Here is a 91,735-nt window from a genome sequence, read left to right as displayed (position 1 = left end):
TCGCCACCCGCGCGCGCAGTGCATCGTTGATGACGCCAGCCTGGGTGACCGCGTAGCGCTCCTCGACGTCGACCTGCAACACATCTTGCATGAGCTCGAGAGACACAACGATCGCATTCTCGGAGCTATTCGCGCCGCCCGAGAGCCCCGTCCCAGCGCCGCGGGGCACCACGGCCACTCCGGCGCTCACGGCAGCCCGCACCACCTCGGCGACCTCTTCCGTGCTCCGTGGCAGCACGACGGCGAGCGGCAGCGCAAACGGAGCCCACTCTGCGTCATCGTGCGCGTACGCTCCCGTAACCGCAGGATCAGTGAGCACTCGTTCGCTGTCGAGCGCCGCAACCAACACCATCGGGTCGAACGCGTGAGCCGTAGTCGGGGGAGTCGTCATTTCAGCTTCCTTGCCTCGCGGGTGACACCCAGAGGCTAGCACCCGTTCGAGTGGCATGCACGCTACAAGTGTGCCGCGGGGCTACCCGCTCCCGACCGCGCGGCACGGGCACCCACCGCCGAGCGGCCTCGCCCAGCCTAGGACTGCTGCGCGTAGAGCTCCGCGTAGGATCCGCCGAGCGCAAGCAGCTCCTGATGCGTGCCCTGCTCGAGGATCTGCCCCGCGCCGAGCACGAAGATGCGGTCCGCACCCTCGACGGTGGAGAGTCGGTGCGCGATCGCGATCGTCGTGCGGCCGGCGCGCGCGTCGTCGAGCGCGCGCTGCACGATGCGCTCGTTCACGGTGTCGAGTGCGCTCGTCGCCTCATCGAGGACGAGCACGCGCGGGTTCTTCAGCAGCACGCGCGCGATCGCAATGCGCTGCTTCTCGCCTCCCGAGAGCCGGTAGCCGCGCTCGCCGACGATCGTGTCGTAGCCGCCAGCGAACGAGTCGATCGTGTCGTGGATGTTCGCGAGCTTCGCGGCCGTTACGAGTTCCTCGTCGGTCGCGTCGGGCTTCGCGTACCGGAGGTTGTCGCCGATCGACGCGTGGAACAGGTACGGCTCTTGCGTGACAACTCCGATGCGATCCATGAGCGCCTCCTGCTGGAGATCGCGCACGTCGACGCCGCCGTAGCTCACCGAGCCGCCGCGCACGTCGTACAGCCGCGGGATGAGCGAACCGATGGTGGTCTTGCCGGAGCCGGAGGCCCCGACGAAGGCGACGAATTCTCCCGGCTCGATCGTGAACGAGACATGGTCTATCGTTGGCCGGTCGTCGGGCCCCGCATCGGGGTACGCGAAGACGACGTCGTCGAAGACGATCCGGCCCGCTTCCCCGGCAACCTCGGAAGGCTCGAGCGCGTCCGGCTTGTCGACGATTTGCGGCTTGAGGTCGATGTACTCGAAGATACGCGCGAACAGCGCGCTCGAGGTCTGGAGGTCAAGCGCGACGCGCATGAGCGCCATGAGTGGGAACAGCAGCCGCGACTGGATCGTCGTGAACGCGACGATCGTCCCCGCAGTGATGCCCGCGTCGAGCCCCTGCCCGGTCGCACGCACAATGAGCCAGCCGCTCACGAGATACACGATTGCGGGCACGGCGGAGAGGAAGACGTTGACGAGCGCGAAGAACACCTGCCCGCTCATCGCCTGCTTCACCTGCAGCGACACCTGCGTGGTGTTCTCGTTCGCGTAGCGCTCGGTCTCGGCGGTCTGCCGCGAGTAGGTCTTCGCGAGCAGCACGCCCGACACCGACAGCGCCTCCTGCGTGATCGCGCTCATCTCAGAGAGCGACTCCTGCGTCTTGCCAGCGATGCGGGCGCGCACCTGGCCGACGCGACGCTGCGCGATGACGAGCACAGGCATAAGGATCACTGCGATGATCGTGAGCTTCCAGCTCAGCAGGATCATCGCGACCGCCGCCGCAATCACGGTGACCGTGTTGCCGATGACGTTCGAGACGGTGTTCGTGAGCACGTTCGCGACGCCGCCGACGTCGTTCTGCAGGCGGGACTGGATGATGCCGGTCTTCGTGCGAGTGAAGAAGCCAAGCTCCATCGACTGCAGGTGCGAGAACAGCTTCACGCGCAGGTCGCCCATGACGCGGTTGCCGACGCGGGCGGTGAAGTAGGTCTGCACGATCCCGAGCAGCGCCGAGATGATGAACACCGCAATCATCGCGCCGACGAGCCACGCGAGCACGGTCATGTTCGGCCCGCCGCCCTCGACCGGGAACAACCCCTCGTCAAACACCCGCTGCGTGATGAGCGGCGGCATGATGCCGAGCGCCGCAGAGAACAGCACGAGCACGACGATGACGGCGAGCGGGCCCTTGTAGGGCTTGAAGAGTTCGGCAATGCGCGAGCCCAGGCGATCCACCTTCGGGGCCGCCTCGTTCAGTTTGCGCTGCGCGGCGAAATCTCCGCCGGACACCCGACCCCCGCGGCCACCGCCGCCTCCACCCATGCTCATGTCATGAGCGTACCGGGCAGCGGGGACAACCGCGTGACCCCGGGCCGGGCGCACCGATCCCACGCGGAATGCGCGAATCCCGCCCGAGGCGCACCGATCCCTCGCGGTGTGGGCAGCCTCCGCTTACTCGGCGGACGTCTACTCGGCGGACGACACCGGCGGAGCCGTAACGCGCACGGGCCCCGTGCGCGGCGGCCGCGGCGCGAACAGCAGCGTCAGCGCGGCCCCCACAGCGATCACGGCGACCGGGAGCAGGAGCGACTGCCCCATCGCGAGCGCGAAGCCCTCACGCAGCGGCTCGGGCAACTGCCCGCCCGCCATACTCGCAGCGTCTCCCGCGCCGAGCTCGGCGCTGATCCGCGACGCCATGAGGGCCGTGATCGAGGCTGACCCGAGCACCGCTCCGACCTGCCGGCTGGTGTTGTAGACGCCGGAGCCCGCCCCGGCGAGATCCATCGGCAGGTTGAACGTGGTGATCGCCGAGAGCGGCCCCCACATGCAGGCGTTCGCGACACCGAGAATCGCGCTCGGGATCAGCAGCAGCAAGACGGGAGTGTTCGGCCCGAGCAGCGCAAAGTACAGCAGCATACCGCCGGCGACGAGCAAGAGCCCGACCGTCGCGATGCGGCGTGGATCGCCCCGGTCAATCAAGATGCCGATCGGGCGAGCGAGACCCGCAGAAATGACCGCCATCGGCACCATCATGAGCGCCGACTGCGTGGGCGTGAGCCCCCGCACGAGCTGGAAGAAGAACATCAGCGGCATGCTCATGCTCGTCACTGCGAAACCGACAGTGACGATCGTCGACGTGCCGACTGAGAAGTTGCGGTCACGGAAGATGCGCAGCGGCAGGAGCGGCTGGCCCTTCTGCACGTGCTGCCACCAGACGAACAGCCCGAGCACCACGAACCCCACACCGATGAGCAGCCACACGGAGATCGGCCCCCAGATCTGGCCCCAGTTGAAGTTCTCGCCCTCCTGAATACCGAAGACCACCAGGAACATGCCGACCGCACTGAGCACGACGCCGAGCCAATCGAGGCGGTTCGCGTGCGTCTCCAGGCGCGGCACATACTTGAGCGCGAGCACGAACCCGACAATCGCGACCGGCACGTTGATGAAGAAGATCCACTCCCAGCTCACCGCGTCGATGAGGAAGCCGCCGAGGATCGGGCCGACCAGCGTGGCGACGCCCGCGGTGATCCCCCAGACCGCCATCGCCTGGCCGCGCTCGCGCGGCGCGAAGATGCGGGTGATAATCGCCATGGTCTGCGGCGTCATGAGTGCCGCGCCGAAGCCCTGGAAGACTCGCGCGACAACGAGTGCCTCGATCGTCGGCGAGAGGCCGCACGCGAGCGAGGAGAGCGCGAATACGGTGAGTCCGATGAGGTACACGCGGCGCGGGCCGAAGCGGTCGCCGAGCCGGCCCGTGATGAGCAGCGGCACGGCGTACGCGAGCAGGTAGGCGCTCGTCGCCCACAGCGTCGCGGTCATGTCGGTGTTCAGGCTCTGCATGATCGTCGGGTTCGCGACCGACACGATCGTCGTGTCGATGAGGATCATGAAGAAGCCAAGGACGAGCGTCCAGAGGGCTGCCCAGGGGCGGATCTCTGCGGGATCAGTAATTTTCTTGGGCACCGCACTAGCTTACGCTGCGACCGGAAACACGAAACCCCCGGATGGCAACAGCCACACGGGGGTTTCGAGAAATGAAAGCTACTTCACGGCAGCCTTGAGCTTCGAGCCAACCGAAACCTTGACGCGCTTGCCAGCGGGGATGTCAATGGTCTCGCCGGTGCGCGGGTTGCGGCCGGTGCGAGCAGCGGTGGTCGCGGTCTCGAACGAGAGCCAGCCGGGGATCGAAACCTTCTCGCCTGCAGCGACGGTCTCAGCGACAGCTGCGAACAGGCCGTCAAGTACGTTCGAAACTGCAGCCTGGCTCTGGCCAGTCTCAGCGGCGATCTTTGCGACGAGCTCGGTCTTGTTGAGTGCCATGTTGTGTCCTTTCAGGGCGGTGACCGATGGTTGGCCGGCCCCTGATCTATTCGGGGTGTCACCTCCGCTAAGAGGTTCCGATCAGTTTGATCGGTATGAATCTACCCTACGTTTGCCGAAAAGCGGCGCGATTCCGCGGTTTTCCTCCGAACCGCGTGTCGAAACCGCTCTCAGCGAACAGCGCGGGTGCACGCAAAGAGGGGCGGGGAGGATCATTTCTGATCTTCCCCGCCCCTCTTGTGAAGCGGTGCTACTGGATTACCAGCGAGCGATTACCAGCTCGACTTGGTGATGCCGGGCAGCTCGCCACGGTGTGCCATGTCGCGGAAGCGAACACGCGAAACGCCGTACTTCGTCAGCACGCCACGGGGGCGGCCGTCGATGACGTCGCGGCTCCGAACGCGTACGGGCGACGCGTTGCGGGGCAGCTTCTGCAGGCCCACACGAGCAGCCTCGCGGCTCTCGTCGGTACCGTTGGGGTCGATGAGCGCCTTCTTGAGCTCGAGACGCTTTTCAGCGTAACGCGCAACAATCGCCTGGCGCTGCTTGTTCTTCGCAATCATGCTCTTCTTAGCCATGCTTAGCGCTCCTCTCGGAAGTCAACGTGCTTACGGACGACCGGATCGTACTTCTTGAGCACGAGGCGGTCGGGGGTGTTGCGACGGTTCTTGCGGGTCACGTAAGTGAACCCGGTTCCTGCCGTCGACTTCAGCTTGATGATCGGACGTACGTCCTTGTCCTTAGCCATTAGAACTTCACCCCGCGCTTCTTGAGGTCAGAGACCACTGCCTCGATGCCACGTGCATCGATGACCTTGATGCCCTTCACCGAAAGGGTGAGGGTCACCTTGCGGCCGAGTGACGGCACAAAGTAAGTCTTCTTCTGGATATTCGGATCGAACCGACGCTTGGTGCGACGGTGCGAGTGTGAAATGTTGTGTCCGAAGCCGGGAACGGCGCCGGTCACCTGGCACACTGCTGCCATGATGTTTCCTCTCATACCGTGAGGCCGGACGGCCTCACCCAAGATTTCTTGTCTGCGAGATCCTGCCGAGGCACTCCTCAACAAACGGTTCCCGCGGTACATGCACTGGGACGGCGCACGACCAAGGGTTAAGCTTACGGGTTTTGCGCCGCTCGCGCAACGCCCGGGCGTTGCGCAGCTGTCTGACTACCTGCCTGGCTCCTTGCCTGGCCGCCGGGCTGCCCTCCATATCCTCTCCGACCTCCGACCGGCAGCCCGCCCTCGGCGATCCTCTCCCCCTCGATTAATCTCTTCCGACCCTTACGCAGGCCAAAAAACACTCAGTTCCAATAAATCGGGGAAGAGAGGTTGCGAGGAGGGCGGCTGACGGCAGAGCCCCGCCCAGCTCGAGGCCGTACCATTGGGAGGGTGAGCCACCCCAAGATTCTCCTCTATTACGCGTTCGCCCCCGTGAGCGACCCCGAGGCCGTGCGCCTGTGGCAGCGCGAGCTCTGCGAGTCACTCGGACTGCGCGGCCGCATCATCATCTCCGAGCACGGCATCAACGGCACCGTCGGCGGCGAGATCGACGCGTGCAAGCAGTACCTCAAGCGCACGCGCGAGTACGGGCCGTTCTCGGGGCTCGACGTGAAGTGGAGCGAGGGCTCCGGTTTCGACACGGTCGCGCCCGACCTGCTCAAGGGCATCGATCGCAGCGTGCCCTGGCAGGCCATCTCTGACTTCCCGAAGCTCAGCGTAAAGGTACGCGACGAACTCGTCGCATTCGGGATTCCCGCCGAGACCGTCGTCGACGAGTCGGGCGTCGTTGGTGGCGGCACGCACCTCTCCCCCGCCGCGGTGAACGAGCTCGTCGCAGAGCGCGGCGACGACGTCGTCTTCTTCGACGGCCGCAACGCCTGGGAGGCGGAGATTGGTCGCTTCAAGGGCGCAGTTGTGCCCGACGTGAAGACGACACACGACTTCATCGCTCAGATCGAATCGGGCGCGTTCGATGACATCAAGGGCAAGCCCATCGTGACGTACTGCACCGGTGGGATCCGCTGCGAGATCCTCTCGGCCGCGATGGTCGCGCGCGGCTTCGAAGAGGTCTACCAAATCGACGGCGGCATCGTCCGCTACGGTGAGGCCTTCGGCAACGACGGCCTCTGGGAGGGATCGCTCGCCGTGTTCGACGGCCGCGAGGCGATGGACTTCGCGCCCGGCGCTGCGGTGATCGGCAGCTGCGCCGTGTGCCAGGCCCCCACCTCACACCTCGTCGACTGCGCCGAGGGATCCTGCCGCGAGCGCTTCGTCGCATGCTCCGAGCACGAGGCCGTGCGCTGCGAGGCGCACCAGCTCGCGCCTCACGCCAGCTAGGCGAAATACTGAACTGAGAGGAATCTAATTTCCCGCGCGCTCACTGAGAGCGCCTGCGATTCGAGCTCGTATGGTTTCCGGGCTCCCCACCATTGAAGGTGTAGACCTCAGCGATTCGGCACGCTCAACAACCATGACTTCAGCGAAGTCATGGTTCATTTACGGTAAATCACTCACGACTTCGCTGAGATCATGGTGTTTGAGCGCATCAGGCGACGTGTCTTCTCCCCTAGGGATTGTGGCGCCCGCGGTTCATTAGCACGGTGGAAACCACCCAGAGCAACCGGACGCCGTCAGCCGAGTAGCGAGCGCGGGAGCCCCTGCAGCACTCCCGCCGGAGCCACTTCCGCTTCAACACAACCTCGTGCCAACGTGCGCGCTGACTGCTGCCTCGAGCACTTGCGCCCTCGCCCCGGCAGGGCAGATGGGCGCGGGCCTTATGCCTGCCGCAACCCCTCCGGTGCTTTCGTCGCTGCAGGTGGTTCTGGCCTCTCGGCGGGTAAGGGAAGACCGCACTCGTTACGACTCCCCACCGTGGCCCGACACCTTCAATTATGAACAGCCGGTTTAGACTAACTACGTACGCCCCAGACGAGGTCTTTCAGATCGCCGCGCTGGGGCAATTGCTTTTCCAGGCAGCGTGTTCGCAGCTGCAGGATGGCCCAGACAAGACCCGGGCAGCGCGCGGATGCTTCACTACGCGCTACCCGCAGGCCGCAATCTACCCGGCCGGCGTCTGCCCGAAGAACTCCCGCTCCCAGATCGTTGCGGCCTCGAAGGCGCGCCACATCCGTTCCCGTGTCTCCGGAGTTGCCGCGGACGCCGCGGCGGCCACGTAGCCGATAGCGGTCTCGTTATCGGCGGCGAAGCCGGGGTCGTCGTAGGTCCTGATCCACTCCGCATACGGGTGCTCGGCCGACTTCGCGCGCTCGTGGATCTCGCCTGCGAGGAGCCGCTGCCCGAGATCCGCGTACACCCAGTAGCAGGGCAGCATCGCGGCCGCCGCCTCGGCGTAGTCCTTGGTGCTCGCGGCGAGCAGGTGGTTCGTGTAGCCGCTCGTCGCAGCTGAAGGGGCCTGGATCGCGACCTCAATCGGCTCGTCGTCGCCGAGCCTGGCGCGGTGCAGCTCGAACTCCCCCATGATCGCCCCGTTCGCTGCCCGCGCCCAGAACGCCTGCTCCTCGGGGGTCGGGGCCAGCGTGGATACCCGGGCGAGCGCCCGCGAGTAGGCGATGAGGTAGACGGAGTCCTGCGCGATGTACTCGAGGAAGTGCTCACGCTCGAGCGTGCCGTTGGCGAGCCCCTGAATGAATCCGAGGTCGTCGGTTTCCTGGCGCACCTGCGCGATGCCCTCCCACCATTCCGCGCGGATCGACTCCGGAGTGGGAGCCGTGGTGAGGCCACCGCGCTGCCAGAGCCCCGCGAGGTGGAGCAGCGGCCCCGATCCCTCGCCCACGCTCAGCCGCTCAGCCGCCTGAAGACTCTCGCGCAGCCACGCCTTGGTCTCGCGGGTCGCGGTCGCCCAGTCGCCGGGTTCGCGCGCAATCCGCGCCGCTAACCCTGCGGAGAGCGAGCAGCCGGTGCCGTGCGTGTGCGGGGTGTGGATCCTCGCCCCCGGAAACTCCGTCACCTCACCACCCGGCGCGACGAGCGCGTCGGGGGCGCTGTCGCCCGCCAGGTGGCCGCCCTTCACGAGCACGCGGACGCGGTAGGTTTCTGCAATCCGCGCGCCCTGGGCGAGCGCCTGGGCCCAGTCGGCAGCGAGCGGTTCCCCTGCCAGCTCAGCGAGCTCAAACAGGTTCGGCGTGACAAGGTCGGCGAGCGGCACGAGCGCCCGCAGCGCTTCGATGGTGTCGGGTTCGAGCAGTGGATCCCCACTCGCAGCAATCATTACCGGGTCGAGCACGACGGGGAACGCGGGCTGCGCTACGGCTCCCGATGTCGCCGCCCGATCACGCACCTCGCTCAGCCAGGCGGCCACCGTCGTGATGACGTCGGCGTTCGCGAGCATCCCAATCTTCAGCGCGTCAATACGCACGTCGTCGGAGACGGCGTCGAGCTGCGCCCGCAGGAACGCCGTGTCGGGCACGTGCACCTCGCGCACGCCCTGCGTGTTTTGCGCGACGAGCGCGGTGACGACAGCCATGCCGTAGCCGCCGCCGGCAGCAATTGATTTCAGGTCGGCCTGGATGCCCGCGCCGCCCGTCGGGTCTGTTCCCGCGATCGAGAGGATGTTCGGGATCTGGCGGGTCTGGGGTTCTGCAACTGCGTTCATCGGGCGGCCTCCTGCCACTCAGAAAGAAACATGTGGGCGGCTTCCGCCGGGTGGGGTGCGGCGCAGAGCGCCGAGACGAGCGCGATGCCGGCCGCGCCAGCTGCGCGAAGCGGGGCGACGTCGGCGAGCTGCACGCCGCCGATCGCGACACACGGCAGCTCGGTGAGCGCCGCAAGCTCGCGGAACCCCTCGATACCGAGCACCGGTGGGTGGTCGGGTTTCGTCGTGGTGGGGCGGATCGCCCCAACGCCGAGGTAGTCGACGGTGCCGGGATCCATCCGCGCGACGGCATCGAAGTGCTCGCGGGTGTTCGCGCTGAGACCGACCAACGCGTCTGGCCCGAGCTCGGCGCGGGCGCGGGTCACCGCGTCGTCGCCCTGCCCGAGGTGCACGCCGACTCGCAGCCCGCGAGCGCGTGCTGCGACCGCGACGTCGAGGCGGTCGTTGATGACGAGATCCGCGCGGCCGTCGATCACCACGGCGAGCTGTTCGAGCTCGCCGAGCTGCTCTGCGGCGGAGCCGTGTTTGTCGCGCAGCTGCACGATCGTGACGCCGCCGTTCACGGCCTGGCGCACCGTCTCCACGACGCCGCGCTCCCCCGAGAGGGCGGCGTCGGTGACGAGGTACAGGTCGAGCTTCATGCGCGGGCCTCCGTTGTGTCGGCCGCGGTGGCCGCGGCCGCGGTGGCCGCGGTGGCGGTGGTGGCGGTGGCGGTGTCTGCGGGACCCGCGGGATCCGCTGTGTCTGCGGGATCTGCGAGATCTGTGAGATCCCCCGGCGCGAACTCAGCGAACCTCGCCTCCGCACGCACCCGCTCGGGAGTGAGCAGCGACAGCTCGTCGAGCAGCCGCACAGCGAAGCTCCCTGGGCCATCCGAACCCGCCGCGGCGACCGAGGCCGCGAGGCCATACACGGCGTGGGCGGCAGCGACCGCCGCAGCAGCATCGGCATCGCCGGTCTCGTCGCAGACGGCAAGGAACGCCGCGACGACCGCCCCGAGAGCGCAGCCGCCGCCCGTGACGCGGGTGAGCAGCGAGTCGCCACCCAGCACGCGGACCGTGCGGCCATCGGTGTGGATGAGGTCTTCGGGGCCGGAGATGGCGATGACCGAGCCGTGATCCTTCGCGAGTTGCGCCGCCGCCGGCAGCGCCGCGGTGTTCGCGTCGGCCGCGTCGGTTCCCCTTCCGCCCGCGCCGAGCCCTGCGAGGGCGAGGATCTCGGAGGCGTTACCGCGCAACGCGGTCGGACGCAGCGCGACGAGTTCGTGAGCGAGCGCCGTGCGGATCGGGAGCGAGCCGATCGCGACGGGATCGAGCACCCACGGGGTGCCGGCCGCGTTCGCTCCCGCGACGGCCTCGCGCATCGCGTCGCGCTGCTCGGGTGCCGGCGTACCGAGGTTGATGAGCAGCCCGTCGGCTGCCTGGGCGAAGAGCCCGGCCTCGCCCGTGATGTCGACCATCGCGGGGGCCGCTCCGAGCGCAAGTAGGGTGTTCGCAGTGAAGCCCTGCACCACGCCGTTGGTGATGCTGTGCACGAGCGGCGCGCGCCGCCGGAGCCGGGCGAGCAGTGTTGCCGTCACCTCCCCCAGCGCTTCTGCGGGCATGGAAAATGGTGCGTGCATAGGGACATCCCTTCGCTCGTATTACCGAGAGCAGGTTCGACGGGTCTGATCTCAGCCGCTGGTTGCGGCACCCCGTGTCGTTGCTGGCCAGCCTAGCCCACGGCGCTCACGCCCCGTCAAACCGCGTCTGTTCTGACCCGAGTTTTCCTCCGTGAGCTGTTTCCGGGCTGCACAAGGCTCAGAATGGAAAAGACGGGGCAGTGGGGCGGGGCGGCAGGCGGGGCCACCCGGCCGCTCAGCGGGACAACCGGGGCGGCAGCGGGGCAGCCCGGCCCGATGGCAGCCCCGGCGTCGACCCCGCCCGGGCGCCGTCTCCCTACAGCGAACAGATACTTTACGCACAGGGTCGCTCCGTAGCATGTTGCTATGACTGAGTACCGCTACGCGCCCCGACCTGAGGAGCCCATCATCGTCATCGATGCTGCGCCGCAGGCCGCCTCGGCATCGGGCTCGCAGCAGCACCACCCAATGGTGGCCAAGGCGCTCGACGGCGTGCTCACCGTGCAGCGCCCGATCGTGCTCGCGCACCTCAAGCGCATCCGGTCGCGCCACCCCGGCGCGAACCCGCAGCAGCTCGTCGAGATGCTCGAACGCCACTATGTGAACACCGTCATGGCTGGCGGCGCGGGAGTCGGTGCAGCGGCAGCGATCCCCGCCGTGGGCACAGCGGCCGCGCTCGCGCTCGCCAGTGCCGAAACCCTCGGCTTCATCGAGGCCACCGCCCTGTTCGCGCACGCCGTCGCGGAGGTCCATGGCATCGTGCTCACCGACCGCGACCGCACCCACACGCTCATCCTCGCGCTCATGCTTGGTGAGGAGGGCGCAACCCTGCTCCGCCAGGTCACCGGGCAGGTCGCCGGGGGAATGGCGCGCGGGGCGTTCTGGAGCGAGATCGTCACGACGGCAATGCCGAAGAACCTCGTCACCCCTGCCCTCGATCAGCTGCGGTCGATGTTCCTGAAGAAGCTCGCGAAGACGGGTACCGCGTCGGTGATCGGGAAGGCGATTCCCTACGGTGTCGGCGCGGTCATCGGCGGCACGGGAAACCGCATGCTCGGCCGCCGCGTCGTTCGGTCGGCGCGCGTCGCCTTCGGCCCCGTCCCCTTCGTCTATCCGGAGAATCTCGCCGCGATCCCGCCCCGCGTGCCCCGACAGGTGCGCCGTGCGGAGCGGAAGCAGCTGAGCGCCGAGCGCAAGCAGCTCACGCAGCAGCGCAAACAGCTCACGCAGCAGCGCAAACACGAGGATTCGACCGACTCGGTCGAATAACTCGCATCTGCGTGACGTCGTAACGAGCGCACCACTGCCCTATTGGGAGGTGCCCTCACGCGCGATCGCCGCTCACACGATATGTTCTCGGCGAGGTCGGGGTTGCCCAGCAGCTGAAAGACCCTCACCTCGCCGAGACCATATGCTTTCGGCGGTCTTCACGTGTTGAGCGTTTCGGTAATGCTCACGGTGACTGCATGCGTCGTGGGTTCTTGCTGATCGCTGAACTGCACACCTGCTCTGGTGAAGGACCACATGGCGCGGGGCGGGGCGCTCGCCCAGCGCCCAGCCCCCAGCGCCCAGCGCCCCGGTAGCCGGTGTGCCCCGAATGTACGCTCCGGCAGCGCCAGAGCAGTTCATTCGGGGCAAATCTACGGACCTGGCCAGTGCGAGCCGAGCCCGGAAAGCCTGACCTACCAGATGCTCACGCGCTCCTCGGGAGCGAGGTAGAGGGCGTCGCCCGGCTTCGTTGCGTACGCCTCGTGGAACGCGTCGAGGTTCTTGAGGATCTGGTTGCAGCGGAACTCGTTCGGCGAGTGCGGGTCGATCGTCAGGAGACGCACGACCTCGGCGGGCCGCGACTTCTGCTGCCACGCCTGCGCCCACGCGAGGAAGAAACGCTCTGCACCGGTGAGGCCATCGATGACGGGCGACTCGGCACCGGCGAGCGAGCGCAGGTACGCCTTCCACGCGATCTCGAGACCCGACAGGTCGCCGATGTTCTCGCCGATCGTCAGCTCGCCGTTCACGGTCTGCCCGTCGGCACCCTCAGGTGAGAGCTCGTTGTACTGGCCAATGAGCGCGCCCGTGAGCTTCTCGAAGGCCTCGCGGTCCTGCTCGGTCCACCAGTCGGTGAGCTTGCCGTCGCCGTCGTAGCGCGAGCCCTGGTCGTCGAAGCCGTGCCCGATCTCGTGGCCGATGACCGCGCCGATCGCACCAAAGTTCGTTGCAGCATCCCACGTGACGTCGAAGAACGGCGGCTGCAAGATCGCCGCGGGGAAGACAATTTCGTTCATGCCCGGGTTGTAGTACGCGTTGACGGTCTGCGGGGTCATGAACCACTCGGTGTCGTCGATCGGCTTGCCGATCTTGCCGAACTCGCGCTGGAACTCGTACTCGGCGACGCGGTGCGAGTTGCCGACGAGGTCGCTCGCGTCTGCGGCGAGCGCCGAGTAGTCGCGCCACTTCACGGGGTAGCCGATCTTCGGCGTGAACTTGCCGAGCTTCTCGAGGGCGCGCTCGCGGGTGCCCTCGCCCATCCAGGAGAGCTCCTTGATCGAGTCGCTGTATGCACCGATGAGGTGGCCGACGAGCTCATCCATGGCGGCCTTCGAGTTCTCGTCGAAGTGGCGCTCGACGTAGATGCGGCCGACGGCCTCGCCCATCGCGCCCTCGACGAAGGAGACGCCGCGACGCCAGCGCTCGCGCTGCTCGGTCGCGCCGGTGAGCGCGGTGCCGTAGAAGTCAAAGTTTGCGCGCGACATTTCTTGGGTGAGGAGCGCGGCAGAGGATCGCACGATCGCCCACGCGAGCCACGCCTGCCAGGCCTCGAGCTCGTCCTCGACGAGCAGGGCCGAGAGCCCGGCGAGTGCGTCCGGCTGGGCTGCGACGACCTCGGCGAAGGCTGCCTCAGGGGCGCCCATCGCCGCGATGTACGCGGTCCAGTCGAGCTCGGGAGTGATCTCCTGAAGGCCGGCGAAATCGCGCAGGTTGTAGAGCTTCTGAATGTCGCGGCTCGCGACAGTGTCCCAGTGGGTCGCGGCGATGCGCGTCTCGAGGTCGAAGGCGAGCTTCGCGAGGCGGGCGGGATCGCCAGCGGTCGCGGCACCGACGCCTGCAAGAGTGAGCATGCGCTCGATGTGCGCGACGTACTGCTCACGAACCTCGGCGAACTGCTCCTCGCGGTAGTAAGACTCGTCGGGTAGCCCGATGCCGCCCTGCATCACGAACAGGATGTAGCGGGCAGGGTCGCCCGGATCGTTGTCGATGAACATGCCGTAGAAGCCGCCGAGGCCCTGCCGCTCGAGCTCCGCGGTGACGCGCACGAGTTCGGGGATCGAGGGAACCGTGAGCGCTCGCTCGAGGTCGGCGCGGATCGGCTCAGCGCCGAGCGCGTCGATGCGCTCGGTGTCCATGAAGCTCGTGTAGAGGGCGGCGACCTTGTCTGCCTCGGCAGCTGCTCCGCCCTCAATGAGGCCGGGGGCTGGGGCTTCCGTGCCGGTGATGATGTCGCGCACGGCCTCTTCGGCGTTCTCGGCGAGCACGGCGAAGGATCCATACCTGGCCTTGTCGGCCGGGATCTCGGTGCGGTCGATCCACTTTCCGTTCATGTGACGGAACAGATCGTCCTGGGGGCGCACCGACGCGTCGAGTTCGGTGATATCAATACCGGAGTTACTCATGTGCTCAGCCTAGCCGCGGCTCCTCGCGGCGCACAGGGCGTTCACTCTCAGCGATCCGGGCGTTCCGGCCGATCAGATCGATCGGGCGGTTCAGGCGGATCGGGGCAACCCGGCCGCCTCCGCCAATGTCTGTGGCTGCCGATAGCCTGTTGCTCATGTCTGCAGCTGTTGGGGAGCCCGGGGAATCTGGGCAGAGTCGCCGCACCATCGATCGCCGGATCGCGGCCCTCGCGTTCCCCGCGCTCGGCGCGCTCATTGTCGAGCCGATGCTCCTCACGCTCGACGCGATCTTTATCGGCCACCTGGGGGCCGCACCGCTCGCGGGGCTTGCGATCGCGAGTGCGATCCTGCAGACCGCGGTCGGCCTGATGATCTTCCTCGCCTATTCGACGACCCCGATGGTGGCCCGCAGGCGCGGCGCGGGAAATCTCAGGGGCGCGGTGCAGGCGGGGATCGATGGGCTGTGGCTCGCGCTTGGCATCGGCGTTGTCGTCGGCACCCTACTCTGGCTGGCGGCAGCACCCCTCGTGCGCGCGTTTGGAGCTGACGCGGAGACAACGGAACAGGCGCTCGCCTACCTCACGGTGTCGTGCCTCGGGATCCCCGCGATGCTCCTCGTATTCGCTGCGACCGGGCTGCTGCGCGGCCTCCAAGACACCCGCACGCCGCTGTACGTTGCAACGATCGGCTTCTCGGCGAACGCGCTGCTGAACTGGTGGTTCATCTATGGGCTCGGCTGGGGCATCGCCGGCAGTGCGTGGGGCACGGTAGCCGCACAGTGGGGCATGGTCATTGTGTACGTTGTGGTGGTGGCCCGGCACGCGCGCCGCGCCGGTGCGAGCTGGCGGCCGCAGCGCGACGGGCTCTCGCAGGCGGGCCGCTCGGGCGGCTGGCTGTTCATCCGCACGCTCGGGCTGCGGGCCGCGTTCCTCGCGACGGTGTTCGCGGCGACGAGTCACGGCACCGAGGCGACCGCCGCCTATCAGGTGGTGTTCACGATTTTCTCGACCGCGGCCTTCGCGCTCGACGCGCTCGCGATCGCGGCCCAGGCCCTCATCGGCGACGCACTCGGCTCCCGCAATGCAGCGCAGGCGCGCAGGGTCGTCTCCCGCACAATTTTCTGGGGCCTCGTCTCCGGCGCGGTGATCGGTGCTCTGCTCGCGCTCGGCAGCACGGTCATCGGCCGGGCTTTCACGAGCGACGCGGGCGTGCTCGAGTTGCTGCCGCCAGCGCTTATCGTGCTCGGAATCTCGCTGCCGCTCGGCGGCTTCGTGTTCGTGCTCGACGGCGTGCTCATGGGCGCGGGCGACGCACGCTACCTTGCTTGGACGAGCATGGTCAACCTCGCCGTTTACCTGCCGGTGCTCTGGCTCGCCTCCCGGCTCGTCCCGTCGGGCCCGGCGGCACTCGTCGCGATTGTGGTGTGCTTCATGATCGTGTTTATGCTCGCCCGCGCGACCACACTCGGGATCCGCGCGAAGAGCGGCAAGTGGATCGTCCTCGGCGCCTAACCAGCCCGTAGAATAGAGCAGTTGAGCCGCCACGCGGTTTCGTTCACTTGTCAGGAGCACTGTGGCTGCTAGAGACACCCCGTTCACACCTTCGCGGTGGACCTTTGGCGTGCTCATCGTCTTCACGATGTTTGGCTTCGGCTTCGGTAATTGGCTCGCGCGCATCCCCGCCGTGCGCGACCATCTCGGGGCGAGCACCTTCGAGATGAGCATTATCGGGCTGACGCTCGCCTCAGGGTCGGTGCTCGGGCTCGTGTTGGCGGGCCGCACCGTGACCTGGCTCGGCCCGCGCCAGGCGATCCTCTACGGCGCGCTCGGGCAGGCACTCTTCATGCCGCTCGGCGCAACTCTGCTGTGGTTCGGCCTGCAGGGTCTGGGGATGCTCGCGCTCGCCTGCTTCGGGTTCTTCTTCAGCACGAGCGACGTCGCGATGAACGTCAGCGGTGCCGCGGCCGAACGTGCCCTCGGGAAATCGCGGATGCCGATCCTGCACGGCGGCTACAGCCTCGGCGGCGTCGGCGCGATGGGAGCGGGCGCGCTCGCCGAGAAGTTTGGGGTGCCAGTACCGATCCACCTGGGGGTGGTGTTCGCGGTGATCGTCGCGGGGATCCTCTTCGCGATCCAGCGCATCCCCCGCGTTGAGCCGAGCACCGCGCCCGATGCGCCGCTCCCGGTGAACACGAACACGGGCCCGATACAGCTGCTCGCCAATCCCGCGGCTGACCCGAACCCGCAAAAGCCCGCGAACTACAACCCGTGGCGCGACCCCCGCATCATCGTCATCGGGCTCCTCGCGATGAGCCTGAGCCTCACCGAGGGCACCGCGACGGACTGGCTGCCGCTCGCGCTCGCCGACCACCGCGGGTTCACGAATCCCGCCGCGGCGCTCGCCCTTGGGGTCTTCTTCGTCGCCATGCTCGCCACGCGCGCCTCGGGTAGTCTGCTGCTCGGCCGCTTCGGGCGGGTGTGGATCCTCCGCGCGAGCGCCATCACCGCCGGCGCGAGCATCGTGCTCATGAACGTGCTCCCGTTCACCTGGGCAGCGTACGTCTGCGCTGCGCTCTGGGGCGTGGGCAGCGCGCTCGGGTTCCCCATCGGTGTCTCGGCGGCGGCCGACGACCCCGAGAAGGCGGTCCGCGGCGTCGCGACGGTCTCGGCGATCGCCTACGCGGCGTTCCTGCTGGGTCCCATGGCCATCGGCTTCCTCGGCGAGCATTTCGGCCTGCTGCGGGCGTTCCTGCCGATCGTGGTGCTGCTCGTGTTCGTGTTGTTCGCGGCGGGTGCGGCGCGCGAGCCGGGGCTGCAGGCGGGCAAGAACACAACCGGCTAAACTGTCACGGTGCGTATCGTGGTTGCTGACTGTTCCGTTGACTATGCGGGTCGTCTCTCGGCGCACCTGCCGCGCGCCAAGCGCGTGCTCATGCTGAAGGGCGACGGGAGCATTCTCGTGCACTCCGACGGCGGCTCCTACAAGCCGCTGAACTGGATGAGCCCGCCGTGCTCGCACGAGACACTCGAACTCGACGACGAGGTGCGCGAGGCCGGCATCGTTGAGCAGTGGCAGGTCACTCACAAGAAGACCGCTGACAAGCTCATCGTGTCGCTCTTCGAGATCATCCACGACTCCTCCTACGACCTCGGGGTCGACCCGGGTCTCATCAAGGACGGCGTCGAGGCCCACCTGCAGGAGCTCCTCGCCGAGCAGATCGAGCTCGTCGGCGAGGGCCACTCGCTCGTGCGCCGCGAGTACATGACCGCGATCGGCCCCGTAGACATCTTGGCCCGCGACGCGAGCGGCACCTCGATCGCGATCGAGATCAAGCGCCGCGGCGAGATCGACGGCGTCGAGCAGCTCACCCGCTACCTCGAACTCATGAACCGCGACCCGCTGCTCGCCCCCGTCTCTGGCGTCTTCGCGGCGCAGGAGATCAAGCCGCAGGCACGCACCCTCGCGGAGGATCGCGGCATCCGCTGCCTCGTACTCGACTACGACGCGATGCGCGGCATGGAAGACAAGAACACGCTCTTCTAGCTCGACATCCGCGTTGTCCGCGCGCGACGCGAACTCAGCCCCCATGACGCATCGCAAAACCTTCCTTTAAGAGAGATGTTCCCCAACACCTCTCTTCAAATGGGGTTAGAGTTGCATTGTGGATCTAGATCTCTTCGAAAAGAGCACCTCCGGAGCGCTTGTCCCCATTAGCGGGGTGGACCCTCGACGTGGCGCGTGGTCACACATGGCCTTTGTTCCGAATCCGCTCGAGGACAAGATGCCACAGCTCTCACCGGATACCTATCTGGCAGTGAGCGCTGCTCGCGCATCATTGGCGGCGCTGGATGCCACGTCCAAGCAGCTTCCAAACCCAACTCTGCTGAGGCTCCCCACCCTCCGGCGCGAAGCTCAGAGCACCTCCGCGCTCGAGGGCACGTATGCCCCGCTGGAGGATGTCCTCACTGCGGATGAAGACGCACCGTCATCGCCAGAACTTGTCGAAGTGATGAACTACGTCAACATGGCGAATCAAGGATTTGACAGTATCGCCAGGGGCTTCCCGATCACTGTTTCTTTCATCACGGGTCTGCAGGGACAGTTGATGCGCGGCACTCAACTGGAACGCGTTTCTGGCCAGATCCGCGACCAACAGGTGGTCATTGGGATCCGCGAAGAGGCCATTCCAGAGGCGCTACCCGTGCACAGATCCCGCTTTGTTCCGACGCCGCCCGGGCTCCAATTACACACGGGAATGCAAGACCTCGTTGACTGGATGCGCGCTGACCACAGCGCATCAATCGATCCAGTGGTTGCTGCCGCGATGTCTCACTATCAGTTTGAGTCGCTACACCCCTTCATGGATGGAAACGGGCGCGTCGGCAGGTACCTCATTGTTCTGACCCTGCTCGCAAACAACGTGCTCAGCGAGCCCACACTCACGGTCTCTCCCTGGTTTGAGGCGAGAAGGAGCACGTACTACGATCGGCTATTCGGAGTGAGCTCAGCCGGAGACTGGGACGCGTATGTGAGATTCTTCGCACAGGGGCTGCAGGCTGCAGCTGACGCCACCCAGCACCAAATGTTCGAACTCGTCGCGGTCCAAGCTGAACTGAAAGATCGGCTACGCGCCTCACACTTGCGGGCAGACACCGCACACGCTCTGGTTGATTTGGCCGTCGCGAACCCCAGCTTCACCGTCAAGAAGGTTGAGACGGACCTCAACGTCTCCTATCAGCGAGCGAACAGACTCGTGCAGCAGTTGAGAGAACTCGAGATTCTTGAAGTTCTGGACGAGAACGCATACAAGAAGCGCTACTTCTCCCCGAGCGTGCTCGCCGTATTAGTCCGCTAGAGCCGACCGCTCGGGCGAGGTGCGCTCCATTGAACAGCACGCCGTGATGGGCAAGCCGCGCACCGCGGATGATAGCGGCATGGGAGACAAGAACACGCCCTTTTAGGAGAGATGTTCCACAACACCTCTCTTCAAGTGAAAGAAGAGTTGCACTGTTGGGGAAGATCTCTCCTCAACTACAAGGCCCCGAGCCATCCACCCCGACCCTCATTTGGCCCCCGCAAGGGTCGGTCTGAATTAATCGGGGCAGTGAGGATGCCACGCGGGGCTCTTCTCGGGACGCGGGCTCTGCGCTGGGGCAGCCACGCGCAGCGGTGCCTCGCTCGCGCGCTGATCCACAACAGAAGACCCCTTTTCTGGCAACACACACCAATGCAAGGTACGGTTGTGGATTAACAGCGCAACGGTCGCTCCCCAGCGCGTGCTGCCTGGGGCCGCGCCGGGTGCACGTTGATTCGAGGAGGAATCATGACCACCAAGTTCGTCACCGGCAAACCATCAACGATGGGCGATAGTTACCAGCTGAATACGACCACGATCATTCGGCACTCGGCACGCACCTTTCCCGAGCAAGAGATCATCTTCAGAACCGCCACCGGCGGCTGGGACCGCTACACCTACGCCGACTCATACGCTCGCACCCAGCGCATTGCCAACGCGCTCGAGTCACTCGGCGTCTCGCCGGGCGATGTCGTGGGCATCCTCGACTGGAACAGCAAGCGCCACTTCGAGCTGTACTGGGCGATCCCGGGCACGGGTGCCGTCATGCTCCAGATGAACCTTCGGCTCCCGCCAGGGGATCTCGGCTACGTGACAGCGCACAGTGGCGCGTCAGTGATCCTGGTGGACGAGACACTATTGCCGGTCGCGGAGGGGCTTGCGGCGCACTCGCCCGGCGTGACTGATTGGGTCATCATGTCGGACCGACCGATGTCGGAGATCGAGACCACGCTCCCCAATGCGCGGCACTTTGAAGACCTGGTCGCGGCGGCGAACCCCGATTACGACTGGCCCGTCGTTGACGAGATGTCGGCGTACAGCGCCTGCTACACAACGGGCACGACCGGCCGCCCGAAGGGCATCTTCTACTCGCACCGCAGCATCTACCTGCACACGCTCACCGCGGCAGCGAGCCTCGACATCGGTGCCGACGACACGGTCATGCCGGTGACCCCGATGTTCCACTGCCAGAGCTGGGGCTTCCCACAGGCCGCGGTCTATAGCGCGGCCAAGATTGTGCTGCCGGGCCGCTACCAGGCGGAGGATCTCCCCGCCCTCGTCGACAAGCTCATTGAGGAGGAGGTAACGGTCGCCAACGGAGCGCCGGCGATCTTCCAGCCGATGCTCGACTACGTCAAGACGCTCGACCCGAAGCCCGACCTCAGCCGCGCGCGACTCGTCTCGGGTTCGACAGAGCCGTCGCTCTCGCTCATGCGCGAGTTCTATGAGCTCACGGGCGCGAATGTGATTCACGCCTACGGGGCCACCGAAACCACGCCGTTCGTGGCAGTCAACCTCGGGCTCAAGCCGTCGCTCCGCGGCACCATGACCGACGAAGAAATGTGGGACCGCAAGCGAAGCCAGGGACTCATCGTGAACGGGATCGACGTGCGGGTCATCGATGCCGAGGGCAACACGCTTCCGCACGATGGCGAGAGCGTCGGCGAGATCCTGCTGCGCGGCCCGTGGATCGCCGAGCGCTACTTCGACCTCGACGATGACGGCGATCACTTCCTTGACGGCCACTGGCGCAGTGGCGATGTCGGCAGCGTCGACGCAGATGGCTACCTGAAGCTCACCGACCGGCTCAAGGACGTAATCAAGAGCGGCGGCGAGTGGATCTCGTCGATCGACATGGAGAACGCGATCGTCGGCATTCCGCGGGTCGCTGACGCGGCCGTCATCAGCATCCCGCACCCGAGGTGGGAGGAGCGCCCCCTCGCCCTCGTGGTGACGACCGATGGCACACCGCTCACGCTCGAGGAGCTCCACGCGGGTCTCGCCGAGAGGTTTGCGGCGTGGCAGCTGCCAGAGCACATTGTTCACGTCGACACTCTGCCGCGCACGGGCGTTGGCAAGATCGACAAGAAGGCGCTGCGGCTCGAGCACGCGGGCACCTCTACGTCAACGGAGTAAGGGCATGCCCGCCGCCCAGCCCGGTCTTCCCGGCTCCACCTCACCGCCGGTCGGTACTATCAGGGCATGAGCTACCAGCCTCCTCAGCGGATCGTCTACCAGCAGCCGGTGCCGCCCCCAAACAACGCGATGGCAGTGACGTCGCTGATCCTCGGCATCGTTGGGGGCCTCATCGGCATCTGGTCGCCGTTCCCGATCTTTGGCATCATCGCCGGCGCGGTCGCGTTCTTGCCAGCGCTGCTCGCGATCGTCTTCGGCCACATGGGCCTGCGCACCTCCAACCGCACCGGGGTGGGGCGCGGTGTCGCACTCACGGGGCTCGTGTTTGGGTACCTGACGATCGCGATCATCGTGGGCTCGACGCTCTTCTGGGCCTGGCTGATCGCCATTGGCTAGGCCGAAAACGCCAGCCCGCCCCGCACACACGAACGCCCCGCGCCCGCCCCAACAGGGGCAGGGACGCGGGGCGTCTGTGCTGTAGCGGCGGCTACTCGTTGTCTCGGAGCTCATCCTTGACATCGTTGCGCGCCTTCACTGCGTCGCGTTCTGCCTCGGCACGCTTGACATCTGCCTCGGCCTTGAACTCGTCGATCTTGTCCTTGGCCTTATCGACGCCGTCCTCGACTGCGTCGCTCACCTTCTTCGCGGCCTCGGCTGCGTTGTGCTTTGCGTCATCAAGAAAGCCCATGATGTTCCCCCTTCGTTTCCAGCGGTAGGCCTCTAGCTTTTCGTAGGTTTCTGAAAGAATCACCGATAATTCTGCGGAAGTCTCAGGCTGTTTTCAGACCCGCGGGAGTATTCGCTCGCGCGGGGGCGCGGCGGCAAGCCCGGCGAGAATAATGTCGAGGCCGCGGGCAAAGGATGCGTCGAGATCGTCGGGCTGTTCACCCATGCCAGCGTTCGCGGTACCGGGTTCGCTCCCCTCACCCGGTTCCGAGTCGAGCAGCGCGCCGAACTCCGCGGCCTGGCGATGCGTCTGCGTCGACTGCGTGTGCCCAAAGGTGTAGAGCAGCAGGGTGCGGCCGCCGTCCGCGCCGACGAGCTCGGCAAGCCGGTGTTCAACGGCAGAAGATCCCAATCTAAATGCTTCGACGGTCGCGACAACGTCGGCCCCGTCGCGCACCGCGAGCATTGCGGCGCGAAGTTCCGTGCAGAGGGCGCGCGGATCGGTGCTCGCGAGCCGCACCCGCCGCACAATCTCATCGGCCATGAGCGCAAGCAGGCTCTGCTTGTTCGGCACATGGTGGTAGAGCGCGCTGGGCTGCACGTCGAGCTCCGCGGCGACCCTGCGCATCGAGCATGATTCGAGGCCCTGGCCCGCGAGCACGCGCAGCGCCGCGGCGACGACGTCGGCTCTGGTGTTGCGCATTGCACCAGTGTATCGCTAACCTGAACACTGTTCACCAGAACACCGTTCAGGTTCGATCTTGGGAGTACGAATGACCGCCTCACCAGCCCCCGCTCCGGCGACACAGCGCCGCAGCACCGCCACTGACCTTGCCCTCATCGCGAGCTTTGCCGCGCTCATCGGCGCGTGCTCCCTGCTCCCCGCGATCCCGGTCGGCGTCGTCCCGATCACCCTGCAGACCTTCGCGGTGATCCTCGCCGGGGCGGTGCTCGGCGCATCGCGCGGCGCGCTCGCCGTGCTGCTCTGGCTCGCCGTCGGCGCGATCGGCCTCCCCGTCTTCACCGCCGGCGGCGCAGGCCTCGCCCCGTTCGCGGGCCCCTCGGTGGGCTACCTCGCGTCATTCCCGTTCGCCGCGTTCCTCACCGGCTTCATCGTGGAGCGTCTCCCCCGGAAACGCATCGCGACGAGCATTCCGCTGATCCTCCTCGCGGGCGTCGCCGCCTCCGTCCTCGTGATCTACCCGCTCGGCTCACTCGGCATGGCCTGGCGCGCAGACATGTCGCTCGCCCAGGCATTCACCTTCGGACTCACCTTCCTGCCGGGCGACATCCTCAAGAATGTGCTCATGGCAATCGTCGCAACCTCGGTACATCGTGCCTTCCCCGCGTTGCTGCCACCTCGCGGCAGGGCGGCGGTAGCGGCGCACACTCCCGCGGTGAGCGCGTAGGATCACGGGGTGATCTCGTTCAACCAGGCAGCCGTCGTCGCGCATGACGGCGCAACGATCCTGCACCCGATCACCCTCAGCCTCAGCGAGCCGCGGGTGTCGATTATCGGCGCGAATGGTTCGGGGAAGTCAACGCTTGCGAGGCTCATCAACGGACTCGTTGCGCCCAGCTCCGGCAGCGTGACGATTCGGCCCGGCCGCGCGAGGGCCGCGACCGAGCACGGCGGGGCTACGGGGCGGGACGGAGCTACCGAACTCGACACTGTGGCCGACGGGACAGCCGTGCGGCGTTCGGTTGGGTTCGTGTTCACCGACCCCGCGGCGCAGATCATCATGCCGACCGTCGTTGAAGACGTCGAGCTATCGCTGCGGCGAGCGCACCGCGATGTGGGCGAGCGCCGTGCCGCAGCACTCAGCGCCCTCGCCCGCTTCGGTCTCGACGGCTTCGCAGAACGCAGCGTGCACGCGCTCTCGGGCGGCCAGCAGCAGCTGCTCGCCATCGCGACGGTGCTTGCGACGGATCCGCAGATCCTTGTCACCGACGAGCCCACCACGCTGCTCGACCTTCGCAACACCCGCCTCATCGGCGACCTGCTGCTTTCCCTACCGCAGCAGGTGGTGATCGTCACCCACAACCTTGAGCTCGCCGAGCGCGCCGATAGAACGCTGGTGGTCGAAGGCGGCCGCGTCGTGTTCGACGGTGAGCCGAGCGCCGCCGTCGCGCACTATCGCCAGAGCGTGGCGTCAGCGTGAGCGCCCCGGCTGCGCTCGGCGCCTACATCACCCGCGGCGGCCCGCTCCACGCACTTCGCCCGGGGGCCAAGCTGCTCGGGCTGTTCGCGTTCGCGATCGCCACACTCGCAATGCGCGGCTGGATCGCCGCCCTCGTCGCCCTCGCGATCGGCGTCACCCTCGCACTCCTCGCGGGCCTGCGGGGGCGCGATTTCTGGCGGGTTGCGCGCGCGTTCGCTCTCATCGGCGTTCCGCTCTTTATCTTTCAGACCTGGAATGCCGGGTGGGAGCGCGGCACCGAGGTCATCGCCGACCTGCTCGCCCTTATCTTTGCGGCGAGCGCAGTTACCGCAAGCACCCGGGCGAGCGACATGCTTGAGACGATCTCGTGGGCGCTCACCCCGCTCCAACGCTTCGGCGTCGACACCGAGCGGATCGCGCTGACGTTTTCTCTCGCTATCCGCATGATCCCCGCGGTGCAGGATTTATCGCGGGAGGCGCAGCTCGCGGCTCGCGCCCGAGGCCTCGAGCGCAGCCTGCGCGCCCGCACAGTTCCGCTAGTGCTACGCACAGTCTCACAGGCGCAGCTCACCGGGGAGGCCCTCGCCGCTCGCGGCATTGGAGACGCTGAAGCCCCGTAGGCTAGACGCATGGTCGAAACTCACGAGCTGCCCGAGGGCGTTGACGAGAACTACGAAAACACCGAGGCGCGTGCCGCTCTGCTCGCCTTCCAGGCGGCCCCTGACTACGAGCACCTCGCAGCGTTCCTCAACGCGCTGCGCGAGGGCTTCCTCGTGGTCGACGTGACAGGCACCTCGTCGAAGAAGAAGGGGCCGCGGGTTCGCACGATTCGCTCGACCAAGGGGCAGCTCGTACTCCCGATCTTCACCTCGATGGCCGAGCTGCGTGCACTGGCACCGCAGGCTCGTGGCGAGGAGGTGAAGGGGGCGATCATGCCGGCACGCGCAGCGCTGTCGCTCATCAAGGCCGACCGCTTCGTCGCCGCTGAGTTCGACAAGGCATCCGCCTCACTCGTGTGCCTGCGAAAGTTCATCTTGCTCGCCCTCGAATACGACGAGGTCACGGCAGAGTCCCTCCAGGCGTAGCCTGCGTCGCGCCAGCGGGCTGGCGTGGCCCGCTGAACCTAGCCTGGTGAGCCTCCCTGCAGCCGGACATGACTGTGCCCCCTCATCGCTGAGGGGGCACAGTCATTTCCGGCGCCGAGACGCCGAATCGGCTACTTGCCGACGCGGAACGCGCGCACGACCTGGACGACGCCGAGCACGACCATCGAGATGCCGAGCAGCCACCACAGGGTCACTGCCCCCATCATCGGCGAGAGCAGCAGCACGACACCGGCGATCAGCGAAATGATGCCGTAGATGATGCTCCACACCTTGCTCTGCGACTTCGATGCGGTCGCGAAGGCGAGGATGCCCTCGAAGATCCAGAGCATACCGACCATGATCGAGAACATCAGCGCGGTAACGACTCCCGCGAACATGAGGTTCGACATGATGATAACGCCACCAACGATGTAGAGGATGCCGAGGAGGATGTGTCCGACTCGTGACCAGCCGCCGACGCCGCGTGAGAAGATCGCGGTGCCGAAGTAGACGATTCCCGTGACGATCGCGTACGCGCCGATGAGGGCTGCGAGGAAGGTGAGGGTGACGCCTGCCGTGGTCTTCGGCGCGAAGATGACGAAGAGGCCGAGCACGATGGCGATGAGGCCGCCGACTCCGAAGAGTACGCGGGCACCATCAGTTGCGCGGGCCTCAAGCGTGGGCTCGGTGGTATCAGTTACAGACATGATTCGATGCTCCTATCAGGATTACGTGCGCCCCGGGAGTCTGAGCGTTTCTCTCAGCATCCCACTTTTCGGGCCAAATGTGCAGCATTTCCTCGGCCAAGCCATGGGAAATCTCTTGCTGCCGCACAGAAAGTGCGCGTTTGCCTGCTCCGTCGCCCTTCCGCAGCTCGGGTGAGGCAACGCTGGTGCCCAGAAGCGCTGTTCTGGCGTCGAGCACCCCTCTCGCACCGCTAGTGTGGTTTCCAGTATTCGATCAGCCATCGTGTTCACTGTGCGAACCGTGAGCGGCTGCCAAGAGAAACAGGAGCGGCACTGTGGGCGCACTCATTCTGCGAGCTATTAACCCGGGAGACCGCGCATCGTGGGAGGAGGCCTACCGTGGATACCGCGACTTCTACGAAGTGCCGCACGACCCAGAGGCGATCGATACGGTGTGGGGCTGGCTGAACGATCCCGACCACGAGACTCGCGGCATCGCCGCGGTCGAGGGTGGCCTCGTCATCGGCATCGCACATTTCCGTACCTTCGCGCGCCCGCTCGCGGCCTCGACCGGCCTCTACCTCGACGACCTCTTCACCACCCCAGCCGCGCGCGGCAAGGGCGTCGCCACCGCGCTCATCGAGCGACTCGGCGCAATCGCGAAGGCTGAGGGCGCATCAGTGGTGCGTTGGATCACGGCCGAGTCAAACGCCCCTGCTCGGAGCATCTATGATCGCGTGGCGACACAAACTGCTTGGGTCACCTACGACCGCGCCCCGGAGGCGTAGCGCGCGAATCGCGGGGCCCCTAAACCGCAACGCCCCCAAATCGCAACTTCCCCGTTTAATCCTTTCCGCCCCGTTTACGGCCTGTGCAAGAGTCGGACCGAATTAATCGGGGCGGAGAGGATGGTAGGGGTGGCACCCCGCGAGGCTTCCGGCGCGCGCACTGAGGTTCCCCGCGCGCACACTCAATCGTCAAGAGTCGGCGTAGTGCGGAGCAGTCGGCAGGTTCTGCCCGACTAACGCGCGCGAGCGGCAGCGTTCTCCCGCAGCCGCTCCGTGCCCGGGGTCGCCACCGACTCCCCGTGCGCGGTCGGGTGGCCGTCGCCGTCAACGGCAACAAACACGAGGCTGTCGAGCCGCAGTACGTCTTGACCGGTCGCGGCGTTCTCCACCCGGCAGCTCAGCGTGATCGACGTCCGCCCGAAAGCAACCACCCGGTACTCGAGCTCGAGCAGGTCCCCTCGCTCTGCACGCGACACGAAGTCAATCGCAGACATGTGCCGAGTCACGAGGTCGGTAGTGCCGAGCTGCGTGACGGCAACGATCGCGGCTTCCTCGTCTACCCACTGCAGTAGCCTGCCGCCAAAGAGTGCGTCGTGCTGGTTCAGGTCTTCGGGTTTAATCCATTTGCGCACGAGGTGCCGGTACTCACTCATAGACCAAGCCTAGAACAGTGACTGATTCCCGCTCAGCCATAGACTGGACGCATGGTTGTCTTCGCTGGAATCCTGCTGCTCGTCAACGCCGCCTATAACGTGATCGTGTGGCCCCGGTTCTGGGCTCGCGTCGCGAAGGATCCGCGCGCTCGCGACGAGCACGGCCGCGCCACCAAGTTCCTCACGGTACACGCGATCCTCATCGGGATCGCCCTGCTTATCGCGGTCGTCTCCGCGATTGCGGGCATCGTCCTGCTCGCGAGCTAAACAGCGCGGCTGCGGGCCGCTCTTTCGTGCAGCCGCGCCGCGCTGCTGTTACGCGGTACTGCTGTTACTCTGCGCTGTCGGTTTCCTCGTCAGCGTCAGCGTCATCGGCTGCCGACTCAGTGACTGTTCCGGGCTCTTCGCGGCCTGAGGCGGTGTGCGTGGCAGGCCCGAGGTGCGAAGCCCCACCCTCGCCGACCCAGCCGTCACCGGGCGTGCGGGCCGGATCCGACTCGTGATCCGGCAGTGCCTTCTTCGTGTTCTCAGCCATTTCCGCTCCCCTTTCGCCAGTGAAACATGTGCCCAAGAGTCTACGCACCTTTAGCGTCGACAACCAGAGCGCACTCGCAACACCGGCAGGTTTCAGCGCCCGACAAGTAGGATGGCCGCTATGAAGCGGATTCTGACCTACGGCACCTTTGACCTCCTCCATTGGGGGCACATCCGGCTCCTGAAGCGCGCCAAGAGCCTCGGGGACTACCTCGTCGTCGCGGCCTCAACCGAGGAGTTCAACGAGGGCAAGGGCAAGAAGACGTACCATGACTTCGGCACGCGCAAGAACATGCTCGAGGCCGTACGCTACGTCGATCTCGTAATCCCGGAGGATTCCTGGGACCAGAAGATCGACGACGTGCAGAAGTACCAGATCGACACCGTCGTGATGGGCGGCGACTGGGAAGGCGACCCGCGCTTCGAACTCCTTACGCCGTACTGCGACGTCGTGTACCTCGACCGCACCGAGGGCGTGTCCACGACGAAGATCAAGCGCGACCTCGGCGTCAACGGCTAGCTCGGCGTTCAGGCCCCTCCCGTAGCGAACGGCCCCGGATCCTCCCCTTATATAAGGGAGAGGATCCGGGGCCGTTCGCGTCGCAGCGCCTGAAGCGCGGGCTACAGCACCTTCGAGAGAAACGCCTTCGTGCGCTCGCGCTGCGGGTTAGTGAGCACCTCGACCGGGTCTCCTGATTCGACGACGACGCCGCCGTCCATGAACACGAGCTTGTCGGCGACCTGCTTCGCGAAGCCCATCTCGTGCGTCACGACAATCATCGTCATGCCGCTCTCTGCGAGGCCCTGCATGACATCGAGCACCTCTCCGACGAGCTCTGGATCAAGCGCGCTCGTTGGCTCGTCAAACAGCATGAGCTTCGGATCCATCGCGAGCGCACGCGCGATCGCCACGCGCTGCTGCTGGCCGCCAGAGAGGTGTGCGGGGTAATAGTCGTGGCGATCCGCGAGCCCAACGCGAGCGAGTAGCTCCATCGCGCGCGTCTGCAACGCGGCCTTCGACCCCTTCTTCAGCAGCGTGGGTGCCATCGCCACGTTCTGCAGCGCCGTCATGTGCGGGAACAGGTTGAAGCGCTGAAACACCATCCCGATGTCGCGCCGCTGCACCGCCGCCTCCTTCGGATGCATCTCGTAGAGCTTGTCGCCGTGCTGCCGGTAACCGACGAGCTTGCCGTCGACCGAGAGCCTCCCGGCGTTGATCGTCTCGAGGTGGTTGATGCAGCGCAGGAAGGTCGACTTCCCAGAGCCCGAGGGGCCGACAAGGCAAAGCACCTCGCCACGCTTCACCTCGAGCGAGATCGACTTCAAGACTTCGTTCGACCCAAACGACTTCGAGATCGCTTCGGCCCTCACCATCGGGGTCTCAAGGGTGGTGTTGGTGTTCATCTCGGTCATCGTCCGCCTCCCGCGCCGGGGCCGAGCGGCCCACCTGTCTCCGGCATTTCGCCGATGACAGAAATCGATTGTGTTTCCACTGTGGGCTTCTGCACGTCAACGCGTGCCTCCACGCCCTTGGCGAAGTGCCGCTCAAGGTAGTACTGGCCAACCATGAGAATTGACGTGATGACGAGGTACCAGACCGAGGCAACAATGAGCATCGGCACCGGCTGGTACGTCACCGCGGCGATGTCGCGCTGGCGGGTAAAGAGTTCACCGATAAACGGCACTGCCGCCACGAGCGAGGTGGTCTTCAGCATCGAGATCACCTCGTTGCCGGTTGGCGGAATAATCACGCGCATCGCCTGGGGCAGCACGACCCGAGTCATCGTGTGCCACCAGCCCAGGCCGAGTGCCGTAGCTGCCTCATCCTGGCCCTTGTCGACGGCAAGCAATCCGGCGCGCACGATCTCCGCCATGTAAGCGGCCTCGTTGAGCGCGAGACCGATGATCGCGAGCGTGTAGTAGGAGAGCAGGTCCTTGGTGGTGAAGGTCACGACCGCCTCGGTGAATGGGATCCCGAGCGAGAAGGTCTTATAGATGACCGGCACGAGCCCCCAGAAGGTGAGCTGCACGTAAACCGGGGTGCCGCGGAACACCCACAGGTACACCCATGAGACCGCCTTCACCACGGGGTTGGGTGACTGCCGCATGACCGCGAGCAGCACGCCGAGCAAGATCGCGATGATCATCGAGTAGACCGTCAGCTGCAGCGTGTACCCGATCGCTGAAATGATGCGGGTATCGAAGAGGTACTTGCCGACCTCGGGCCACGCGAAAACGGGCCGGTTGAATGCCGCGTCGTAAATGAAAATTCCGGCGATCACCACGAGCACTACGGCGAAGATAACCCGCCACGGGTGCCTGCGCTTGATAGCCCGGAGCGCTTCGGGTTCAGCGTGTCGTTCGACAGCTTCACTGGTCGGGTGGGACATGTGTGTACTTCCTCGTACTGGGGGTCGGGGCGGTCGCCGCGTGGCGGCCGCCCCGACCAGATCGAACTGTGTAGTTCTCTTAGTTCTCGCCAGCGTTTACGGTCGCCTTGTCGAGTGCACCCGACTCGATGCCCGCTGCCTTGAGGATCTCGAGGTAGGTGCCGTCATCCATGAGTGACTGCAGCGCTGCCTGCACGGCCTTCGTCATGTCGCTGTCCTTCTCCGTTGCGAAGCCGTAGGGGGCTGCGTCGAAGACCTCGCCGACCGACTTCAGCTGATCGCCGAGCTTCGCGACCGCGTCGCCCGAAACCGGAAGGTCTGCCGAGAACGCGTCTGCCATGCCGTTGACGACCGCGTTCGTCACCTCGGGCTGGCCGTCAAACGGCAGCACCTCGATGCCGGGCTTTCCTGCGTCCTTGCACTCCTGGTCACGGCGCGGCATCTCTTCAGTGTGCTGCACGGTGGTTGCCTGGACGGCGATCGTCAGGCCACAGGCATCGTCGGGGTTAATGTCGGAGTCTGCAGGGGCCACCCACAGGCTTCCGGCGTTCAGAAAGTTCACGAAATCCACGGACTTCTGGCGCTCAACCGTGTCGGTGAACGACGAGGAGCCGAGGTTGACCACACCCTCCTGAATGCGGGGGATGATGCTGTCAAAGCCGAGGATCTCCCATTCGGGGGTGAGCCCGAGCTTCGCCGAGACGGCCTCCGCGAGGTCTACGCCCCAGCCCACCGGCTCGCCCTTGTCGTTCTTGTACTCGTTGGGCGGGTATTCGGCGTCGGTGCCAATGAGAATGGTGCCCGCCTTCTTGACATCTTCGGGGAGCAGCGCGACCGCAGCCTCGTCCGGCTTGATCGATGCCGAGGTGTCAGTGTTGTCTCCTCCGGTGCCCTCTTCTGCTGCGTTATTAGTGCAGCCGGTGAGCACGAGCGCCGCGGCAGCAGCGAGAGCGGGGAGAGCGTAGCGAATCTTCATCGATTCCTCCTTGTTGAGGGCGGGGTTACTAATCTTGAAACCTCGAAGCCGAGTGTAGCGACCTACACAGCTTCGGGTGTAGTCAGAGTATCTATCCCGCTCCATACACGGCCTGGAACGCGCAGATTTGTTGCCGAACCGTGCTGAGAGGACACCCTCCGGGTGTGTCGGAGCTCGAGCTACGCCGAGCGTCCGCACTTCTCCAGACAAGGACATCGAACTCGCACACTCATTCCTCCCCAGGTAATCACCCCGAGTGCTCCCCGAGGCGGCGAGCTGCTGCTCGGGGGGCACCATCGGCCGCAACGATCCAGCGCACCAACCTGGTCCACCGCCCCGGGGTCTGCCACGGGGTCGCAGCAAGCGCCACAGCGGCCGGGGTCTTCGACCTCGTGACAACTGCGGCGCTCTGAACGGAGACCCCAGTTGCCATAGCCGGCCCAGCAGGCAGAGCGCCGATCGCGAAGGCGACACGGGCCGAAGCGATCACGATGGTGCGTGTGTTGCGGTGAGAAGCGTTCTTCACGAGCAATTCCTACTACCTATATACAGGTGACGGAGTTTCCCGGCGCTGAGCGGCCTCGCTCACCCAGCTTCGGGCCCGAGAACCACGCTAAAATCCGGACGGCGCCCAGGCATCAATCGATCGGTTGCGCCGAGAGACACCGCTCAGCGACGTGCGAGATGTACATCCAGTTCAGCTGCGATAGCCCAGTAGCCATTTGCCGCGGCAAGGTCGCGCGGCGAGGTGCCGCCGCCATCCGCAAGCGAGGGGTTCGCACCCGCTTCAAGGAGCATGCGCACCGCAGCGAGGTGGGCATCACCACCAGTTCCGAGCACGATTGCCTCGTGCAACGCCGTCCACCCAAGGTTGTTGATGTGATCGATCGGCACTCCGGCATCGATCAGTATTTCCATCGTGCTGAGGTGCGCGTGCTCAGCGGCCGGTATGAGGGCTGTTCCGCCAAAGCGGTTAACGGCGGTGACGTCGGCACCGTGTTCGAGCGTGAGCCGCAAAATCTCGTCTAAGCCCTCGGCCCCCGCGTACAGGAACGCCGAGTCTTGCATATCGTCTTGCGCGTTCGGGTCGGCACCGGCCTCGAGGAGGGCCCGCGCGATCTCAACCTGGTTCGCTTTCGTCGCCACCACCAGAGGGGTGCGCCCCGCTTCTCCTGTGGCCTCAAGATCCGCCCCCAGGAGGATCGCCGAGCGCACGCCGGCAAGATCCGCTGCCGCCGTCGCGTCCCGCAGCGCGACAGTCGCCGCGGCCTGTTCGGCCTCACTCGGAGGCTTGGGGGGATCTGCGGGGACGGGCGCCGCCGGCTCCCGCGTTTCTCTCGGCGGGGCGGGCCTGTCGTCGCCAGAAGCAGGCGCACAGCCAGCCAACACGCCTAGCGCCAGCACGAAGGCACAGGTCCGGATGATTGGCCGCAGCTGGCGCTTCGTCATGGGTACTCCTCCCGCGCGTCAGACCGGTGTGGCGTGGATCACCGACACCTCGTTCTATCCAACGAACGCTATCTCAGGGTCCCGTCTCGGCGCAGAATCCACATCAACCGATCGGTTGAGGCCCGACACGGCTCGATGCTGGATACTGAATGCGATGGATCCTCGCCCCTCCCCGCTGACTGCCGGCCCCGACAGGCCGCTCACAGCGATGCACATCGCCGTGGATCTGGGGTTTGGCATCTTGATGGCCGTGAGTGTCTTCAGGTATTTCAGTAACCACCCATTCGGCGGAGTCGGGGTGTGGGCGCTCGCGCTTGCGGTGGGGGCGACGCTTGCCTACGCGGCCGCGGTGCTCGGCACCGACCGGGGGAGACGGCAGACGATCGGGATCCTGACAGCAACAGCGTTCTGGCTGCCGCTCGCGGTCATCGCGCCCTCCTTCAGCTGGTGCGCCTTCGCCCTCATCTTCGCCGTCTATCGCGTGCTGCCGAGGCGGCAGGCGACAATCACGAGCGCGGGCATCGTCGTTGCGGTCAGTGCGGGACTATTCATCATGTCGGACGGGCAGGATCTCGGGCTGGTGCTCGGCCCCTTCTTCGGCGGGATCGTGGTGTCCACGGCATACGTCGCGCTTGACCGCACGCTCGAGAACCGGCGGCAGCTCACCGACGAGCTCTTAGCTACCCGGGAACAGCTCGCCCGCACGGAGCGAGACGCCGGAGCGCTCGCCGAGCGCGGCCGCTTCGCGAGCGAGCTCCACGACACTGTGGTGCAGCGCACCGCAAGCGCCCTCTTGCTGCTCGAGTCCAAGGATGAGTCACGAGACCGCGGCGACGCGGCTATCGCCGAAGCCCGGGAGGTGCTCCGCGAAGCGCTCGTGGAAACTCGGCAACTGCTGCACGGTCTCCAGGCCCCAGCCGAACAGGAGTCGCTCAGCGCTGCCCTGCGCGATCTCGCGCACTCGCACGGAGCAGAGTTCACGGCCGTTGGGGAGGACCATGCGGTCGACGCCGACGTCACGCACGCCCTGCTTCGCGTCACCCAGGAGGCGCTCGTCAACGCGGGGAAGCACGCAGCGGCCCGCGCGGTGCGCGTCACACTGACGTTCTTCGACGATGCGGTCGGGGTGGACATCGCAGATGATGGCCGCGGTTTCGACACCGAGCAGGAGCAGCCGGTCGACGCCGGCTACGGCCTGCGAGCGATGGCCTGGCGGATCGAAAACCTGGGTGGCCGCTTCACCCTGGAATCAGCAGTCGGCCAGGGCACGGTCATCGCGTGCGTCGTGCCGTCCGCAACGCTGGAAGACACCCGAGCATGATCCGCATCCTGCTGGTTGATGACCACCCCGTGCTCAGGCACGGGATCCGGGCGCTGCTCGACACCCAGCCCGATTTGGCGGTGGTCGCCGAGACCGGCGAAGCCGACGAGGCCGCTGCGCTCGCGCTCGCAGAACGCGTTGAGGTGGCGCTCGTCGACCTCGACCTCGGGCAGGATCGAGCTGACGGGGTGGCTGCGACGAGAGCAATCCTCTCGGCGCACCCGGCGGCACGAGTGATCGCGTTCACCGCGTTCGATTCAGACTCCGACATTGTTCGCATGACCGAGGCGGGTGCGATCGGCTATCTCCTCAAGGACAGCCGACCGCAGGCGCTCTATCGGGCCATCCGGGCGGCCGCCGCTGGCGCACCCGCGATCTCCGACCCGATCGCGGCGCGACTCCACGGTCGCCAGCAGCACCCCAACGAAACACTCACTGCACGCGAGCTCACCGTCCTCGAGCTGGCTGCGTCAGGGCTGTCGAACAGGGATCTGGCGCGGAAGCTCCACATTAGCGAGGCGACCGTGAAGACCCATCTTCACCACGCATTCACGAAGCTGGGTGCGGAGAACCGCCAGAGCGCCATCGCGATCGCCATCAAACAGGGGCTCGTCAGGCTCTGACAGGCGCCGAGCTCAGGGCGCCGTGTTTCCTGCACTGGCTAGCCGCCGAGCACGCGCAGCACAGACGCCGCCGCGCTGTGCCCTGCGTCTTCGGCGACCTGCCTCGCAGTGCGGCCGTCGTCGCCCACCGCAGCCGGATCGGCGCCAGCCCGGAGCGCGAGTGCCACTGCGTTCGCGTCGCCCGCCGATGCGCCTGCAAACAGGGCCTGGCCCGGCGCTGCGGGGGCGACTGCGTTGAGTGCCTCCAACACCGCGATCTGGCCCGGGAACCCTCGATGGTGCGCCATCTGCAGCGGCGTCATGCCTTCGCTACCCGACGGCGTATCCAGGCTCGCACCTCCCGCCACGAGCACCTGGAGCGTCAGGTGGTAGCTCGGGTCATCGCGGCCCAAGATCACCGCCTCGTGGATCGCCTGATACCCCAGCCTGTTGATGTGGTTCGCATCGACGCCGTTGCGCAGCAGGATTCCTGACACCTCCCAGTGTCCGCGCTCGGCAGCCCGGATCAGCCCCGTACCGTTCCAGCTGTCGAGGTCGGTGAGGTCGGCACCGTGTTCGAGGGTAAGTTCGAGAAGCTCGGACCGCCCCTCGCTCGTGGCGATGAGATACGCCGACTGCACAGTTCCGTCTTTTGCATTCGGGTTTGCTCCCCACTCGATGAGACGCTCAGCTGCTCCAACGTCGTTGGCCCAGGCAGCGTCGCGGAGCTGCTGGTCGAGAACATCCTGCGAGAGGCCGGGGTTCTCTGGCCCCGGTTCGGGCGTTGGTGAGCGTTCAGGTGCCGGATCGGGCGCTTGTGGGCGTTCGGGCGCCGCGGCATCGGCCGCGCCCGGCGAGGCGACTCGGTCCGGCGCACGCGATGGTTCGGGCGCGCAGCCGCTCAGCAGTACCGCTCCCCCGAGAAGCAGCGCGGCGAAGCGCATGTTCCTGTTTATCCGGCAGTCAGTCATCATCCAGCTCGGCTCCCTGCAGTTGCGCGGGCGCGGTGCCCGGTCTCATCTGCCAGCGTATGAAGCCGCTGCCGAAGCCGCATCAACCGATCGGTTGAGCCCGGCCCCTAGCCGGCGGGGCGGGCAAGGCGGGTGGGGCGAGGTGGGCGAGGCAGCGCGCGGCAACCAAAAAGCCCCTGACTGAAGTGAATGAACACTCAGTCAGGGGCTTTCGTTGTGGCGGAGGATGGGGGATTTGAACCCCCGAGGGCGTGAACCCAACACGCGTTCCAGGCGTGCGCCATAGGCCGCTAGGCGAATCCTCCTTGTTTTTCGAGCGAACTCGAGCAACGTCGACAAGTCTAGCGTGTTCACGGAGCACTCTGTGCCACAGCTCCCCCAAGTCCCGATCCAACATGGCGCACACCGCGGGATCCACCGCTGCATGCACCCAGCGATCCGCCCCCAGCGAACCTGTGAAATTCGGCCTCAGCTTGAATGTAACGGAAACGTAACGCATACTGGAAAGGTTGCAGGCCCACCGGTCGCGCAATCCTCAACGTTTTGGAGTCTCTGAGTGCCTTCCCCCGCCAAACCCTTTGTAGTCACGCTCGTCGCAGCGGTGACATTCGCACTGGGAGCAGCGCCAGCCGGCGCAATCGAGACCGAAGAGTTCACTGCCGCAGCGACGGCACCGACTGTCTCACTCACCACGCAAGCCCTCAGCACCGACACGAAGACCGCGCCGCTCGCACCGATCAGCTCTGTTCTTGCGGAGTCTGAGAACGCAAGCGCCAGCGCCAGCGTCGCCCACGGGTTCGACGTCGAGGCCGCGATCGCAGCTGCGACCTCGGAGCTTGGCACGAGCCGCGCAACCGGCTGGGGTGCCCCCGGAGAGTGCATCGTTTCTGCCCAGCGCTGGATCCGCGCTGGTGGCGGGGCATGGACCGGCGGCGGCGATCCCGTGGCCAACTACGTAGGCGCAGAGCGCCTCGCCCCGACCGAGGCAGTCGCAGGCGACATCATTCAGTACGAGCACATCCAGTTCCCGACCTCCTGGGTCTCTGGCATTCACACCGTGCTGGTCACTGGCGTGAACGATGACGGCACCTACCAGATCATCGAGTCGAACGTTCCGACGGGTTCGGGCTACGTGCAGGCGAAGGAATCCTGGGTTCCGGCACCGCCCGCGGGCTTCCAGGCCGTCGCCTGGCGCTTCTAGCAGCCCCACCACCCTTCACCCCCCGTTTAATCCATTCCGAGCCTCTCACGGCCCGTATAACGCTCACGCGCGAAAAAACGGGTCGGAATGGATGCGGCGCCTGGGCCGCTCCCGGCGCAGCCCGCGACACAGCCCGCGACGCGCAGCGCAACCCGCATTTCTCACCTGACCCGATTATTCCTTAGTGCGCCTTTTCGCCCCTACATTAGGCTCGGAATAGAAAACTCGGGGGTGTGAGGCTTGAGGAGGGGTCCTCGGGAGCCGCGGAACCGCGTTCAACTCCGACCGGCGAGCACTCGCTCGTAGAGCCGCACCATCCCCGCGCTCCGCGTGGACTGCAACAGCTCGCCTCCCGCCGAAGCGTCAACGCGCAGCTCACCTGGCTGCTCCGCGAGCGCCGACACCGCTTCGCGCAGCACGGCGGCTAGCGCAGCGACGCTCGCATCGTCCGCGAGCCACGACGGCTCAACGCCGAGGTCGTGCGCAATCTTCGGGTCGCAAAACACCGTCGGCGTTCCGAGCGCCGCCGCTTCAAACGGGGTGAGGCCCTGGGTCTCAAACCCAATCGACGTCTGCACGAGCGCGTCAGCGTCGCGCATCGCGGCGAGCGCCTCCTCGTAGGGCACGGGCCCCGCGACCCGCACGCGGTCTGCGAGTTTGAGCGCCTCGATCCTCCGCTCGACCTTCCCGAGCAGCAGCCCGGCGCCGTGCAGCGTGACGTCGGCGTCGACGCCCGACTCCCCGAGCGCCTCGATGAATTCGAGCACGCGTTTCTCGCCGCTCATGCGTCCGAGCCAGACGAGCCGGGGCCGCGTCCGCGCGCTCCGCGGCACCGCCCGCACCGCCCCAATCAGTTCGTCGTTGACGCCGCCCTGCGTCACCTCGACGCCACCGGCACTCCAGTTACCCACCCCGTGTTCCTCGAGCGTTCGGGCAAAGTGTCCAGAGGGCGCGGTCACGAGCGCCGCCCCCGCCGTGAGCTCGGCGAGATACCGCCAAGCTCCCGAATCGCTCGCGGCAACTCGGCCGCGCAGCGCAGCGGGCACCCGCCCCACGGCGAACCTCCGCCAGGCCCGCAGGCCCGCAAAGGCGACCGGCGCGAGCGGTGTCACGGCACGGGTTCCCTCGTCGACGTTGTTGTGCATCGTGAAGACCACCGGCAAGCCGTGCCGGTTCGCCGCGCGCAGCCCGATCATCGCGCCCCAGAAGTCACCCTGGATATGCACAAGATCAACGGGAGGCGACCCGGCCGCGACCCGGGCCGCGAGCGCCCGATCCAGCGCGCGGTCGCTCCGCTTCCCCGGCCAGCTGAGGCCGTATTCGCGATCTCGCGTGATCGGGACCGATGGCAGGTCAATGTACGCTGCCTGATCCTCCACAGCCGTCGCGTAGCCCGGCCGATGCAGCTCTGGTGCCGCGATGCTCACGGTGTGGCCCGCGCGCTCAAGGAAGCGTCGCTGCAGCCGCAGCGCGACCTGCACCCCGCCGAGCGACTCGGGATGCTGGTCGGTGACGATGAGAATGTGCATCGCCGGTTACGCCACGGGGGTGCCCCGGTACAGGGATTCGAAGGTGTCGAGCGTGCGGTCAATGTCGTGCGACTGCACCGCCGTGAGTGAGGCCTGCTGCATGCGCTCGTACTCTGCGGGGGACGCAGTGAGCACCTTGGTAAGCGCCTCGGAGAGCTCGCGGTCGTTGCCCGCCTGGAACAGGTAGCCGTTCTCGCCGTGGTGCACGAGGTGCGGCAGCGCCATCGCGTCGGCGGCAACGATCGGCAGCCCGGAAGCCATCGCTTCCATCGTGGCGATCGACTGCAGCTCAGCGATCGAGGCGATCACGAACACCGTCGCGTCGGTGAGGTTCGCGCGCAGCTCCTCGTCGCTCACGCGGCCGGTGAAGCGCACGCGATCGGTGAGCCCGAGCTCAGAGACAAGCTTCTCGAGGTTCTTGCGCTGGTCGCCGTCGCCGACGACGGTGAAGCTCGCATTGAGCGCTGGATCGAGCCTTGCGAGGGCCCGAATGATGACGTCAATTTCCTTCTCGAGCGTCACACGGCCAACGAAGACGAGCGTGTTCTGCTCGCGCGGTGCGACGACTGCGGTGTAGTCACTCGCGCGGAGCCCGCAGCTCACGGGGAGCACGCCACGGCGGTATGTGTTGCGTTCGAGGAAGTCGGCGGCGCGCCTCGTCGGCGTGGTGATCGCGGAGGCCTTGCGCAGCACGCGGTCGGCACCACGCCAGCCCCACTTCACGAACAGCTGCTTCGCGCGCTCCGGGAGCAGGGTGAAGTCGAGCACGTTCTCGGGCATGATGTGGTTCGTTGCGACGATCCGGATCCCACGCTTCGCTCCCTCATATGCGAGCGCCCGCCCGATGACGATGTGCGATTGGATGTGGATCACATCGGGCTTCACCTGATCGAGAATCTGCCGCGCGTAATGCCGCGCGCGCCAGGGCAGCACGAAACGGAGCCAGTCGTGCGGGTACCAGCGCCAGCTCGCGATGCGGTGCACCGTCATCTGCTCGCCCTCGATGGTTTCGCGAAACGCACCGGTCACGCTGTGCTTCTTCGAGGGAGCAGCGACGTGAACGTCGTGGCCTCGGCGCACGAGCCCAGCGGCAAGGCGCTCGGCAAAGCGTGCAGCACCGTTGACGTCTGGGGCGAACGTGTCGCATCCGAGCAGAACTCGCATCGGGGCGCTATCGGTGGGTGAGGTCACGGTGTGGTGGGGTCCTTATCAAACGCATCGGGGTCGACGGTCAGGGTCAGTCGACGAACAACGTCCAGTGTATTCGGCGCATCCCGTGTTCTCGCAGTGGATCGCCGCCGCCTTCGTTCCACGCAGGCCGCCATCTGCAACAGGTACTTTTGTACCTGGTGTCTTTCTGCCTGCCGCTTTAGATTCTGGTGCTTGCCGTTACACCCCGCGAATCTAGTACGGTGCCTCGTTTCCACTCAGCAGCAGCAAGAACCATCGGAGAGCGCATTCGCGACGCACGACGCGCAGAAGGCATCTCTATGGACGATCTCAGCGAGCTCTCTGAAGTGAGCCTTACGAGCATCGGCAAGATCGAGCGCGGAGCACAAAGCCCCTCCGCAGAGACACTCATTCGGATCGCCACGGCCCTCGCAATCGACCCGGGCCTGCTCGTCAGCGGTATTACCTCACAGGATTACGGGCAGCGGACTCGCCCTTACTCGGTGCGCGACTTCATGCGCGAGCAGCGGGCGCGCGAACGAGCCGAATCTGAGCGGGCAGACGACGAGGATGAGGACGAGGGCACCATCGCACCCGGCGACGCAGCCTCGTAGGCGGGGCTCAGCAGCTCCCGCGGTCACACCCCATGGCGGCGCAGCCCAAGTGGGCAGACCAGGAGCGGACGCAGCGCAGAGCGATCGCCCTAGGAGCGGTCGCCCTCGCTCTCGCCGTCAAGCACCGCATCTTCGGCGATGTCGTCGGTGGTGCGGTCGCGATTGCGCCAGGCGTAGATGCTCTCAGAAGCCTCTTCGCGCGGCTTCGAGAGCAGCAGGATCGACAGCGAGACGCCGATGAGCGCAGCGAGAACCGCGGCGATGATGCCCGACATCATCATGGTGAAGCCAAGGGCGAGGCCGAGGGCATACAGGGCTGCGAACGGCACCACGAAAAAGAGTAGGCGCAGCACAATGTAGGTCGTCCAGGCTTTGCGTTGTTCACTCACGGCGTCAAGTCTACCGACGGATACTGTGCGCTCTCCCTCCTCGCCCAGAGGGATGGCGGGTAGCATGAAGCCATGGTCAGGTTTATCATTATTGGCGCTGTCATCGCGGTAGCGTTCACCCTGTATTCCCTGGTGGATGCCGCGATGACTGACCACTCCCGCGCTCGCGGTGTGAGTAAGCCGGTGTGGATCGTCATCATCGTGCTCCTGCCAGTCATCGGCGCAGTGCTGTGGCTCATGATCGGCAAGGGCAGCCCCTCGACGGGTCCCGGTGCACCGAACCACCTCGCCCCCGACGATGACCCGCGGTTCACGGGCCGCCAGCTCAGCGACGCTGAACGCGAGTCACTGCGCGATCTCGAGGCCCGGCTGAAGGAACTCGACGAGGAAACCTTCCCCGGCGAAGAGCCGCCGAAGCCGCGGCCGAGCGAAGATCAGGATCAGGATCAGGACAAGACGAGATGAGCCGGGGGCCAGCTCCCTCCTCCATCTTCGCTGTCGAGCTCCTCGCTGAGCTGATCCGCCGCGGCGTCTCCGACATCGTGGTCTGCCCGGGCTCTCGGTCCCAGGCGCTCGCCCTCGCCGCCGCCGCAGCTGAGCAGGCTGGGGCGATCCGGTTGCACGTGCGCGTGGACGAGCGATCCGCCGCGTTCTTCGCACTCGGCCTCGCCCGCGAAACAGGTATGCCGGCACCCGTGATTGTCACGAGCGGCACCGCCGTCGCAAACCTCGTCCCAGCAGCCCTCGAGGCGCACGAGGGGCGCGTTCCGTTCATCGCCCTCACCGCTGACCGCCCGGCCGAGCTCCGCGGAACGAGAAGCAACCAGACCACCCGGCAGTTCGACCTGTTCGGCGCGGCGGCCCGACTGTCGCTCGACGTCGCGCCGCCCGCGTTCGGCGCGGACGGCGACATCGGCCGCGATCCCGCGCAGGATCCGGGTCGGCTCGCGGCGCGCGCGTTCTCGGCAGCTCGCGGGTTTCCAGGGGATCAGCCAGCAGGTCCCGTGCAGCTCAATCTGCAGTTCGTCGAGCCGCTGTCAGGCACCGCCGGCTTTGATGAGATGATCGCCGCCGGCTTTGCGGCAGCCGGCGAGGAGGGTGCCGCCGCACGGGCGACCATCGCTGCCACCGCGGCGGCGGCTCCGGGCGCAGCTTCGCGCTCTGACGGGGAGCGCTTCGAGACGTATCTCCCCGACGCCGTCGGCGGCTACGTGCACGACGATGATGCGCTCACGGTCGTGATCGCGGGTGCCGGAGCCGGCGACGCGGCCGAGGCCTTCGCGCGCGACGCGGGCCTCCCACTCCTTGCAGAGGTCGTGAGCGGCTCCCGCTTCGGCCGCGAGGCGATCACCGCGTACGCGACGCTCATCGACGACCCCGAGATCGGCGGGCTCACTGAGCGTGCAGTCGTATTCGGGCATCCGACGCTCACGCGCCAGATCCCTGCGCTGCTTCGGCGCGACGACGTCGAGGTTGTTGTGGTGGATCCGCACGCCGGCGACCACTACGCACCCGTCTCCGGCGCACGCGTCGTACACGCGGCCACCGTGGCCCCTGCGCACGACCCGCGCGTGCACCGCCGCTGGCTCGGCGTCTGGGTCGCCGCCGATCGCGAGCTGCAGCGCGAGCGCAGCACCGTGCACGAACCAGACCTCGACGCCGCACGCGAGACCGGGTACAAGGAGCGCAACGCATACGCGCGTGCCGAGGTTGCCGTGAAGCGGGAGCCCATCACCCGGGGGCTCCTCGTCGAGACCGTGTGGCGGGCGACCTGGCCGCACGACCGGCTCGTGCTCGCGGCTTCCCGGCTGGTGCGGGTGCTCGACGCGCTCGCCCCGGCCCGCAAGCTCACTGTGCACGCCAACCGCGGGCTCGCGGGCATCGACGGCACCGTCGCGACAGCTCTCGGGGTGGCCGTGGCAAGCCAGGTCGATCCTGACCCCGCGCGCGCCGCCGGCACCACCAGGGTCATCATCGGCGATCTCGCGCTCTTGCACGACGCCGGCTCGCTGCTGCTCGCCTCCGAGCTGGAGGTGCGGCCCCGGATCCAACTCGTCGTCGGCAACGACGGCGGCGGCACGATCTTCGACTCGCTCGAGGTCGCGGCTTCGACGGCTCCCGACGTGTTCGACCGCGTCATGCGGACGCCGCACCGCGCGGATCTTGCCGCCTTGGCCACTGCCTTCGGCTGGGAGTACCACCGAGTCACCACCCGGGGCGAGCTTGAGCGCCTGTTCACGGCTCCCGTCACGGGGCCGACCATCGTCGAGGTGCCACTCGGCTGAGTAGCGGGGATGATGCTGCGGGGTGCGGGCTGCGGGCAGCGGGCTTCCCAAACTGACCCGCCACTGCTCGGGACGATCTCGCAGCGGGCGCGGAGGCTGTTCCGGGGCGGCCGGACGCCCTACAGTTGCTGTACGGCAGCGGCCGCCGAGGCGTCCGCTCGAAAACACCACGGGGGACGACTATGGCGAGTGACTTCTGGGACGGCGACGTAGCGGAGCTGCTCCGGGTACGAGAGGGGTTCGAGCTGCGATCCATCGACCCCGGATCCACCCCAGGCACCAGCGCGAACAAGAAAGCCGGCCAGGTCGAGCTCGCCGCCGCCGCGGCGGAGCTGCGCGAACTCCAAGAGCGGCTGTACGCGCAGAGCCGCGCCGGAGCCGCGGACCGCGTGCTCGTTGTGCTGCAGGCGATGGATGCCGCGGGCAAGGGCGGCATCGTCAACCACGTCTTCGGGCAGCTCGAACCGCACGGGCTCGAGCTCACGGCGTTTAAGTCTCCGACCGAGGAGGAGCGCGCCCACGACTTCCTGTGGCGCGTCGAACCGCGGGTGCCAGGGCCCGGAGTGATCGGGCTGTTCGACCGCTCCCATTACGAGGATGTGCTGATCCAGCGCGTGCGATCCTTCGCCCCGCCCGAGGAGATTGAGCGGCGCTACGGCGCGATCAGCGAGTTTGAACGGCGGCTCACCGACGACGGCGTGCGCATCGTGAAGATCATGCTGCACGTCTCGCCTGAGGAGCAGGCCGAGCGGCTGAGCGACCGCCTCGCCGACCCGTCGAAGCACTGGAAGTACAACCCGGGCGACGTAGACGAGCGGAAGCTGTGGCCGGACTACATGGATGCGTTCCAGACCGCGATCGACCGCTCGAGTGCCCCGCACGCTCCCTGGTTCGTCGTGCCGGCGAACTCGAAATGGTACGCGCGGGTGGCGGTGCAGCGCATCGTGATCGGTGAGCTCGAGCGGATCAACCCGCAGTGGCCCGCGGCAGACTTCGACGTCGCCGCCGAGCAGGCGCGGCTGGAGGCGACGGCCGGGCTGCGCTGGCCGTAGGGGCCCTGCCCGGCCTGGCCATCCCTACTTCCCCTATTTTTCCTCTCTGCGCCTTGTGCGGGCGTTGCAGGAGTCGGACAGGATAAAACGGGGCAGACAGGATGCGGCGGGCGGGCGACCGGCACACGGCGCGCAGCGGCTAGCGGGCGAACGCCTCCGTGATCGGCCGGAACTTCGAGACCGTCTCGCCGAGTTCGTGCGCGGGATCGGAGCCCTCGACGATCCCGCCGCCGGCGGTCGCGACAAGTGTCCGCTCGCCGGAGGCGTCAGGCTCGCCAATCTGCGCGCAGCGCAGCGCGATCACCCACTCGCCGTCGCCGGCGGCATCGATCCAGCCAACAGCGCCCGAGTACCGGCCGCGGTCAAACGGCTCAAGCTCGGCGATCATCGCGACCGCGTCGGCTGTCGGAGTCCCGGCAACGGCAGCTGTGGGGTGTAGCGCGTTCACGAGTTCGAGCGCAGTCGACTCGGCGCCCAGCGCCGCCCCAAGGTCGGTCGCGAGGTGCCAGACGTTCGGGAGCTGCAGTGCGAACGGCGCATCGCTCGTACGCAGCTCGGTGACGTGCGGGGCGAGGGCCGTGACGACGCTCTGCACGGCAAAATCGTGTTCGTGCTGCTCCTTGGCTGAGCGCAGCAGCTCGTCGCGGGCGGCCCGGTCGCGGGCGGCGTCTTCCGAGTGCCTGCCGCGGGTACCCGCGAGCACGCGCGCGGAGACCGCACCGCTCGTCGAGCGCACGAGCGTTTCGGGGCTCGCGCCGACAAGGCCGTCGACGGCGAAGGTCCAGCAGTCGAGGTAGCGTTCGCTCAGGCGTTCCAGCGGGATCCGCACGTCTGCGCCCGGTTCGAGCGCACCGCCGATCTGCCGCGAGAGCACCACCTTCTCGAGTTCGCCTGCGACCACCCGCGCGGTCGCGTCGCGCACGCCATCGAGATACGCGTCGACGTCGCTTCCGCCCATCGAGATGCCGAAGCGGGGTCCGACAGCGCCGGGCTCCGGGGCTCGCATCGCGACGACCTCGGGGGCGAGTAGCTCGACACCCGTCCAATCGGCGGCCGCGAGCGGTCGAGGATCGGGCAGCACCGCGGTTGGATCGGCCGAGCCAGCGAGGGTGTTCTCCTCGGCGAGCAGGGTGACTTCGGTCACCCACGCCATGTCGCGGTGGCGGTGGATCAACACTCGCGGAACCACAAGCACACTCTCGGAGGAGCTTTCGTCAGCGAAAGCAAAGGTACCGAAGGCGACGAGGCCCGACCCGGGCATACCGACGGGATCGTCAACGGTCGAGGCGGTCGCGATTTCCCGCCACACACGCGACGCTTCGGTGAAGCGGTCAGGGCCGGTGAACCGCAGCCGCAGCGTCTCGCCGACGCCGACGCAGCCGCGGTCTCCGCGGTTCCAAAACAGGGGCGATTCGGGGTCTGCATAGCTCAGCAAATTCGGCAGTTCGGGCAGCACCCGTGTCACTGCGCATAGCTTCGGCGTGTCCCCCACGGGGCCCCCGGTCACATCGGTCATCACCATCCCAATCTACTCGCCAGCAACTGCATGCATTCACAGAGGTACGACCGGCTACGATGGAACGGTGACTCGACCAGACACCACGACCAAGCACGCGACGGACGTTTCTGCCATGTTCGACGAGGTCTCCCCGAAATATGACCTCCTGAACGACGTGCTCTCGGTCGGCAACTCAAGGTTGTGGCGTATCGCCACCACCCGCGCGATTGCGCCGCGTAAGGGGATGCGGATCCTCGACCTCGCAGCCGGCACCGGCACCTCGTCGGCGGCGCTCGCAGCGCACGGCGCGCACGTCACCGCAGCCGACTTCTCCGAGGGCATGCTCGCGGAGGGCCGCCGCCGCAACGCGGGCAACGACCTCATCGACTTCGTCTGGGCCGACGCAACGCAGCTGCCGTTTGAAGACGACAGCTTCGATGCCGCCACGATCTCGTACGGCCTCCGCAACGTCTCCGAGCCGAAGCAGGCGCTCGCCGAGATGGCGCGCGTCGTGAAGCCTGGCGGCCGGGTCGTCATCGCCGAGTTCTCGCAGCCGCCGGCCGGTGCTGTGAACTGGGCCTACACACAGTACAACCGGCACGTACTGCCACGCGTAGCGAAGGTCATCAACCGCGACGCGGCAGAGGCCTACAACTACCTCAACGAGTCCATCGAGACCTGGCCCGGCCAGGAAGAGCTCGCGAGCTGGCTGCGCGAGGCAGGGCTTGAGCGAGTTGCGTACCGCAACCTGACGCTCGGGATCGTTGCCCTCCACCGCGGGTTCGTGCCGCGCGCCGCGAAGCCGGCGCCGAACGAGCCTGCCGCGGAGAAGGCACCGAGCGAGCCGAAGTCGGCAGCCACCACGCCTGCAACCGCGAAATCTGATGCGCCGAAGAAACCGGCGGCGAAGAAACCAGCGGCGAAGAAGCCCGCCGCGAAGAAGCCCGCGACCACGAAGGCGGCCGACGCCAAGGAGGCCGCTGCCAAGCCCGCCAGCGCGTCTGAGGGCGCGAAGAAAGCCGCTGCGGAGAAGCCGGCGACTGCTCAGAAGCCGGCCGCCAAGAAGCCGGCCACTCAGAAGCCGGCCACTCAGAAGCCGGCCACTCAGAAGCCGGCAACGAAGGAACCAGCTGCGAAGAAGCCCGCGGCTTCAAAGCCCAGCACCCCCAAGACCGAGACGAACGAGCGAGGCCACGAGTGATCCGTCAGAGCATGGCTGACACGACCACCCAGGCGCTGCCAATGCGGCTCTTCCAGAGCGCGGGAGATCGTCGCCAGGCGAAGGAGCTCCAGGGGGAGCTCGACCTCATCGAGGCCAGCCTCCTCGAGAACCTCGGCTTTGCGTCTGCGGTCGCGGATGCCCCCGCTCGCTACCTCGCTGAGGCGGGCGGCAAGCGGATCCGTCCGATGCTCACGGTGCTCACCAGCCAGCTTGGTGACGGCCCGAACGAGCTCGTGCGCCGCGCGGCCGTAGCCGTCGAGATGACGCACCTCGCTTCGCTCTACCACGACGACGTCATGGACGAGGCAACGCTGCGTCGCGGCGTCGCCGCATCGCACATGGTGTGGTCGAACTCGGTCGCGATCCTCGCGGGCGATCTGCTGTTCGCGCGCGCCTCGTCGCTCGTCGCCGGCATGGGCGAGGACGCGATCCTGCTCCAGGCGCGCACCTTCGAGCGGCTCTGCCTCGGCCAGCTGCACGAAACCGTCGGGCCGCAGGCCGGCGACGACCGCATCTCGCACTACATTCAGGTGCTCGCCGACAAGACCGGCGCGCTCATCTCGACCGCTGCTCGCATGGGCGTCATGTTCGGCGGCGGCAGCGTCGAGCACGCGAACGCGGTGACCGAGTACGGCGAGCGCATCGGCGTCGCCTTCCAGCTCATCGACGATGTCATCGACCTCTCCCCCAAAAAGGAGCAGACCGGCAAGCGCGCGGGAACCGACCTCCGCGCCGGCGTCGACACGCTCCCCCTGCTCCTCCTTCGAACACGTGCCGCAGCCGGCCACGCCGACGCGCAAGAGCTGCTCACCCGCATCGACGCGGGCGTGCAGGCGATTGCCGACGGGGCCGACCTATCGGTCATGGATCCAGAGGTCGACGCGCTCTACAACCATGTGGTGACGCGTGAGACCGAGGCCACCGCCCAGCGTTGGGCCGACGAAGCTGTCGCAGCACTTGATGTGCTGCCGAAGTCGCCGGTGAAGCGCGCGCTTGAGCGCATGGCGGAATCCATTGTTTCGAGGGAAGGGTAGTTCCGAGGTATGAGCAAGATGCGCCTGGCGATTGTGGGGGCCGGCCCAGCCGGTATTTACGCTGCGGACCTGCTGCTGAAAGCGGAACGCGAGTTTGAGGTCGAGATTGACCTCTTCGATCAGCTCCCCGCACCCTACGGGCTCGTGCGCTACGGCGTCTCGCCCGACCACCCGCGCATCAAGGGGATCATCAATGCGCTGCGCGACGTGCTCGACAGCGGCGAGATCCGCTTCTTCGGGAACGTCCGCTACGGGCAGGATCTCACGCTCGAAGACCTCAAGCGGCACTACAACGCGGTGATCTTCTCGACTGGCGCGATCCGCGACGCGATGCTCGGCGTGCCCGGCATCGACGCTGAGGGATCCTACGGCGCAGCCGACTTCGTGAGCTGGTTCGACGGCCACCCCGACGTGTCGCGGACCTGGCCGCTCGAGGCCGCCTCGGTCGGCGTCATCGGCAACGGCAACGTCGCCCTCGACGTTTCCCGCATGCTCATCAAGCACGCCGACGACCTGCTCGTCACCGAGATTCCCGAAAACGTCTACCAGGGCCTCAAGGCGAACCCGATCGAGGAGCTGCACCTGTTCGGCCGCCGCGGCCCGAAGTACGTGAAGTTCACGCCGCTCGAGCTGCGCGAGCTCGGCGAGGTGCGCGACGTCGACATGGTCATCGACGAGCGCGACTTCGCGCACGCCGACCCGTACGCCGACGAGGTGCTTGCGAAGAACAAGCAGGTCACCGTCATGACCCGCATCATGGACAAGTGGCGCGATGAACAGCGCGCCCGCGAGGCCGGCGAGGTCGAGGCATCGTCGCGTCGCCTGCACCTGCACTTCTGGTCGAAGCCCGTCGAGGTCGTCGTTGAGGACGGCCGCGTCGTCGGCCTGAAGATCGAGCGCACCGCCCCCGACGGCGAGGGCGGCATCGTCGACACCGGCGAGTTTGAGGTGATCCCGATGCAGTCGCTCTACCGCGCTGTCGGCTACTTCGGTTCACCGCTCGACGAGATCCCATTCGATGAGAATCGTGGCGTGATCCCGAACGACCGCGGCCGCGTGCTCGACCTCGAGGGCACCCCCATTCCGGGGGTATATGCGACCGGGTGGATCAAACGTGGCCCCATCGGCCTCATCGGGCATACGAAGTCGGACGCTATGGAGACGCTGGAGCGTCTTATGGAGGATTCGACCACATGGTGGCAGCCAGAGCATGGTGACGCGGGCATCATTCCTGAGCTACTCTCGGAGCGAGGGGTGCCGTACACGACCATCGATGGCTGGCACCGCCTCGACGAACACGAACTGTCGCTCGGCGAAGCAGCCGGGCGCACGCGTATCAAGGTTGTCTCGCGTGACGAGATGACCCGCATTTCGCGTGGAGAGTAGACGGTTTTTCACCACACATAACTGATCCGGGCGCGCGCACACGGCGCGCCCGACCGGGAGACCGGCCGCCCAAGGGAGGAACTCAAAGACGATGTTCGAGAAGATTCTGGTAGCGAACCGCGGAGAAATTGCGATCCGCGCATTCCGTGCTGCAAATGAGCTGGGCGCAAAGACAGTTGCGGTGTACCCCTATGAGGATCGCAACTCCCTGCACCGTCTGAAGGCTGACGAGGCCTACCTCATCGGCAAGGAGGGCGGCCCGGTCCGGGCGTACCTCGATATCGCAGAGATCGTGCGAGTTGCGCAGGAGTGCGGCGCTGACGCAATCTACCCGGGCTACGGGTTCCTCGCGGAGAATCCAGAGCTTGCTGCGGCCGCCGAGGCCGTCGGGATTACGTTCATCGGGCCAGGCCGCAAGGCGCTCGAGATGGCGGGCAACAAGGTTGCCGCCAAGGAGCACGCGATCGCCGCTGGCGTGCCCGTGCTGCGATCCACCCCGCCCTCGACCGACGTCGAGGCGCTCATCGCTGGCGCTGACGAGATCGGCTACCCGGTCTTCGCAAAGGCCGTCGCGGGTGGTGGCGGGCGCGGAATGCGCCGCGTCGAGCGTGCAGAGGATCTCCGCGAGGCCCTCGAGGCCGCGATGCGCGAGGCCGAGAGCGCGTTCGGCGACGCCACGATGTTCATCGAGCAGGCAGTGCTGCGCCCCCGTCACATCGAGGTCCAGGTGCTCGCGGACGGCACCGGCGAGGCCGTGCACCTCTTCGAGCGCGACTGCTCCGTGCAGCGCCGCCACCAGAAGGTCGTCGAGATCGCGCCCGCGCCGAACCTCTCGCAGGAGCAGCGCGACGCAATGACAAGCCACGCGATCGCCTTTGCGAAGTCGATCGGGTACGCGAACGCCGGCACCGTCGAGTTCCTCCTCGACACCGAGGGCGAGCGCGCTGGTGAGCACGTGTTCATCGAGATGAACCCGCGCATCCAGGTCGAGCACACCGTCACCGAGGAGATCACCGATGTGGATCTCGTGCAGTCGCAGATGCGGATCGCCGCGGGCGCGACGCTTGCCGAACTCGGCCTGACGCAGGACCAGATCAAGATCCACGGCGCCGCCCTGCAGTGCCGGATCACGACCGAGGATCCCGCGAACGGCTTCCGTCCCGACCTCGGCCGCATCTCCGCCTACCGCTCCCCCGGCGGCAGCGGCGTGCGCCTCGACGGCGGCACCATCAACCCGGGCGCCTACATCAGCCCGCACTTCGACTCGATGCTCGCGAAGCTCACCTGCCGCGGCCGCACCTTCGAGGACGCCGTCGTACGCGCACGCCGCGCGCTCGCCGAGTTCCGCATCCGCGGCGTCGCAACGAACATCCCGTTCCTGCAGGCTGTGCTCGACGACAGCGATTTCCAGGCCGGCGACGTGTCGACCGCGTTCATCGAGGAGCGCCCCGAGCTGCTCACGCTGAACAAGCCGCAGGACCGCGCGACCCGCCTGCTGCAGCACCTCGCAAACGTCACCGTGAACCAGCCGAACGGCGCACGCCCGCAGACGATCGAGCCCGCCGTGAAGCTGCCGTCGCTCGACCTCAGCGATCCCGCGCCGGCCGCCGGCCGCCAGCAGCTGCTCGAGCTCGGCCCCGAGGGCTTCGCGAAGGCGCTGCGTGAGCAGACCGCCCTCGCCGTCACCGACACGACGTTCCGCGACGCACACCAGTCGCTGCTCGCGACCCGCGTGCGCACCCGCGACCTCGTCGCCGTCGCCCCGTACGTCGCGCGCATGACGCCGCAGCTGTTCTCGGTCGAGGCGTGGGGCGGTGCGACGTACGACGTCGCGCTCCGGTTCCTCGGCGAAGACCCCTGGGGGCGGCTCGCGGCGATGCGTGAGGCGCTGCCGAACGTGCCGATCCAGATGCTGCTCCGCGGCCAGAACACCGTCGGCTACACCCCGTACCCGCCGAAGGTCGCGCAGGCCTTCGTGCGTGAGGCTGCCGATACCGGCGTCGACGTGTTCCGCATCTTCGACGCGCTCAACGACGTGAACCAGATGCGCGTCGCGATCGACGCCGTGCGCGAGACCGGCTCGGCCGTCGCCGAGGTTGCGTTCTGCTACACCGGTGATCTGCTCTCGCCAGCCGAGGACAAGTTCACGCTCGACTACTACCTGTCGCTCGCCGAGCGCATCGTTGACGCCGGCGCACACGTGCTCGCGATCAAGGACATGGCTGGTCTGCTCCGCCCGGCCGCGGCAGCGAAGCTCGTCACCGCGCTGCGCGAACGCTTCGACCTGCCCGTGCACCTGCACACGCACGACACCCCGGGCGGCCAGCTCGCGACCCTGCTCGCGGCATCGGCCGCGGGCGTTGACGCGGTCGACGCGGCCTCGGCCCCGATGTCGGGCACCACGAGCCAGCCGTCGCTCTCGGGCCTCGTCGCCTCGCTCGCGAACACCGAGCGTGACACCGGCATTGATCCCGACGCGGTCTACGCGCTCGAGCCGTACTGGGACGCCGTGCGCACCCTGTACAAGCCGTTCGAGTCGGGCCTCACCGCGCCGACGGGTCGCGTGTACACGCACGAGATCCCCGGCGGTCAGCTGTCGAACCTGCGCCAGCAGGCGATCGCGCTCGGCCTCTCCGAGAACTTCGAGAAGATCGAGGACATGTACGCCGCGGCTGACCGCATCCTTGGCCGCATCCCGAAGGTGACCCCGTCGTCAAAGGTCGTTGGCGACCTCGCGCTGCACCTTGCAGCCGTCGACGCCGACCCGGCCGACTTCGAGGCGAACCCCGAGAAGTACGACGTGCCCGATTCGGTCGTGGGTTTCCTCGCGGGCGAGCTCGGCGAGATTCCCGGCGGTTGGCCTGAGCCGTTCCGTTCACGCGTGCTCGAGGGCCGCGAGGTTTCGATCGAGGTCGCGCCCGTCGCGCCCGAGGACGAGGCGAAGCTCGACGGCGACAGCGCGTCGCGGCGCACCACGCTCAACCGGCTGCTCTTCCCGGCACCCACCGCGCAGTTCGAGGACGCACGCGAGCGTTTCGGTGACCTCTCGGTCGTCGACACCGGCGATTACCTCTACGGGCTCGACCCCGCCGCGGAGCACGCGATCGACCTGAGCCGAGGCGTGCGCCTCTACGTCGGTCTCGAGGCCATCGGTGCCGCAGATGAGAAGGGCGTGCGCACCGTGATGGTGCGCGTCAACGGCCAGCTGCGTCCCGTGTTCGTGAAGGACGAGCGGATCACCGTTACGGCGGTCACCGCCGAGAAGGCAGACCGCACCGCGGCCGGCCAGATCGCCGCCCCGTTCTCCGGCACTGTCACCGTGAAGGTTGCCGAGGGCGACTCGATCGCTGCGGGCCAGGCTATCGCGACGATCGAGGCAATGAAGATGGAGGCTGCGATCACCAGCCCCGTCGCTGGCGTCGTGCAGCGCCTCGCCTTCGACGGCACCCGCGGTGTCGAGGCAGGCGACCTCGTCGTCGTCATCGAGTAGCGTGTGAGAGGGTGGTGGCCGGGGTTAGCCCCGGCCACCACCCTCTGTGCTTCCCTCAGGCGCTCGGCCCGGCGCGGGTTCCGGCTTCCGCGCCTCGCTCAACAGCCATGACCTCAGCGAGGTCATGGGTCTTTTACCGTCAAACGCTCCTGACCTCGCTGAGGTCATGGCAGTTCAGCGGTGGGTCAGCTGGAGCGCAGCCAAGCACTGCAACCGATGCACCTCACGGCGGTGCCCGGCACGAACCTCGCTCACGACCAAGCTTTCGTCAAAAATGCCGCAGACCACCCGGGAGTCACCTACCCGGATCCGCCAGGCAGTCGCCTCGCCAACGAGCTTCGTCGCGCCATGAGGGAGAGGATCGTCAGCCAAATCTTCTACTGCGTGGAGCAGCCGCTCGCGAAGCTGCCGCGGCAGCTTGCGTAGCCGCCGCGCCGACTACGCCCCGAGGGCTGCGGCGAGCGCCGTGAGTGTCTCGGTCGTGCCCGCGTCAATGCGGACGGCGAGGGCGGGGCGGCGATCCACCGCTGTCGGACCGCGGTTAATCACCGCGAGCGGATTACCCCGGCGCTCCGTCTTGTGCACGAGCCGCATGCCCGTGTTCACTGCGAGCGAGGAGCCCGCGATGAGCAGCGCCGTCGATCGCTCGACAAGCGCCGCTGCGGCCTCAAACACCGGGACGGGCACGGTCTCGCCGAAGTAGACAACGTCGGGCCGGAGCATGCCGCCACAGCCCGGACACAGCGGCACCCGCACGGACTCGACCTCGCCGACGAGTGCGTCGCCGTCGGGCGCCACCTCGGCCTCAGCATTGCGCTCCGCGTAGCCGGGGTTGAGCGTATCGAACCACCCGAGCGCCTCGGCCCGCGTCCAGCGCTCACCGCACTGCGTGCAGCGCATGATCCCGCCGCCGCCGTGGAGCTCAACAACGGTGCGGGATCCGCCCCGCCTGTGCAGCCCATCGACATTCTGCGTGATGACGCCCTCGATGTGCTCGGCCGCCTCGAGGCGCGCGAGGGCACGGTGCCCGTCGTTCGGCTCGATGATGCTCATGCGGTTCTGCCCGATGCGCGCGCCCGCCCAGAAGCGGCGACGGTAGTGGGGATCCTCCGTGAACTGAGCGATGTTCATGGGCGTGCGCGGCGGCGTGCCCGCCCCGCGGTAATCAGGGATGCCCGAGTCAGTGCTCATCCCCGCACCGGTGAGCACCGCGACCGGGCCGCGCTCAAACAGCGAGACGAGTTCTGCGAGCTGGGTTTCAGGGAGTGCTTCGTTCACGCCCCCAGCCTAGGCGGCGCTGCTGTGCTCGAGCGGGGATACGCGTCACTCAGCGGCCCCGTCACCCCCGTCGACAGGCAGGGCCGGGAACATCTCCCGCCTGAGCGCATCGACGTGGATACGGGTCACGGAGACTGCGGTGAGCGGATCCTTCGCCCGGAACGCCGCCACGAGGGCCCGGTGCTCGTCGCGGCCCTCCTCGAGCTCTTCCATCGGGTAGGGCACAAAGTACTTGTGCAGCGCCTCGTACACGGTCAGGTACGCGGGTGCCTCCGGGAGGCCGCTCATCTCTGCGACCAGTCGGTGGAACTTACTGTCGGGCACATGGTGGTCCATCCAGTTACTCGCGCGCTGCGACTGCTCGATGAGTTCGTCAAGCTCCGCACAGTCGGACTCCGTCGCTCGGAGGGCAGCCGCGTGCACAATGGCGCTCTCCATGAGCGAGCGTTGGTCGATGAGGCTGCTGATCGCCTGCGTATCCGCGCGATAGGCAGAGACTGAGCTGTCGCCGAGAGCCGGGGGCGCTTCGGCCACGAAGGTTCCGCCGCCCCTGCCTGGGCGGCGCGTGAGCACGCCGTCTTCGACGAGGCTCTCGAGCGCTCGCCGCGCGGTTATCGGACTGACCTCGAGCCCCGCAGCGATGTGCTCAACCCGCGGGAGCTTGCTGCTGGGGGCGAGGAGCGCGTGCTCGATCGCGAGAAGGATCCGCGCGCGCACAGTCTCCACTGCCGAGAGCCGAGCAAGCGCCGGGGAGCCAGGGAGGGCGAAGAGCACCCGCTCGGCCGCTGCCTGCTCTTCGGAGTCCCGTGTCGCCATGACTTGATTCTATCCGGCGAGCAACGTAGAGTGTTCAAATTGATCATGATCATGTTGATCACTTCAATTTTCGAGCGTCACCCCCGGGTGACTGCCCGCATGACAAGGGGGTCGGGATGACCAGACAGACACACACCATCGCACTCGCACAGCGCTCACCGCTGCCCGTAAACGGCACACTCGAGGCCTTCGCAGCCGACGTCACCCAGACGCTCGCCGCGCACCCCGAAGCCACCATGATCATCTATCCCGAACTCCACCTCTGCGGAACCGAGCACCTCGAAGAGGCCGCCCGCCTCGCAGCCCTCGAAGCAGGTGCCGTGCCGCTCGACAGCGACTACGTGCGCCAGCTGGGGCTCATCGCCGCACAGCACGAGGTCTGGCTCTGCCCAGGAAGCATCGGCGAACGCGGACCCGAGGGCGAGTTCTTCAATACGCAGCTGCTGTTCGACCCGTCGGGCACGCTGCGCGCGAGCTATCGCAAGATGTTCCCCTGGCGCCCGTTCGAACCGCACCTGCCCGGCACCGAGTTCATCGTCACGCCGCTCGACGGAGCCGGGGCCGCGGGGCTCTCTATTTGCTACGACGCGTGGTTCCCGGAGCACACCCGCCAGCTCGCCTGGCTCGGCGCAGACATTGTGTTCAACATCGTCAAGACAACAACGCCCGACCGCGAGCAGGAGCTCGTGCTGGCTCGCGCCAACGCGATCGCCAACCAGAACATCATGGCAAGCGTCAACTGTGCCGGCCCTGTCGGCCGCGGCCGCAGCATCGTCGTCGACCCCGAGGGGTACGTAATTGCCGAGGCTGGGATCGGCGAGCAGACCCTCGTCTTCGAGTACGACCCCGCACAGGTGCGCGCCGTGCGTGAGCGCGGGACCATGTTCAGCAACCGCATGTGGGCGCAGTTCCAGGAGGGCGATCGGGAGATCCCGCTCCCCATGTACTCGGGCAGGATCGACCCGCAGTCCTGGTCGCCGCGCAGCGCGGCAGAAGCCGAGTAGCTCGGCCCCGAGCCACCGCGGCTGCTGAGGCCACCGCGGCCACTGAGGCCACCACCAGACACACCACCAGACAGAGGAGTCACTTGTGTCCACTACCCAACCTTCCACAGCACTGACGCGCACGCTCAAGCTGCCGTCGCTCGTGCTGTTTGGGCTCGCGTATCTCACCCCGCTGATCGTGCTCGGGATCTTCGGAGTCATCGCGCAAGAGACGGGCGGCGCGAGCGCGAGCGCGTACCTCGTCGCCCTCATCGCGATGCTGTTCACCGCCAACAGTTACGGGCGCATGGCGAAGGCATACCCGGTTGCGGGATCCGCGTACACCTACGTGCGCCGCACCATCGACGGCAGGGTGGGGTTCCTCGTCGGCTGGGCGATCATGCTCGATTACCTGTTCCTCCCGATGGTGATCTGGCTCATCGGCGGCTCGTACCTCACGGCGCAGTTCCCTGGGATCCCAATGCCGGTCTGGATCCTCGGCTTCATAGTCATCACCAGCGCGCTGAACATCATTGGCATTAAGGTCGCAGATCGCGCGAACTTCATTCTCATGTCGTTCCAGATCCTCGTCATCGCATTCTTCGTTGCGCTCTCGATCGCCTCAGTCGCACGAGCCGACGGTGCTGGCGCGCTCTTCAGCAGCGGGCCGTTCGTGGGTGCTGACGCCGGCTTTACCGGCATCGCTGGCGGTGCCGCGATCGCCGCCTACTCCTTCCTCGGCTTCGACGCGGTCACCACGCTCACCGAGGAGACCATCGACCCCAAGCGCACCGTGCCGCGCGCGATCATGCTCGTCGCGCTCATCGGCGGCGGAATCTTCGTACTCGTTGCCTACGTCACCCAGCTCGTGCACCCTGGCGGATCCTTCACGAACCCCGACACCGCGGCGTTCGACATCGCAACTCAGGTTGGCGGCAATATCTTCGGAGCGGTGTTCCTCGCCGCGCTCGTCGTCGCCCAGTTCACCTCGGGGCTCGCCGCCCAGGCTTCAGGCAGCCGACTGCTCTACGCCATGGGTCGAGATGGGGTGCTTCCGAAGCGCCTCTTCGGAGCGCTCAACGACCGGTTCAAGACCCCGGTGTTCAGTATCCTCGCGATCTCGGTTGTCGGCCTCATCGCAATGTTCATGGACGTCGCGACCTCCACCTCGTTCATCAACTTCGGTGCGTTCATCGCGTTCATCATGGTGAACATCTCGGTCATCGTGTACTGGGCGAAGGAACGGCGCGAGGGCCGGCAGCACAATCCGCTCTTCTACCTCGTCGCGCCCACGATTGGCGTGGTCGTGATCGCGTACCTGCTCACACGGCTCGATATCCACGCGATTACGCTGGGGGCGATCTGGGTGCTCGTAGGCGTTGTCATTCTCGGCTTCACCACGCGCGGCTTCCGCAGGCAGCCGCCAGAGCTGGCCGTCGACAGCGTCGACTAGCGCTCGCTCGGGGCGCGGTCCGCCGCGGGACAGCGGGCCGCTCCCACGCTCAGTAGAATCAAAGCATGACCAGCGCGCGCGAACAGCTCATCGAACTCATCAAGTCGGAGGCCGTCTTCCACGGCGACTTCACGCTCACGAGCGGCAAGAAGGCCACGTACTACATCGATCTGCGCAAGCTGTCGCTCGATCACCGCGCGGCCCCGCTCATCGGCCAGGTCATGCTTGACCTCATCGACGACATCGACGGCGTCGTCGCGGTCGGCGGGCTCACCATGGGTGCCGACCCGATCGCCTCGGCGATCATGCACCAGGGCGTCGCCCGCGGCCAGGTGTACGACTCGTTCGTCGTGCGTAAAGAGCCGAAGGATCACGGCCGCGGCCGCCAGGTCGAGGGCCCGGATCTCGACGGCAAGCGCGTCGTCGTGGTCGAGGACACCTCGACCACGGGTGGCTCGCCGCTCGCAGCGATCGAGGCGCTGAAGAAGGTTGGCGCCGAGGTGGTCGCGGTTGCGGTCGTGGTGGATCGCCAGGCCCCCGCGAAGGCACGCATCGAGGAGGCGGGCTACGAGTACCGCTTCGCGATCGGCCTCGAAGACCTCGGGCTCGACGCTCAGTAACGCGCGCCACCTGATGAACGCATCCACGCGCCCAAGCCCACTCCCCCTCATCGCGATCGGCGTGATGGGCGGGCTGCTCTCGGGGCTCTTCGGCATCGGTGGCGGCACGATTATCGTGCCCGCCCTCGCGCTCTGGCTGAGCATGCCGCAGAAGCTCTCGGCCGGTACATCGGTCGCGGCGATCCTCCCGACCGCGATCGTCGGGGCGACGAGCTACGCGGTGCAGGGCAACGTCGACTGGATGGCAGCGCTGCTGCTCGCGGTCGGCATCATCGTGGGCGCGCAGCTCGGCAGCCTGCTCCTCTCGAAGCTCCCTGTGGGGGCGATCCAGTGGGGCTTCATGGGGTTCCTGGCAGTCGTCATCGTGAGCCTCTGGTTCGTCGTGCCGCAGCGCGACGACGAGATCACCCTCACTGTGCTCATGGGAGCGCTCCTCGTGCTCACGGGCTTCATCACCGGGATCCTCTCCGGCATCCTCGGTGTCGGCGGCGGCGTGGTCGTGGTACCGGTGCTGATGTTCTTCTTCGGCGCGAGCGACCTCATCGCGAAGGGCACCTCACTGCTGATGATGATCCCCGGGTCAATCTCTGGCACCATCGGAAACCTCCGCCGCAACAACGTCGACCTGCGGGCTGCCGCGTTCGTCGGAGTCGCGGCGTCAGTCTGCGTGCCCTTCGGCTCCATACTCGCGGGGTGGATCGACCCCTTCTGGGGCAACATCGCCTTCTCCGGCTACCTTGCCTTCATCCTCATCCAGATGCTCGTGCGGAAGCTCCGGAGCGGCGCGGCGAAGTAGCGCTCCGCGCTCCGCCCGCGTACGCCCAGCCTGCTCGCCTGACGCGCCCTCTCCTCCCCGAGTTTTCTATCCTGAGCCCTATGCGGGCCGTAAAAGGCTCACCCAGGATTATTCGGGGAGGTGAGGCTGCGAGGTTTGCCCAAATACGCGGCAAGCACGCGCGAGGAACCCAGTTAGTCGAGCAGCTCCGCGACCGAGCCGAGCACCTCGACCGGCCGGAACGGGAACTTCTCGATCTCAGCCTGATCAGCGATGCCGGTCATGACGAGCACCGTGTGGAGGCCCGCCTCCATGCCCGCCACGATGTCGGTGTCCATCCGGTCGCCGATCATGCCGGTGTTGTGCGAGTGCGCGCCGATCTTGTTCATCGCCGAGCGGAACATCATCGGGTTCGGCTTGCCGACGATGTAGGGCATCTTGCCCGTCGCCTTCGTGATGAGCGCATTGATCGCGCCCGTCGCCGGCAGGACGCCGTCGGGGCTCGGGCCCGTCGCGTCGGGGTTGGTCGAAATGAAGCGCGCACCGTTGTTGATGAGCCGGATCGCTTTCGTGATCGCGTCGAACGAGTAGTTGCGCGTCTCACCGACGACCACATAGTCAGGGGCGGTTTCGGTCATGACGTAGCCGGCGTCGTGCAGCGCGGTGAGGATACCCGCCTCGCCGAGCACGAACGCCGATCCGCCTGGCTTCTGCTGCTTGAGGAACGCGGCGGTCGCGAGCGCGCTCGTCCAGATCCGATCCTCAGGCACCCTGATTCCGCTCGACGCGAGGCGCGCGGAGAGGTCTCGCGCGGTGAAGATCGAATTGTTCGTGAGGACGAGGTAGGGCTGCCCCTTGGCTTCCCACTGCTCGATGAGCTCGGCAGCCCCCGGAATGGCGTGGTTCTCGTGAACAAGCACCCCGTCCATGTCGGTAAGCCAGCACTCGATCGACGGACGGCCCTGCTGCATATCGCTCATGTTCTCAGACTACTCGTAGTGGGTAAACGAGACGTAGCGGCGTCGCCCTGGCAGACTGAGGGTATGGATGTACGTGCTGGTTTGCTTCCCCGCCCCGAAGACCTCATCGACGTCGAGGCGCTCACGCGCGCATATTCGGAGGTCGTGCCGGATCCCGGCGTTCCGAGCCAGCGGGTCGTATTCGGCACCTCCGGGCATCGCGGATCCGCCCTCACCGCGTCCTTCAACGAGGCGCACATCGCGGCCATCGCCGCTGCGATCGCCGAGCACCGAGCCGCAGCGGGGATCCGCGGTCCACTGTTCATCGGCGCTGACACGCACGCGCTGTCCGCCCCGGCCGAGCACACGGCGATCGAGGTGCTCTCGGCCGCCGGCGTGCACGTGCTCGCGAACGCGGGCACAGGCGACGAGGCCTTTGTGCCGACGCCGGCGCTGAGCCACGCGATCCTCACCCACAACCGCGGCCGCGCGCACGACGACCCGGAGCGCGCTGACGGCATCATTGTCACCCCGAGCCACAACCCGCCCGCGGACGGCGGAATCAAGTACAACCCGCCGCACGGTGGTCCCGCCGACAGCGACGCCACGAGTTGGATCGCGGCTCGCGCGAACGAGCTGCTCGAAAGCGGGGCGTGGCGCGAGCTCGCCCATCACGAGTCGCCGTCGGCGGAGGTTCCCGGCGCCTATGACTTCCTCGGAGCCTACGTTGAGGGGCTCGCGAACGTCATCGACGTGAAGGCGATCCGCGACTCAGGCCTGCGCTTCGCGGCGCACCCGCTCGGCGGCGCGAGCGTCGCCTACTGGCCGGCGATCCGCGACCGCCATAAGCTCGACCTCGCTGTGCTCGGCATGGGGGTCGATCCGCAGTTCGCATTCTTGCACCTTGATTGGGACGGAAAGATCCGCATGGATCCCTCCTCCGCACAGGTGATGTCAACAGTCGCCTCGTACCGCGACGAGTACCCGATCGTCACCGGCAACGACGCCGACGCCGACCGGCACGGCATCCTCACGCGCGACGGCGGGCTCATGAACCCGAACCACTTCCTCGCGGTCGCCATCGACTACTTGCTCGAGCACCGCCCCGACTGGCCCGTGACCGCCGGCATCGGCAAGACCCTCGTGTCGTCGGCAATGATCGACCGCGTCGTCGCTTCCCACGGCCGCCGACTCGACGAAGTGCCCGTCGGCTTCAAGTGGTTCGTGCCCGGCCTCTCCGACGGCACCGTTGTGTTCGGCGGGGAGGAGAGCGCGGGGGCGTCCTTCCAGCGCTTCGATGGCAGCGCATGGAGCACCGACAAGGACGGCATTTTGCTTTGTCTGCTCGCCGCCGAGATCCAGGCCGTCACCGGTCAGTCGCCGTCGGAGCGTTACGCCGCCCTCGCCCGGCGCTTCGGCGAGCCAGCCTACGCACGCATCGACGCCCCGGCGACCGCCGAGCAGAAGGCGCGACTCGCGGCCCTCTCCGCGGCGGACGTCACCGAGACCGAGCTCGCCGGTGACCCGATCGTTGCGATCCTCACCGAAGCATCGAACGGTGCGGCGATCGGAGGGCTGAAGGTGGAGACCGCGCGCGCATGGTTCGCGGCGCGGCCGTCTGGCACCGAGGACGTGATGAAGGTCTACGCGGAGTCGTTCGCGGGCCCCGAGCACCTCGTCGAGGTGCAGTCGGCGGCGCAGGCGCTCGTCGCTCGCGCACTCGGGTAGTCCGGGCCGAGGTGCTCGGGCGGCCTCGGGCATCGTCTCGGGCACCGTCTCGGGCTAGGTGGCGGGCGCAGCGGTTCGGTCGATCGCGGGATCGCAGGATCGCGGGATCGCGGGATCGCGGGCTGTGGATCACTGCCCCCCCCCCTGCAGAGTTCCACTGTGAGGTGTGGCTCGGGGATCCCCCGCGATACGCTTAGGCACATGTCACAGCGCCCTTCTCGTCTCCGCCGGTACTCCTACCTCGGGCCCGCCGGGACATTTACCGAAGCTGCGCTCAAGCAGGTGGAGGAGGCGCGGGGCCAGGACTGGCATCCCGTCACGAACCTTGGCGAGGCGCTGAACGACGTCGTGTCCGGTGCGAGCGACGCCGCGATGATCGCGATCGAGAACTCGATCGACGGTGGCGTCACGGTCGCGCAGGATCTGCTCGCGACGATCCCCGGCCTGCGCATCATCGGCGAGTACCTCGTGCCCGTGGACTTCGTGCTCGTCGCGCGCCCCGGTGTTGCGATTGAGGATATCTCGGTCGTCGCGGGCCATCCGGTGGCCTACGGGCAGTGCCGCACATGGCTCGACGAGGCGCGCCCCACGCACCGACATATGCCGGCGACCTCGAACGTGCAGGCCGCCGCCGACCTGTTCGATGACGCGAAGCACATCGATGCGGCGATCGCGCCTCCCGGCATCGAGGATCACTACGACGTTGAAGTGCTCGCTCGCAATCTTGCCGACAACCCTGACGCCGTCACACGCTTCGTGCTCGTGAGCCGAGTGGTGCCAGTTGGCGAGCCGACGGGTGCCGACAAGACCTCGCTGATCGCGGAGCTCCCCGAGGATCGCTCGGGCGCGCTGCTCGACCTCCTCGAACAGTTCGCGACCCGGGGGGTGAACCTCACGCTGCTCGCGTCAAGGCCGATCGGCGACCGGATGGGCCGGTATCGGTTCGTCATCGATGCCGAGGGGCACATCAAGGATGAGCGCGTCGCCGATGCCCTGCTCGGCGTGAAGCGGTGGAGCCCGAACGTCGTGTTCCTCGGGTCTTACCCGCGGGCAGACAAGATCTCGGCGGAGTTTCGCCCGGTGCACGATAACGACCGTTTCCGCGACGCCCGCGACTGGCTGCGCGAGGTCATCGAGGGTGTAGACCCGGCCTGACGCGCTGCGGTGCTGCGGCCTCTGCCGCGCCTCTGTCTGCCCGTACCGCTGCTCCGCTTGCGCCCCGTTGCTCCCTGCGCACGCGCATCAGTCGCTCAGCCGCTCAGCCGCTCAGTCACTCAGCCGCTCAGCCGCTCAGTCGCTCAGCCGCTCAGCCGCTATTGTTTCAGCGAGGTCAGGAGTGATTTACCGCTGAAAACTCCCTGTTTCGCTGAACTGCCATGACCTGAGCGGCGGCGGCGGGCGGGGCAGCGGGGCCGCGCAGCGGCGGGCGGGCGGTGCCGCGCAGCGGGGCAGCGCATTCCGCGACGCGCCACCACAGTTCTTGACACCGCACTATTGCGCAATGCACACTAGTGCGTAACAGGGAATGACGAAGGGGGTTCCGCGTGGATGGAACACAACTACTGAAGGGCGTGCTCGACGCCGCAGTGCTCGCGGTGGTGGATCGCGAAGACGGCTACGGCTACGACGTCGTGCGCCGCCTGCGCGACGCCGGGCTGGAAGAGGTCGGCGACGCCTCGGTCTACGGCACACTTCGCCGGCTCTACGCGGCAGGCGCACTCTCGACGTACGTCGTGCCCTCCGAGGGCGGGCCTCACCGCAAGTACTACAGCATCACACCGAACGGCCAAGACCTCCTCGGCGAGCAGCGGATCGGGTGGCAACGGTTCTCGGAAACCCTCACCGCGCTGATCTCCCCGCAGTCACAATCACAGTCACCGCCACAGCCAGCACCCGGAAGCCCTACGAGCAACGAAGGACCCGCAGCATGAACGCCACCGATTCACTCACCAACGCGCAGCGCGCTGAGGGCTTCGCTGCCGCGGTGCGCTCTCACCTCAGCGACCTCCCGGCTGACGAACTCGATGATCTCCTTGACGGGCTCGGCGCGGACCTCACTGAACGCCTGAATGACGGCGACGAACTCGGCGACGCGGCAAGCTACGCCGAAGAGCTGCGCCAGGCGGCCGGACTCCCACAGCGCGCCCCGGGCAATGCACCGCGGGTCACCTTCGCCGAGCGGATCGAGGCCGTCCAGCACCGCGCAGCCCTCTGGTTTGACGCGACACCTGGTCGGCGCGGCTTCCGCGACTTCGCGGTCTCGGTTCGCCCGCTCTGGTGGGTGCTCCGCGCTGTCATCGGGGCATGGGCCGCGCTGCTGGTGTTCAACCATCCGCTGGTCAACGGCTTTCCGATCTCCTTCTGGTCATTGGTGTTCACCCTCGCGCTCATCGTGCTGAGCGTGCAGTGGGGCCGCGGTAAGTGGCTGCCTCGCCCCTGGGTGGGGGTGCTGAGAACGATCGCGAATGTCGCCGCCGTGGTGCTCCTGCTCCCGTTTCTCTTCAGCAGCTGGGCAAATGCCACTTCGCCGAGCGTCGATTACATCTACGAGGACTACTCCGCACAGGGCATCGTCTGGAATGGCGAGCAGGTGACGAACATCTTCGCCTACGACTGCGAGGGTAACCCGCTCGACTCGGTGCGGCTCTACGACCAGCGCGGCAACCCCCTCACGACCCTCGGCGAGGATGCGACCGAGCCACCCGAGTCGTGGGACGAGAATGATGCCTTCGGCATCGAGCACGATTTCAACCCCCTCGCGAAGGATGCTGCGGCGTGGAACGTCTTCCCGCTCTCCGAGGCCCGCGCCAACCAGACGACCGGTGAGATCGGCAAAATGGAGCCGGCGACACCCCCGTCGGGCTACTTCCCGCCACTCTCGCGTGACTGCGCTGCTGTCGCGACAACAGACACGGACGCAAAGACTGACGCAGCAGCCGACCCGGAAGCGAAAGCCGACGCAGCAACTAAAGCAGACGCTGAGGCGGAAGCCAAAGCAGACGCGGAGTCAGAGCAGAAAGCAGACGCGAAAGCTGCGGATGCGCCGTGACGCTATTCAGGCAGCTGCCACCCGGGAAGCATGCGGATGATGAGGGCACCCGGGTCCACCCGCCCGCGGACCTCGACCGCAAGACCGAAATCGTCGCCGTCGAGCTGGATCGGCTCCGGGCGCGCAACGGCAAGCGCGTACTTTCGCGCGCGGAGATAGGTGACGTTCTTCGTATCGTTTACGAGGTCGATGATACGCCGCCCGGTCTTCGTCTTCCGAAGCACGCCGTTCTCCCAGCCGATCTTGCCCCAGATGTGTAGCCACGAGAACGGGCCGAGCGGACGGAGAGACACGACGTCGAGGAGCCCGTCGTCGATCTTCGCGTCTGGGATGAGTAGCACGCCGCCCGGGAGCAGCCCGCAGTTGCCGATCATCACCGTGTAGACGGTGAGGGGCTTCATTGGGGAGCCGTCCATCGAGTATTGGATCTCGAGCGGTTTGTCCTTCACCATGGTGCGCACGCCGGCGTCGACGTAGGCGAGCCATCCGAGCCGCTTCTTCAGGGTGGATCGGGTCGTGCGGATGGTTCTCGCGTCGAGGCCCATGCCCGCGAGCACGAGGAACGCGTGCTCGTCCTCGGCAACCTGGCCCGCCTCGTCGGCTGGCCGCACGATCGTCATGAGCCCGAGGTCGATGGGCTGGTTTCTGCCGAAGAAACCGGCTTCAACGGCTTGATCGAGGTCGCTGAGCGGCATGCCGATGTTGCGAGCGAGCAGGTTTCCGGTGCCCTGGGGCACGATCCCGAGCGGGATCCCGCTGCCGCGCAGCGTCTCAGCAATCGCGCGGATCGTGCCGTCGCCGCCAGATCCGAAGACGACGCCCGCCCCCTCGGCGATCGCGCGCCGGGCTGCGCCGGTGCCCCGATCCACCGCTTCCGTCTCATACCAACGCGTCGAGGCCCATCCGGCCCGCGCCTCGGCCGCCCGCACCGCGCGGCGAAGCCTCGCCACGTCCGTCTTCAGCGGGTGGTACACGACGGCCGCGTGAGGCTGCGTGCGCTTGGAGACCTTGGTCATGGGGTCAATCGTAGTCGTGAGCTTCGCGCGGTAGGCTTAGCGATGTGATCGATCCAGTACTCCTCCGCAACGATCCCGATGTCGTCAAGCGCTCACAGCGCGCCCGAGGGAACGATGAGTCGGTGGTGGACGAGGCGCTTGCCGCCGACGCCGCCCGCCGCTCAGCGCTCGGCGAATTCGAACAGTTGCGTGCCTCGCAGAAGTCGATGGGTGACCGCGTGAAGGCGGCCTCGAAAGAGGAGAAGCCCGCGCTCATCGCCGAAGCGCAGGAATTTGCCGCCGCGGTGAAGGCCGCTGACGCCCGCGCGAAGGAAGCCGGGGCGGAGTTCGACAGGATCGCCTCGCGCATCGAGAACATCGTCATTGAGGGCGTTCCCGAAGGCGGCGAGGAGAACTTCGTCACGCTCCGCACCGTCGGCGATGTGCCGGCGTTCGATTTCGAGCCCCGCGACCACCTTGAGCTCGGCGAGATGCTCGGCGCGATCGACATGGAGCGCGGCGCGAAGGTCTCTGGCGCACGCTTCTACTTCCTCCGCGGTGTCGGCGCACGCCTCGAGATCGCGCTGATGAACATGGCGCTCGATCTCGCCATGCGGGGCGGCTTCACCCCGCTCATCACGCCGACGCTCGTGAAGCCCGAGATCATGGCGGGCACCGGTTTCCTCGGCGAGCACGCCGACGAGGTCTACCACCTGCAGGATCAGGATCTGTACCTCACCGGCACGAGCGAGGTCGCCCTCGCCGGCTACCACTCAGACGAGATCCTGAACGTCGAGAAGGGGCCGATCCGCTACGCCGGCTGGTCGACCTGCTACCGCAGCGAGGCCGGTTCGCACGGCAAGGACACCCGTGGCATCCTCCGCGTGCACCAGTTCAACAAGCTCGAGATGTTCGTGTACACCGACCCGGCGAACGCCGAGGCCGAGCACGACCGCCTCGTTGGCTGGCAGGAAGAGATGCTGCAGGCGCTCGGCCTGAGCTACCGCGTCATCGACGTCGCAGCCGGTGACCTCGGATCCAGCGCGGCCCGCAAGTTCGATATCGAGGCGTGGGTGCCGACGCAGGGCACGTACCGCGAGCTCACCTCCACCTCAAACTGCACGACCTTCCAGTCGCGCAGGCTCCAGACCCGCTTCCGCACCGAGAGCGGCAAGACCGCGCCCGTCGCAACGCTCAACGGGACGCTCGCCACCACCCGGTGGATCGTCGCCATTCTCGAAACCCATCAGAACGCAGACGGCAGCGTCACCGTACCCGAGGCGCTTCGGCCATACCTCGGCGGACTCGAAATACTCAGCCCGGTAGAAGGAACATAAACAATGCAGGATCGCCACATCATCGCCCTCGATCTCGACGGAACCGTACTTCGTCACGGATTTGAAGGCGCGGGTGACCATGCCGCGGGAGGGATCATTGATCCCGAGCTCGCGGAGGCGATCCGCACGCTTCACGAGTCAGGTCACGAGGTCATCGTGTCGACCGGCCGCTCGGTCGACGCGACGCTGCCCATCGTGGAGCGGCTCGGGATCCGCCCTGAGTGGGTCGTCACCGCGAATGGCGCGGTCACGCTCAAGCGGGATCCCTTCGGCACCCGCGGTTTCCGTCGCGAATACGTCGAGGCATTCAACCCGACCGATGTGCTCCTGAAAATCCGCCCGCAGCTCACGACCGCGCACTTCTCGGTCGAGCTCGCAGACGGTGAGTTTCTCTACACGAAGGCAATCCCGGCGGGCACACTGCCCGCAAACCAGCGCCAGGTCGACTTCGACGACCTTCTCGGCGTGCAGGCCGCCCGCGTGATCGTGTTCTCCCCCGACTACCGCGTCGAGGAGTTCCTCACCGCGATCGAGGCACTCGGCCTCACCCACGTCTCGTACGCCGTCGGCACCTCGTCGTGGCTCGATATCGCGCCGGACGGCGTGACGAAGGCGAGCGCCCTTGAGGTGCTGCGCGCGAAGCTCGACATTCACCCGTCGAACGTGTTTGCCGCTGGCGACGGGCGCAACGACATCGAAATGCTCGAGTGGGCTGGGCGCGTTGGAGTATCGGTCGCGATGGGGCAAGCGGTGCCCGAAGTGAAGGCCGCGGCCACCGAGGTGACCGAGTCTGCGGAGGACGGCGGGCTGCTGCTCGCGCTCCGCAAGCGCTTCCCGGAGCTGTTGGGCGCCTAAAACTGGCAAGAGCAGCCGCATTTATTTGCTAGGCTCGTTCGCGGAGGGTTGTCCGAGCGGCCGAAGGAACTTGTCTTGAAAACAAGCAGGCGGTGATCCCGTCTCAGGAGTTCAAATCTCCTACCCTCCGCCACAAGATGCCCCGAGCGAATCGCTCGGGGCATCTTCCATACTCAGGAGATTCCCCGCTCACTCCAGGCTCTCTCCAGGGCTATCGGGTAAATTAGGGAGATCGTGCGGCCTGCACTCGTGAGCCGCTTCTACGAACAGGGGATCCGAATGGCGAGAAAGACGCAGGCTGAACAGCCGCGCCGCTCAGTCGTGCGCCACGGGAAGCTGCCACGGTCGTCTTCTGCGAAGAACATCAGCCGCTTCCTACTCACCACCCTGCTAGTCGTCGCCTTCTCGGGCGGGGCAACAGCGGCTTACGCCGTCTGGGCATTCGTGAACAGCGCCAAGACCGTCGATCTCGGAGGCCCGCAGGCCTCGATCGGTTCGGGCACCCAGTCAATCGACGGCGAGCTCAACATCCTGCTCGCCGGCTCCGATACCCGGCAGGGCCAGGGCTACGACGACGGCGAAGAGGGCGAGCTCAACGACGTCACCCTCTTGCTCCACGTCTCGGCGGATCACAAGAACGCAACCGTCATCAGCTTCCCGCGCGACCTCATGGTCCCGATCCCAAGCTGCCCGAGCGAAGAGGGCGAAGAGGGCTTCTACCCCGCGATGAGTGAGCAACAGCTCAACTCGGCCATGTCGTACGGCGGGCTACCCTGTGTCGCGCGCACTATTTCAGAGCTGACGGGCATGGAGATCCCCTACGCGGCCGTCATCACGTTCGATGGCGTCGTCGGTATCTCAGAAGCCGTCGGCGGCGTTGACGTCTGCCTCACGCAGCCGCTCGTCGATCCCAAGACCAACCTCGACCTTCCGGCCGGCATGAATACGCTCGTCGGCTGGGACGCGCTGCAGTTCCTCCGCACCCGCTACGGCGTGGGCGACGGCAGCGACATCTCGCGTATTAACAACCAGCAGGTGTTCATGTCATCGCTGCTGCGCAAGCTCAAGAGCTCGGAGACGCTGACCGACCCGTTCAAGGTCTGGAACCTCGCGAAGGCCGCCGTCGACAACATGCTGCTCTCCGAAAGCATGAAGAGCATGGAGTTCATGCAGGCCGCAGCAGGCACGGTCAAAGACATCGACCTCAGCAACATCAACTTCGTGCAGTACCCGTCACTCGACCACCCGTACGAGTCAGGCCGCCTGCGGCCGGACTACGTCCTCGCCGAGCAATTCTTCGAGACGCTGCTCAGCGGCGCGGCATTCGACGTGACGGGCGCGGGCGGGGCCGTTGAGACTCCCCCGGTTCCCGACCCCGAGGCGCCAGCGGAAGTGCCTGAGGAGCCCGTCGAGGGCGCTGAGGGCGAGGTGCCTCCAGCTGAAGAAGGCCAGGTCGCAGAAGACGGCGGACGCGTCCAACTGCCGCCCGAGATCACCGGCTTGAAGCCTGATGTCGAATCTTGTTCGGTCGGGCAGATAAGTTACTAGCCCCGGGATTTCCGAGCACGGGATTTTCCCGTTAGACTGAATGGCGTTGCCTGCTCATGGAGACGTGCCGGAGCGGCCGAACGGACTTCACTGCTAATGAAGGGTCGGGGTTAAACTCGACCGGGGGTTCAAATCCCCCCGTCTCCGCCATAGACAGGCAACACACTGAGCCCCACTCTTCGGAGTGGGGCTCAGTGCTTTTCTGACTCAGTACGTTCCCGGCTCAGTGCTTTCCAGGCTCACACGCGATCCCCCACTGAGTGCCCCACGGGCCCCGGGCCACGCCCTGAGGATCCCCTGAACGCCCTCGACTCCCCTCCCACCCGTCCGGTAGCGTGGGCAATTCGCACGGCGAAGGGGGAGCATGCGTAAAACAACCATCGGTACAGCAGCGCTTGCCGCTGCGGTCATTGGGTCGGCGCTGCCAGCCGGCGTGACCTCGGCACATGCCGACCACCCGAACACTGTCTGCTCGCACTGGGCACCCGAGGGCGACGCCACGCATCACGTGCAGGTCGACTGGATGGCCGGCCGCAGCTTCCGGGTCTCCATCACAGATTTCACGTTGCGCGCGGCTGAGCAGGAGGCAGGCGACAGCTTCATTCCGCTCCCGCTCGATCCAAACCTGCGGCTGGGCACCAACACGGTGAGCGTCGGCGAGGGGCTCAGCGTCTCTGACGTCTCCCTCTCGCAGGCAGTCGCGCTCGGAGCCGGGGGCCGCGACAGCCACCAGACCGGCGAGATAGAGAGCTACCTGAAGCTCGCGAGCGCTCCATGGGAGTCAGCAACCGTGACCGGCGACTCCATCGAGTGGCTGCACGACCTCGATGCGCGCAGTGACGGCGACGGCGCACAGCACCGCCCCAGCGAGACCCCCACGGTCGATGCACGCCGCGCTGACTCCGCGGGCGTGCTCGACTTCACTGTCACAGTACCCGGCGAGCTTGGCGGCGAGGTCGCACTCGTCAGGGGAATGACCTCGGCCTTCACCGCGGCCGTGCTGAGCGACGCGGAGGGCTCGTGGGCCCCGGGCCAACCGCAGGCCAGCACGATCCCGGGCTGCACGGTGAGCATGGAGCCGGTGGCTTCGCCCGTGCAAGAGGGCGGTGGCGAACCGGTGCCCGACCCCGCGCCAGAGACAGATACTGACGGCGACAAGCAAGAACTGCGCCCCTCCCAGACGCCGGGCAACGGCGCACCGCAGCGGCCCGGTGCCAAGCCTCCCGCTGCCGGCGAGGAGCCGCATGATCCGAAGGCTCCAAACGAGCCAACGCTGCCCGAGCACGACGCGCCCGATGCCCCGGTCCCTGACAGGCCCGAAGCGTCATCACCTGACGGCGGTCCTGCGCCAGGGAGCGAGACCCCCAATCAGGGCCAGGACGTTGCCCGCTCGGGTGGCTTCAACGCCATGCCGTGGATCGTGGGCGCCGGCGGTGCCGCCGCTCTCGGGGTGGCACTCGCCGTGGCCGCGCGCCGATCCTCACGCGCCAAGCGAGGCCACTCAGGCAGCTGAGGCAGCTCAGGCAGCTGAGGCAGCTGAGGCAGCTCAGCAGCCGCGGGCGAGTACCGCCGCTCAGCCGCTCCCGCCTACCGAATCGTCGACCGGTGCGGGTAGCTTCCGCCGGTGAAGCGATGCCACAGCATCGCCACAGCGACGATGACGACAGAGCTCAGCAGCACCGGGGCGAACAGGTAGCTCCAGCCAGCGCTCGTCACGCACACGACGACCGCGTTTGCGACCGCGGGTGGATGCAGTACCCGAAGCACGAGCATCGCGACGACCGACAGGGCCGCCGCGAGCGCACCTGCGAGCGCCGAGGCGAGCTCGCCATCCCACCATCCGGAGTGCGGGATCGTGCCCACCCCGAGACCGATCGCTGCAGACACCATGTGCCCGCCCACCACCGCCGTTGGCTGCGAGACTGGTGCCTCGGGGAGAGCGAACACGAGGAGGCAACTCGGCGCGAAGCCGAGGAAGAGCAGGGTGAGATCCATCGAGGTGCCGAGCGCCCCGAGGATCGCCACCGATCCCCCAGTGCCGAGCGCGGCGAGCGCGATCCGGCGCCAGGGTAGCCGAGGTTGCGTGCTCGTTACGAGCGCACGCAGCTCGGCCCCCACCCGTTTTCGCACGGTCCCACTCTACGCCAGGGAGTCCTCCCAGGCCGCGTGCAGCCCGGCGAAGCGGCCACCTGCGGCGATGAGCTCACCCGGCGTCCCGTCTTCGACAACTCGCCCGTGTTCCATCACGAGCACGCGGTCGGCGATCGACACTGTCGACAGCCGGTGCGCGATGATGATCGCGGTGCGGTCGGCGAGCAGCGTCTGCAGCGCGTCCTGCACGAGTCGCTCGCTCGGCAGGTCGAGTGAGGCGGTGGCCTCGTCGAGGATGAGCACTGCCGGGTCCGCGAGGAACGCGCGCGCGAACGAGATGAGCTGCCGCTGCCCAGCGGACACGCGCCCGCCTCGTTTGTTCACGTCGGTGTCGTACCCGTCGGGCAGCGCCGAGATGAACTCGTCGGCCCCCACGGCGACCGCCGCAGCACGGATCTGCTCGGGTGTCGCGTCGGGCTTACCGAGCGCGATGTTCTCAGCAACGGTGCCACTAAAGAGGTAGGCCTCCTGCGTGACCATCACGATCGCGCGCCGCATGTCGGCGGGGTCGAGTTCGCGCAGGTCGATGCCGTCGAGCGTGAGCCTGCCCTCGGTCGGGTCGTAGAACCTGGCGACGAGCTTCGCGAGCGTCGACTTGCCGGCACCCGTGGTGCCGACGAGCGCGATTGTCTGGCCGGCGGGAATGTCGAGGTTGCAGTCGGCGAGCACGACCCGCGGGTCGTCGGCCCCGCCGTAGCGGAAGCTCACGCCGTCAAAGCGCAACGCCCCGCGGGCGGCGGGCAGCGCGACCGGCCGTTCAGGATCCTGCACCGTCGGCTCCTCCTCAAGCACGCCCGACACCTTCTCGAGGGCAGCGACGGCAGACTGGTAGGAGTTCAGGAACATCGCGATATCTTCGAGCGGGCCGAAGAAGTTGCGCACGTGCAGCACGGCGGCGAGCAGCACACCGATCGCGAGCGCGTTGTCGGTGACGCGGAACGCGCCCCAGAGCAGCACAAGCGCGACGGTGATGTTGCCGAGCAGCACCAGGCCGGGGTCGAGCACACCGAAAAGGTTCACGACGCGCAGGTTTGCGCGGCGGTAGTCGTCGGACACCTTCGCGAAGGCTTTGTCGTTGCGCTTCTCGCGGCGGAACGCCTGGACCGCGCGGATGCCGGTCATGGTCTCGACGAACTGCACGATCAGCCGGGCCGACACCGTGCGGGTCGCGCGGAAGCCCTTCTGCGATTCGATGACGAACCACCACATGAGCAGCGCCAGCGGCACGCCCATGCAGACGAGCAGCACGCCGCTGCGCCAGTCGATGAGGAACAGCGCAATGAGCGTGAACGTCCCGAGCAGCACCGCGTCGATGAGCTCGGAGAGGCTGCCCGAGAGCAGCTCCTGGATCGATTCGAGGTCACTCGTCTGCCGCGAGATGATGCGGCCCGACGTGTAACCCTCGTGGAACTCGAGGCTGAGCCGCTGTGTGTGCCGGAAGATGCGCAGGCGCAGCTCGAGCATCACGGCCTGCGTGAGTTTTGCGATGAGCACGACGTACCAGCCGACGAGCGCGGCACCCCCGCCGCCGATAACCAGGTAGGCGAGCGAAATACCGATCGCCGGCCCCCAGTCGCCGTGGTCGACGGCGCGCGGCAGCGCCTCGTCGATGCCAAAGGCGATGAGCGAGGGCCCGATCGCGCGGAAGAGCGCGGAGATCACGACGACGCCGGCGGTGAGAATAATGAGCCGTCGGAGTGGCTTCAACAGCGAGCCAAGGAGGCTGAGCGAGCGCCGCCTGATGGCGCGGCTCTCCTCGCGCGTGTAGTTGCTGCGGTCTTCGCCGCGGGTACCGTGGACGCTTTCGGGACTCATCGTGCCACCTCCTCGGGGCCGGTCGTGTTGGGTTTCTCGTTCAGGGTGTCGTGGTCGGCTTCCTCCCCCGCCTCAAGCGAGGAGATGAGGTAGCGGTAGTGATCGCTCGTGCGCAGCAGCTCGCTGTGCGTGCCAACGGCGATGACGCGGCCGGTGCGCATGACGGCGACGCGGTCCGCCATCGACACGGTCGAGGGGCGGTGCGCGACGATGAGCGCGGTCGTGGTTGCGAGCACGCGCCTGAGTGCGGCCTCAACGAGCGCCTCCGTGTCGACGTCGAGCGCAGACAGCGGGTCGTCGAGCACGAGCACGTCGGGGCCGGCGGCGACGACGCGCGCGAGCGCGAGCCGCTGGCGCTGCCCGCCAGAGAGGCTCATGCCTTCCTCGCCGACCTCGGTGTCGAGGCCGTCCGGCAGGTCGTAGGCGAAGTGCGCCTGCGCGACGTCGATCGCCTCGCGGATCACCTGGTCAGCCTCGGGGCCAGCCGGGTCGAGGTCTTCGCGCCCGAGCAGCACGTTCTCGCGCACGCTGGCGGAGAAGAGGATCGGATCCTCAAACGCTACTCCGATGCGTCGCCGGAGCTCCTCAAGCCTGAGCTCACGCACGTCGACGCCGTCGAGTTCAACGGCACCGGCGGTCACGTCGTACAGCCTGGTTGGCAGCGCGGTGAGCGTCGTCTTGCCCGAACCGGTCGCGCCGACAAGCGCCATCGTCTCGCCGGGCCGCAGCACGAGGTCGAGGCCGTCGACGAGGTCGCGCTCGTGGTCGCGCGCGTCGGGGAAGCGGAAGTGCACGCCGCGGAAGGCGAGCTCGCCGCGGGGCTCCTCAATGGTGCGCGGCGTCTCGGGGTCGGTGATGGTGATCTCCGCGTCGAATACCTCGAACACGCGATCGGTCGCGGTGCGGGCGTCGATGAGGAAGGAGAACAGGAACCCGAGTGAGTTCATCGGCCAGCGCACGGCGGCGGCGAGCGCGAAGAAGCCGAAGAGTTCGCCGACGGTGAGCTGCCCCATCGCGGCGAGCACTATGCCGGTGAAGAGGCATGCGGCGAGCGCGAGGAACGGTACGAGGTCGTACCAGAACCACATGATGCCGACCTCGCGGGCCTTGCCCATCTCGGTGCCGCGCAGCGTCTCAGCCTGCTTGCGGAAGTTCGCGAGCGAGTGCCCGCCGCGACCGAAGGCCTTGAGCACGCGGATCCCGTGCACGCTCTCTTCGACCGCGGTCGCTAGATCGCCGGACTGATCCTGGCTCTTGCGCGACAGCGCGCCGTACTTCTGCTCGAAGCGGTAGCCGACCACCCAGATGGGCAGCGAGCAGACGAAGAACACGGTGCCGAGCACCCAGTGCCAGCGGAACAGCAGCCCGATGCCGATAAGCATCGTGAGCACGTTCACGACGAGCATGATGAGGCCGAAGGTGAGCCAGCGGCGGATCAGCCCGATGTCCTGCATCATGCGGCTGAGCAGCTGCCCCGACTGCCACCGGTCGTGGAACGCGACGGGCAGGCGCTGCAGGCGCTCGTAGAACGTCTGCCGAATCGTGAACTCGACCTCGGTCATGGGGCGCAGTACGAAGCGGCGGCGCAGGAAGATGAAGAGCGCCTCTGCGATGCCCAGGCCGAACACCGCGGCGACGCCCCAGAGGATCGCGGTGCGATCCCCCGTGCGCAGCGGGCCGTCGACAACCTCCTGGAGCACGATCGGGATGATGAGGCTCGCGACCGACCCGGCGAGCGCGACAATGAGCCCCGCGAGGAGCCACCACCTGGCGGGCTTGGCGAACGGGATGAGCCTGCCGAGTGCCCTGGGCAACGACAGTTGTGCTGAAGATGAAGAAGACATGGTCCCTAAACAAGAGAAGAGTGCGCGAGACGCGCGAGTGCTGTGGAGGAGAAGGCCTGAACAGGCCGAGAACTAATGTCCAGTCAGCGGGCTGCCCGGACGAGCAGCTGCTGTGAATGCGATTGTGCGAGACATGAACTGCTCCTTTCCGGGTCGTAGGGATTCCAAGAATTCACCCTAGCCGCTTCCCTCGAAGTGGCGCAAGCACTTTTTCGCGACCGGCGCGCCCCCACCTGCCCCACCGCTGCGCACACCGCGCCTTCAGCCCTCGTAGTCCCGCGGTAGGGGTGCCGGTTCGCTCCGCGGGGTGACGCGCCGTGGGATACCTGGCCGAGATGCTGGTGTTCCACCCGGAAGGATCCACAATGTCGCTCATCAGCACCCCGCCCGCGCCGTACGCTTCCTCACCAGGCCGCACGCCGAACCAGGCCCCAGCGAGGCGCGACGCTGCGGTGGATCTCGTGCGCGCTGCTTGCCTCATCGCTGTCGTCGCGGTGCACGCGATCATGGTGGGAGTGAGCGTGCAGGGCGGCGAGGCGGTGCTCGGCAACGCGCTCGAACCGTGGTCGGGGTTCACCGTGTTCTCCTGGTTTACGCAGATGATGCCGCTGTTCTTTATCGCCGGCGGCTTCGCGTCAGCGACCCACTACCGGCGGCAGCGCGGCCGCGGCGTGACGGCCCCCGGGTACGTCGCCTCCCGGCTTGGCAGGCTACTTCCGGTCCCGCTGCTGGCGGCCGCCGCGACGACGCTCGTGCTCACCGTGCTCACTGTCACCGGGGTGGATCCCACGATCGTCGCGACCGCGGGCTGGCGCATGAGCCAGCCGCTCTGGTTCCTCGGCGTCTATGTGCTCTGCTCCGCGCTCGTGCCCGCGATGCTCGCCCTGCACGAGCGCGCACCGCGGCTCACGCTGACGCTGCTCGGGGCAGGGATCCTGGCCATCGACGGCGCCCGCTTTGCCACCGGCGTCGACGCGGTCGGCTTCGCGAATCTCCTGCTCGTCTGGCTATTCGTGCAACAGCTCGGTTTCTTCCTCGCCGACGGCATCGTGCCCGGCCCCCGCACCGCACTCGCGGCGCTCGGCTTCGGTGCGGGGCTTGTCGCGATCGGTGCGTCGCCCGCGAACCTCTTCGAGGCGCTGAACCCGCCCACCGCTGTGCTCGCGCTCCTCGGCGTCATACAGCTTGCGCTGTTTGCCGCGCTGCGGCCAAAGCTCGAGCGGCTCGCAAGCGTACCCGCCGTGCGCGACACGGCCCAGGCATTGAATGCGCGGGCGATGACAATCTACTCGTGGCACATGCCCGTGACCGTGCTGCTCGCAGGCCTGTTGCTCGTTGCTACGGGCGCGCTCGGGGGCACGCTCCCGCTCCCGCTTGGCAGCGAATGGTGGCTGTCACGCCCGGCCTGGCTCGCCGCTGTGGCGGTCGTCGTGACCCTCGCCGTGCTCGGCGCGGGCCGGCTTGAGCGACGGGCCCTCGCCTGGGTCCGCACCGCCGCCACTCCGACACCAGCGCGTGCCGCAGCGGCAGCCGTCACGGGAGGCGCTGGCGTCCTCATCATCCTCGCGGCAACCGGAGCGCTCTGGGCGTGGATCGCTGGATCAGCGTTCCTCGCAGCAGCACTCCTCATGAGCTGCGAGAGACGTCAGAAGGCGAAGGCGATCCCGAGCAGCACGCCATAGGCAAGCGCCGCGAAGCTCGTGAGCTGCAATACAAGGATGAGCTCGCGTGCGGTCCGCGCGGTCAGCGTGATGATGACCGCGGGAATGACGGCCGCGAGCACAAACCAGACCATGATCATGCCCGAGTATGCCCAGCCGTAGAGCAGCGGGACGCCAAACGGCAGCACCATGCACACGACGTAGAGCACCCGGGTCCAGCGCTCACCGATCCGCACCGCGAGCGTGCGCTTACCGGCCGCGCGGTCGGTCGGGATATCGCGCAGGTTATTGACGACGAGCACTGCGACGGCGAAGAAGCCGATACCAGCGCCAGCAACCCACATCTCCTGATTCGCGATGCCGGTCTGCAACCACACGGTGCCGACGGTCGCAACCAGCCCGAAGAAGATGAACACAACGAGCTCGCCGAGCCCCGCGTAGCCGTATGGGCGCTTGCCGCCCGTGTAGAACCACGCCGCGACGATCGCGACCGCACCGACGGCGAGGAACCACCAGCGTTCGCTGATGACCACGGCCGTGATTCCAGCAACCGCGGCGAGCCCAAAGAACACGAGCGCGGTCGTGAGTACCCGCTTCGGGTTCACACGCCCCGAGCCGGTGAGTCGGGCTGGGCCGACCCGGAAGGCGTCGGTACCGCGGATCCCGTCGGAGTAGTCGTTCGCGTAGTTCACGCCAATCTGCAGCAGCAACGCTACGGCGAGCGCGAGCACCGAGAGGGTGAGCGAGAACTCGTGCAGCATGTTGGCGATGCCTGCACCGGCAGCGACCGGCGCGATTGCGAGCGGCAGCGTGCGGAGCCTCGCGCCCGAGACCCAGTCGCGCCACGTCACGCGGCCGCTCTCGCCGGCGGCGATGAGCTCGTCGGCGACGGCGCGCAGGGCCGGATTGCCCGATCGCTTCGGGTTCTTCGTGCTCACGCTGTCTCCTCGTCGTTGGGCTGTGGGGGTGCTGGGGTGGTTCCGCCGAGCTGCACCAGGCTCTCGCGCAGCGAGCGGATCCACGCCTCGATCGCGGCATAGTCCGGTTTGCCGCCGGCAAGCCGCGGCATCTGCTCAGTCTCGGTCGCCCACTCGGGTGCGGCCGCTGCTCCGAGCCGTTCGCGCACGCCCTCGCGCACCTCGTCGAAGGGCACCGCGCCCTCGGAGGTTTCGACGACGAGGCCGGGGCGCGATCCCCACTCCGGGTGGTCGGTGGCGAGCGCGACCGCGCTCTCCCAGCCAGCGTATTCGCGCGCAACGCGTTCGATCTCGTCGAGCGAGACGTTCACGCCGCCCGAGATGACCACCCGGTCGAGCCGGCCAGTGACCGTGAGCATTCCGCCGAGCAGTTCGCCCGCGTCGCCGGTGCGGTACCAGCGCACGGGCACGCCGTCGCGGCCAGCCTCGACCACGAAGCGATCGGCGGTCTCGGCGTCGTCACCGAGGTAACCGAGCGCGAGCGTCGGGCCTGCGAGCTGCACCTCACCGGCGCGGATCCGCACGAGGGTGTCGCCGATCTCGACGCCGTCGTAGACGCAGCCGCCCGCCGTCTCGGTCATGCCGTAGGAGCGGCGCAGGCTCACGCCGAGGGCGTGGGCGCGGCGGCGCAGTTCGAGCGAGACGGCCTGGCCGCCGACGAGCACCGCGTCGAAGCGTGTGAGGGTCTCGGCCGCGTCGGCGTCGCGCTCAGCCAGATCAAGCAGCCGCGCGAGCTGCACGGGAACGAGCGAGACGTACCTGCGGTCGTGTTCGAGCCGATCGGCGGCGGCAAGCAGGGCATGCGCGTCGGCTCCACCGGGGGCGAAGACGGGGTCGATGCCGCTCGCGGCGCTGCGCACGAGCATCTGCAGCCCCGAGATGAGCTGGGTGGGCAGCGCAACGAGCCACTGGCCCGGGCCGCCCAGCGCCTCGGCGGTTGCCTCTGCGCTCGCGATGATCGCGTCGCGGGAGAGGGCGACGGCTTTCGGCGTGCCACTCGATCCGGAGGTGCGCACCACAACCGCGGTGCCTTCGGGGAGGTCGAGGGCGCGAATCGCCTCGATCTCGGGGTCGCCCGGGTCGAGCCCTGGGGCGAGTGGGAGGATCGGCGCTCCTCCCGCGAGGGCGTCGTCGAGCGCGGCGATGAGCCAGGCGCGATCCTCAACCGGAATCGTGCGAAGAACGTGGGGAGCGGTCACCTCTCCAGGGTACCGCGCCCCGGTGAGAGGAGGCGCTCCCCTCCCCCTGCCCCCCTATTTTTCTATTCCGAGCCTTTTGCAGCCTGTATAAGGCTCATCAAGGAAAAAACGGGGAGGGGTAGCTGGGCAGAGTGCGACGGGCCGCCGCCGTGGCCACGCACCGAGGCGCAGCGGCGCGGCAGCGCAGCGGCGTTCCTAGTAGTGGTACGGGAACGGCGACCAGTCGGGGTCGCGCTTCTCGAGGAACGAGTCGCGGCCCTCGACCGCCTCGTCGGTGCCGTAGGCGAGGCGCGTCGTCTCACCGGCGAAGAGCTGCTGCCCGACGATCCCGTCGTCGACGGCGTTCATCGCGTACTTGAGCATGCGGATCGCGGTCGGGGACTTCCCGAGGATCTCGCGCGCCCACTCGATTCCGGTCGACTCGAGCTCGGCGTGCGGCACGACCTCGTTTACGGCACCGATCTCGCGGGCGCGCTCGGCGTCGTACTCGCGGGCGAGGAAGAAGATCTCCCGTGCGTTCTTCTGGCCGACCTGCTTTGCGAAGTACGCGCTGCCGTAGCCAGCATCGAAGGAGCCGACGTCGGCGTCGGTCTGCTTGAACTTCGCGTGCTCACGCGAGGCGATCGTGAGATCGCACACCACGTTGAGCGAGTGCCCGCCGCCAGCCGCCCAGCCGGGAACAAGCGCGATGACGACCTTCGGCATGAAGCGGATGAGCCGCTGCACCTCGAGGATGTGCAGCCGGCCTGCCCGCGCGAGCGCCTCGGGGCCGACAGCGGTTTCGGAATCCGAGTACTTATAGCCGTCGCGGCCGCGGATGCGCTGGTCGCCGCCCGAGCAGAACGCCCAGCCGCCGTCTTTCTGGCTCGGGCCGTTGCCGGTGAGCAGTACGACGCCGACCTTCGGGTTCACGCGCACCCGGTCGAGCGCGTCGAACAGCTCGTCGACGGTGTGCGGGCGGAACGCATTTCGCACCTCGGGCCGGTCGAATGCGATGCGCGCGATGCGGCCGTCGCGGCTCAGGTGTGCGGTGATGTCGGTGTAGCCCTCGGCGCCGGGGGCGACCTCCCACACGCTCGGATCAAAGATGTCAGAAACCTGCTTGGTCATACCCCCAGCCTATGCGGCGGAGCGGCCCGACGGAGCACCCGACAGAGCACCCTGCCGAGCACCCCGGCACAGCGCGACCTGCGCGCTGTGCCGGGATGGATCGAACAGCTAGCCGATCGCGACGCCGAACAGCAGCCCGATGAGGTAGGTCGCGACCATTGTCGCGCCGCCCATGAGCACGTTGCGCAGCACCGCGCGTGATCGCGGTGCCTCGCCGAGCGCGGCCGAGATCCACCCGGTGAGCACGAGCCCAACGAGCACCGCAACGCCCGCGGCGGCGATCCGTCCCGCGCCGAGCGGGAGGAGGATCATGATGAGCGGCAGCAGCCCACCGACGGTGAAGGCGATGAACGAGGAGATCGCCGCTGCCCACGGGCTCGTGTACTCGTCAGGATCGATGCCGAGCTCAACCTCGGCGTGCGCGGCGAGCGCGTCGTGGGCGCTGAGCTCCTCGGCGACCTGCGTCGCGAGCGCCGCGGACACGCCGCGCCGACGGTAGAACCCGGCGAGCCCGCGCAGCTCGACCGCGGGCTGTTCTGCGAGCGAGCGGCGCTTCTGATCGATGAGCGCCTTCTCGGTGTCGCGCTGTGTGCTCACGGAGACGTATTCGCCGCCCGCCATCGAGAATGCGCCAGCAACGAGCGCGGCAACGCCAGCGGTCGCGACCGCAACCGTGTTACCCGGGGTGGCCGCCGCGACGCCGATGACCACGCCGGCGACCGACACGATGCCGTCGTTCGCGCCGAGCACGCCGGCGCGGAGCCAGTTGAGCTTCTGCCCGATGCGGGCAGAGCGCGGGCCAGCGTCAGCGGTGTCAGCCGCGAGCTCGCTCGGGTGCGTCTGAACGGTGCGAGTTGCTTCGAGTGTCATGATTTCCCCTTCCCCACTATCGGGTGTTTCTGCCCCCAGTCTGCTCCTGCTTTTCGCGCACCGCAAGCAAGGTTAGGCTTGCCTTTCCCCTGGTCAGAGCTGCTTTTTTAGGTAAGCCTAACCAAGGTGAGACAATCAAAGCATGGCTACACACGAGCTCGGCAGCACGGAGATTCCACCGCTTGAGGAGCTCCTCGACACCGTGCGCGTTGTCGCGATCCCCACCCGCACGAGGTTCCGCGGCATCACCGAACGCGAGGCCGTGATTTTCGATGCGCCCCGCGGCGCGAGCGAGTTTTCGCCGTTCCTGGAGTACGACGACGCGGAGAGTGCGCGCTGGCTCGCCGCAGCCATCGAGTTCGGCTGGGGCGAGGTACCCACGCCGCTGCGTGACAGCATCGCCGTGAACGCGACGGTGCCTGCGGTCTCCGCCGCCGAGGTGCCCGGGGTGCTTGCGCGCTTTCCCGGCTGCCGCACCGCGAAGGTCAAGGTTGCGGAACCGGGCCAGACGCTCGCAGCCGATATCGCTCGGGTGCGGGCGACGCGCGAGGCGATGGGCGAGGACGCCCACGTGCGCGTTGACGCGAACGGCGGCTGGAGCGTCGAGGAGGCATTCGTGGCGCTCACGCAGCTGGCCTCCTTCGACCTCGACTACGCGGAACAGCCCTGCGAGAGCGTGGCGGAGCTGGCTGAGCTGCGCGCAATGCTCGTCGATGCCGGAATCACCCTGCGGATCGCGGCTGACGAGAGCGTGCGCAAAGCGGAGGATCCACTCGCCGTCGCGCGCGCGGGCGCCGCCGACCTCATCGTCGTCAAGGCGCAGCCGCTCGGTGGAATCGCGCCCGCGCTGCGGATCATTACCGAGGCAAAGCTGCCGGTCATCGTCTCGAGCGCACTCGACACCTCGGTGGGGATCTCGATGGGGTTGCACCTCGCTGCCGCCCTGCCCGAGGGGCTGCTCGCGGGCGCATGCGGGCTCGGCACCGTTGCGCTGCTCGGGGGCGATGTGGCGTTGGATCCGCTGCTCCCGCAACGCGGCGAGCTTCGGGTGCGCCGCACCGAGCTCGATCGGGCCGCACTCGACCGGTTCAAGGCCGCGCCTGAGCGGGAGCTGTGGTGGCGCGAGCGCATCGCCCGCTGCCACGCTGAGATCGACACTGCCGCATAGCCCCAGCCCCACAAGCGCCAGTCCCATGAGTGTGAGTCCGCTGAATGTCAGAGGCCCGTGGAAGCATGGAACTCAACGCGGCACACACCCGGCTGAGCAGACTGAAGGAGATCCAGATGGCGTCACCACCCCCGCCGACGGAGCACGTTCCTGCGTCGCACGCACCCCAGATTTCACGTGAAACGACGACGGATTCCCCGGGAGTCGATACCCTTACAGGTATGTCTAACGTCACCCCGATCAGCGCGGCCAAGCCCCATGTGCTTGAGTTCTTTGCAGGCATCGGGCTGGCGCGCATGGGCCTCGAAGACGCCGGCTTCCATGTGTCCTGGGCAAACGACTACGAGCCATCCAAAAAGGCGATGTACGACGTCCAGTTCGCGGGTGCCGGCGATCACACGCTGCGCCTCGGAGACATTGGCGAGCTCTCCTCCGCAGATGTTCCGGCAGGGGCCGCACTGGCATGGGCATCGTCGCCCTGCACCGATCTCTCGCTCGCTGGCGCCCGCGCTGGGCTCGAAGGCGGCCAGTCGGGAACGTTCTGGGAGTTCATCCGCATCCTCGAGGAGATGGGTGACCAGCGCCCCAGCGTCGCCGTGCTCGAAAACGTGGTCGGGCTCGCCACTTCGAACGGGGGCGACGACCTCACAGCGGCAGTCCGCGCTTTCAACTCGCTCGGCTACTCGGTCGACCTGCTCGCAATCGACGCTAGACGATTTGTGCCGCAGTCGCGCCCGCGACTCTTCCTCGTCGGGGCGCTCGCTCCGCCCGCCGAACCCGCGCTGCAGGTCGCCTCGCCGCTGCGCCCGGATTGGCTGCAGTGGGTCTTCGACGACGAATCGCTCATCACCCACCAGGCGGAGCTGCCCGAAGCGCCGGAGCCGCTGCGCGAGGGCTTCGGGAGCACCGTCGAAGAGATGCCCGCGAGCGACGAACGCTGGTGGGACGCCGAGCGCACCAGCGCATTTCTCGCGTCGCTCTCGGAGACCCAGTTGGATCGCGTGACCCGGCTGCTCGCCGAGCCCGACACGACCTACCGCACCGCATACCGCCGCACCCGCAAGGGCCGTGCCGTGTGGGAGGTGCGGCCCGACGACATCGCCGGCTGCCTCCGCACCGCCCGCGGCGGCTCCTCGAAGCAGGCGGTCGTGCAGATCGGTGCCGGCAAGCTGCGGGTGCGCTGGATGACGCCGCTCGAATACGCCCGCCTCATGGGTGCGGGAGACTACGAACTGGGCGATGCCCGGCCAAGCCAGGTGCTCTTCGGCTTTGGTGATGCTGTCGCCGTTCCCGCGGTGTCCTGGCTCGCAAGCAACTATCTGCTGCCGCTCACGCGGGGCGAGATGTCGACAGCTGCGGCGGCGCTGACCGGAGTTCAGCCCGGAGCACAGCCCGGGGCGCAAATTGGTGCGCAGGCCGCGGCGGCTGCGAGCGTTCGTGGGTAGCCGGGGAGTCGCCAGCTACAACGAGTCCAGCGGCGAAGCACCCCTCAAGAAATCAATGCCGACGAGGTTCGTGCAGGGGTTTCGCGAGCTGCTCAACACCGCGATGCGCTCCACTGACCCCGCAAGCGGCAAGCGACTCGGCCCGTGCATCGGCGTATACGCCTTCTACGACTACGACGGCGAACCGATTTACGTCGGGCAAACCCACGAGAGCTTCGCCTCCCGCGTCGGGCGGCACCTCACCGGGCAGCGCACCGACACGCTCGCCTACCGCATCCTTGATCCCTTCGAGGTCGCAGAGATCGAGCTCTACCCCGCGGAGGCGCTGCGCAGCGACCCCGAGAAGAAGCAGAAACTCGATGCGCTCGAGTACTCGGTCTACCTACGGGCGATCGCGAACTCGAAGTACCGGGCGATCCTCAACGAGAAGATCCCCCCGATCTCGACCCCGATTGCCGTGCCGTCACCCCAACGCTTCAACCTCATCCCGCCAGATTTGCGTGAAGACCGCGAGCACCCAGACGTGCGCATCGCGCGCCGGGCCGAAACGCTCGCGCGGGTCGCCGCCGTGGCCCATGAGCGCGGTGAGGTCTCGGCAGGGCTGCGGCGCGTGATCCTCATCCAATCAGTGCGACTCGCTGACCTCGCGGCGGCGCGCCTCGCCTATGCTGAGGGTCGCCGTCGTCCGCCCGCCGAGGCGATCGATGTCGCGGCACTTGTCGGCAGCGACCTCGCACGCTACTCCGACGCCGACGGGTCAGCGGAGTAGCCAGCGAGACGGCAGCACCTGCAGAAGAGCGGATCCAGCCGACCGGCGGACAAGCCCACCAGCAGGCCAGCCCACGGCGGCCCTGCGACCGCAGGTGTTCGGTGCGTTCCGTGCGACTGCCGGCGGCGCGGCAAGGCCGGGCTGCTACCCCTTCAGATCGGGGAAGTCTTCCTCGCGCCACTCTGTCACGATGCGCTCCCCCGCAGAGAACGCCACCTCCTCGCGAACCCGCAGCTCGACCCGGCGAATCTTGCCCGAGGTGGTCTTTGGCAGCTCGAAAAACTCGACCCTGCGCACCCGCATGTAGGCGGGCAGCGCCCTGCGGGCGTGCACGAGAATTTCCTTTGCCGTCGCCTCAGAAGCCTCTGTGCCAGCCGGAAGCGAGACATACGCCTTCGTCACATTCAGGCGAGTCTCGTCGGGAGCGCCCACCACCGCGGCCTCGGCTACGAAGTCGTGCTCGAGGAGCACACTCTCAACCTCGAAGGGCGAAACCTTAAAGTCGCTCGATTTGAAGATATCGTCCGTTCTGCCGACGAACGTGAGCGAGCCGTTCTCGTCCCGCTGGGCCACGTCGCCCGTGTGGTACAGGCCGCCAGACATTGCCTCGGCGGTCGCTTCCTCGTTCCCAAAGTAGCGAGACATGAGGTTCACTGGCCGCGCGGCTCCCGTGCCGCCGTCCTCGGCTCCGAGCCGAAGGCACGCCTCGCCCTCGTCCGTTTCCTCGCCCGTCATCGGGTCGATGAGCACGATGTCGACTCCGGGAAGGGGCTTGCCCATCGCGCCGGGGACAACTTCGTCTCCCGGCATGTTGCCGATCGTCGCGGTAGTCTCCGTTTGCCCGTAGCCATCGCGCAGCGTCAACCCCCAGCTCTCCTGAATACGCGAGATCACTTCCGGGTTGAGCGGCTCGCCAGCAGAGACGACCTCGCGAAGCGCTGAGGGCTTCGCTCCGAGCTCGCTCTGAATGAGCATGCGCCACACCGTCGGCGGCGCGCAGAAGCTCGTGACGCCCACACGATCGAGCTCGCTGATGATTCGCTCAGCCTTGAACCTGGCGTAGTTGGCGACGTATACGGTCGCCCCCACGTTCCACGGCCCGAAAAAGCTCGACCAGGCGTGTTTCGCCCATCCGGGTGCGCTAATCACCGAGTGCACATCGCCGGGGCGCACACCGAGCCACGCCATCGTGGTGAAGTGCCCAAGCGGATAACTCGTGTGCGAGTGGACCGCGATCTTCGGCAGCTTCGTCGTTCCCGAGGTGAAGTACAGCAGGGCGGGATCGACGCTCTTCGTCTGCTTCATGACCGACGCAACCGATGCAGAGCGGGACTCTTCGAAGCGCGCCCAGTCATACAGCGCGGCCCGCTGATCCATCGTGCCCTCGTCGAGCCGCACCCCAACCCCGCGGAAGCTGCCAGGGATCCCAGCAAACTTCACCGCGTCTTCTGGGCCAGCGAAGACCCAACGCACGTTCGCACGCTCGACTCGGTCGACGAGCTCCTGGGGTCCGAGCACCACGGAGGTGGGAAGAATGACGACGCCCAGCTTCATCGCTGCGAGCATGATCTCCCACAGTTCCACGTGGTTTCCGAGCATGAGCATGGCGATGTCGCCGCGCTTTGCTCCGATCTGACGCAGCCAGTTCGCTACTTGGTCGGATCGCTGCTTGAGCTCCCGGAAGGTGCGCTTGTGCTCCCGCCCGCTCTCCTCAGCGATCCACAGCGCAGTCGTGTCGTTGTCCGCGGCGATGCGGTCGAACACGTCGTGCGCCCAGTTGAAGCTGTCGCCAACGTCGGGCCAACGGAACTCGGCCCGAGCCCGATCGGGCTCGCCCTGGAGGCTCAGCAGAAGGTCTCTTGCGGCAAAAAAGTTATCGGTCACGAACCCAGTTTCACTCATCCGTCGCATATTTACGAGGGGGCGATCGAAAATTGCGCATAACGTGATCTCGACCGCACGGAGTGCGGCCACGAGCCCACCGCGCGGTGCGACAGCGGCGCACGAGCGCTAGTTGCTCGTGAACACCGTGTGCAGGTTCGGGTCGGCGACCGCCGCGCGACCGCCCAGGCCATGAATTTCGAAGAGCACAGCGGTGCCAGCCACCGTGTATCCGAGCATCTCGAGCAGCTCGCGTGCCGCCTCGAGCGTGCCACCCGTCGCAAGCACGTCGTCGATGAGCAGCACCCGGCTGCCCTTCGGTAGATCGTCGTGCGCTTCAACCTCGGCCACGCCGTATTCGAGCTCGTAACCAACCGAAGCCGCCGGGCGCGGAAGCTTGCCGGCCTTGCGAATCGGCAGCAAGCCTGCCCCGGTCGAATATGCCGCAGCGCTCGCGAGCAGGAAGCCACGCGCCTCCAGGCCCGCGATCACGTCAAATGTGCCGAGGAATGGCGCGATGAGCGCGTCAACCGTCGCCCGCAGCGCCCGCCCGTCAGCGAGCAGCGGCATGATGTCGCGGAAGATGATGCCGGGGGCCGGGTAGTCGGGGATCCCCAGGATGAGCTTCTCCGCCCGCGCGAGCTCCGCGCTCGGCTCCGGAAAATGCGGCATCGCGAGCTCGTCGCTGTCAGTGTTCATAGGCACGTACTTCATCGTACCTCCCGAGGAGGGTAGTACTCACAAGCCCAGCTTGCTATCGTTACGATCACCCACCTATCCGGGTTAGTTGCTTTACAACGATGTGAGGTATGACAATGCTGTTTGATCAGGCACTCTCCGCGACCGTTTCCGCGGCACGAGCCGACACGATCGGGGAGCACCTGCGCCGCACCGCAGCGCGACTGCCCAACAAGACCGCCCTGATCGACGGCGACACAAGCCTCACCTTCGGCGAGTTCGACCGACTCGCAAACCGCTTCGCGAACGCGCTCACCGAGGCGGGCGTCCACCCTGGCGACCGCGTCGCGATGCTCAGCCGCAATTGCTGGCAGTTCGCCGTCGCCGCATACGGGGCCGCCCGCGCGGACGCGATCTTCGTGCCACTCAATTTTGTGCTCACCCCGGGTGAGATCGGCCCGCTCATCGCGAACTCGACCCCCGCGGCACTCATTGCGCAACCCGCGCTCACCGAGACCGCGGAGCTTGCGGTCGCACACTCCGGCGTGGGCGTTTCCGCACTCATCGAGATCACGGGCGAGCTCGGCACAGCGCCTGCGCCAGGGTGGATCCCCTTCGAGGAGATCCTCGCCACCTCGCACGATGCCGAGCCACCGGTCGTGCTGGGCCCCGACGATCCACTGCGAATCATGTTCACGAGCGGCACCGAGTCGCGCCCCAAGGGTGCCGTGCACTCCAGTCGATCGCTGAGCTCTGAATATCTCAGCGCCGTGGTCGAGGGCGGCATGTCGGCAGACGACGTCGAACTCCACGCGCTGCCGCTCTACCACTGCGCCCAACTCGACTGCTTCCTCGGCCCCGACATCATGCTCGGTGCCACGAGCGTGCTCTTGCCCGGCCCCGACCCCGCGACCGTGCTGCGAACCATCGCAGAACACCGGGTCACCAAGTTTTTCGCCCCGCCCACGGTGTGGATCTCGCTGCTGCGTTCCCCCGAATTCGCGGGCGCGGATCTCACAAGCCTCACCAAGGGTTACTACGGTGCCGCCGCGATGCCCGTAGAGGTGCTCCACGAGCTCCAACAGCGACTTCCCGGGCTGCAGCTGTGGAACTTCTACGGCCAGACCGAACTCGCGCCCGTGGCGACGATCCTGCCTCCTCACGAGCAGCTCAGCCACGCGGGCTCAGCCGGCCGCCCAGTGCTGCACGTCGAAACGCGCGTCGTCGACGAGGCGGGCGAGCCAGTGCCCACCGGCGAGGTCGGAGAGATAGTGCACCGCAGCCCCCAGCTCGCGCTCGGCTACTGGAACGCTCCGGAGCAGACCGCAGAGGCGTTCCGCGGCGGCTGGTTCCACTCGGGCGACCTCGGCGTCTTCGACGAGGGCGGCCGACTCCGCATTGTCGACCGCAGCAAAGACATGATCAACACGGGCGGCGAAAACGTGGCGAGCCGCGAGGTCGAAGAGGCGCTCTACGAGCACGCCGCGATCGCCGAGTGCGCAGTGTTCGCCACGCCCCACCCGAAGTGGGTGGAGACCGTCACCGCGGCCGTCGTGCTCACAGCGGGCGCATCCGCCACGCAGGAGGAGCTGCGCGCCCACACGCGCGAGCGTCTCGCGGCGTTCAAAGTGCCGACAATCGTCCACATCGTTGAGATCCTGCCGAAAAACCCGAGCGGGAAGATCCTGAAACGCGAACTTCGAGAGCAATTCAGCCAGCCCGTGGCGGCCTCGTTTTGAACATGGCCGAACTTTCGTGTAATGTATTTCAAGTTGAGAGATCAACACTGCGCCCCTAGCTCAGCTGGATAGAGCATCTGACTACGGATCAGAAGGTCAGGGGTTCGAATCCCTTGGGGCGCACCACGAGAAACACCCGGTCAGACACGAAATCTGGCCGGGTGTTTTGTTTTTCTTTCGCAGCCGAAATGAGCGCGCGGTACTTATGCGGTATTTCAGCCCATAGTCACGTCCGCCATTTCGACTGCGATCGCTTCTTTTTAGGCCGCGAACGTTCGCGGCCTAAAACTCCGACCCCCTAGCCTACAAATGACACGCCTTGGGGCAAACGCACGTGTCGCACTCCGTTGCCCGAAGCACAATATCCGAGATGTACTAATTGGCCGGATTTTACTGTGCGGTAATCGCGACGATCTCGCGGAACTTATCTCGCGCCGATTCGCGTACCGTCGGTTCGTTGAGCTGCTCAATGACATAAAACTGGAACGCAGCAATTTGATCTGCAGGTAGTGAAGATCTCTTCGAGAGATTCACAAGTTCCCTGTAATCCAGGTATTCGTAGCGTACGTTGACTCCGTGAAGCGTGTCCTCGGTAGGTAGCCCATTGACATCACGAGAATGCGCGACGAACAGGACTCTAACAGTCCATGACTCAGGGTCATCAAGGTTCCCCCATGACTCTTTCAACCGTTGGTCGATGATCCGGGCCAGAGAACGGGCATGGTCCGCGACGTAGGTCAGGGAGAGGTGGCCACCATGGGCCTCTAGCGCGATTGCGCACCGCTGGTCAACGTTGGCGAACTCGACATCGCCAAGTTTGTGTCGGCTGAAGTTCGTCGCATTCACGCCGTCGCCAAGGCCCCGAGCGCGCCAACCAGGCTTGTCATAGGCGAGCACTGCGAGGCAGTCCACCACGCGCTGTTCGATGACGCCCTGCGTGTAGGTCTCGTTACTGGTAATGAACCCGGACACGGATTCGAAGATTGCGTTTGTCGCTTGAATGTCCAGAAGTACCGGCTCAACGGTCCGAAGCTCGATGATTCGAACCAGCCAAGCTCGCAAGATCCTGGCAACCTGACGCCGGGGGACGAAAGGCAACGTATCGACGGTCTTCACGATCTCAGCAAGTGCATGGGCGTCGTCACCACCTCGGCCACGCGCCCAGCTGTCTAGAGAGTGCACCGCCTTAGCGTTGTTGAGGAAAGGATTGCCAGTGACTGCGGGATACTTCGCGAACAGTGCCTCGCCGTTGCCCCCGCGAGGCGCGAACTCATATAGATAGCTGGCTGGGTGGTCAAAGAACTCGATCGGAACTAAGCACCAATGAAGGATCTGGAGATACGGCCAGAACTGCGGAGCATCTGGTGAATTCGAATTACTCAGCCGGATGAGGAGGCGCTCAGCGTCAACTTCGGGTAGCCAGGAGCTTAATGCGGCACCTGCAAGGCTGTTGGTCTCCGGGAGTGAGGAGTCTGGAAACAGAGCGATGGAACGAGTCTGGTCAGATTGCCAGAGCGTATCGACGGCTTCTTCTCGGTTGAGCTGAGGAAGCATGTTCAGCTTCCGGGCGATCTTAACAATGGAGCCGTAAGAAACGTCGAGACTAGTTTCGTTCGCTGCGAGCAGTCGAGACACTTGCGAACACGAGAACCGCTCCTCCCCGAGCAGGTGAGAAATGAGGGAAGTGCGAGAGAGCAATCTGAGCACAGTCGAGTGGGTAAGGCTAGCGACATCACCTCCTCCACTACGCAACTTCTTGTAAAGGTCAAAGTAGGCCTTGGCATCGATGTCATCAAGTGGTGGAGCAGTGAATTCAAGGGCTGCGTCAACCGCTGCGCGGAGCTGCGGCGCTACAACCCCGCTCGAACGCCACTGCTCGGTCGCCTGTTCTAGGACTAATGCGAAGTCCTCGGGACGGAAGCCCTTTTCTTCTCCGTGGGTGACAACGGCATTGACTGCGTCATGCGCGCTCTCGATGGGTAGTGGAAGCTCCCAACTATGGACAACCTGCGCGACGTTCAATACTTCATCCACGGCCAGACTCATTCCAGAAGCCTGGCGGACGACCGCCATGGGCTTTCCATAGTTCGAGGAGCCGCTCCGCGCTCTCTTCGGACGAGAGGCCGAGCGCTTCGAGCCAGGCAAATGCCTCGGCTACAGTGAGGCGGCGCTGGCCGGACTCCACCCTGGACACAGCCGCTTGATCAATGCCGAGTTCTCCAGCAAGTGTGCCTTGCGAAGCGTGACCGCTGTTTCGCAGCTCGGCAAGCATTGTCGCGAGGGCATGGTGGAAATCGCTCTCCGTGCCCGTTGTGGATGACATGCCACAAACCTATCTTTGACACGATGTCGGTGGCTCAAGCTAGGATTGCGTTATGTCGAAAGCACATAACTCACCCAGTTTTAGGGCGTCAAATGGCCTCAAGTTCGTCTCCCTCTATTCAGGGGCAGGCGGTCTTGACCTTGGTTTTGCGCGCGCGGGCTTCACTCCCGTCTTTGCGAACGACATTGACCCGTACGCTGTCCAGACGCACAACAGGCTGCACGAGGTCCGTGACCCTGAGTGGCGCGAAGCCGCTCGTCGGTTCGAGGGGCAGACAGCCGTCTGCGGCGACGTTCGGGTAGCCGCAGCGAATCTCAGTGAGGGCATGGCCGACCTCGTTATCGGCGGCCCACCTTGCCAAGGTTTCTCCGTTGCTGGACGCATGGACCCCAACGACCCGCGCTCACGCCATGTATTCGATTTCCTAGGCTTGGTAGCAAGGGTGAAGCCGCAAGCATTTGTTATGGAGAACGTGGCTGCACTTGCCCGCAATCGGCGCTGGGCCGATATTATTGACGAGTTGAAGAGCCGGGCAGCGCTTGACTACAAGGTCGAACTGGTTGTGCTGAATGCATCGCATTGGGGCGTCCCGCAGGCACGCGAGCGCATGTTCCTCATAGGAGTGCCGCATGACGGGCCGGACTTCATACTGCCAAATGCGCTGACCGCCGAGGATCCGCCTACGGTGAGGTCCGCTCTTGCGGGGCTGCCTCGAGCGGGCGAACCTGGGAATGACTCGCGCTGCACTGCAGCCATCACGCTCGCCAAGAATCCGGTGCTCCGTCGCTCCCCATATGCGGGCATGCTGTTCAACGGCCAAGGTCGCGTAATGGGATTGGACCGTCCTGCACCGACGTTGCCCGCCTCGATGGGCGGCAACCGCACCCCGATCGTTGATGAGGGAGATCTTTATTTCGGCGAGAATCCGTGGATCATTAAGTACCATGAGCGCTTGTTAGTCGAGCAACAGAGTCCTTTGCTAGATCTGCCTGTCGAAGCAAAGCTCAGGCGCATTACCGTCGAAGAGGCGGCTGCGATTCAGACGTTCCCGTCCGATGTTCCATGGCAAGGCGCTCAGTCCGCTCGCTTCCGCCAGATCGGCAACGCCGTTCCGCCCCGCCTTGCATACGCGGTGGCCTCAGCAGTGGCCGACACATTGCTTTCTACAGGAGAGGTCGAAGCTAAGGAAATCACGACGGTCGACCGCGACGTGGTTCTGGTTTAGAGCAGGCCTGGTTCGGACTACTGACCCCATGTGCA

86 protein-coding genes, 4 tRNA genes and 1 riboswitch are annotated in these 91,735 nt (G+C 66.7%); of the genes, 47 read left to right on the top strand and 43 right to left on the bottom strand.

Going from position 1 to position 91,735, the window contains the following annotated elements:
- From ACI1US_RS10945 to rpmB, 7 genes are all read right to left on the bottom strand, one after another.
- Positions 1-391 (bottom strand): FAD-binding oxidoreductase (locus ACI1US_RS10945; RefSeq protein WP_461640399.1); only part of this gene is annotated, 391 nt, incomplete at its 3' end.
- A 137-nt stretch (positions 392-528) separates the two neighbouring features.
- The gene (locus ACI1US_RS10940; protein ID WP_416549940.1) at positions 529-2,397 is read right to left on the bottom strand and encodes an ABC transporter ATP-binding protein; all 1,869 of its coding nucleotides are present in this window, start codon (positions 2,395-2,397) and stop codon (positions 529-531) included.
- A 144-nt stretch (positions 2,398-2,541) separates the two neighbouring features.
- Positions 2,542-4,041, bottom strand: a complete 1,500-nt coding sequence (locus ACI1US_RS10935; RefSeq protein WP_416549938.1) for a DHA2 family efflux MFS transporter permease subunit — start codon at positions 4,039-4,041, stop codon at positions 2,542-2,544.
- 78 nt (positions 4,042-4,119) lie between these two features.
- Positions 4,120-4,398 carry an HU family DNA-binding protein gene (locus tag ACI1US_RS10930; protein ID WP_416549939.1) on the bottom strand — a complete coding sequence of 93 codons (279 nt, stop codon included), beginning with the start codon at positions 4,396-4,398 and terminating at the stop codon, positions 4,120-4,122.
- Between the two features lie 272 nt (positions 4,399-4,670).
- Positions 4,671-4,976 (bottom strand): 30S ribosomal protein S14, encoded by a 306-nt coding sequence (gene rpsN, locus ACI1US_RS10925; RefSeq protein ID WP_042544304.1) that lies wholly within the window; start codon positions 4,974-4,976, stop codon positions 4,671-4,673.
- Positions 4,977-4,978: 2 nt separating this feature from the next.
- Complete coding sequence (gene rpmG / locus ACI1US_RS10920; RefSeq protein ID WP_017792805.1) at positions 4,979-5,146, bottom strand: 50S ribosomal protein L33; 168 nt, start codon at positions 5,144-5,146, stop codon at positions 4,979-4,981.
- Entirely contained in the window at positions 5,146-5,382 is a 237-nt protein-coding gene (gene rpmB, locus ACI1US_RS10915) for a 50S ribosomal protein L28 (RefSeq protein WP_059059407.1), read from the bottom strand. The genes rpmG and rpmB overlap by 1 nt, the downstream gene beginning before the upstream one ends.
- A 408-nt stretch (positions 5,383-5,790) precedes the next feature.
- Between rpmB and ACI1US_RS10910 the strand changes: the two genes are divergently transcribed.
- Positions 5,791-6,738, top strand: coding sequence for a tRNA uridine(34) hydroxylase (locus tag ACI1US_RS10910; protein ID WP_461640396.1), 948 nt, complete (start codon positions 5,791-5,793; stop codon positions 6,736-6,738).
- 721 nt (positions 6,739-7,459) lie between these two features.
- Here ACI1US_RS10910 and ACI1US_RS10905 read toward each other — a convergent pair.
- From ACI1US_RS10905 to thiM, 3 genes are all read right to left on the bottom strand, one after another.
- Positions 7,460-9,013, bottom strand: a complete 1,554-nt coding sequence (locus ACI1US_RS10905) for a bifunctional hydroxymethylpyrimidine kinase/phosphomethylpyrimidine kinase (protein WP_461640394.1) — start codon at positions 9,011-9,013, stop codon at positions 7,460-7,462.
- Complete coding sequence (gene thiE, locus ACI1US_RS10900; RefSeq protein WP_461640392.1) at positions 9,010-9,654, bottom strand: thiamine phosphate synthase; 645 nt, start codon at positions 9,652-9,654, stop codon at positions 9,010-9,012. Before thiE ends, ACI1US_RS10905 begins: the two co-directional genes overlap by 4 nt.
- Positions 9,651-10,634, bottom strand: coding sequence for a hydroxyethylthiazole kinase (thiM, locus tag ACI1US_RS10895; RefSeq protein ID WP_461640390.1), 984 nt, complete (start codon positions 10,632-10,634; stop codon positions 9,651-9,653). The genes thiE and thiM overlap by 4 nt, the downstream gene beginning before the upstream one ends.
- Positions 10,625-10,719, bottom strand: a riboswitch (TPP riboswitch). Its footprint overlaps the gene before it by 10 nt.
- Positions 10,720-11,000: 281 nt before the next feature.
- Here thiM and ACI1US_RS10890 point away from each other — a divergent pair.
- Entirely contained in the window at positions 11,001-11,903 is a 903-nt protein-coding gene (locus ACI1US_RS10890; protein WP_461640388.1) for a hypothetical protein, read from the top strand.
- A gap of 413 nt (positions 11,904-12,316) precedes the next feature.
- Here ACI1US_RS10890 and ACI1US_RS10885 read toward each other — a convergent pair whose 3' ends face one another.
- On the bottom strand, positions 12,317-14,305 hold the full coding sequence (locus ACI1US_RS10885) for a M13 family metallopeptidase (RefSeq protein WP_416550030.1): 1,989 nt from the start codon (positions 14,303-14,305) through the stop codon (positions 12,317-12,319).
- Positions 14,306-14,460: 155 nt separating this feature from the next.
- On the opposite strand from ACI1US_RS10885, the gene ACI1US_RS10880 reads away from it, so the two are divergent.
- The 6 genes from ACI1US_RS10880 to ACI1US_RS10855 all read left to right on the top strand — a co-directional run bounded on the left by ACI1US_RS10880 (position 14,461) and on the right by ACI1US_RS10855 (position 21,692).
- Positions 14,461-15,816: an MATE family efflux transporter gene (locus tag ACI1US_RS10880; RefSeq protein ID WP_461640386.1), complete on the top strand. Its 1,356-nt coding sequence runs from the start codon at positions 14,461-14,463 to the stop codon at positions 15,814-15,816.
- A gap of 61 nt (positions 15,817-15,877) precedes the next feature.
- Complete coding sequence (locus ACI1US_RS10875) at positions 15,878-17,146, top strand: MFS transporter (protein WP_461640384.1); 1,269 nt, start codon at positions 15,878-15,880, stop codon at positions 17,144-17,146.
- A 9-nt stretch (positions 17,147-17,155) separates the two neighbouring features.
- Positions 17,156-17,848, top strand: coding sequence for an endonuclease NucS (gene nucS, locus ACI1US_RS10870; protein WP_461640382.1), 693 nt, complete (start codon positions 17,156-17,158; stop codon positions 17,846-17,848).
- Positions 17,849-17,966: 118 nt separating this feature from the next.
- Complete coding sequence (locus ACI1US_RS10865) at positions 17,967-19,160, top strand: Fic family protein (RefSeq protein ID WP_461640380.1); 1,194 nt, start codon at positions 17,967-17,969, stop codon at positions 19,158-19,160.
- Between the two features lie 468 nt (positions 19,161-19,628).
- Complete coding sequence (locus tag ACI1US_RS10860; RefSeq protein WP_461640378.1) at positions 19,629-21,296, top strand: long-chain-fatty-acid--CoA ligase; 1,668 nt, start codon at positions 19,629-19,631, stop codon at positions 21,294-21,296.
- Between the two features lie 66 nt (positions 21,297-21,362).
- Positions 21,363-21,692: a DUF4190 domain-containing protein gene (locus ACI1US_RS10855; protein ID WP_461640376.1), complete on the top strand. Its 330-nt coding sequence runs from the start codon at positions 21,363-21,365 to the stop codon at positions 21,690-21,692.
- Positions 21,693-21,783: 91 nt separating this feature from the next.
- Here ACI1US_RS10855 and ACI1US_RS10850 read toward each other — a convergent pair whose 3' ends face one another.
- Entirely contained in the window at positions 21,784-21,984 is a 201-nt protein-coding gene (locus ACI1US_RS10850; protein WP_461640374.1) for a hypothetical protein, read from the bottom strand.
- A gap of 93 nt (positions 21,985-22,077) precedes the next feature.
- Positions 22,078-22,665, bottom strand: coding sequence for a TetR/AcrR family transcriptional regulator (locus ACI1US_RS10845; protein WP_461640372.1), 588 nt, complete (start codon positions 22,663-22,665; stop codon positions 22,078-22,080).
- A 70-nt stretch (positions 22,666-22,735) separates the two neighbouring features.
- On the opposite strand from ACI1US_RS10845, the gene ACI1US_RS10840 reads away from it, so the two are divergent.
- From ACI1US_RS10840 to ACI1US_RS10825, 4 genes are read left to right on the top strand one after another with little or no spacing between them, the layout of a single operon-like run.
- Positions 22,736-23,371: a biotin transporter BioY gene (locus ACI1US_RS10840; protein WP_461640370.1), complete on the top strand. Its 636-nt coding sequence runs from the start codon at positions 22,736-22,738 to the stop codon at positions 23,369-23,371.
- Between the two features lie 9 nt (positions 23,372-23,380).
- Positions 23,381-24,124 (top strand): energy-coupling factor ABC transporter ATP-binding protein, encoded by a 744-nt coding sequence (locus ACI1US_RS10835; RefSeq protein ID WP_461640368.1) that lies wholly within the window; start codon positions 23,381-23,383, stop codon positions 24,122-24,124.
- Positions 24,121-24,744, top strand: a complete 624-nt coding sequence (locus ACI1US_RS10830) for an energy-coupling factor transporter transmembrane component T family protein (RefSeq protein WP_461640366.1) — start codon at positions 24,121-24,123, stop codon at positions 24,742-24,744. The genes ACI1US_RS10835 and ACI1US_RS10830 overlap by 4 nt, the downstream gene beginning before the upstream one ends.
- Positions 24,745-24,753: 9 nt before the next feature.
- Positions 24,754-25,209: an SseB family protein gene (locus ACI1US_RS10825; protein ID WP_461640364.1), complete on the top strand. Its 456-nt coding sequence runs from the start codon at positions 24,754-24,756 to the stop codon at positions 25,207-25,209.
- Positions 25,210-25,340: 131 nt separating this feature from the next.
- On the opposite strand, the gene ACI1US_RS10820 is transcribed toward ACI1US_RS10825, so the two are convergent.
- Positions 25,341-25,916 carry an HdeD family acid-resistance protein gene (locus ACI1US_RS10820; RefSeq protein WP_461640362.1) on the bottom strand — a complete coding sequence of 192 codons (576 nt, stop codon included), beginning with the start codon at positions 25,914-25,916 and terminating at the stop codon, positions 25,341-25,343.
- Positions 25,917-26,230: 314 nt separating this feature from the next.
- Between ACI1US_RS10820 and ACI1US_RS10815 the strand changes: the two genes are divergently transcribed.
- Positions 26,231-26,683: a GNAT family N-acetyltransferase gene (locus ACI1US_RS10815; RefSeq protein WP_461640360.1), complete on the top strand. Its 453-nt coding sequence runs from the start codon at positions 26,231-26,233 to the stop codon at positions 26,681-26,683.
- 233 nt (positions 26,684-26,916) lie between these two features.
- Here ACI1US_RS10815 and ACI1US_RS10810 read toward each other — a convergent pair whose 3' ends face one another.
- The gene (locus ACI1US_RS10810; RefSeq protein WP_461640358.1) at positions 26,917-27,336 is read right to left on the bottom strand and encodes an acyl-CoA thioesterase; all 420 of its coding nucleotides are present in this window, start codon (positions 27,334-27,336) and stop codon (positions 26,917-26,919) included.
- Between the two features lie 51 nt (positions 27,337-27,387).
- Here ACI1US_RS10810 and ACI1US_RS10805 point away from each other — a divergent pair, with 51 nt between their 5' ends.
- On the top strand, positions 27,388-27,603 hold the full coding sequence (locus ACI1US_RS10805; protein ID WP_461640356.1) for an SCO4848 family membrane protein: 216 nt from the start codon (positions 27,388-27,390) through the stop codon (positions 27,601-27,603).
- Positions 27,604-27,667: 64 nt separating this feature from the next.
- On the opposite strand, the gene ACI1US_RS10800 is transcribed toward ACI1US_RS10805, so the two are convergent.
- Positions 27,668-27,871: a hypothetical protein gene (locus ACI1US_RS10800; RefSeq protein WP_461640354.1), complete on the bottom strand. Its 204-nt coding sequence runs from the start codon at positions 27,869-27,871 to the stop codon at positions 27,668-27,670.
- A gap of 120 nt (positions 27,872-27,991) precedes the next feature.
- Here ACI1US_RS10800 and tagD point away from each other — a divergent pair, with 120 nt between their 5' ends.
- On the top strand, positions 27,992-28,390 hold the full coding sequence (tagD, locus tag ACI1US_RS10795; protein WP_461640352.1) for a glycerol-3-phosphate cytidylyltransferase: 399 nt from the start codon (positions 27,992-27,994) through the stop codon (positions 28,388-28,390).
- Between the two features lie 101 nt (positions 28,391-28,491).
- On the opposite strand, the gene ACI1US_RS10790 is transcribed toward tagD, so the two are convergent.
- The 5 genes from ACI1US_RS10790 to ACI1US_RS10770 form a co-directional block, all read right to left on the bottom strand.
- Entirely contained in the window at positions 28,492-29,274 is a 783-nt protein-coding gene (locus ACI1US_RS10790; protein ID WP_461640350.1) for an amino acid ABC transporter ATP-binding protein, read from the bottom strand.
- Positions 29,275-29,279: 5 nt separating this feature from the next.
- On the bottom strand, positions 29,280-30,260 hold the full coding sequence (locus tag ACI1US_RS10785; RefSeq protein ID WP_461640348.1) for an amino acid ABC transporter permease: 981 nt from the start codon (positions 30,258-30,260) through the stop codon (positions 29,280-29,282).
- A 79-nt stretch (positions 30,261-30,339) separates the two neighbouring features.
- Positions 30,340-31,236, bottom strand: a complete 897-nt coding sequence (locus ACI1US_RS10780; RefSeq protein WP_461640346.1) for an ABC transporter substrate-binding protein — start codon at positions 31,234-31,236, stop codon at positions 30,340-30,342.
- A gap of 247 nt (positions 31,237-31,483) precedes the next feature.
- On the bottom strand, positions 31,484-31,762 hold the full coding sequence (locus tag ACI1US_RS10775; protein WP_461640344.1) for a hypothetical protein: 279 nt from the start codon (positions 31,760-31,762) through the stop codon (positions 31,484-31,486).
- Positions 31,763-31,905: 143 nt separating this feature from the next.
- Entirely contained in the window at positions 31,906-32,685 is a 780-nt protein-coding gene (locus tag ACI1US_RS10770) for an ankyrin repeat domain-containing protein (RefSeq protein WP_461640342.1), read from the bottom strand.
- A gap of 154 nt (positions 32,686-32,839) precedes the next feature.
- Between ACI1US_RS10770 and ACI1US_RS10765 the strand changes: the two genes are divergently transcribed.
- The gene (locus tag ACI1US_RS10765) at positions 32,840-34,006 is read left to right on the top strand and encodes a sensor histidine kinase (protein WP_461640340.1); all 1,167 of its coding nucleotides are present in this window, start codon (positions 32,840-32,842) and stop codon (positions 34,004-34,006) included.
- Positions 34,003-34,629, top strand: coding sequence for a response regulator (locus ACI1US_RS10760; RefSeq protein ID WP_461640338.1), 627 nt, complete (start codon positions 34,003-34,005; stop codon positions 34,627-34,629). Before ACI1US_RS10765 ends, ACI1US_RS10760 begins: the two co-directional genes overlap by 4 nt.
- Positions 34,630-34,667: 38 nt before the next feature.
- On the opposite strand, the gene ACI1US_RS10755 is transcribed toward ACI1US_RS10760, so the two are convergent.
- Both ACI1US_RS10755 and ACI1US_RS10750 read right to left on the bottom strand, forming a co-directional pair.
- Positions 34,668-35,552: an ankyrin repeat domain-containing protein gene (locus ACI1US_RS10755; RefSeq protein WP_461640336.1), complete on the bottom strand. Its 885-nt coding sequence runs from the start codon at positions 35,550-35,552 to the stop codon at positions 34,668-34,670.
- Between the two features lie 244 nt (positions 35,553-35,796).
- Positions 35,797-35,884, bottom strand: a tRNA-Ser gene (locus ACI1US_RS10750).
- Between the two features lie 296 nt (positions 35,885-36,180).
- Here ACI1US_RS10750 and ACI1US_RS10745 point away from each other — a divergent pair.
- Positions 36,181-36,780 (top strand): lipase, encoded by a 600-nt coding sequence (locus ACI1US_RS10745; protein WP_461640335.1) that lies wholly within the window; start codon positions 36,181-36,183, stop codon positions 36,778-36,780.
- A gap of 275 nt (positions 36,781-37,055) precedes the next feature.
- On the opposite strand, the gene ACI1US_RS10740 is transcribed toward ACI1US_RS10745, so the two are convergent.
- Together ACI1US_RS10740 and ACI1US_RS10735 are read right to left on the bottom strand one after the other, a co-directional pair.
- Positions 37,056-38,309, bottom strand: coding sequence for a glycosyltransferase (locus ACI1US_RS10740; RefSeq protein WP_461640333.1), 1,254 nt, complete (start codon positions 38,307-38,309; stop codon positions 37,056-37,058).
- A gap of 6 nt (positions 38,310-38,315) precedes the next feature.
- Positions 38,316-39,473, bottom strand: a complete 1,158-nt coding sequence (locus ACI1US_RS10735; protein WP_461640403.1) for a glycosyltransferase — start codon at positions 39,471-39,473, stop codon at positions 38,316-38,318.
- A 215-nt stretch (positions 39,474-39,688) separates the two neighbouring features.
- Here ACI1US_RS10735 and ACI1US_RS10730 point away from each other — a divergent pair, with 215 nt between their 5' ends.
- Complete coding sequence (locus ACI1US_RS10730) at positions 39,689-40,093, top strand: helix-turn-helix domain-containing protein (protein ID WP_461640331.1); 405 nt, start codon at positions 39,689-39,691, stop codon at positions 40,091-40,093.
- 89 nt (positions 40,094-40,182) lie between these two features.
- Here the strand turns inward: ACI1US_RS10730 and ACI1US_RS10725 are convergent, their stop codons facing one another.
- Positions 40,183-40,482: a DUF4229 domain-containing protein gene (locus tag ACI1US_RS10725; protein ID WP_461640329.1), complete on the bottom strand. Its 300-nt coding sequence runs from the start codon at positions 40,480-40,482 to the stop codon at positions 40,183-40,185.
- 72 nt (positions 40,483-40,554) lie between these two features.
- Between ACI1US_RS10725 and ACI1US_RS10720 the strand changes: the two genes are divergently transcribed.
- From ACI1US_RS10720 to ACI1US_RS10710, 3 genes are all read left to right on the top strand, one after another.
- On the top strand, positions 40,555-40,947 hold the full coding sequence (locus ACI1US_RS10720; protein ID WP_461640327.1) for a PLD nuclease N-terminal domain-containing protein: 393 nt from the start codon (positions 40,555-40,557) through the stop codon (positions 40,945-40,947).
- On the top strand, positions 40,944-42,767 hold the full coding sequence (menD, locus tag ACI1US_RS10715; protein ID WP_461640325.1) for a 2-succinyl-5-enolpyruvyl-6-hydroxy-3-cyclohexene-1-carboxylic-acid synthase: 1,824 nt from the start codon (positions 40,944-40,946) through the stop codon (positions 42,765-42,767). The genes ACI1US_RS10720 and menD overlap by 4 nt, the downstream gene beginning before the upstream one ends.
- A gap of 182 nt (positions 42,768-42,949) precedes the next feature.
- Positions 42,950-43,819, top strand: coding sequence for a PPK2 family polyphosphate kinase (locus ACI1US_RS10710; RefSeq protein ID WP_461640323.1), 870 nt, complete (start codon positions 42,950-42,952; stop codon positions 43,817-43,819).
- A gap of 139 nt (positions 43,820-43,958) precedes the next feature.
- On the opposite strand, the gene ACI1US_RS10705 is transcribed toward ACI1US_RS10710, so the two are convergent.
- On the bottom strand, positions 43,959-45,284 hold the full coding sequence (locus ACI1US_RS10705) for an isochorismate synthase (RefSeq protein WP_461640321.1): 1,326 nt from the start codon (positions 45,282-45,284) through the stop codon (positions 43,959-43,961).
- A gap of 118 nt (positions 45,285-45,402) precedes the next feature.
- Here ACI1US_RS10705 and ACI1US_RS10700 point away from each other — a divergent pair, with 118 nt between their 5' ends.
- The 4 genes from ACI1US_RS10700 (at position 45,403) to ACI1US_RS10685 (ending at position 52,449) form a co-directional block, all read left to right on the top strand.
- The gene (locus tag ACI1US_RS10700; protein WP_461640319.1) at positions 45,403-46,518 is read left to right on the top strand and encodes a class I SAM-dependent methyltransferase; all 1,116 of its coding nucleotides are present in this window, start codon (positions 45,403-45,405) and stop codon (positions 46,516-46,518) included.
- 11 nt (positions 46,519-46,529) lie between these two features.
- Positions 46,530-47,573 carry a polyprenyl synthetase family protein gene (locus ACI1US_RS10695; protein ID WP_416550029.1) on the top strand — a complete coding sequence of 348 codons (1,044 nt, stop codon included), beginning with the start codon at positions 46,530-46,532 and terminating at the stop codon, positions 47,571-47,573.
- Positions 47,574-47,582: 9 nt separating this feature from the next.
- Positions 47,583-48,959: an FAD-dependent oxidoreductase gene (locus ACI1US_RS10690; protein ID WP_416550028.1), complete on the top strand. Its 1,377-nt coding sequence runs from the start codon at positions 47,583-47,585 to the stop codon at positions 48,957-48,959.
- Between the two features lie 91 nt (positions 48,960-49,050).
- Positions 49,051-52,449 carry a pyruvate carboxylase gene (locus tag ACI1US_RS10685; protein ID WP_416550027.1) on the top strand — a complete coding sequence of 1,133 codons (3,399 nt, stop codon included), beginning with the start codon at positions 49,051-49,053 and terminating at the stop codon, positions 52,447-52,449.
- Positions 52,450-52,623: 174 nt separating this feature from the next.
- Here the strand turns inward: ACI1US_RS10685 and ACI1US_RS10680 are convergent, their stop codons facing one another.
- The 3 genes from ACI1US_RS10680 to ACI1US_RS10670 all read right to left on the bottom strand — a co-directional run bounded on the left by ACI1US_RS10680 (position 52,624) and on the right by ACI1US_RS10670 (position 54,543).
- Entirely contained in the window at positions 52,624-52,821 is a 198-nt protein-coding gene (locus ACI1US_RS10680) for a type II toxin-antitoxin system RelE family toxin (protein ID WP_461640315.1), read from the bottom strand.
- Between the two features lie 66 nt (positions 52,822-52,887).
- Positions 52,888-53,727, bottom strand: a complete 840-nt coding sequence (locus ACI1US_RS10675; protein ID WP_461640313.1) for a Sir2 family NAD-dependent protein deacetylase — start codon at positions 53,725-53,727, stop codon at positions 52,888-52,890.
- Between the two features lie 45 nt (positions 53,728-53,772).
- Entirely contained in the window at positions 53,773-54,543 is a 771-nt protein-coding gene (locus tag ACI1US_RS10670) for a FadR/GntR family transcriptional regulator (protein WP_461640311.1), read from the bottom strand.
- Positions 54,544-54,659: 116 nt separating this feature from the next.
- Between ACI1US_RS10670 and ACI1US_RS10665 the strand changes: the two genes are divergently transcribed.
- The 4 genes from ACI1US_RS10665 (at position 54,660) to ACI1US_RS10650 (ending at position 58,395) form a co-directional block, all read left to right on the top strand.
- A complete protein-coding gene (locus tag ACI1US_RS10665) occupies positions 54,660-55,547 on the top strand; it encodes a carbon-nitrogen hydrolase family protein (protein WP_461640309.1) in 888 nt (295 codons plus the stop codon).
- A gap of 85 nt (positions 55,548-55,632) precedes the next feature.
- Positions 55,633-56,979 carry an APC family permease gene (locus tag ACI1US_RS10660; RefSeq protein ID WP_461640307.1) on the top strand — a complete coding sequence of 449 codons (1,347 nt, stop codon included), beginning with the start codon at positions 55,633-55,635 and terminating at the stop codon, positions 56,977-56,979.
- A gap of 65 nt (positions 56,980-57,044) precedes the next feature.
- Positions 57,045-57,599, top strand: a complete 555-nt coding sequence (pyrE, locus tag ACI1US_RS10655) for an orotate phosphoribosyltransferase (protein WP_416550026.1) — start codon at positions 57,045-57,047, stop codon at positions 57,597-57,599.
- Positions 57,600-57,612: 13 nt separating this feature from the next.
- Complete coding sequence (locus ACI1US_RS10650) at positions 57,613-58,395, top strand: sulfite exporter TauE/SafE family protein (RefSeq protein WP_416550025.1); 783 nt, start codon at positions 57,613-57,615, stop codon at positions 58,393-58,395.
- A gap of 173 nt (positions 58,396-58,568) precedes the next feature.
- Here ACI1US_RS10650 and ACI1US_RS10645 read toward each other — a convergent pair whose 3' ends face one another.
- Entirely contained in the window at positions 58,569-59,354 is a 786-nt protein-coding gene (locus ACI1US_RS10645; protein ID WP_416550024.1) for an HAD-IIA family hydrolase, read from the bottom strand.
- 63 nt (positions 59,355-59,417) lie between these two features.
- Here ACI1US_RS10645 and ACI1US_RS10640 point away from each other — a divergent pair, with 63 nt between their 5' ends.
- From ACI1US_RS10640 to ACI1US_RS10625, 4 genes are all read left to right on the top strand, one after another.
- A complete protein-coding gene (locus ACI1US_RS10640) occupies positions 59,418-61,061 on the top strand; it encodes a phosphohexomutase domain-containing protein (RefSeq protein ID WP_416550023.1) in 1,644 nt (547 codons plus the stop codon).
- 201 nt (positions 61,062-61,262) lie between these two features.
- A complete protein-coding gene (pheA, locus tag ACI1US_RS10635) occupies positions 61,263-62,216 on the top strand; it encodes a prephenate dehydratase (RefSeq protein WP_416550022.1) in 954 nt (317 codons plus the stop codon).
- Positions 62,217-62,605: 389 nt separating this feature from the next.
- Positions 62,606-62,992: a PadR family transcriptional regulator gene (locus tag ACI1US_RS10630; RefSeq protein ID WP_461640303.1), complete on the top strand. Its 387-nt coding sequence runs from the start codon at positions 62,606-62,608 to the stop codon at positions 62,990-62,992.
- On the top strand, positions 62,989-64,110 hold the full coding sequence (locus ACI1US_RS10625; RefSeq protein ID WP_461640301.1) for a hypothetical protein: 1,122 nt from the start codon (positions 62,989-62,991) through the stop codon (positions 64,108-64,110). The genes ACI1US_RS10630 and ACI1US_RS10625 overlap by 4 nt, the downstream gene beginning before the upstream one ends.
- Before the next feature lie 2 nt (positions 64,111-64,112).
- Here the strand turns inward: ACI1US_RS10625 and ACI1US_RS10620 are convergent, their stop codons facing one another.
- Positions 64,113-65,126 carry a diacylglycerol/lipid kinase family protein gene (locus ACI1US_RS10620; RefSeq protein WP_416550021.1) on the bottom strand — a complete coding sequence of 338 codons (1,014 nt, stop codon included), beginning with the start codon at positions 65,124-65,126 and terminating at the stop codon, positions 64,113-64,115.
- A 44-nt stretch (positions 65,127-65,170) separates the two neighbouring features.
- Between ACI1US_RS10620 and serS the strand changes: the two genes are divergently transcribed.
- From serS to ACI1US_RS10590, 6 genes are all read left to right on the top strand, one after another.
- A complete protein-coding gene (gene serS, locus ACI1US_RS10615) occupies positions 65,171-66,442 on the top strand; it encodes a serine--tRNA ligase (protein ID WP_416550020.1) in 1,272 nt (423 codons plus the stop codon).
- 3 nt (positions 66,443-66,445) lie between these two features.
- Positions 66,446-67,297 (top strand): HAD family hydrolase, encoded by an 852-nt coding sequence (locus ACI1US_RS10610; protein WP_416550019.1) that lies wholly within the window; start codon positions 66,446-66,448, stop codon positions 67,295-67,297.
- A gap of 42 nt (positions 67,298-67,339) precedes the next feature.
- Positions 67,340-67,430 (top strand) — tRNA-Ser (locus tag ACI1US_RS10605).
- A gap of 146 nt (positions 67,431-67,576) precedes the next feature.
- Complete coding sequence (locus ACI1US_RS10600) at positions 67,577-68,845, top strand: LCP family protein (protein WP_461640298.1); 1,269 nt, start codon at positions 67,577-67,579, stop codon at positions 68,843-68,845.
- A gap of 58 nt (positions 68,846-68,903) precedes the next feature.
- A tRNA-Ser gene (locus ACI1US_RS10595) sits at positions 68,904-68,995 on the top strand.
- 214 nt (positions 68,996-69,209) lie between these two features.
- Positions 69,210-70,358: a hypothetical protein gene (locus ACI1US_RS10590; RefSeq protein ID WP_461640296.1), complete on the top strand. Its 1,149-nt coding sequence runs from the start codon at positions 69,210-69,212 to the stop codon at positions 70,356-70,358.
- Positions 70,359-70,432: 74 nt separating this feature from the next.
- Here the strand turns inward: ACI1US_RS10590 and ACI1US_RS10585 are convergent, their stop codons facing one another.
- Genes ACI1US_RS10585 through ACI1US_RS10575 form a run of 3 tightly spaced genes read right to left on the bottom strand, consistent with a single transcriptional unit; the run spans position 70,433 to position 74,655 of the window.
- Positions 70,433-70,975: an HPP family protein gene (locus tag ACI1US_RS10585; protein WP_416550017.1), complete on the bottom strand. Its 543-nt coding sequence runs from the start codon at positions 70,973-70,975 to the stop codon at positions 70,433-70,435.
- Positions 70,976-70,984: 9 nt separating this feature from the next.
- Complete coding sequence (locus ACI1US_RS10580) at positions 70,985-72,811, bottom strand: ABC transporter ATP-binding protein (protein ID WP_461640294.1); 1,827 nt, start codon at positions 72,809-72,811, stop codon at positions 70,985-70,987.
- The gene (locus ACI1US_RS10575; protein WP_461640292.1) at positions 72,808-74,655 is read right to left on the bottom strand and encodes an ABC transporter ATP-binding protein; all 1,848 of its coding nucleotides are present in this window, start codon (positions 74,653-74,655) and stop codon (positions 72,808-72,810) included. The genes ACI1US_RS10580 and ACI1US_RS10575 overlap by 4 nt, the downstream gene beginning before the upstream one ends.
- A gap of 365 nt (positions 74,656-75,020) precedes the next feature.
- Between ACI1US_RS10575 and ACI1US_RS10570 the strand changes: the two genes are divergently transcribed.
- Positions 75,021-76,337 carry an acyltransferase family protein gene (locus ACI1US_RS10570; protein ID WP_461640290.1) on the top strand — a complete coding sequence of 439 codons (1,317 nt, stop codon included), beginning with the start codon at positions 75,021-75,023 and terminating at the stop codon, positions 76,335-76,337.
- On the opposite strand, the gene ACI1US_RS10565 is transcribed toward ACI1US_RS10570, so the two are convergent.
- The 4 genes from ACI1US_RS10565 to ACI1US_RS10550 all read right to left on the bottom strand — a co-directional run bounded on the left by ACI1US_RS10565 (position 76,301) and on the right by ACI1US_RS10550 (position 80,472).
- Positions 76,301-77,254: a 1,4-dihydroxy-2-naphthoate polyprenyltransferase gene (locus ACI1US_RS10565; RefSeq protein WP_461640288.1), complete on the bottom strand. Its 954-nt coding sequence runs from the start codon at positions 77,252-77,254 to the stop codon at positions 76,301-76,303. The genes ACI1US_RS10570 and ACI1US_RS10565 overlap by 37 nt on opposite strands.
- Positions 77,251-78,492 carry an AMP-binding protein gene (locus tag ACI1US_RS10560; RefSeq protein WP_461640286.1) on the bottom strand — a complete coding sequence of 414 codons (1,242 nt, stop codon included), beginning with the start codon at positions 78,490-78,492 and terminating at the stop codon, positions 77,251-77,253. The genes ACI1US_RS10565 and ACI1US_RS10560 overlap by 4 nt, the downstream gene beginning before the upstream one ends.
- A gap of 195 nt (positions 78,493-78,687) precedes the next feature.
- The gene (locus ACI1US_RS10555; RefSeq protein ID WP_416550014.1) at positions 78,688-79,602 is read right to left on the bottom strand and encodes a 1,4-dihydroxy-2-naphthoyl-CoA synthase; all 915 of its coding nucleotides are present in this window, start codon (positions 79,600-79,602) and stop codon (positions 78,688-78,690) included.
- A 108-nt stretch (positions 79,603-79,710) separates the two neighbouring features.
- A complete protein-coding gene (locus tag ACI1US_RS10550; RefSeq protein WP_416550013.1) occupies positions 79,711-80,472 on the bottom strand; it encodes a VIT1/CCC1 transporter family protein in 762 nt (253 codons plus the stop codon).
- A 142-nt stretch (positions 80,473-80,614) separates the two neighbouring features.
- Between ACI1US_RS10550 and ACI1US_RS10545 the strand changes: the two genes are divergently transcribed.
- The 3 genes from ACI1US_RS10545 to ACI1US_RS10535 all read left to right on the top strand — a co-directional run bounded on the left by ACI1US_RS10545 (position 80,615) and on the right by ACI1US_RS10535 (position 83,854).
- The gene (locus ACI1US_RS10545; RefSeq protein ID WP_461640283.1) at positions 80,615-81,640 is read left to right on the top strand and encodes an o-succinylbenzoate synthase; all 1,026 of its coding nucleotides are present in this window, start codon (positions 80,615-80,617) and stop codon (positions 81,638-81,640) included.
- A 221-nt stretch (positions 81,641-81,861) separates the two neighbouring features.
- Positions 81,862-83,085, top strand: coding sequence for a DNA cytosine methyltransferase (locus tag ACI1US_RS10540; RefSeq protein WP_461640281.1), 1,224 nt, complete (start codon positions 81,862-81,864; stop codon positions 83,083-83,085).
- The gene (locus ACI1US_RS10535) at positions 83,078-83,854 is read left to right on the top strand and encodes a GIY-YIG nuclease family protein (protein ID WP_461640279.1); all 777 of its coding nucleotides are present in this window, start codon (positions 83,078-83,080) and stop codon (positions 83,852-83,854) included. The genes ACI1US_RS10540 and ACI1US_RS10535 overlap by 8 nt, the downstream gene beginning before the upstream one ends.
- Positions 83,855-83,998: 144 nt before the next feature.
- Here the strand turns inward: ACI1US_RS10535 and ACI1US_RS10530 are convergent, their stop codons facing one another.
- Both ACI1US_RS10530 and ACI1US_RS10525 read right to left on the bottom strand, forming a co-directional pair.
- Complete coding sequence (locus ACI1US_RS10530) at positions 83,999-85,756, bottom strand: AMP-binding protein (RefSeq protein ID WP_461640277.1); 1,758 nt, start codon at positions 85,754-85,756, stop codon at positions 83,999-84,001.
- A gap of 108 nt (positions 85,757-85,864) precedes the next feature.
- Positions 85,865-86,434, bottom strand: a complete 570-nt coding sequence (locus ACI1US_RS10525) for an adenine phosphoribosyltransferase (protein ID WP_461640401.1) — start codon at positions 86,432-86,434, stop codon at positions 85,865-85,867.
- Positions 86,435-86,544: 110 nt separating this feature from the next.
- On the opposite strand from ACI1US_RS10525, the gene ACI1US_RS10520 reads away from it, so the two are divergent.
- On the top strand, positions 86,545-88,152 hold the full coding sequence (locus ACI1US_RS10520; RefSeq protein ID WP_461640275.1) for a fatty acyl-CoA synthetase: 1,608 nt from the start codon (positions 86,545-86,547) through the stop codon (positions 88,150-88,152).
- Positions 88,153-88,201: 49 nt separating this feature from the next.
- Positions 88,202-88,278 (top strand) — tRNA-Arg (locus tag ACI1US_RS10515).
- Positions 88,279-88,542: 264 nt separating this feature from the next.
- Here ACI1US_RS10515 and ACI1US_RS10510 read toward each other — a convergent pair.
- Positions 88,543-90,198 carry a hypothetical protein gene (locus ACI1US_RS10510; RefSeq protein ID WP_461640273.1) on the bottom strand — a complete coding sequence of 552 codons (1,656 nt, stop codon included), beginning with the start codon at positions 90,196-90,198 and terminating at the stop codon, positions 88,543-88,545.
- Positions 90,179-90,475, bottom strand: a complete 297-nt coding sequence (locus tag ACI1US_RS10505; protein ID WP_461640271.1) for a helix-turn-helix domain-containing protein — start codon at positions 90,473-90,475, stop codon at positions 90,179-90,181. Before ACI1US_RS10505 ends, ACI1US_RS10510 begins: the two co-directional genes overlap by 20 nt.
- Positions 90,476-90,527: 52 nt before the next feature.
- Here ACI1US_RS10505 and ACI1US_RS10500 point away from each other — a divergent pair, with 52 nt between their 5' ends.
- The gene (locus ACI1US_RS10500) at positions 90,528-91,700 is read left to right on the top strand and encodes a DNA cytosine methyltransferase (RefSeq protein ID WP_461640269.1); all 1,173 of its coding nucleotides are present in this window, start codon (positions 90,528-90,530) and stop codon (positions 91,698-91,700) included.
- Positions 91,701-91,735: the final 35 nt, after the last annotated feature.

The sequence above is a fragment of the Leucobacter sp. BZR 635 genome (assembly GCF_048061935.2).
In the GTDB taxonomy this organism is placed as follows: domain Bacteria; phylum Actinomycetota; class Actinomycetes; order Actinomycetales; family Microbacteriaceae; genus Leucobacter.
Note: the sequence above shows the minus strand (reverse complement) of the source record. Positions and strands in the feature narration are given on the sequence as shown.

Bases quoted from the DNA above. Each gene is read 5' to 3' on its own strand.
- ACI1US_RS10940 (WP_416549940.1), bottom strand. From the start codon at position 2,397: ATGGGTGGAGGCGGCGGTGGCCGCGGGGGTCGGGTGTCCGGCGGAGAT.
- ACI1US_RS10930 (WP_416549939.1), bottom strand. From the start codon at position 4,398: ATGGCACTCAACAAGACCGAGCTCGTCGCAAAGATCGCCGCTGAGACT.
- rpsN (WP_042544304.1), bottom strand. From the start codon at position 4,976: ATGGCTAAGAAGAGCATGATTGCGAAGAACAAGCAGCGCCAGGCGATT.
- rpmG (WP_017792805.1), bottom strand. From the start codon at position 5,146: ATGGCTAAGGACAAGGACGTACGTCCGATCATCAAGCTGAAGTCGACG.
- rpmB (WP_059059407.1), bottom strand. From the start codon at position 5,382: ATGGCAGCAGTGTGCCAGGTGACCGGCGCCGTTCCCGGCTTCGGACAC.
- ACI1US_RS10905 (WP_461640394.1), bottom strand. From the start codon at position 9,013: ATGAACGCAGTTGCAGAACCCCAGACCCGCCAGATCCCGAACATCCTC.
- thiE (WP_461640392.1), bottom strand. From the start codon at position 9,654: ATGAAGCTCGACCTGTACCTCGTCACCGACGCCGCCCTCTCGGGGGAG.
- thiM (WP_461640390.1), bottom strand. From the start codon at position 10,634: ATGCACGCACCATTTTCCATGCCCGCAGAAGCGCTGGGGGAGGTGACG.
- ACI1US_RS10890 (WP_461640388.1), top strand. From the start codon at position 11,001: ATGACTGAGTACCGCTACGCGCCCCGACCTGAGGAGCCCATCATCGTC.
- ACI1US_RS10885 (WP_416550030.1), bottom strand. From the start codon at position 14,305: ATGAGTAACTCCGGTATTGATATCACCGAACTCGACGCGTCGGTGCGC.
- ACI1US_RS10880 (WP_461640386.1), top strand. From the start codon at position 14,461: ATGTCTGCAGCTGTTGGGGAGCCCGGGGAATCTGGGCAGAGTCGCCGC.
- ACI1US_RS10860 (WP_461640378.1), top strand. From the start codon at position 19,629: ATGACCACCAAGTTCGTCACCGGCAAACCATCAACGATGGGCGATAGT.
- ACI1US_RS10855 (WP_461640376.1), top strand. From the start codon at position 21,363: ATGAGCTACCAGCCTCCTCAGCGGATCGTCTACCAGCAGCCGGTGCCG.
- ACI1US_RS10850 (WP_461640374.1), bottom strand. From the start codon at position 21,984: ATGGGCTTTCTTGATGACGCAAAGCACAACGCAGCCGAGGCCGCGAAG.
- ACI1US_RS10845 (WP_461640372.1), bottom strand. From the start codon at position 22,665: ATGCGCAACACCAGAGCCGACGTCGTCGCCGCGGCGCTGCGCGTGCTC.
- ACI1US_RS10840 (WP_461640370.1), top strand. From the start codon at position 22,736: ATGACCGCCTCACCAGCCCCCGCTCCGGCGACACAGCGCCGCAGCACC.
- ACI1US_RS10825 (WP_461640364.1), top strand. From the start codon at position 24,754: ATGGTCGAAACTCACGAGCTGCCCGAGGGCGTTGACGAGAACTACGAA.
- ACI1US_RS10820 (WP_461640362.1), bottom strand. From the start codon at position 25,916: ATGTCTGTAACTGATACCACCGAGCCCACGCTTGAGGCCCGCGCAACT.
- ACI1US_RS10810 (WP_461640358.1), bottom strand. From the start codon at position 27,336: ATGAGTGAGTACCGGCACCTCGTGCGCAAATGGATTAAACCCGAAGAC.
- ACI1US_RS10805 (WP_461640356.1), top strand. From the start codon at position 27,388: ATGGTTGTCTTCGCTGGAATCCTGCTGCTCGTCAACGCCGCCTATAAC.
- ACI1US_RS10800 (WP_461640354.1), bottom strand. From the start codon at position 27,871: ATGGCTGAGAACACGAAGAAGGCACTGCCGGATCACGAGTCGGATCCG.
- tagD (WP_461640352.1), top strand. From the start codon at position 27,992: ATGAAGCGGATTCTGACCTACGGCACCTTTGACCTCCTCCATTGGGGG.
- ACI1US_RS10790 (WP_461640350.1), bottom strand. From the start codon at position 29,274: ATGAACACCAACACCACCCTTGAGACCCCGATGGTGAGGGCCGAAGCG.
- ACI1US_RS10785 (WP_461640348.1), bottom strand. From the start codon at position 30,260: ATGTCCCACCCGACCAGTGAAGCTGTCGAACGACACGCTGAACCCGAA.
- ACI1US_RS10780 (WP_461640346.1), bottom strand. From the start codon at position 31,236: ATGAAGATTCGCTACGCTCTCCCCGCTCTCGCTGCTGCCGCGGCGCTC.
- ACI1US_RS10770 (WP_461640342.1), bottom strand. From the start codon at position 32,685: ATGACGAAGCGCCAGCTGCGGCCAATCATCCGGACCTGTGCCTTCGTG.
- ACI1US_RS10765 (WP_461640340.1), top strand. From the start codon at position 32,840: ATGGATCCTCGCCCCTCCCCGCTGACTGCCGGCCCCGACAGGCCGCTC.
- ACI1US_RS10760 (WP_461640338.1), top strand. From the start codon at position 34,003: ATGATCCGCATCCTGCTGGTTGATGACCACCCCGTGCTCAGGCACGGG.
- ACI1US_RS10755 (WP_461640336.1), bottom strand. From the start codon at position 35,552: ATGCGCTTCGCCGCGCTGCTTCTCGGGGGAGCGGTACTGCTGAGCGGC.
- ACI1US_RS10740 (WP_461640333.1), bottom strand. From the start codon at position 38,309: ATGCACATTCTCATCGTCACCGACCAGCATCCCGAGTCGCTCGGCGGG.
- ACI1US_RS10735 (WP_461640403.1), bottom strand. From the start codon at position 39,473: ATGCGAGTTCTGCTCGGATGCGACACGTTCGCCCCAGACGTCAACGGT.
- ACI1US_RS10720 (WP_461640327.1), top strand. From the start codon at position 40,555: ATGGTCAGGTTTATCATTATTGGCGCTGTCATCGCGGTAGCGTTCACC.
- menD (WP_461640325.1), top strand. From the start codon at position 40,944: ATGAGCCGGGGGCCAGCTCCCTCCTCCATCTTCGCTGTCGAGCTCCTC.
- ACI1US_RS10710 (WP_461640323.1), top strand. From the start codon at position 42,950: ATGGCGAGTGACTTCTGGGACGGCGACGTAGCGGAGCTGCTCCGGGTA.
- ACI1US_RS10695 (WP_416550029.1), top strand. From the start codon at position 46,530: ATGGCTGACACGACCACCCAGGCGCTGCCAATGCGGCTCTTCCAGAGC.
- ACI1US_RS10690 (WP_416550028.1), top strand. From the start codon at position 47,583: ATGAGCAAGATGCGCCTGGCGATTGTGGGGGCCGGCCCAGCCGGTATT.
- ACI1US_RS10685 (WP_416550027.1), top strand. From the start codon at position 49,051: ATGTTCGAGAAGATTCTGGTAGCGAACCGCGGAGAAATTGCGATCCGC.
- ACI1US_RS10670 (WP_461640311.1), bottom strand. From the start codon at position 54,543: ATGGCGACACGGGACTCCGAAGAGCAGGCAGCGGCCGAGCGGGTGCTC.
- ACI1US_RS10665 (WP_461640309.1), top strand. From the start codon at position 54,660: ATGACCAGACAGACACACACCATCGCACTCGCACAGCGCTCACCGCTG.
- pyrE (WP_416550026.1), top strand. From the start codon at position 57,045: ATGACCAGCGCGCGCGAACAGCTCATCGAACTCATCAAGTCGGAGGCC.
- ACI1US_RS10650 (WP_416550025.1), top strand. From the start codon at position 57,613: ATGAACGCATCCACGCGCCCAAGCCCACTCCCCCTCATCGCGATCGGC.
- ACI1US_RS10645 (WP_416550024.1), bottom strand. From the start codon at position 59,354: ATGAGCGATATGCAGCAGGGCCGTCCGTCGATCGAGTGCTGGCTTACC.
- ACI1US_RS10640 (WP_416550023.1), top strand. From the start codon at position 59,418: ATGGATGTACGTGCTGGTTTGCTTCCCCGCCCCGAAGACCTCATCGAC.
- pheA (WP_416550022.1), top strand. From the start codon at position 61,263: ATGTCACAGCGCCCTTCTCGTCTCCGCCGGTACTCCTACCTCGGGCCC.
- ACI1US_RS10625 (WP_461640301.1), top strand. From the start codon at position 62,989: ATGAACGCCACCGATTCACTCACCAACGCGCAGCGCGCTGAGGGCTTC.
- ACI1US_RS10620 (WP_416550021.1), bottom strand. From the start codon at position 65,126: ATGACCAAGGTCTCCAAGCGCACGCAGCCTCACGCGGCCGTCGTGTAC.
- ACI1US_RS10610 (WP_416550019.1), top strand. From the start codon at position 66,446: ATGCAGGATCGCCACATCATCGCCCTCGATCTCGACGGAACCGTACTT.
- ACI1US_RS10600 (WP_461640298.1), top strand. From the start codon at position 67,577: ATGGCGAGAAAGACGCAGGCTGAACAGCCGCGCCGCTCAGTCGTGCGC.
- ACI1US_RS10590 (WP_461640296.1), top strand. From the start codon at position 69,210: ATGCGTAAAACAACCATCGGTACAGCAGCGCTTGCCGCTGCGGTCATT.
- ACI1US_RS10580 (WP_461640294.1), bottom strand. From the start codon at position 72,811: ATGAGTCCCGAAAGCGTCCACGGTACCCGCGGCGAAGACCGCAGCAAC.
- ACI1US_RS10575 (WP_461640292.1), bottom strand. From the start codon at position 74,655: ATGTCTTCTTCATCTTCAGCACAACTGTCGTTGCCCAGGGCACTCGGC.
- ACI1US_RS10570 (WP_461640290.1), top strand. From the start codon at position 75,021: ATGTCGCTCATCAGCACCCCGCCCGCGCCGTACGCTTCCTCACCAGGC.
- ACI1US_RS10555 (WP_416550014.1), bottom strand. From the start codon at position 79,602: ATGACCAAGCAGGTTTCTGACATCTTTGATCCGAGCGTGTGGGAGGTC.
- ACI1US_RS10550 (WP_416550013.1), bottom strand. From the start codon at position 80,472: ATGACACTCGAAGCAACTCGCACCGTTCAGACGCACCCGAGCGAGCTC.
- ACI1US_RS10545 (WP_461640283.1), top strand. From the start codon at position 80,615: ATGGCTACACACGAGCTCGGCAGCACGGAGATTCCACCGCTTGAGGAG.
- ACI1US_RS10540 (WP_461640281.1), top strand. From the start codon at position 81,862: ATGTCTAACGTCACCCCGATCAGCGCGGCCAAGCCCCATGTGCTTGAG.
- ACI1US_RS10530 (WP_461640277.1), bottom strand. From the start codon at position 85,756: ATGAGTGAAACTGGGTTCGTGACCGATAACTTTTTTGCCGCAAGAGAC.
- ACI1US_RS10525 (WP_461640401.1), bottom strand. From the start codon at position 86,434: ATGAACACTGACAGCGACGAGCTCGCGATGCCGCATTTTCCGGAGCCG.
- ACI1US_RS10520 (WP_461640275.1), top strand. From the start codon at position 86,545: ATGACAATGCTGTTTGATCAGGCACTCTCCGCGACCGTTTCCGCGGCA.
- ACI1US_RS10510 (WP_461640273.1), bottom strand. From the start codon at position 90,198: ATGAGTCTGGCCGTGGATGAAGTATTGAACGTCGCGCAGGTTGTCCAT.
- ACI1US_RS10505 (WP_461640271.1), bottom strand. From the start codon at position 90,475: ATGTCATCCACAACGGGCACGGAGAGCGATTTCCACCATGCCCTCGCG.
- ACI1US_RS10500 (WP_461640269.1), top strand. From the start codon at position 90,528: ATGTCGAAAGCACATAACTCACCCAGTTTTAGGGCGTCAAATGGCCTC.